This window comes from Streptomyces phaeochromogenes (assembly GCF_001418655.1).
In the GTDB taxonomy this organism is placed as follows: domain Bacteria; phylum Actinomycetota; class Actinomycetes; order Streptomycetales; family Streptomycetaceae; genus Streptomyces; species Streptomyces phaeochromogenes.
Window position 1 is genome coordinate 1 of sequence record NZ_LIQZ01000116.1, and the last position, 113,788, is coordinate 113,788.

104 protein-coding genes and 2 pseudogenes (1 of these 106 cut by a window edge) are annotated in these 113,788 nt (G+C 69.3%); 60 read left to right on the plus strand and 46 right to left on the minus strand.

Features of this window, described 5'->3' with window-relative positions:
* The 3 genes from AOK17_RS16385 to AOK17_RS16395 form a co-directional block, all read left to right on the plus strand.
* On the plus strand, nt 1-306 hold a 306-nt coding region (locus tag AOK17_RS16385), incomplete at its 5' end, for a hypothetical protein (protein WP_055613209.1).
* A gap of 248 nt (nt 307-554) precedes the next feature.
* Nucleotides 555-1,469: a hypothetical protein gene (locus AOK17_RS16390; protein WP_055613210.1), complete on the plus strand. Its 915-nt coding sequence runs from the start codon at nt 555-557 to the stop codon at nt 1,467-1,469.
* A gap of 83 nt (nt 1,470-1,552) precedes the next feature.
* The gene (locus AOK17_RS16395; RefSeq protein WP_055613211.1) at nt 1,553-2,386 is read left to right on the plus strand and encodes an alpha/beta fold hydrolase; all 834 of its coding nucleotides are present in this window, start codon (nt 1,553-1,555) and stop codon (nt 2,384-2,386) included.
* Nucleotides 2,387-2,493: 107 nt separating this feature from the next.
* Here the strand turns inward: AOK17_RS16395 and AOK17_RS16400 are convergent, their stop codons facing one another.
* The 6 genes from AOK17_RS16400 to AOK17_RS16425 all read right to left on the minus strand — a co-directional run bounded on the left by AOK17_RS16400 (nt 2,494) and on the right by AOK17_RS16425 (nt 12,833).
* Nucleotides 2,494-5,487, minus strand: coding sequence for a glycoside hydrolase family 2 TIM barrel-domain containing protein (locus AOK17_RS16400; protein WP_055613212.1), 2,994 nt, complete (start codon nt 5,485-5,487; stop codon nt 2,494-2,496).
* Nucleotides 5,488-5,572: 85 nt separating this feature from the next.
* Nucleotides 5,573-8,314 carry a glycoside hydrolase family 38 N-terminal domain-containing protein gene (locus AOK17_RS16405; RefSeq protein ID WP_055613213.1) on the minus strand — a complete coding sequence of 914 codons (2,742 nt, stop codon included), beginning with the start codon at nt 8,312-8,314 and terminating at the stop codon, nt 5,573-5,575.
* A gap of 59 nt (nt 8,315-8,373) precedes the next feature.
* A complete protein-coding gene (locus AOK17_RS16410; protein ID WP_107102414.1) occupies nt 8,374-9,180 on the minus strand; it encodes a carbohydrate ABC transporter permease in 807 nt (268 codons plus the stop codon).
* Nucleotides 9,181-9,227: 47 nt separating this feature from the next.
* The gene (locus AOK17_RS16415; protein WP_055613215.1) at nt 9,228-10,184 is read right to left on the minus strand and encodes a carbohydrate ABC transporter permease; all 957 of its coding nucleotides are present in this window, start codon (nt 10,182-10,184) and stop codon (nt 9,228-9,230) included.
* 7 nt (nt 10,185-10,191) lie between these two features.
* Nucleotides 10,192-11,526: an ABC transporter substrate-binding protein gene (locus AOK17_RS16420; protein ID WP_055613216.1), complete on the minus strand. Its 1,335-nt coding sequence runs from the start codon at nt 11,524-11,526 to the stop codon at nt 10,192-10,194.
* A 302-nt stretch (nt 11,527-11,828) separates the two neighbouring features.
* A complete protein-coding gene (locus tag AOK17_RS16425) occupies nt 11,829-12,833 on the minus strand; it encodes a LacI family DNA-binding transcriptional regulator (protein WP_055613217.1) in 1,005 nt (334 codons plus the stop codon).
* Between the two features lie 178 nt (nt 12,834-13,011).
* On the opposite strand from AOK17_RS16425, the gene AOK17_RS16430 reads away from it, so the two are divergent.
* Together AOK17_RS16430 and AOK17_RS16435 are read left to right on the plus strand one after the other, a co-directional pair.
* Nucleotides 13,012-13,197: a hypothetical protein gene (locus AOK17_RS16430; protein WP_055613218.1), complete on the plus strand. Its 186-nt coding sequence runs from the start codon at nt 13,012-13,014 to the stop codon at nt 13,195-13,197.
* Entirely contained in the window at nt 13,194-13,505 is a 312-nt protein-coding gene (locus tag AOK17_RS16435) for a hypothetical protein (RefSeq protein WP_055613219.1), read from the plus strand. Before AOK17_RS16430 ends, AOK17_RS16435 begins: the two co-directional genes overlap by 4 nt.
* 7 nt (nt 13,506-13,512) lie before the next feature.
* Here the strand turns inward: AOK17_RS16435 and AOK17_RS16440 are convergent, their stop codons facing one another.
* Complete coding sequence (locus AOK17_RS16440; RefSeq protein ID WP_055613220.1) at nt 13,513-14,103, minus strand: cysteine dioxygenase family protein; 591 nt, start codon at nt 14,101-14,103, stop codon at nt 13,513-13,515.
* Between the two features lie 26 nt (nt 14,104-14,129).
* Nucleotides 14,130-14,789: a dihydrofolate reductase family protein gene (locus AOK17_RS16445; RefSeq protein ID WP_055613221.1), complete on the minus strand. Its 660-nt coding sequence runs from the start codon at nt 14,787-14,789 to the stop codon at nt 14,130-14,132.
* Between the two features lie 116 nt (nt 14,790-14,905).
* Here AOK17_RS16445 and AOK17_RS16450 point away from each other — a divergent pair, with 116 nt between their 5' ends.
* Nucleotides 14,906-15,769: a LysR family transcriptional regulator gene (locus AOK17_RS16450; protein ID WP_055613222.1), complete on the plus strand. Its 864-nt coding sequence runs from the start codon at nt 14,906-14,908 to the stop codon at nt 15,767-15,769.
* Nucleotides 15,770-15,781: 12 nt separating this feature from the next.
* Here the strand turns inward: AOK17_RS16450 and AOK17_RS16455 are convergent, their stop codons facing one another.
* Nucleotides 15,782-16,327, minus strand: a complete 546-nt coding sequence (locus AOK17_RS16455; protein ID WP_055613223.1) for a DinB family protein — start codon at nt 16,325-16,327, stop codon at nt 15,782-15,784.
* 53 nt (nt 16,328-16,380) lie between these two features.
* Entirely contained in the window at nt 16,381-17,088 is a 708-nt protein-coding gene (locus tag AOK17_RS16460) for a class I SAM-dependent methyltransferase (RefSeq protein ID WP_055613224.1), read from the minus strand.
* Between the two features lie 134 nt (nt 17,089-17,222).
* Here AOK17_RS16460 and AOK17_RS16465 point away from each other — a divergent pair, with 134 nt between their 5' ends.
* The 4 genes from AOK17_RS16465 (at nt 17,223) to AOK17_RS16480 (ending at nt 21,886) form a co-directional block, all read left to right on the plus strand.
* A complete protein-coding gene (locus AOK17_RS16465) occupies nt 17,223-17,813 on the plus strand; it encodes a helix-turn-helix domain-containing protein (protein ID WP_206190772.1) in 591 nt (196 codons plus the stop codon).
* Nucleotides 17,814-17,919: 106 nt separating this feature from the next.
* On the plus strand, nt 17,920-19,053 hold the full coding sequence (locus AOK17_RS16470; RefSeq protein WP_055613225.1) for an ABC transporter substrate-binding protein: 1,134 nt from the start codon (nt 17,920-17,922) through the stop codon (nt 19,051-19,053).
* Between the two features lie 237 nt (nt 19,054-19,290).
* A complete protein-coding gene (locus tag AOK17_RS16475; protein ID WP_055613226.1) occupies nt 19,291-21,174 on the plus strand; it encodes an ABC transporter ATP-binding protein in 1,884 nt (627 codons plus the stop codon).
* Between the two features lie 253 nt (nt 21,175-21,427).
* Complete coding sequence (locus AOK17_RS16480; protein ID WP_055613227.1) at nt 21,428-21,886, plus strand: SRPBCC family protein; 459 nt, start codon at nt 21,428-21,430, stop codon at nt 21,884-21,886.
* Between the two features lie 122 nt (nt 21,887-22,008).
* Here the strand turns inward: AOK17_RS16480 and AOK17_RS16485 are convergent, their stop codons facing one another.
* The gene (locus AOK17_RS16485; RefSeq protein WP_055613228.1) at nt 22,009-22,827 is read right to left on the minus strand and encodes an SDR family NAD(P)-dependent oxidoreductase; all 819 of its coding nucleotides are present in this window, start codon (nt 22,825-22,827) and stop codon (nt 22,009-22,011) included.
* A gap of 199 nt (nt 22,828-23,026) precedes the next feature.
* Here AOK17_RS16485 and AOK17_RS16490 point away from each other — a divergent pair, with 199 nt between their 5' ends.
* Nucleotides 23,027-23,965 carry a helix-turn-helix transcriptional regulator gene (locus tag AOK17_RS16490; RefSeq protein WP_079053057.1) on the plus strand — a complete coding sequence of 313 codons (939 nt, stop codon included), beginning with the start codon at nt 23,027-23,029 and terminating at the stop codon, nt 23,963-23,965.
* A 121-nt stretch (nt 23,966-24,086) separates the two neighbouring features.
* Here AOK17_RS16490 and AOK17_RS16495 read toward each other — a convergent pair whose 3' ends face one another.
* The 3 genes from AOK17_RS16495 to AOK17_RS16505 form a co-directional block, all read right to left on the minus strand.
* Entirely contained in the window at nt 24,087-24,539 is a 453-nt protein-coding gene (locus AOK17_RS16495) for a hypothetical protein (RefSeq protein WP_055613229.1), read from the minus strand.
* Between the two features lie 262 nt (nt 24,540-24,801).
* Nucleotides 24,802-25,542, minus strand: a complete 741-nt coding sequence (locus AOK17_RS16500) for a sigma-70 family RNA polymerase sigma factor family protein (RefSeq protein WP_055613230.1) — start codon at nt 25,540-25,542, stop codon at nt 24,802-24,804.
* Between the two features lie 58 nt (nt 25,543-25,600).
* The gene (locus AOK17_RS16505) at nt 25,601-27,301 is read right to left on the minus strand and encodes an L-aspartate oxidase (RefSeq protein ID WP_055613231.1); all 1,701 of its coding nucleotides are present in this window, start codon (nt 27,299-27,301) and stop codon (nt 25,601-25,603) included.
* Nucleotides 27,302-27,913: 612 nt separating this feature from the next.
* Here AOK17_RS16505 and AOK17_RS16510 point away from each other — a divergent pair.
* Nucleotides 27,914-28,753: an alpha/beta fold hydrolase gene (locus AOK17_RS16510; protein WP_079053065.1), complete on the plus strand. Its 840-nt coding sequence runs from the start codon at nt 27,914-27,916 to the stop codon at nt 28,751-28,753.
* A 127-nt stretch (nt 28,754-28,880) separates the two neighbouring features.
* On the opposite strand, the gene AOK17_RS16515 is transcribed toward AOK17_RS16510, so the two are convergent.
* The 3 genes from AOK17_RS16515 to AOK17_RS16525 form a co-directional block, all read right to left on the minus strand.
* On the minus strand, nt 28,881-29,630 hold the full coding sequence (locus tag AOK17_RS16515) for an SDR family oxidoreductase (protein WP_055613232.1): 750 nt from the start codon (nt 29,628-29,630) through the stop codon (nt 28,881-28,883).
* A 185-nt stretch (nt 29,631-29,815) separates the two neighbouring features.
* Nucleotides 29,816-30,712 (minus strand): RNA polymerase sigma-70 factor, encoded by an 897-nt coding sequence (locus tag AOK17_RS16520; RefSeq protein ID WP_055613233.1) that lies wholly within the window; start codon nt 30,710-30,712, stop codon nt 29,816-29,818.
* Between the two features lie 316 nt (nt 30,713-31,028).
* Complete coding sequence (locus AOK17_RS16525; RefSeq protein WP_055613234.1) at nt 31,029-31,502, minus strand: carboxymuconolactone decarboxylase family protein; 474 nt, start codon at nt 31,500-31,502, stop codon at nt 31,029-31,031.
* Between the two features lie 302 nt (nt 31,503-31,804).
* Between AOK17_RS16525 and AOK17_RS16530 the strand changes: the two genes are divergently transcribed.
* The 9 genes and pseudogenes from AOK17_RS16530 (at nt 31,805) to AOK17_RS16570 (ending at nt 39,700) form a co-directional block, all read left to right on the plus strand.
* On the plus strand, nt 31,805-32,524 hold the full coding sequence (locus tag AOK17_RS16530; protein ID WP_055613235.1) for an alpha/beta hydrolase: 720 nt from the start codon (nt 31,805-31,807) through the stop codon (nt 32,522-32,524).
* Between the two features lie 141 nt (nt 32,525-32,665).
* A pseudogene (locus AOK17_RS16535) lies at nt 32,666-33,169 on the plus strand (nitroreductase); the annotation flags it as partial.
* Between the two features lie 416 nt (nt 33,170-33,585).
* Complete coding sequence (locus tag AOK17_RS16540; protein WP_245697193.1) at nt 33,586-34,509, plus strand: patatin-like phospholipase family protein; 924 nt, start codon at nt 33,586-33,588, stop codon at nt 34,507-34,509.
* 26 nt (nt 34,510-34,535) lie between these two features.
* Nucleotides 34,536-35,726 carry a macrolide family glycosyltransferase gene (locus tag AOK17_RS16545; protein WP_425424612.1) on the plus strand — a complete coding sequence of 397 codons (1,191 nt, stop codon included), beginning with the start codon at nt 34,536-34,538 and terminating at the stop codon, nt 35,724-35,726.
* Between the two features lie 3 nt (nt 35,727-35,729).
* Nucleotides 35,730-36,212 carry a hypothetical protein gene (locus AOK17_RS16550; RefSeq protein WP_055613237.1) on the plus strand — a complete coding sequence of 161 codons (483 nt, stop codon included), beginning with the start codon at nt 35,730-35,732 and terminating at the stop codon, nt 36,210-36,212.
* Entirely contained in the window at nt 36,209-37,141 is a 933-nt protein-coding gene (locus AOK17_RS16555; RefSeq protein ID WP_055613238.1) for a hypothetical protein, read from the plus strand. Before AOK17_RS16550 ends, AOK17_RS16555 begins: the two co-directional genes overlap by 4 nt.
* A 71-nt stretch (nt 37,142-37,212) precedes the next feature.
* Complete coding sequence (locus tag AOK17_RS16560; RefSeq protein WP_245697194.1) at nt 37,213-38,037, plus strand: alanyl-tRNA editing protein; 825 nt, start codon at nt 37,213-37,215, stop codon at nt 38,035-38,037.
* Nucleotides 38,034-38,609 (plus strand): helix-turn-helix domain-containing protein, encoded by a 576-nt coding sequence (locus tag AOK17_RS16565; protein ID WP_055613239.1) that lies wholly within the window; start codon nt 38,034-38,036, stop codon nt 38,607-38,609. The genes AOK17_RS16560 and AOK17_RS16565 overlap by 4 nt, the downstream gene beginning before the upstream one ends.
* A 29-nt stretch (nt 38,610-38,638) precedes the next feature.
* The gene (locus tag AOK17_RS16570; protein WP_055613240.1) at nt 38,639-39,700 is read left to right on the plus strand and encodes a threonine aldolase family protein; all 1,062 of its coding nucleotides are present in this window, start codon (nt 38,639-38,641) and stop codon (nt 39,698-39,700) included.
* 81 nt (nt 39,701-39,781) lie between these two features.
* Here the strand turns inward: AOK17_RS16570 and AOK17_RS16575 are convergent, their stop codons facing one another.
* The 5 genes from AOK17_RS16575 to AOK17_RS16595 all read right to left on the minus strand — a co-directional run bounded on the left by AOK17_RS16575 (nt 39,782) and on the right by AOK17_RS16595 (nt 45,369).
* Nucleotides 39,782-41,137, minus strand: a complete 1,356-nt coding sequence (locus tag AOK17_RS16575; RefSeq protein WP_055613241.1) for a dihydrolipoamide acetyltransferase family protein — start codon at nt 41,135-41,137, stop codon at nt 39,782-39,784.
* Between the two features lie 17 nt (nt 41,138-41,154).
* A complete protein-coding gene (locus AOK17_RS16580; RefSeq protein ID WP_055613242.1) occupies nt 41,155-42,129 on the minus strand; it encodes an alpha-ketoacid dehydrogenase subunit beta in 975 nt (324 codons plus the stop codon).
* Entirely contained in the window at nt 42,126-43,295 is a 1,170-nt protein-coding gene (locus AOK17_RS16585) for a thiamine pyrophosphate-dependent dehydrogenase E1 component subunit alpha (protein ID WP_055613243.1), read from the minus strand. Before AOK17_RS16585 ends, AOK17_RS16580 begins: the two co-directional genes overlap by 4 nt.
* A 71-nt stretch (nt 43,296-43,366) precedes the next feature.
* The gene (locus tag AOK17_RS16590) at nt 43,367-44,128 is read right to left on the minus strand and encodes an SDR family NAD(P)-dependent oxidoreductase (RefSeq protein ID WP_055613244.1); all 762 of its coding nucleotides are present in this window, start codon (nt 44,126-44,128) and stop codon (nt 43,367-43,369) included.
* Nucleotides 44,129-44,217: 89 nt separating this feature from the next.
* The gene (locus tag AOK17_RS16595; RefSeq protein WP_055613245.1) at nt 44,218-45,369 is read right to left on the minus strand and encodes an acyl-CoA dehydrogenase family protein; all 1,152 of its coding nucleotides are present in this window, start codon (nt 45,367-45,369) and stop codon (nt 44,218-44,220) included.
* Nucleotides 45,370-45,532: 163 nt separating this feature from the next.
* Here AOK17_RS16595 and AOK17_RS16600 point away from each other — a divergent pair, with 163 nt between their 5' ends.
* From AOK17_RS16600 to AOK17_RS16615, 4 genes are all read left to right on the plus strand, one after another.
* The gene (locus AOK17_RS16600) at nt 45,533-45,982 is read left to right on the plus strand and encodes an Lrp/AsnC family transcriptional regulator (RefSeq protein ID WP_055613301.1); all 450 of its coding nucleotides are present in this window, start codon (nt 45,533-45,535) and stop codon (nt 45,980-45,982) included.
* 135 nt (nt 45,983-46,117) lie between these two features.
* Nucleotides 46,118-46,927 (plus strand): class II aldolase/adducin family protein, encoded by an 810-nt coding sequence (locus AOK17_RS16605; RefSeq protein WP_079053059.1) that lies wholly within the window; start codon nt 46,118-46,120, stop codon nt 46,925-46,927.
* Nucleotides 46,928-47,008: 81 nt separating this feature from the next.
* A complete protein-coding gene (locus AOK17_RS16610) occupies nt 47,009-47,416 on the plus strand; it encodes a RidA family protein (RefSeq protein ID WP_055613246.1) in 408 nt (135 codons plus the stop codon).
* Nucleotides 47,417-47,504: 88 nt separating this feature from the next.
* Entirely contained in the window at nt 47,505-48,452 is a 948-nt protein-coding gene (locus AOK17_RS16615) for an alpha/beta hydrolase (protein ID WP_055613247.1), read from the plus strand.
* 70 nt (nt 48,453-48,522) lie between these two features.
* Here the strand turns inward: AOK17_RS16615 and AOK17_RS16620 are convergent, their stop codons facing one another.
* Together AOK17_RS16620 and AOK17_RS16625 are read right to left on the minus strand one after the other, a co-directional pair.
* Nucleotides 48,523-49,278: an SDR family oxidoreductase gene (locus tag AOK17_RS16620; RefSeq protein ID WP_055613248.1), complete on the minus strand. Its 756-nt coding sequence runs from the start codon at nt 49,276-49,278 to the stop codon at nt 48,523-48,525.
* A gap of 15 nt (nt 49,279-49,293) precedes the next feature.
* Nucleotides 49,294-50,772 (minus strand): FAD-dependent monooxygenase, encoded by a 1,479-nt coding sequence (locus tag AOK17_RS16625; RefSeq protein WP_055613303.1) that lies wholly within the window; start codon nt 50,770-50,772, stop codon nt 49,294-49,296.
* Between the two features lie 124 nt (nt 50,773-50,896).
* Between AOK17_RS16625 and AOK17_RS16630 the strand changes: the two genes are divergently transcribed.
* Both AOK17_RS16630 and AOK17_RS16635 read left to right on the plus strand, forming a co-directional pair.
* Nucleotides 50,897-51,508, plus strand: a complete 612-nt coding sequence (locus AOK17_RS16630) for a TetR/AcrR family transcriptional regulator C-terminal domain-containing protein (RefSeq protein WP_055613249.1) — start codon at nt 50,897-50,899, stop codon at nt 51,506-51,508.
* A gap of 88 nt (nt 51,509-51,596) precedes the next feature.
* Nucleotides 51,597-52,187 carry a cupin domain-containing protein gene (locus AOK17_RS16635; protein ID WP_055613250.1) on the plus strand — a complete coding sequence of 197 codons (591 nt, stop codon included), beginning with the start codon at nt 51,597-51,599 and terminating at the stop codon, nt 52,185-52,187.
* A 64-nt stretch (nt 52,188-52,251) separates the two neighbouring features.
* On the opposite strand, the gene AOK17_RS16640 is transcribed toward AOK17_RS16635, so the two are convergent.
* The 4 genes from AOK17_RS16640 to AOK17_RS16655 all read right to left on the minus strand — a co-directional run bounded on the left by AOK17_RS16640 (nt 52,252) and on the right by AOK17_RS16655 (nt 58,476).
* Nucleotides 52,252-52,947: an alpha/beta hydrolase gene (locus AOK17_RS16640; protein ID WP_055613251.1), complete on the minus strand. Its 696-nt coding sequence runs from the start codon at nt 52,945-52,947 to the stop codon at nt 52,252-52,254.
* 249 nt (nt 52,948-53,196) lie between these two features.
* Nucleotides 53,197-53,580 carry a hypothetical protein gene (locus AOK17_RS16645; RefSeq protein ID WP_157881345.1) on the minus strand — a complete coding sequence of 128 codons (384 nt, stop codon included), beginning with the start codon at nt 53,578-53,580 and terminating at the stop codon, nt 53,197-53,199.
* Between the two features lie 258 nt (nt 53,581-53,838).
* Entirely contained in the window at nt 53,839-57,132 is a 3,294-nt protein-coding gene (locus tag AOK17_RS16650) for a GH92 family glycosyl hydrolase (protein WP_079053060.1), read from the minus strand.
* Nucleotides 57,133-57,636: 504 nt separating this feature from the next.
* Nucleotides 57,637-58,476, minus strand: a complete 840-nt coding sequence (locus AOK17_RS16655) for a helix-turn-helix domain-containing protein (protein ID WP_055613253.1) — start codon at nt 58,474-58,476, stop codon at nt 57,637-57,639.
* 112 nt (nt 58,477-58,588) lie between these two features.
* Here AOK17_RS16655 and AOK17_RS16660 point away from each other — a divergent pair, with 112 nt between their 5' ends.
* Together AOK17_RS16660 and AOK17_RS50040 are read left to right on the plus strand one after the other, a co-directional pair.
* Nucleotides 58,589-59,185 carry an NADPH-dependent FMN reductase gene (locus AOK17_RS16660; protein WP_055613305.1) on the plus strand — a complete coding sequence of 199 codons (597 nt, stop codon included), beginning with the start codon at nt 58,589-58,591 and terminating at the stop codon, nt 59,183-59,185.
* Between the two features lie 118 nt (nt 59,186-59,303).
* A complete protein-coding gene (locus tag AOK17_RS50040) occupies nt 59,304-59,594 on the plus strand; it encodes a glycosyltransferase (protein WP_157881346.1) in 291 nt (96 codons plus the stop codon).
* 175 nt (nt 59,595-59,769) lie between these two features.
* On the opposite strand, the gene AOK17_RS16670 is transcribed toward AOK17_RS50040, so the two are convergent.
* The 8 genes from AOK17_RS16670 to AOK17_RS16705 all read right to left on the minus strand — a co-directional run bounded on the left by AOK17_RS16670 (nt 59,770) and on the right by AOK17_RS16705 (nt 68,661).
* A complete protein-coding gene (locus AOK17_RS16670) occupies nt 59,770-60,759 on the minus strand; it encodes a zinc-dependent alcohol dehydrogenase family protein (protein WP_055613255.1) in 990 nt (329 codons plus the stop codon).
* Complete coding sequence (locus AOK17_RS16675; protein WP_079053062.1) at nt 60,756-61,643, minus strand: carbohydrate ABC transporter permease; 888 nt, start codon at nt 61,641-61,643, stop codon at nt 60,756-60,758. Before AOK17_RS16675 ends, AOK17_RS16670 begins: the two co-directional genes overlap by 4 nt.
* Nucleotides 61,640-62,605, minus strand: a complete 966-nt coding sequence (locus AOK17_RS16680; protein ID WP_055613256.1) for a carbohydrate ABC transporter permease — start codon at nt 62,603-62,605, stop codon at nt 61,640-61,642. The genes AOK17_RS16675 and AOK17_RS16680 overlap by 4 nt, the downstream gene beginning before the upstream one ends.
* An 85-nt stretch (nt 62,606-62,690) precedes the next feature.
* Nucleotides 62,691-64,061: an ABC transporter substrate-binding protein gene (locus AOK17_RS16685; protein ID WP_055613257.1), complete on the minus strand. Its 1,371-nt coding sequence runs from the start codon at nt 64,059-64,061 to the stop codon at nt 62,691-62,693.
* A gap of 81 nt (nt 64,062-64,142) precedes the next feature.
* A complete protein-coding gene (locus AOK17_RS16690; protein ID WP_055613258.1) occupies nt 64,143-64,904 on the minus strand; it encodes a DeoR/GlpR family DNA-binding transcription regulator in 762 nt (253 codons plus the stop codon).
* A 346-nt stretch (nt 64,905-65,250) separates the two neighbouring features.
* Nucleotides 65,251-65,694 carry an HIT family protein gene (locus tag AOK17_RS16695; RefSeq protein WP_055613259.1) on the minus strand — a complete coding sequence of 148 codons (444 nt, stop codon included), beginning with the start codon at nt 65,692-65,694 and terminating at the stop codon, nt 65,251-65,253.
* Between the two features lie 241 nt (nt 65,695-65,935).
* Nucleotides 65,936-67,252 carry a cytochrome P450 gene (locus AOK17_RS16700; protein WP_055613260.1) on the minus strand — a complete coding sequence of 439 codons (1,317 nt, stop codon included), beginning with the start codon at nt 67,250-67,252 and terminating at the stop codon, nt 65,936-65,938.
* Nucleotides 67,253-67,305: 53 nt separating this feature from the next.
* Nucleotides 67,306-68,661 (minus strand): glutamine synthetase family protein, encoded by a 1,356-nt coding sequence (locus AOK17_RS16705; protein WP_055613261.1) that lies wholly within the window; start codon nt 68,659-68,661, stop codon nt 67,306-67,308.
* Between the two features lie 371 nt (nt 68,662-69,032).
* On the opposite strand from AOK17_RS16705, the gene AOK17_RS16710 reads away from it, so the two are divergent.
* The 8 genes from AOK17_RS16710 to AOK17_RS16745 all read left to right on the plus strand — a co-directional run bounded on the left by AOK17_RS16710 (nt 69,033) and on the right by AOK17_RS16745 (nt 76,996).
* Nucleotides 69,033-69,221, plus strand: a complete 189-nt coding sequence (locus AOK17_RS16710; RefSeq protein WP_055613262.1) for a ferredoxin — start codon at nt 69,033-69,035, stop codon at nt 69,219-69,221.
* Nucleotides 69,222-69,240: 19 nt separating this feature from the next.
* A complete protein-coding gene (locus tag AOK17_RS16715) occupies nt 69,241-70,449 on the plus strand; it encodes an NAD(P)/FAD-dependent oxidoreductase (RefSeq protein WP_055613307.1) in 1,209 nt (402 codons plus the stop codon).
* 11 nt (nt 70,450-70,460) lie between these two features.
* Nucleotides 70,461-71,267 (plus strand): acetoacetate decarboxylase family protein, encoded by an 807-nt coding sequence (locus AOK17_RS16720; RefSeq protein WP_055613263.1) that lies wholly within the window; start codon nt 70,461-70,463, stop codon nt 71,265-71,267.
* A gap of 34 nt (nt 71,268-71,301) precedes the next feature.
* Nucleotides 71,302-72,765: an aldehyde dehydrogenase gene (locus AOK17_RS16725; RefSeq protein ID WP_055613264.1), complete on the plus strand. Its 1,464-nt coding sequence runs from the start codon at nt 71,302-71,304 to the stop codon at nt 72,763-72,765.
* Nucleotides 72,758-73,702, plus strand: a complete 945-nt coding sequence (locus AOK17_RS16730; protein ID WP_055613265.1) for a 3,4-dihydroxyphenylacetate 2,3-dioxygenase — start codon at nt 72,758-72,760, stop codon at nt 73,700-73,702. The genes AOK17_RS16725 and AOK17_RS16730 overlap by 8 nt, the downstream gene beginning before the upstream one ends.
* A 20-nt stretch (nt 73,703-73,722) precedes the next feature.
* A complete protein-coding gene (locus AOK17_RS16735) occupies nt 73,723-74,568 on the plus strand; it encodes a fumarylacetoacetate hydrolase family protein (RefSeq protein WP_055613266.1) in 846 nt (281 codons plus the stop codon).
* 142 nt (nt 74,569-74,710) lie between these two features.
* Nucleotides 74,711-75,337: a TetR/AcrR family transcriptional regulator gene (locus AOK17_RS16740; protein ID WP_055613267.1), complete on the plus strand. Its 627-nt coding sequence runs from the start codon at nt 74,711-74,713 to the stop codon at nt 75,335-75,337.
* A 201-nt stretch (nt 75,338-75,538) separates the two neighbouring features.
* A complete protein-coding gene (locus tag AOK17_RS16745; protein ID WP_055613268.1) occupies nt 75,539-76,996 on the plus strand; it encodes an APC family permease in 1,458 nt (485 codons plus the stop codon).
* A 90-nt stretch (nt 76,997-77,086) separates the two neighbouring features.
* On the opposite strand, the gene AOK17_RS16750 is transcribed toward AOK17_RS16745, so the two are convergent.
* Nucleotides 77,087-77,797, minus strand: coding sequence for a type 1 glutamine amidotransferase (locus tag AOK17_RS16750; RefSeq protein WP_055613269.1), 711 nt, complete (start codon nt 77,795-77,797; stop codon nt 77,087-77,089).
* 116 nt (nt 77,798-77,913) lie between these two features.
* Here AOK17_RS16750 and AOK17_RS16755 point away from each other — a divergent pair, with 116 nt between their 5' ends.
* Both AOK17_RS16755 and AOK17_RS16760 read left to right on the plus strand, forming a co-directional pair.
* Nucleotides 77,914-79,404 (plus strand): aldehyde dehydrogenase, encoded by a 1,491-nt coding sequence (locus AOK17_RS16755; RefSeq protein ID WP_055613270.1) that lies wholly within the window; start codon nt 77,914-77,916, stop codon nt 79,402-79,404.
* Nucleotides 79,401-80,123: a gamma-glutamyl-gamma-aminobutyrate hydrolase family protein gene (locus tag AOK17_RS16760; RefSeq protein ID WP_055613271.1), complete on the plus strand. Its 723-nt coding sequence runs from the start codon at nt 79,401-79,403 to the stop codon at nt 80,121-80,123. Before AOK17_RS16755 ends, AOK17_RS16760 begins: the two co-directional genes overlap by 4 nt.
* Nucleotides 80,124-80,296: 173 nt before the next feature.
* Here AOK17_RS16760 and AOK17_RS16765 read toward each other — a convergent pair whose 3' ends face one another.
* Together AOK17_RS16765 and AOK17_RS16770 are read right to left on the minus strand one after the other, a co-directional pair.
* A complete protein-coding gene (locus tag AOK17_RS16765; protein WP_055613272.1) occupies nt 80,297-80,869 on the minus strand; it encodes a MarR family winged helix-turn-helix transcriptional regulator in 573 nt (190 codons plus the stop codon).
* Nucleotides 80,870-80,986: 117 nt separating this feature from the next.
* Complete coding sequence (locus tag AOK17_RS16770) at nt 80,987-82,024, minus strand: helix-turn-helix transcriptional regulator (protein WP_055613273.1); 1,038 nt, start codon at nt 82,022-82,024, stop codon at nt 80,987-80,989.
* A 238-nt stretch (nt 82,025-82,262) separates the two neighbouring features.
* Between AOK17_RS16770 and AOK17_RS16775 the strand changes: the two genes are divergently transcribed.
* The 6 genes and pseudogenes from AOK17_RS16775 to AOK17_RS53965 form a co-directional block, all read left to right on the plus strand.
* Entirely contained in the window at nt 82,263-83,297 is a 1,035-nt protein-coding gene (locus AOK17_RS16775; RefSeq protein ID WP_055613274.1) for a sugar ABC transporter substrate-binding protein, read from the plus strand.
* Between the two features lie 9 nt (nt 83,298-83,306).
* Complete coding sequence (locus tag AOK17_RS16780; RefSeq protein WP_055613275.1) at nt 83,307-84,899, plus strand: sugar ABC transporter ATP-binding protein; 1,593 nt, start codon at nt 83,307-83,309, stop codon at nt 84,897-84,899.
* A complete protein-coding gene (locus tag AOK17_RS16785) occupies nt 84,896-85,894 on the plus strand; it encodes an ABC transporter permease (RefSeq protein ID WP_055613276.1) in 999 nt (332 codons plus the stop codon). Before AOK17_RS16780 ends, AOK17_RS16785 begins: the two co-directional genes overlap by 4 nt.
* Before the next feature lie 22 nt (nt 85,895-85,916).
* Entirely contained in the window at nt 85,917-87,623 is a 1,707-nt protein-coding gene (locus AOK17_RS16790; protein ID WP_055613277.1) for an amidohydrolase, read from the plus strand.
* Nucleotides 87,624-87,710: 87 nt separating this feature from the next.
* Nucleotides 87,711-88,652, plus strand: a complete 942-nt coding sequence (locus AOK17_RS16795) for a TIGR03619 family F420-dependent LLM class oxidoreductase (RefSeq protein WP_079053067.1) — start codon at nt 87,711-87,713, stop codon at nt 88,650-88,652.
* A gap of 57 nt (nt 88,653-88,709) precedes the next feature.
* Nucleotides 88,710-88,836 (plus strand): annotated as a pseudogene (locus tag AOK17_RS53965) (IS701 family transposase); the annotation flags it as partial.
* A 69-nt stretch (nt 88,837-88,905) separates the two neighbouring features.
* Here the strand turns inward: AOK17_RS53965 and AOK17_RS16800 are convergent.
* The 3 genes from AOK17_RS16800 to AOK17_RS16810 all read right to left on the minus strand — a co-directional run bounded on the left by AOK17_RS16800 (nt 88,906) and on the right by AOK17_RS16810 (nt 91,816).
* Complete coding sequence (locus tag AOK17_RS16800; RefSeq protein ID WP_245697196.1) at nt 88,906-89,721, minus strand: hypothetical protein; 816 nt, start codon at nt 89,719-89,721, stop codon at nt 88,906-88,908.
* Nucleotides 89,722-89,960: 239 nt separating this feature from the next.
* Nucleotides 89,961-90,407, minus strand: a complete 447-nt coding sequence (locus tag AOK17_RS16805) for a hypothetical protein (RefSeq protein ID WP_055613279.1) — start codon at nt 90,405-90,407, stop codon at nt 89,961-89,963.
* Nucleotides 90,408-91,024: 617 nt separating this feature from the next.
* Complete coding sequence (locus AOK17_RS16810; protein WP_055613280.1) at nt 91,025-91,816, minus strand: inositol monophosphatase family protein; 792 nt, start codon at nt 91,814-91,816, stop codon at nt 91,025-91,027.
* Between the two features lie 546 nt (nt 91,817-92,362).
* Between AOK17_RS16810 and AOK17_RS16815 the strand changes: the two genes are divergently transcribed.
* Nucleotides 92,363-92,977 (plus strand): VOC family protein, encoded by a 615-nt coding sequence (locus AOK17_RS16815; RefSeq protein WP_055613281.1) that lies wholly within the window; start codon nt 92,363-92,365, stop codon nt 92,975-92,977.
* Between the two features lie 36 nt (nt 92,978-93,013).
* Here AOK17_RS16815 and nhaA read toward each other — a convergent pair whose 3' ends face one another.
* The 3 genes from nhaA to AOK17_RS16830 all read right to left on the minus strand — a co-directional run bounded on the left by nhaA (nt 93,014) and on the right by AOK17_RS16830 (nt 96,078).
* A complete protein-coding gene (gene nhaA / locus AOK17_RS16820; RefSeq protein WP_079053068.1) occupies nt 93,014-94,921 on the minus strand; it encodes a Na+/H+ antiporter NhaA in 1,908 nt (635 codons plus the stop codon).
* A 75-nt stretch (nt 94,922-94,996) separates the two neighbouring features.
* The gene (locus tag AOK17_RS16825) at nt 94,997-95,182 is read right to left on the minus strand and encodes a hypothetical protein (RefSeq protein WP_055613283.1); all 186 of its coding nucleotides are present in this window, start codon (nt 95,180-95,182) and stop codon (nt 94,997-94,999) included.
* Between the two features lie 107 nt (nt 95,183-95,289).
* Complete coding sequence (locus AOK17_RS16830; RefSeq protein WP_055613284.1) at nt 95,290-96,078, minus strand: SAM-dependent methyltransferase; 789 nt, start codon at nt 96,076-96,078, stop codon at nt 95,290-95,292.
* Nucleotides 96,079-96,357: 279 nt separating this feature from the next.
* Between AOK17_RS16830 and AOK17_RS16835 the strand changes: the two genes are divergently transcribed.
* The 11 genes from AOK17_RS16835 (at nt 96,358) to AOK17_RS16885 (ending at nt 109,270) form a co-directional block, all read left to right on the plus strand.
* Nucleotides 96,358-97,557, plus strand: coding sequence for an NAD(P)/FAD-dependent oxidoreductase (locus AOK17_RS16835; RefSeq protein WP_079053069.1), 1,200 nt, complete (start codon nt 96,358-96,360; stop codon nt 97,555-97,557).
* 144 nt (nt 97,558-97,701) lie between these two features.
* The gene (locus tag AOK17_RS16840) at nt 97,702-98,598 is read left to right on the plus strand and encodes an RNA polymerase sigma-70 factor (RefSeq protein WP_055613286.1); all 897 of its coding nucleotides are present in this window, start codon (nt 97,702-97,704) and stop codon (nt 98,596-98,598) included.
* A 599-nt stretch (nt 98,599-99,197) separates the two neighbouring features.
* Nucleotides 99,198-100,496, plus strand: coding sequence for an extracellular solute-binding protein (locus tag AOK17_RS16845; protein WP_055613287.1), 1,299 nt, complete (start codon nt 99,198-99,200; stop codon nt 100,494-100,496).
* Nucleotides 100,497-100,503: 7 nt separating this feature from the next.
* On the plus strand, nt 100,504-101,424 hold the full coding sequence (locus AOK17_RS16850) for a carbohydrate ABC transporter permease (protein ID WP_055613288.1): 921 nt from the start codon (nt 100,504-100,506) through the stop codon (nt 101,422-101,424).
* Nucleotides 101,421-102,302, plus strand: a complete 882-nt coding sequence (locus AOK17_RS16855; RefSeq protein WP_055613289.1) for a carbohydrate ABC transporter permease — start codon at nt 101,421-101,423, stop codon at nt 102,300-102,302. Before AOK17_RS16850 ends, AOK17_RS16855 begins: the two co-directional genes overlap by 4 nt.
* A gap of 5 nt (nt 102,303-102,307) precedes the next feature.
* Complete coding sequence (locus tag AOK17_RS16860) at nt 102,308-103,726, plus strand: carboxylesterase family protein (RefSeq protein ID WP_079053063.1); 1,419 nt, start codon at nt 102,308-102,310, stop codon at nt 103,724-103,726.
* A gap of 8 nt (nt 103,727-103,734) precedes the next feature.
* On the plus strand, nt 103,735-104,865 hold the full coding sequence (locus AOK17_RS16865; RefSeq protein ID WP_206190774.1) for an ROK family transcriptional regulator: 1,131 nt from the start codon (nt 103,735-103,737) through the stop codon (nt 104,863-104,865).
* 76 nt (nt 104,866-104,941) lie between these two features.
* Complete coding sequence (locus AOK17_RS16870) at nt 104,942-106,486, plus strand: GMC oxidoreductase (protein WP_055613291.1); 1,545 nt, start codon at nt 104,942-104,944, stop codon at nt 106,484-106,486.
* A complete protein-coding gene (locus tag AOK17_RS16875) occupies nt 106,483-107,091 on the plus strand; it encodes a nucleoside deaminase (RefSeq protein WP_055613292.1) in 609 nt (202 codons plus the stop codon). Before AOK17_RS16870 ends, AOK17_RS16875 begins: the two co-directional genes overlap by 4 nt.
* Nucleotides 107,092-107,119: 28 nt before the next feature.
* Nucleotides 107,120-108,064: a sugar phosphate isomerase/epimerase family protein gene (locus AOK17_RS16880; protein WP_055613293.1), complete on the plus strand. Its 945-nt coding sequence runs from the start codon at nt 107,120-107,122 to the stop codon at nt 108,062-108,064.
* A 141-nt stretch (nt 108,065-108,205) separates the two neighbouring features.
* Entirely contained in the window at nt 108,206-109,270 is a 1,065-nt protein-coding gene (locus AOK17_RS16885) for an isopenicillin N synthase family dioxygenase (RefSeq protein WP_245697197.1), read from the plus strand.
* A 34-nt stretch (nt 109,271-109,304) separates the two neighbouring features.
* Here AOK17_RS16885 and AOK17_RS16890 read toward each other — a convergent pair whose 3' ends face one another.
* Nucleotides 109,305-110,645: a glycoside hydrolase family protein gene (locus AOK17_RS16890; protein WP_055613294.1), complete on the minus strand. Its 1,341-nt coding sequence runs from the start codon at nt 110,643-110,645 to the stop codon at nt 109,305-109,307.
* A 181-nt stretch (nt 110,646-110,826) separates the two neighbouring features.
* On the opposite strand from AOK17_RS16890, the gene AOK17_RS16895 reads away from it, so the two are divergent.
* The 3 genes from AOK17_RS16895 to AOK17_RS16905 all read left to right on the plus strand — a co-directional run.
* Nucleotides 110,827-111,846: a LacI family DNA-binding transcriptional regulator gene (locus AOK17_RS16895; RefSeq protein WP_055613295.1), complete on the plus strand. Its 1,020-nt coding sequence runs from the start codon at nt 110,827-110,829 to the stop codon at nt 111,844-111,846.
* An 82-nt stretch (nt 111,847-111,928) separates the two neighbouring features.
* Complete coding sequence (locus tag AOK17_RS16900; RefSeq protein ID WP_055613296.1) at nt 111,929-113,269, plus strand: ABC transporter substrate-binding protein; 1,341 nt, start codon at nt 111,929-111,931, stop codon at nt 113,267-113,269.
* A gap of 64 nt (nt 113,270-113,333) precedes the next feature.
* Nucleotides 113,334-113,788: the start of a carbohydrate ABC transporter permease gene (locus AOK17_RS16905; protein WP_055613297.1), read on the plus strand. Its footprint extends 553 nt past the window's final position; the window shows 455 of its 1,008 coding nt (coding positions 1-455); it begins with the start codon at nt 113,334-113,336; the stop codon falls past the right edge of the window.

Sequence of the window (113,788 nt, forward strand, 5' to 3'; positions counted from 1 at the left end):
GCCCGCACCGTCGTCAAGGACAAGTGGCAGGAGGGGCCGGCCGAGCCCAAGCAGCACAAGCCGTATCCGTACGACATCTATACGCACTGCGGGATCAAGTGGGTGCACTTCGGCGGCCGTTGGTGGGTCCTCGACTCCGTGTTCCCCGGGCCCGAGCAGGTCAAGGGCGAGCCGCCCTCGCAGTACACCCAGAGGCTCGCCGGTTACATGACTCTGATCGGCCCGGACACCGCCAACTTCGACGCCGCCGGGATGCCCACGATGCAGTTCGTACCGACCGAGGACGAGCCGCCGGGCTGCGCCTAGCCCAGGTTTAGGTGGCGACCCGATCCACGGTCGGGTGATGTTCACGAGCTTCGACCGTACGGCGGTTCTTGCCGGGGCAGCCTCGGGGTGAGGTGCGTGCCTCTGACCGGAATCGACGTACGGAAGGACGCGGTGTGGACTCGACAGGCGGCCGAATGATCAGGCACCCCCGACCGCCTGGCGTGGACACGCTCCAATGCACCGCGCGGAGCGGCCTTGAGGCTGTCCCGGATCCCCGTCATCGCACCATGGTCGCCAGTGTCGTGGACTCGGGTCTTGTCGACGAGATGATCGCCCTCACTGAAGCCTTCGATCCGCCCGTCGACCTCGTGCAGGCCCGTGCCCACGCCGATGTGCTCACCGCCGAGTTCGCGCTGTTCGGCGTCACCGTCCCCGCCGCCACCACCTACAACATCACGCTGATGCGCGCCCTCATGGTGCCCATCGTCGATGGCACGCTCGCCCTCGCACTCGATCGCATCTGGGTGTTCACCACCAACGCGGACGACGTGTGCTGCCACGACCCCGCGGAGGCCGAAGCCATCCTGCGGGCCGGCGCACTGCCCGAGCAAGGCGCGTCAACGCCGAACAACCGCTACATCCGGCACATGTTCAACGAGGTCGCGCCCTTCTGCGATCCGACGTTCCTCGCCGTCTTCAAGACCTTCTTCTACAACGCGATCACAGGCGTCCTCATGGAGGCGGAGTTCACGCCGGAGGCGTCCGACGAGGTCGACAGTGACTTCGTCCGCGTCTTCAACGGCTTCTCCCAGTTCTGGTTCACGGCACTTCAGTTCACCGACCCCTGCTTGAGCGCCCAGCACCATCGGGCGTTCTGGTCGGCGGCGCTGAGCTCCTGCGTCGCGTTCCTGAACGACGTCAACGACGTCCTGTCCTTCTACAAGGAAGCGGTGCACGGCGAGGACTTCCTCGCCAGCCGGATCTACCGTCGCTCGGTGAGCGAGAACATCCCCTATCTCGCGGCCTACCGCCGAAGCCTCGACAGTGGCCTGGCCGCCTACCGCCGCGTCCTGGACCTCGCCACCGACGAGCAACGCCCGTACCTCGACCGGTACATGACCGCCTTCGCGTACTTCCACTTCCACTGCCGTCGCTACCGCTGGCACGACATCTACCCCGGGCTGACCCCGATCGACATCTGATTCGGTGACCACTGCTTCGGCGCCGGCCCCGTGGCACGATGGCTATCTGACGTCCAGTCAGATAGTCGACGGGAGGGGCGATCATGGAGTCGGTGTCGGTCGGTGGCGGGGTGCGGATCGCGTACGAGCGTTGTGGGGCAGGGCGGCCGGTGGCCCTGGTAGGGGGTACCGGCATGCCGCCGGTCGCATGGGAACTGTGCGGTCTGCGTGGCGCGTTGGTCGACGCAGGCTTCGAGGTGGTGACCTATGCCGCGCGTGGTGTGGCACCTTCCGACGCGCCGCCCGCCCCGTACACGGTCGAGGCCCTTGCCGCAGACCTCGCGGGCCTGCTGGACGTACTGCAACTGACCGATGTCACGGTCATCGGCTACTCGCTCGGCAGCTTCACCACCGAACTCCTGGCCCGTACCCGCCCGGATCTGGTGCGCGCGGCGGTGCTCCTGGCGGGCGCCGGGCCGATGTCGGCAGTGCTGGACGCTGTCCTTCAGACGGGGACCGCACTGGTCTCGGCCACCGGTCACGTGCCTCCCGCGTTCACGAAACTGCAGACCCTGCTGACCTCACTGCCGCCGGAGGTACTGCGCGACGACGATGAACAGGTGCGCACCTGGCTGGAGTTGCTCGACGCCCAGGAGTCGCTGTGGGCCTCCCAGGAGGGAGCGGCCGGGCAGTTCTCGGCCTGTGACCGGTGGGCGCGGGACGGGCACCGGATGTCCGCTCTCGCGGACATCCGTCAGCCGGTGCTGGTCGCGGCGTTCGAGCACGACCTGTACTTCCCGGCGCGGTCCGGAAAGGCCGCAGTCGAGGCGCTTGCCCGGGGGGAGTTCGTCGCGATTCCCGGGGCCGCTCACGCAGGTCTGCTGACCCATCCGAAGGAAGCCACTGAGGCGCTCCTCGGCTTCCTCGCCCGCACCTGAACACGCCGGTGCCCGCGGTGGTCGGTGCCTTCGGTCGTCGGTGCCTGCGGATCGCAGGCCTGCACGACCCGCACGACCCGCCCGCCGCAGGCACCGATCTCCCATCCCTATCCCGCCGAGATACGCAGCCTGATCGTGCGCGACTCGGGCCGAAGCGCGAACTCCGGCCAGACATCAGGTCCGCACGTCCGTGAACCGAGACCGTGCTGAGCCGCGTCGACGATCAGGTGACTCGTCGTCGAGTCGCCGAGTTCGAAGGGGTGTCCGGCCCGGGCGATCCGCTGGGGGGTGTGGCGGCTGAGGGTGAAGCCGGGGCGACGCCCCCGGGTGTCGGGCAGGGCCTCGATGCGCAGCACCTCCGTGGAGCCGCTCGTCAGTGCAAGTCGGCGCAGTTCCGAGCGGTGGCCGGTCTCCTGGGGGCGTGCGTAGTCGACCGAGAGGTCGTGGACCGTGGCGGAGAAGAGACCCGTGCGGGCCGCGCGGAGACTGTCGGGGTAGGTCTCCAGCGGGCCCAGGCCGAACCACTGAGCCCCGTCGACGGGAGTCGCGCCGTCGGGCAGTTCGAAGCGGACCCCGATCCGGGGCCACACTGTCTGCCAGCCACGGGAGGGCTCGATCTCCACGCGCAGTTCCAGCTCGTCGTCTTCGAGCGACCAGACGGACTCCACCATCACGCTCAGCGCGGAGTCCGCCGCCGAGACCTTGTCGAGGGTGCGCAGGGCATCCGCGGTGTGCTCCACGGATACGCGCCGTGTGGTGAGCCGGTCGAGGCCGTCACGACGCCACAGATCGGCGCTGGACACCCCGTCGATGCTGTTGTCGCTGTCCTCGATCCTGTCGGCCGGGCTTTCGTCGTTGTCGGTCGGCGCGCGGAACAGTTCCAGCCGTGGCCCGGTCACGGGACGGCCGGCGAGGCGGATGAGGGATCCGCCGGCGAACTCGGCGACTCCCAGCGACAGCGTTCCGTCGCCCGGTCGCCAATCGGCCTGTGGCCGGATCGCGGGCACGGGACGCCGTGTCGAGCAGTCCAGTTGGGCCGTCGCGATCACATGTCCCTCCGGTGCCCAAGGAGTTGGCGCTGCCAGCACCGCGTCGATCGTGAGCCATGTCTCGGCGTCGGGGGCGATGCCGATCGGGGGTAGTGACGCCCGCTGCGACTCGCCCGCGGCGACGACGGGGATCTCCAAGTCCCCCGAGGCGACAGGGAGTCCGTCGTGCTCGACGCGCCAACGGAAGAGCAGGTCCGACGTGTCGGCCGAATGCCGCAGGTTCGTGATCGCGACCTTCCCGCCGTCGAAGACGAACTCGACCGGCTGCACGACCGCCTTGTACTCGTGAAGGCTGGGGGTGGGGACGTCATTGCTCAACAGCATGCCGTCCATCACGAAGTTGCCGTCGTGCACGACCTCTCCGAAGTCGCCGCCGTAGGCGTAGTACGGCGTCCCGTCCGGGGCCGTGGCGAGGATGCCGTGATCGCGCCACTCCCACACGAAGCCGCCGTGCAGCCGCGGGTACTGCCGCACGAGTGCCTCGTACTGGTCGAACGCGCCCGGCCCGTTGCCCATCGCGTGCGCGTACTCGCACAGCAGGAACGGCTTGGTGCGCTGCCGGGCGCTCTGCGCGGGAGTGCAGTTCAGCAGCGCCGAGCGTGTGCCGTCGGCTCCGATCTGCTCGGTCTCCGGCACCGACGCGTACATGCGCGAGTAGATGTCGGTGTACTCGCCGGTGTAGTCGCCTTCGTAGTGAACAGGGCGTCCGGTGTCGCGGGCGTGGACCCACGCCGACATGGCGGCCAGGTTGCCGCCGGTACCCGATTCGTTGCCGAGCGACCAGATCACGATGCTGGGATGGTTCTTGTCCCGTTCGACGGTGCGCCGTATGCGGTCCAGATACGCCTCGCGCCACGCAGGGTCGTCACTCGGATTGCCGACCCAGCCGACCTTGTCGAAGCCGTGCGTCTCCAGATCGCATTCGAGGACCACCCAGAAGCCTAGTTCGTCGGCCAGATCGAGCAGCCGGGGATGCGGTGGATAGTGGCTGGTGCGGATGGCGTTGACGTTGAACCGCTTCATGCGGGCAAGGTCCTCGCGGGCGTGCTCCTCGTCGAAGACGCGGCCACGCTCGGGATGCGTCTCATGACGGTTCACCCCGTGGAAGACGACGCGGCTGCCGTTGACCAGGAACCGGTCGCCGCGGATCTCGACCGTACGGAAACCCACCCGAAGCGCGATGCTCTCCGCGGCCGTGGACACGGTGGCGTCGTACAGGCGAGGCCGCTCGGCCGACCAGGGCTCCACGCCGGTGACGTCGAGGGGGGCGACGTCGGCAGGCGTGTCCCAGACGTGTTCGACGCCGAGTTCGGGGATGCGCAGGGTGACCGGGAACGCGGCCGTGTCGGCGATGATCTCCGCTTCGACGCGTCCGTTTCCGCGTCCGCTTCCGCGCTCGTGGTCGAAGCCGGTCCGCAGCCAGACGTCCTCGATGCCTCCGGCGGGCCGGGCGATCAGGGTGACGTCGCGGAAGATGCCAGGCAGCCACCACTGGTCCTGGTCCTCGACGTAGCTGGCCGCCGACCACTGATGGACCCGTACGGCGATGACGTTGTCGCCCGTGCGCACCGCGGAGGTCACGTCGAATTCGTGGGCGAGCCGGCTGCCGCTCGCACTGCCGATCTCGACGCCGTTGACCCACACCCGGAACAGCGACTCGACGCCGTCGAAGCGCAGCACCACGCGTTCGGCGTCCGACCAGTCGGCGGGGACGTCGAAGCGGCGGCGGTAGTCGCCGGTCGGGTTCTCGTCCGGGACGTGGGGCGGGTCGATCGGGAAGGGGAACTGGATGTTCGTGTAGATCGGCCGGCCGTAGGCTCCGTCACCCTCCAGCACCCAGTGGGAGGGCACCGGAATGCTGTCCCAGCCGTCGTCGACGAAGCCGTCGGCCGCGAAGTCCTCCGTCACCGATGCCGTGGGGGACAACCGGAACCGCCAGGACCCGTTCAGTGAACGCGAGGGCGCGTCGGAGTGCAGCCACGAACGCGCCGGGCGCAGTGCGCCACGGCCTGGTGCGATGTCCGAAACATGGGGGGAGAGCTGGCTGGGCAAGAGGTCACAACTCTTTCTATGTGTCACGTACGGCTAGGCGTTACGTAGGACTGGGTGTCACGTGCGACGCAGATACGACGGGGCTCTACCGGAGTACGACCGTGCGGATCTCCCATGGACCTAGGGCCAGTTCGAGGCCGTCCGGTGCCTGAGTGCGGGAGATGGGCCGTCCGAGCAGGTCGACGGTGGTGGCCTCGGAGAACGTGCCCGTCACACGGACGGTGGACGCGCTGTCGTTCATCGCGGCCAGCCGCACTTCGATCCCGGCCCGGAACTCGTCGTCGGTGACGCGGCGGATGCCGGACACGAGGACGTCCTGGCCCTCGACGTGCAACCCGGCCGTGTCGGGCGGCAGTTGGCACCCGGCGGGCGCTGTGCCACGCGCGACGAGCACGTCGTTGCGGAACTCCTCGGCGAGGGCCACCGCGTTCGCCCCGCGCCAGCCGGTCGCCGAGGGGACGACGGCGAAGCGGTTCTCGATGCGCATGCCGAGGTCCTGCGCACCCGGCGCGGGGATCTCGCTCGCCGCGGGTTCGTCGCGGAGAGGGTGGATGTTGACGCTGATCGAGCCGATCGCGCGCAGCAGGGTGACGGCGAGTTCGGTGCCGTCGCCCACGAGTTCGTACTCGCTGGAGTGGTCGAGCAGGACAGTGGCGGCGCCTGCCGACACGAACGTACTGGCCGGGAAGGTCGGCAGCGGGTACTCGCCCCAGCCGCCCTCGGCGGTGAGACCGCGCTCGGTGACGGCGAACTGTCCGGCGGACGAGGACGTGGCCACCGGCTCGGGCAGCGGCACGTGGAAGCGCAGCCGGTGGTCCGCGGACTGGTTGAGGAACGAGGTCGAGACCCGTACGAACGGTTCACCGGTACGTACTTCCACGAGCGTCTCCACCGGTGTGGGCACGATCCGTTCGTCGCGCAGATCGCGGTCGGAGGAGAGCGCGGCGGGCCACGCGTAGACGCGGGTGACACACAGCCGAGACCGCAGCGGGCCGTCCTCGAGAAGGTCGACGGTGATCTCCGTCGGGTCCGCGACGAGGATGTCGTGCGCCGGGGGAGCGTAGTTGTAACTGTCGCCGCGGTCACCACCGTCGACGAGCCGACCGACGCCGTTCAGTACGGTCCCGTCGGAGCCGGTGATGTCCAGCGTGCCGTCGGCGGCGACCGTGACCTCGACCAGGCCGTTGGAGAGCGTGCGGTCCGTCGCCGTCGCCGTCGCCGTCGCGGGCTCGTACGAGGCCGGCGAGGGAGCGGTGTCCTCGCGCGGCTCGACCCGGAAGGCGGTCAGCCCCGAGGCGGGGACCTGGACGGGTACGAGCGCGGTGGCCCGGGCTTCTTCCACCGTCAGCACCCGCCACTCACCGGGATACTCGGCGGCTGCGGCGGCGACCTCCTGGCGCAGGATCAGCAGGTCGAAGGGCCCGCTGGTGGGGACCTCGGCGAGGTGGAAGACGAGCTGGCCGGGGGTGAGTTCGTAGCGGTCGATGAGTCGGCCGAACAGTTCACGGCGGTGGATACGGCGCAGCACGCGTTCGAGTTGAGAGGCGTCCATGCGCTCGTCGCTGAGGACCGTCGGCGCCTCCGCGATCAGCTGTACGGGGTGCGCCGAGCCGTCGGTGGCGATCGCGGTCAGCCCCGTTCCCGCGGGCGGGGCCGCGACATCCACCTCGACCAGCGCCGTACGCCCGAACGGCAGCGGGTTGGCGACCAGGTGGCCGTCGCTCGGCACCAGGGCCGCCGGTTCGGCGAGTGCCGCGTCCCGCACGGCGCGCGCGGTCTGCGCGGCCTCCGCCAGACGCGCGGCGACCTGGTCGCAGGTCTCGTCGGTGCCGGAGCCGACGACCGAGTCGTGCGCGGTCGACTCGATGATCTTGTGCCAGGCGAGGGAGAGGAACGGGGAGTCGTCGCGCCGGGACCACAGGGCGTTCATGCGCTCGGCGTGGTCGACCGTGCGCTCGGCGAGCGCCATCCGCTGCTTGAGCCCGAGCCGTACGGAGAGCACGCCCGGGAGGATGTTGCCGCGCACATGGCTGCGCAGCTCACCGGTGACGGTGGCGGACACCTCGTCGCGCACATGCTTGCGCAGGTACTCGTCGAGGGTCGCGATGGTGATGGCCCGTCCTTCGCCGGACGCCTGCCGCAGCCAGGCCGCGAGGTGCGGGTCGGGCGCGTTGTGATCGGTGCCGGCCATCGCCAGTACCGGATCGCCGCCCCACCGCTCGGCCGTCATCTCGGCGTACTCGCCCAGCGCGCGGCCGATCTGATCGGGCACCAGCAGGACGTCGAGCCCGTTGTCGTAGCCGTCGAAGAGGAACTCGGTGCGCACCTCGGAGCCGTCGGGCGCACGCCAGCGGAAGGCGTGACCGTCGACGGAGCCCGGCACACCGCGCCACAGTGCCGCGTGCTCGATGCCGGCGCGCGCCAGGATCTGTGGCATCTGCGCGACGTGGCCGAACATGTCCGGCAGATAGCCGATGGTCATTGCGCCGCCGAGGCGCTCCGCTGCCGCCCATCCCATCTGGAGGTTGCGCACGATGGTCTCGCCGGAGCAGAGGAACTCGTCGAGCAGGATGAGCCAGGGCCCGATGGCGAGCCGTCCCTCGGTGACCAGGGCCACGAGCCGGTCGCGGTTCTCCGGCCGCATCTCCAGGTAGTCCTCGATCGCGGCCATCTGCCCGTCGACGGTGAACCGGAAGTCCGGGTTCGCCTCGGCCGTCTCCAGCACGGTGTCGAGGGCGGTGACCAGCCGGTGCCGGAACACCTGGAACGGCTCGTACCACTCCCGGTCCCAGTGGAAATGGGGCACGAAGACGGCGGAGTTGCGCATGGCGGGAGGAACCTTCTGTGCGGGCGGGGTGTACGGAGACGAACGGCGGGCGTGGGCGGTCACTTGAGGGAGCCGGCAGCGAGCCCGGTGCGCCAGAACCGCTGGAGGACGATGAACAGGATGATCACGGGCACGATCGACACCAGCGAGCCCATGATCACAGACTCCTGGAGGAGCGGGGTGCGGGCGGTCTGCCCGTTCCAGGTGAAGAGGCCGAGCGTGATCGGGAAGAGCTCCTCCTTCTGGAGCATCACCATCGGGAGGAAGAAGTTGTTCCAGATGCCGACGAACTGGAACAGGAAGATGGTCACCAGCGCCGGAGACATCAGCTTGAACGACACCGAGAAGAACGTGCGGAACTCGCCGGCACCGTCGAGGCGCGCGGACTCGATGAGTTCCTGCGGCACGGCGGCGTTAGCGAAGATCCTCGCGAGATAGACACCGAACGGGCTGACGATGCTGGGCAGGAAGACCGCGAAGTAGGTGTTGACGAGCCCGACCTCGGAGAACAGCAGGAACAGCGGCAGCGCCAGCGCGGTGCTGGGGACCAGCACGCCGCCGAGAATCACCGAGAACAGGAACTCCCGGCCGCGGAAGCGGAACTTGGCGAGCGCGTAGCCGCACAGCGCCGAGATCAGGGTGCCCACGGCCGCGCCCAGTACGGCGTAGACGACCGTGTTGAGGATCCATCGGGCGAAGATGCCGTCGTTGAAGGTGAACAGGGTGTGCAGGTTGTCGAACAGCTGGAAGTTCGAGAACGTCAGGCCGCTGGTGGAGGCGAGATCGCCCTGCGGTTTGGTCGCCGCGACGATCAGGAAGTACAGCGGCAGCATGAAGTAGATCGCCAGCACGAGCATCAGGGCCATGACGGCCGTACGACTCACGCGGCTTTCCTGCGAAGGGGGTCGATTGCTCACAGTCCCGCCCTCTTGGAGGTCAGTCGCATGAACCCGAAGCTCAAGACGAACGTGATGACGGCGATGACCACCGAAATGGCGGCGGCCTGCTGATAGTTGTTCCCGACGGCCACGGTGTACGCCAGCATGTTCGGGGTGAACGTGCTGGAGATGTTCGAGGAGATCTGGCGCAGCACCGCCGGCTCGGAGTAGAGCTGGAGTGTGCCGATGATCGAGAACACCGTCGTCATCACGATGGACGGGGCGATGATCGGGACCTTGATGCGCCAGGCGATGGCCCAGTTGCTCGCCCCGTCGATCCTCGCGGCCTCGTAGAGTTCCTGCGGGATGGACTGCAGCGCCGAGAACATGATCAGCATGTTGTAGCCGGTCCACAGCCAGGTCGAGACGTTCGCCGCCGACCACAGCACGGCACCCGGGCCGAGGAAGTCCGGCTTCAGACCGATGCCGTTCAACAGGTCGACGACCGGGCTCAGTTGCGGCGAGTAGAGATACGACCACATGATCGCGGCGATGACGCCGGGCACCGCGTACGGCATGAACGCGGCGGTACGGAAGAACCCCTTGAGCTTCAGCAGGTGAGTGTCGAGGAGCAGTGCCATGACCAGCGCGGTGAACAGCATCACGGGCACCTGCACGATGCCGAACAGGCCGATACGGCCGATGCTGGCCCAGAACTCGTCGTTCTGGAACACCTCGACGTACTGCTCGAATCCGCCGAACGTCGTGTACGAGGTGCCGTACTGCCCGCCGGAGCGGCGTACCACGCGGAAGCTCTGCCAGAGCGCGTAGCCGACGGGCACCAGGTAGAAGAGGACGAACGGCAGGAAGAAGGGCGTCAGGAACGCGACGATGGTGCCGGCCCGGGGGCCGCCGCCGTCCAGACGCGGACGGCGGCGGCCCCGGGGCGGTGGTGACACCGCGTCGGTTGGGCGGGTGGCGATGTCGGTCATTCCGCGGTCACTTGCCCGCCGTGGCCGGGATCGCCAGGTCGTCCATCGACTTCAGCGCGGAGGCCTGGGCTGCCGCTAGCGCGCCGGTCAGCTTGCCGTCACCGGCCACCGCCTTGGCCATCGCGTCCTGCAGTGCCAGGTTCACCGTCTTCTGGGTGGGGCCCCAGCTGAAGTCGGTGTCGATCTTCTTGGACGACTCGGCGAAGACGTCGAAGATCTTCTCGTTGTTGTAGTACGGCACACCCTTGGTCAGCGCCGGGAGCTTCAGCCCGTCGGTGGACGCCGGGTACAGGCCGCCGACCTCGTTCGCCAGCGCGAGCGCCTCGGGGTCGGTGTTGAGCCACGTGTTGAACTCGGCCGCCTCGTAGAGGTGCTTGCCGCCCTTCATGAACGCGACGGTCGAGCCGCCCCAGTCACCGGAGTTGCCGTCCGCACCCCAGGTCGGCATCGGGACGATCGACCACTTGCCGGCCTGGCCGGGCAGGTTGTCACGGATGCCCGTGTAGCCCCAGGCCGCCCCGAGCTGGGTGGCCATCTGGTCGTTCTGGTAGGCGGCGAACATCTGCGTCGACCCGTTGGCGAGGTCGGTGCGCACGAGCTTGTCGTCGATCAGCTTCTGCCAGTACTCGGCGACCTGCTTGCTCTTGTCCGACTCCACGGTGACGTGCCACTTGTCGTCGGAGTAGCTGTACATGTTCGCGTTGTTCTGCCAGAGGAGCCCGTTGAACCATTCGGCGTTGTTCGGGTCGAAGAACGTCATGGTGAGCTTCGGGTTCGCCTTGTGCAGCTTCTCCGCGGCGGTGGTGTACTCGTCCCAGGTCTTCGGAATCGGGACGTCGTACTTCTTGAAGATGTCGGTGCGTACGTACATGGCCATCGGGCCCGTGTCCTGCGGAAGGGCGTACACCCCCTCGCCGCCGAAGCCGGCCTGCGACCAGGTCCACGGAACGAACTTCGACTCGGTGCCGGCGGCCGTCTTGCAGGCCGAGGCGTCCACGAAGGCGTCCTGGGAGCGCAGGGTGGGCAGCTGGTCGTAGCCGACCTGGGCGAGGTCCGGGGCCTTACCGGCCTTCAGGGCGTTGCCGATCGCGCCGTACTGGTCGTTGGAGATGTTCTTCGACTCGACCTGGATGTCGGGATGGTCCTTGTTCCACAGGTCGACGACCTTGTCCATGCCGTTGACGGTGTTCCAGTACTGGAGGGTGACCTTGCCCTTCGAGGGCTCACAGGATGCTCCGGACGACTTGTCCGACGAGTCGGACGACGAACATCCGGCGAGTACGAGGACGCCGGCTGCCGCGGCGACGACGGCGAGGCGGATGCGCGTGACTGTGTTGCTCATATTTTCCGTTCCAGACAACGGCTAGCGACGGTGCTAGGCGGCTCGATGCTGATCCCTCGGGCGGAACGCCCTCTGGGTGGAAGGGACAGGACGCGACGGTGTCGGTTCAGGCGCCGAGCGCCGTGGCGAGGTGGGGGAAAACATTGGTTATGGATACTTGTGAGCGGTCCCGTGAACGCTCACGGGAGCGCTCACGGGGGTCCTCAGAGATACGCCGCGAGGTGCAATGCGGAGTGCTCGGAAGTCTGCGCTTCGGCGCCGTTCAATGTCAAGACATTCGAGGCGGATGCGTTTCCGGCGGGTTACGCGGACCCGCTCAGCCGCAGCTCGGCATGGACGACCAGGTCCTCGACCGCGAGCGTGCGCGGGTCCGACAGCAGCCGTGCGACCTGCTCGATCGCGAGCACCCCGAGCTGCCGAGTGTCGAGGGCGACGCTGGTGAGCGGGGGCTCCATGAGTGCTCCGAGCTGCAGACCGTCGAAGCCGATGACCGCCAGATCCTGCGGCACGCTCCTGCCCAGCCGACGGGCTTCGCGCAGAGCGCCGATCGCGATGATGTCGTTGAACGTGAAGACCGCGGTCACCTCGGGATGAGCGGTGAGCAGCTCCCTGAGCGCCGCGCCGCCGCCGTCGGCCGTCTGGTCCGCACCGACCACCATGCCGCCGTCGATCCCGTGCGCCGCCGCGGCAGCCGTGAACCACGTGTGCCGGATGCTCGGCTCGGCCCGGGCCTGGTGGTCGACCATGCCGATCCGCGTGTGCCCCTTCGCGACCAGGTGCGCGACCGCCGCGTGGACCCCCTCCCGACCGTCGATCCGGATCGAGCTGAACCGCGTGGACCTGCCCTCACGGCCGATGAGCACCACCGGCATGCCACGGGTGAACGCCTCCAGTTCGCTGTCGGAGCAGCTGAAGTAGCCGATGACCGCGTCGACCTGCGAACTGATCACCTGGAGCGTGCCGAGCTCCTCTTCCGCCCGGTCGGCGGTGTCGTACACGACGACATGCCAGCCATGGGTCCTGGCGGCCTCCAGGGCGGATGCCGCGACCTCGGTGAAGTACGGGTTGAGCAGGTCGGGGATGACCAGCCCGATGGTCATCGTGTCCTGGCGGACCAGGCCTCGGGCGAACCGGCTCGGCCGGTAACCGAGCGCGCGAGCGGCGTCCAGCACGCGCTGTTTGGTGTCGCTGTCGATCTCGTCCTTGTCGTTGAGTGCCCGCGAAACGGTCTGCCTGGACACCCCCGCGGACCTGGCGACGTCGTTGATCGTGACCTTCCGGGACTCCGCCCCCGATGCCGACACCATCGCCCACCTCCTGCTTCTCGCGAACGCCGGTGCGCGCGCAAAGCCTGAGTATGCACGTACGGGACTTCGGTACGACGCCAGGCCTTGGGCGAACCGGCCGACACCGGTCAGGTCTTTCGAGGACCGGCATCGGGAGGAGGGGTGCGGTGATGGCAGTCCTGGCACTAGATTTGGTGGCATGACTGCCATCACTGTTCGGATTCCGGACTCCATGGACAAGCCGTTGCGCGATGCGGCAGCCGGCGCTGCTTCGCTGAACGAGTACATCGTCAAGGCCGTGCGCCGTCAGATGACCCTCGATGCCGCCGGTCGGCTCGCCTCCCTGGAGCGCCTCGATCTCGATGGCGAGGGCGACGCTCTGTGACGGTCCGCAAGGGCGACGTGTGGGACGTCGACACCGGCAAGGGCAACCGGACCGTGGTGATCGCCAGCCTCGACGGGCTCGCCGACCGGTACGGGGCCGTGGTCGCCCTGGTGCTGCACGCCCCCGCGGTTCATCCCGACACGGCGATGAGCGTGCACCTGAAGACTCCGGTCGACGCCTCGGTCGTGGCCGTCAACCTGCTCCAGCTCTCCGCGGCCCGCTTCGAGACGGGCACCTGCCTCGGCAACATCGGCCCCGAGCAGCAGGCCCTGGTCGACGACGCGCTCCGGGCGGTGCTCGACCTCTAGCCCGGTTTCAGCTCGATGCCCTCGCTCGGGAGACGTCCTCAGCACTGTCCCAGCCGGAGACGAACCACTCGGTTTCACCGGTGGCGGGGTCGTACGAACGCCGCCTGATCGTGCCGATGTTGCCGCCGTAGACGTGGATCCCGACGGTCGGTTCGCTGCCGACGGCTGTGACGGCGTGGACATCGTCGTCGGTGGTGCAGCAGACGGTCACCTGCCCCGGCGACCACCGAGTTTCGCCGGCAGGCGTCAGGGGTGCGCTCGCGGTGACCGCTGTCGGCTTGAGGTATCGGACCTCGTGTTCGACGCCCGCGTAGATCCCGGCGACGCCCCATGTCTCGTGCGAATGCACCTTGGTCTGCTGGCCCATGTCCCAGACCACGGACGCCAGCGACCAGCTGTCGTCCGGAGCGATGTAGAGCGGATACGTCAGGTGACGCTCGGGCGAGGACCGCGTGGCCTCCGGCGGAAGCCGGTAACCGGCGGCCAGCAGAGCGGACAGCCGCTCGGCGACCCGCGCCGTGATCTCGTGCTCGTCGTCGGTGCTGCGCACCACGAGCCCCACGTCGTCGATGAAGGCCTTCAGGCGATCGAGCTGCATGGTGCTCTCCTCTGCAGAGTGCCTTCTCATGAAGAAGTGCCGGGCAGGATCCGGTACTTGAGGTGGGTGACGCCGGGTGCCTCGACGGCCCGGACCTGCTCAAGGCGCACATCCGCGTCCCCGAGGCTGTCGAGGAGACGGGAGCCGCCACCGAGCAACACCGGAACGACGTGCAGTTCGAGCTCGTCCAGCAGCCCCGCCGCCAGGTACTGCTGCGCGACCTGGCCGCCGCCCCACAGCATGACGTCCTTGCCGTCGGCGGCCTTCTTCGCCTGGTCGAGCGCGGACTCGATGCCGTCGGTGACGAAGTGGAACGTGGTCCCTCCGTCCATCTCCACCGGCTTGCGCGGGTGATGGGTCACGACGAACACGGGGTAGTGGTAGGGCGGGTTGTCACCCCACCAGCCGGTCCACTGCTCGTCGCCCCAGGCGCCGCCGCCGATGGGGCCGAACATGTTCCTGCCCATCACGGCGGCGCCGATGTTCGCGATCGCCTCCTCGAACACCGGCGTGCTCGCGTTCACCTCGCCGTCCTCCCCGTCGTGGGCCTGGCGGAAGGCGGCCAGCGGAACCACCCAGTCGTGGAGCCCCTCGCCACCCTCGCCGAGCGGGTTCTCCTCGCTCTGGTTCGGGCCGGCGACGTAACCGTCGAGCGAGATGGAGATGTGACACCTGAGCTTGCTCATCGTGCCTCCTCAGTCGGCTCGGCACCGCCATCGGCGCCCTCACCAACGAGCATGGACCGATGCACAGATGACGTCTAATGCCAGTACATCGAAGAACACATTGATATCTTTGATAAGTGCTGAACCTGGTCCATCTCAAGGTGCTGGCCGCGGTGGCGCGGCACGGGTCCGTGACCGAAGCGGCGAGGGAGCTGCACTACTCGCAGCCGTCGGTGAGTCATCACCTGTCCCGCCTGGAAGCCGCCACCGGCGTCAAGCTCGTCCAGCGGGTGGGCCGCGGGATCCGGCTGACCCCTGAGGGCGAGCTGCTGGCCAACCGGGCCACCGAGATCGTGGGACGGGTCGACGCGGCGACGAACGAGCTGGCCGCGCAGGTCGGTCTGGCGTCGGGGCGGGTGCGCCTGGCCGCCAACGCGTCCGTACTGAGCACGATCGTGCCGAAGGCGGCCACCATGCTGACCGAGGCACACCCGGGCCTCACGCTGAGCGTGATCGACCGTCATCCGGTCGAAGCGCTGCAGATGCTGAGACACGGCGAGATCGACGTCGCACTCGTCTTCCGGTACGCGCACGCTCCGCTGGAGGACGAGGGGTTCCGCATGGTCCATGTGGCCGACGACCCGATCTACCTGGTGAGCCGGACCCCCGACGACAGCATCGCGAACCATCGCAACTCAGCCTGGATCGGCGGTTGCGAACGGTGCCAGGGCGAGCTGACCGCAGTCTGCCGGCAATATGGTTTCGCCCCACTCATCGAGTCCGTCTGCGACGACATGGTCGTCGTGCAGGCCCTCGTCGCCGCCGGTATCGGAGTCACCACCCTGCCCGGACTCGCACTCCGCGCCCACCGCCTGCCCGACGTCCACACCACCGAGATCCCCGACTTCCCCCGCCGGATCTACACCGTCACCTACGGCGATCCACCCGACCCACCGGCCACCAAGGCACTGATCCAGGCGATCCAGGACTCCGCCCGGTAGGTGGCCGGCCGGTCAGCGGCCGGTCGATCCGTCGATCTGCTCGCGGAGGAGGTCGGCGTGGCCGGCGTGCCGGCCGGTCTCTTCAATCATGTGCACCAGGACCCATCGCATCGATGGCGCCTGCCCTCGGCGCGGGGGCCGCGGGGCGGGAAGAGTCAGGTCCGGGCAGGCGTCGATGACCTGGTTCGCCCGCTCGACGGTCTTCCGGTAGTCGGCGAGCACACCGCCCACGGTGTCCGCCGCGGACGGCCGCATGGTCGTACGCCAGTTGCCGACATCCTCACCGAGGAAGTAGAACCGTTCGACGAACGCCAGGTGCTTGACCAGCCCCAGGAGGTTGGTGCCCGAGGGCACTCCGCCCGTTCGGACCTGGGGTTCCGGCACGCCCTCGACCTTGTCCGCGACCGCGTTCCGCAGATAGTCGAGGAAGCCCCGCAGGGTGGCCTTCTCGTCGGCGCCGGTGAGCGGAGGTCCTGTGTCCTTCGCCCGGGATTGGGAACGGGGTTGGGATTGGAGTCGGGGTTGGGCGTGGGATCGCTGCGCGTCATTTCCTGACATCGAGTCACTCCGTTCCGACGTGATGCCGTGTGGTTCGGGCGTTCAGCCGGCGGTCATCCGCCGATGAACCGGACGAGCAGGACGTTGTCGATGACGGCGGCCGTCTCACCAGCGGGTCCGGTGGCCCGGCGGCGAGGCATGTCGGCGCGCAGGACGGACCAGTGCGCGGGGTCGAGTTCGAGTTCGGCGGCGGTCTCGGCGGGTGTGGGGAAGTGGATGTCGGGGTCCTGATTCCATGACCAGGGCGCGGTGGAACCGTGGTCGACGACCAGCAGGAGACCGCCGGGTCGCAGAGCCCGTGCGGCGGTGCTCAGAACCCGGGTCCGGTGCAACGGGAGCGGGGTGTGGAAGTACTGGGCGGAGACGAGATCGAACCGGCCGGCCGGGAAGCTTCTGCCCAGGTCGTGCTGTGCGGTGACGACCCGGTCCGCGACGCCGAGGTCGCGGGCACGTTCCCGCACCCGTTCGACGGCTGTGGTGGAGATGTCCACGGCGGTGACGTGCCAGCCGCGCCGGGCGAGCCAGATGGCGTCGCCGCCGGCGCCGCAGCCCAGATCCAGGGCCGCGCCGGGACGCAGCGGTGTGGCGGTCTCGGCGAGGAGCGGGTTGACCCGTGCGTCCCAGGCGCGCGGGGTGCGGTAGTGCTGCTCCCAGAACCGCTCGGCGTCGTTGTCCGCGGCGCCTTGGCGGCCCGCGCCCTGGTCGCTCGCGCCCGCTCCCGCGGCGTCGGCGGTGGGCCGTCGGTGTCGGGTGGAATCCATCTGGGGTGCCCCTTCGTCGGCCGAGGCGCCGAGCGTGATCCGCTACGCACATTCGACGCCGGTGATGTACGGACAGCATCGCCATCGCCGTTTCGCCCTTGCAAGAAAAATTGCGGATCCGCATCATCGGGCTCATGGACGACAACATGGGCAACCCCGCAGGAGACGTTCTGGCCGGAGTCGGGCCACGACTGCGTGCCCTGCGCCAGGCGCGGAGCGCCACGCTGGCGGCGCTGGCAACCGAAACCGGCCTCACGGCGAGCACCCTCTCCCGCCTTGAGAACGGCAAACTCCGCCCCACGCTGGAGCAGTTGCTTCCCTTGGCCCGGGCGCATGGCGTCCCGCTCGACGACCTCGTCGCGGCGCCGCCCACCGGCGACCCGCGCGTCCACCTGCGACCGGTGCGGCGATCCGGGCTGGTGATGGTGCCACTGACCAGACGGGCGGGCGGCATCCAGGCCTACAAGGTGATCTATCCGCCCGCCGGTCAGGCACCCACGATGAACCTGCAGACCCACGAGGGATATGAGTGGTTCTACGTCCTCAACGGACAGGTCAGGTTCGCGCTCGGCGAGCAGGAGTTCAGGCTCGGCGTCGGTGAGGCCGCGGAGTTCGACACCCGCACACCGCACTGGATCGGCAGCGCCGACAGTCGGCCCGCGGAACTGCTCGCCCTGTTCGGCCCGCAGGGAGAGCGCGCACATCTGGCACCGTCCAGGCACTGACCGTCTCGGCCTTCCGCCCCTTCCGCCGCTCGTTCGGCATGGAGCTGGAGGGCAGGATGCCGGTCGAGGGAGGATGGCCAATCGCCACGCGGGGAGACGCCCACACATGACCACACCACCATCGCAACCGGGAGCGGAGCGGACCGACGGATCGTCCGTACGGATCGGCGCTCTCGTTCCGCTGACCCGGCCCGGCTGGGTCGGGGCGGGCCAACACCTGCTCGCCGGAATCGAGTTGGCCGTTCGCGAGGTCAATACCGCCGGTGGGATCGCCGGAAGACCACTTGAGCTGGTGGTCCGAGACACCGCGGCCGATCCGCAGAGGGCCGCGGCGGCCGTGGAGGAACTGGCCGGCCTGGGTGTGGCTGCCCTGGCGGGGGAGTACCACAGCGTCGTCGCCCGTGCCGCTGCCACCAGGGCTGACGCCCTCGGCCTGCCGTTCCTCTGCTCGTCAGCGGTTCTCGACGCGCTCACCGAACAGCCGACGCAATGGGTCGCGCGCCTCTCGCCGCCGCAGTCCCGTGGCTGGCAGGTCTACGCGGACTTCCTCCTCGCCGCGGGCCACAGCCGGATCGCCGTAGCAGCCCAGCCGAGTGTCTACTGGGCAGCTGGGACCCGCATTCTGCGCGACCACCTCGCTCCACGAGGCGCGACCGTCACCGAACTCGACATGAGCGCGTTCGACGCCACGGCCATCTCCGACGCCACGGCCGTGTGCGACGAACTCGTCGACAATCGTGCGACTGCCCTCCTTCTCCTGGTCGGCCACCCGGAACCGGCGGTGTCGATCGTCAAGTCCGTCCGCCACGACCAGCGGCTCGCCGAGATCATGATCGGTGCTCCGGCCGGGCAGCCGGAGTTCACCGAATGGGCGACGTTGCTGGGTGACGACAGCGCCGCGGTCCCGTTCCTGCGCTACCTGCCCGAGCGCCTCACCCCACTCGGCGTACGAGTCGGGACGGCTCTCCGCGAGCAGCTGGCCGAAGCGCCCTCCTTCGTCGCCTTCGAGGGCTACGACACGATCGCCGTACTCGCCGATGTGCTGCGTACCAACGGCGTGGACCGGGCGGCGCGCACCGCCGACTCCTGGCCGCGCGTCGCAGTCGAAGGCACCCGCGGGCAGATCCGGTTCTCCCGCATGCCGGGCATCAGCGTGTGGCAATGGGCCGGGACGCCGATCCAGGTTGTCGACCGAGATCCGGCGGACCCCGGCCGCTTCCGGATCCTGCACGCCGGCTGAGAGCGCCCGGAGTTCGGACTGCCTCACCCGCAACACCCGTATCCGCACCGGCGTTTCGGCCAACGGGCCGCACGGAGCGACCCGTGCGCGTCAAGGGTGGATGCATCCGGCACGTTGGCTCTTCGCGCCCCTGCAAGGAATCCGCTCCGTCCAAAACACGTGTGTTCGATTCGTGGTCGACGTCGTTGAGCCCGGTAGCGCCACCTCGTTCCCAACGACCGTGCAGGAGAAGTCCAGTTGACCTCAGCCGCTACCAACGACGCGCACTCCGTACCTCCACCGCCGCCGGCCGAGATCACCTACTCGGGGCAGTACTCGGTGAACCCGCTCGGCGAAGTGACCTTCCGCAAGCTCTGCGCGCAGCTTCCCTCCGTCCTGCGCCGCATCGCCACGATGTCCTGGTCCATCGATCGCCGAGCCGTACTCCTGCTCCTGGCCTGCCAGTTGATCACCGGTCTGGCCGCCGCCGTGCAACTGACCGCGACGGCCAGGGCAATGAGCCCCGTCCTCGGTGACGCCGCTGTCGCCGACCGCCTGTACGCGGCCCTGCCGGCCCTCCTCGTCGTGGCGGGCGCGAGTGCGCTGGCCCGCGGGTCGGGGGCCGTGGCCACGTACGCCGAGCGGCGCATCACCCCCAGGCTGACGACCGCGACCGACACCGCCCTCGTCGAGGCCGTCTGCCGGGTCGAGGCAGCGGCGTACGCGGTCGACGGATTCGCGGACCGGCAGGAAGCCGCCGAGATGGGGGTGATCCGTACGCACGTCATGGTCACGGACGCACAGCGCTTCATGTCGGCACTCGTCAAGATGGTCACGGCCAGTGGCGTCCTGTCCGTGCTGAATCCGTTGATGCTGCCCCTGCTCCTCCTGGCGGTGCTCCCGGCCGGCGTCGGAGCGGTACTCACCGCCCGCGTCGACTACGAGATCCACTACGCCAACGTCGCCGACCGCAATGTGCGCGGGATGATGCGGTGGTGGTCCACGACGCCCAAGTACGGTGACGAGGTCCGCGCGAACGGCATGACGGACTACCTCCTGTACTGGAACCGGGCACTGTCCGAGCGAGTCGACAAACGCACCATGGCCGCCGCACCCCGGACGCTGCGAATCGCCCTCCTGTCATCTCTCGCGGGCGGCGGTCTTCTCCTCGCCACCTGGGCGGTCCTCGCCTGGCTGGCCGTGACCGGGCGGATCGAGCTCGCCATCGCGGCCACGGCGGTCCTCGCGGTCCAGACGACCCTGGCCGCACTGTCCCAGGTCGTCATCAACGGGGCTGCCGTCTTCCACACGAGCCTCTACCTGAGCGATATGCAGGCGTTCCTCGACGACGCCGGCGAACGGGCTCCCCAGCGCGGTGAACTGACAGTCGGTGCGCCGGTGGACGAGATCCGGCTGGACGAGGTCACGTACACGTATCCCGGGAAGGACAAGCCGGCCGTCGACGATGTCACCCTGACACTGCGCCGGGGAGAGATCCTCGCCATCGTCGGGGTGAACGGCTCCGGCAAGAGCACGCTGACACGTCTGATCACCGGTATCTACCTGGCGGACAAGGGACACGTCACCTGGAACGGCCAGGACCTCGCCCAGGTCGACCCGGCCACCGTCTGGAACTGCATCGGGCTGGTGCCGCAGATCTTCGCCCAGTGGCCACTGCGGGTCAGGGAGAACGTGACACTGGGCCAGCCCCGCAGCCTGGACGACGCACAGGTGTGGGAAGCGGTCGACGCGGTCGGCATGCGCGAGGCGGTCGAAGACCTCCCGGCCGCTCTCGACACACTCCTCGCCCGCGAGGTCTTCGGCGGAGCCGAACTGTCCGGCGGCCAGTGGCAGCGCCTGGCCTGCTCCAGGGCCCTGTACCGCCGCCCCCAGCTGCTGATCCTGGACGAGCCGACCTCCCAGATGGACCCGAGGGGTGAGCACGGGATCTTCGAAAGGATCAGGACCATCGCCCCCGACCGCATCACGATCGTCGTCACGCATCGGCTCGAGAACACCAGGACCGCCGACCACATCGTGGTCATGGAACAGGGCCGCATCACGGAACAGGGGGTGTACGAGGACCTCGTCCACGCGGGCGGCACCTTCGCCGAACTCCTCGCCCTTTCGCAGGACCGCTGACGGATCGCCCGGTTGCCCCTCCAGGTCTCGGAGGGGCCCGCTCCCTCCTGCTCGTGGTTGTGTCGCTTACCGCGCGAGATGTCCAGTGGTCCCGTAGGGTCGCGGTGCCGCCACGACAGGACGGGCGGTACGGCGCGGCCCTCGCGTTCCTTCGCGTGTACGCGAGGCAGTTCCCACGCGGCATGGCGGTGCGGCCGACATCAGCCGAAGGGGGCGCGTCGGCGCGGAGCGGCTCGACCTATCAGGAGTGCCGATGTCAGGACAGTTCGAAGCGACGGTCGAGGTCGATCGGCCCGTCGAAGAGGTGTTCGCCTACCTCGCCGACGGACGCAACGACCCGCAGTTCAGCCCCCGGGTGCTCAAGATCGAGCGGATCCCGGACACTCCCACGGCCGAGGGCACCGTCTTCCGGAGCACCGTCAAGGACGCCGGGATGAAGAGCGCCAGGGAGTTCCGCATCACCGCCCTCGAAGCCCCGGTGAAGATCCGGTGGGCCGAGGTGACGAAGAACAGCGTGACGGCTCGCGAAGGCGGCTACGACCTGGAATCACTGGCGGACGGCAGGACCCGGGTCCGTATCTTCAACGTCCTGGAGGGCCACGGACTGGGCAAGCTCCTCGTCGGCCTGGCGCTCGCCGCCGCCCGCAAGGACGCCGACGGCTTCGGGTCCCGGATCAAGGCCGCGGCCGAAGCGGCGATCAGCCCGCGCTGACGCCGCGTGTACGGCCCCGTCCGGTCCTGCTCGGCCTCAGCCGGCGTCGACCGCGCACATCAGCACGCCGCCGGGCCCGCAGGAAGCGGGGCCCGGTTCGTGCGTCCAGGGTGTGGGCCGGGTCAGGCCCGTTCGCCCACCGGTACGCGCGGGAAGGACTCCCAGCGGTCGAGTTCGGCCAGACGGGAGCGGAGCGAGGCCCGGATGTGTTCGACGGCGTCCGCGCCGACGGCCAGGCGCAGGGGCGGCTCGTCCAGTTCCGCGACCGCCATGATGGTGTCCGCGACGGTGTCGGGATCTCCGAACGCCTGGGGCGGCAGGGCTGCGAAGTCGGTGAGGAACTGTCCGACGGTCGGCAGGTAGACGTCGTTCGGGGCGATCACCTGGAGGCTGGTGGAGAACTCGGTGGCGTAGGTGCCCGGTTCGATGATGGTGACCTTGACACCGGTGGGGGCCAGTTCGTGGGCGAGTGCCTCGCTGATCAGTTCCACGGCGCCCTTGGACGCCGCGTACAGGCCCGAGGAGGGCCACGCGAACTGGCCGATGAGCGAGGAGGTCTGCAGGATCCGGCCCCGGGCGGCCCGCAGGGCGGGAAGCGTGGCGCGCAGGACGGTGAGGTTGGCCAGCACGTTGGTGTCGAAGACCGCGCGCGCCGTGTCCGCGTCGATCTGTTCGACGGCACCGAACAGTCCGTAGCCGGCGTTGTTCACCAGCACGTCCAAGCCCCCTGCGGAGCGCACGGCCTCGGCCAGGACATCCTGTGCGTCGGGTGCGGTGAGGTCGAGTGCGACCGGGGTGACCTGCCCGTGCGGTGCGAGTTCGGCGAGCCGGTCGCGGCGCCGGCCGACGGCGATCACGTGGGCGCCGCCGGCGAGTGCGCGTCCGGCGACGAGACGGCCGAAGCCGGAGGTCGCGCCGGTGATGAGCCAGGTGGAAGACATGGCGGAGCCTTTCTGCGGTGGGCCGTGCGTCAGGTGTACGGCCCGGTGGACGGGACGGGAGCACCTGGGTGGTGTCCCGCTCTCCAGCCAACCGCCGACACCGGCGTGCGGTGGCCATGGAATTGGCCCGCTGCTTCCTGGGATCCGCAGGGCCACCTTCACCGGGACACGGCGGGCCGGCACCGGCGACCATGGGGTCATGGAGCGCAACGAGGGACTCGGCGATTTCCTGCGCGCCCGGCGCGCGGCACTGGACCCGCAGCAGTTCGGTATCCGTGACGCGGCCCCGCGCAGGGTCCCCGGGTTGCGCAGGGAGGAACTGGCCGCGCTGGCCGGCGTCAGCGTGGACTACTACACGCGCCTGGAACAGGGCAGGCCCATCACACCCTCGGAAGCCGTCCTGGACGCCCTCGCGGACGCTCTGCAGCTCGATCCGGCGGAACGCAGCTATCTGCACGCGGTGGCACGCCGGCCCGCCACGAGCCGGCGCCGCACACCTCGTACCGTGCAGAAGGTACGTCCCGGGGTGCATGCGCTGCTCGCGCGTCTCGGGGACACCCCGGCCTTCGTCCTGGGGCGCCGGACCGACATCCTGGCGAGCAACCGGATGGCCCGCGCCCTGCTCGCCGACTTCGACGCGATGCCGGTCCGGGACCGGAACGCCGTGCGCTGGGTCATCCTCGACGAGGCCGCGCGATCGCTCTTCGCACAGGACTGGGAGAAGGCCGCCTCCATGTTCGTCGGGACACTGCGGATGGACGCCGCCCGCCACCCCGACGACACACGCACCGCCGAACTCGTGGGGGAGCTGTCCATGAAGAGCGACCGCTTCCTGCGCTGGTGGTCCGGACAGAAGGTCGTCGAGCCCAGCCACGGCACCAAGACCCTCCACCACCCGATCGCCGGCCGCCTCACCCTCCGCACCGAGGCACTGACCTTCCCCGGCGACCCCGACCAGACCCTCTTCACCTTCCTCGCCGACCCCGGATCACCATCGGACGAGGCCCTGACGGTGCTCTCCGCGTGGGCCACCGACCATGCCCGGGCCACCGACCATGCCCGGGCCGCCGACCACGCGCGCGCCGCCGGGTCGCCCCCTGACACCTCGAAGACACCGAGGGTCGCGGGGTACGGGTGACGCCGTCAGCCGTCGCCAAGGAGGTCCAGGTGCTTGTGGGTGAGCTGATGGCGGAGAGCCTGCGCGCCGGGGCTTCCCGGGAGAGGTCAAGTTGTATCGAGGGCAGAAGCCAGCACCGCGATCAGTCGAACCAGACCACGAGTCGCACGTGCTCTGGTCCATGCAGCTCGCCAAGCGTCCGCATCACGTCCCAGACCGGAGCCCAGTGGGTGCCCGTCCCGGCGACCATACTTCGGCTGAGCATGCCGGACCGATCGGTCTCGTCCCAGTTGGCGGTTGCCAACTCGGCCGAGCTGATCCACGTCGTGCCATGCCTGTCCAGCGTCCCCCCTGATGCGTTGAACGCGTCCCGCAGTCCGTCCGAGGCGTCATCCGGGAGACCGCGGTCCTCGGTCAGCGGCCGGAACCCGAACGAGTTGCGGACGCCGAAGAGGCAGGCGAGGGCGTCATAGGCATTGCCGGTGTTGAGGAGGAAGAGGTCGATGGCGGCGTGCCATACCGCGTTCTCGTCGTCCTCTCCCCAGATCCGGGCCCAGGGTCTGCACTCGATCATTCCGCTCACGTCGGTGGACATGACCGCAGTCTGCCGAGAGGGGACAAGGCTCGTCGCCTCGATTTCGATGCAGAACTCAACCGGTGGGCCGCGGTGGGGCGAGCTCGTGGAGTCGGCCGTACTGGATCAGGCCCCACAGGACGTTTGCCCGCTCGGTCGGACTCAGCTCTTCCAGCACGAGGAGCAGGGCCAGTCCGATTGCCCCGCCGCCGATGCGCCCTCTTCGGGTTCGGTTCTCGTGTCTATGGGCCGATGGGCGGTTCCTCCGGGAGACCGGAGTCACTCAGTTCCCTTGACCGGGGCCGCCCCCGTTCCGTGACAGGTTCCACGAGCGGAGCTTGTCCGGGTTGAGGGTGGCCCAGATCTGTACGGCCTGGTGACCGGCGATGTCGAGGCTGATGACGGCGGCGACCTGGTGGTCGTAGCGCACAACGATTCCGGTGTGGCCGTTGACCGAGTGGGTGTGCAAGGTGATGTGCGGGTGTGGGGCGACCAGGGTGAGCAGGCTGCGGGCGACCTCCAGGTTGCCGTGGACGGGCCCGGTCGGTGCGCGGACCTTGCCGCCGCCGTCGTAGAACGCCATGGCGTCGGGTGCCAGCAGAGAGGCCAGGAGAGGCGCGTCCTCTGTGGCGCAGGCCCGCCGGACAGTACAGACGACGGCGTCGTGCTGCCGCGGAGTGGTGGGACGCGAGTGCATCGCCCGCAGACTGTGCAGCGCGCGGTCGGCCGGTTCGGCGTGCTCCTGCTCTGTCCGTCCCTCGATGTCCATGGCCGTGGACATCGAATCCAGCGCGTTCGGCCGAGCCTGGCGGCAGACGCTGCCCACGACCTCCTCGAGCCAGGCCCGAGGGGTCGTGATCCGCGCCCGCGCCGCGCTGGACAGCTCGTACCATCGCCGGTAGGTCTCGGCGATGGCATCCTCCGCTTCACAGCGGCTGCCGAGCATCCCGTGCGCGAGGTCCAGGAGATGCCGTCGTTCGTCGAGCAGATCGGCGATCGACACCGGATCACCTGCATCGTTCATACGGCGTCCTCCACTCGCACGGCACCGCACGGAACAGGCGACCGCCCCGATCGGTCGGTCACTCCACGAGTTTGCCTTCGGTGGACACCTCTTCCATCACGGCTGCGATCTCGTCCGGGATGGGTGCGATGCTCTCGCGCGTGATTCCCGTTTTCGGGGACCAGACGAGGTTGACCTGCAGTGCCGGATCCATGTCCGGGTAGTCGCTGCGGTTGTGGCAGCCCCGGGTCTCCCGGCGTTCGATCGCCGCTTCGAGCGTGGCACGAGCGGCGAGGGCCGCGGACTTGAGGTCGAAGGCGTGCGCCAGGTCCTGGAAGCCGGCGATGTCCGGGTGGATCCCGACGTTCTCCATGCGCGCGTCGATCTCGGCCAGCTCCGCCAGACCGGCGCGAAGCCCTTCCTCGTCGCGGACGACACCCGCGTGCTCGGTCATGGTGTTACGGATGGCGCGCTGCAGGGCACGGACGTTCTCGGGCCCGTCCGCGGCGAGCAGGCCGTCGATCTCGAAACGGGCTTCGGCCTCCGCGACCGCCGACCGCGGCTGTGCCGTCAGCCCCTTCGAGTAGGAAGCCGCGGCCTGTCCCGCGATACGGCCGAAGACCAGCAGCTCGATGAGGCTGTTGCCACCGAGGCGATTGGCGCCGTGCAGGCCGCTGGAGGCCTCGCCGATGGCATACAGGCCGCGTACGTCGGTGCTGTGGTCGTCGGGACTGACCCACACCCCGCCCATCGAGTAGTGAGCGGTCGGCGCGATCTCGATCGGATCGCGAGTGATGTCAAGCATCTGCAGGTCCAGAAGCGTCTGATAGACCCTCGGTAGACGGCTCATGATCGTCTGCCGAGGCAGGTGGGACACGTCGAGCCACACACCGCCCTTGGACGTGCCGCGGCCCTCCGCGATCTCCGTGTAGGAGGCAAGGGCGACGCGGTCACGGGTGGACAGTTCCATGCGCTCGGGGTCGTACCGGGACATGAACCGCTCACCGAGCGCGTTGCGCAGGATGCCGCCCTCGCCGCGGGCAGCCTCGCTGACCAGCGTGCCGGCCGCGTTCTCGGGCTCGATGATTCCCGAGGGGTGGAACTGCACCAGCTCGGGGTCGCGCAGACGGCCACCGGCCTCCACCGCCAGCCGGAACGAGTCCCCGGTGTTCTCGTCGCGCCGCGAGGACGTACGTCGCCAGATTCGGGTGTGGCCGCCCGCCGCCAGAATGACGGCGTCGGCGTGGATCAGGTAGCGCGTCCCGTCGTTGAGATCGAAGCCGTAGGCGCCGAACACCGCACCGTCGTGCACCAGGAGCCTGGTGATGTAGACGCTGTCGAGCATGCGGACCTGCAACTGGCTCGCGCGCCTGACCAGCGTGCGCTGGATCTCCAGACCGGTGTAGTCACCCGCGAAGGCGGTGCGCCGGAACTTGTGCGCGCCGAAGAAGCGCTGGGAGATGCGACCGTCCTCCTCCCGGGCGAAAGCCATGCCGTAGCGCTCCAGGTCGTCGATGCCCAGGGCCGCGCCCTGGGTGACGATCTCGACGGTGCGGGGATCGGCGAGGAGATAGCTCTCCTTGAGCGTGTCCGCGGCATGCTGCTGCCAGCTGTCCTCGGGGTCCATGGTGGCCAGGGCCGCGTTGATTCCCCCCGCCGCCAGGGCCGTGTGCGCGTCCTCCTTGGGGCGCTTGCCGACGGCGAGTACGTCCATGCCTGCCTCGGCCAGCTCGATGGACGCCCGTAGTCCCGCTCCGCCCGTTCCGATCACCAACACCATGGTGGACAGGCGTTGCTCGGTGATAGCCACGTTCCGCTCCGATCGCTTGGTTCGTCACTGAGTACGACCGGTTGATCCCGCCGTATGTGACATCGGGCCCATGGCTCCCGCACCTGATCAGGCGTTTCTGCCCCATCCGCGCGGCATGCCCACTTCCACCGCACCACCTCGCGTCCCACCATTTTTGCACCAGGCCCGCCCCCGCGCCCTGCCGTGTCTGCGCCATGCCACCGGCCGACTACGTGTGGTGGTGTCCTGCCGTGATGCCGCGGCAGGAGCGGAAGAGACAACCCCCGCGGAACGCGCTCTCCATCACGCCTGGGAGCCGTCCCGCCGCGGGCTCGGCGAAAACTGTCCGCCGGAAGGTGTCACAGCGGCGCGAGGTTGCCTGTCATAAGGGTCAGGGCAGGGCGAAAGCCCGCCGGCTCGAAGAGCCGGCCGTGAACATCCCCGTTCCCGCAGCCCAGAAGCAGCGGAGCACTCCGCCGATGCCGTGGCGCCGACCTCAAGGTCCGTGCCACCCGCCCTAGCGGCGGGTGATGTTCGCTGCGACGCATCGTGGTCGATCCGTCCTCGGACTCGGCCGACTCCATCGCCTCGAAAGGCACCGTCATGACCAAGCGCACCCTGAACCGGCGTTCCCGTACAACGCTCGCCCTCCTGGCCACAAGTGGTGTCACCGCCACGCTCGTTGCCGCCTCGATCAGCCCGGCGAGCGCCGAGGCGGCCGAGACCTCGCACACCAAGCCCACCGTCGTGCTCGTGCACGGAGCGTTCGCCGACTCCAGCAGCTGGAACGGCGTGATCAAGGAGCTGAAGCGCGACGGTTATCCGGTGGTGGCCGCGGCCAACCCGCTGCGCGGTCTGAGCAGCGACGCCGCGTACATCAAGGACGTCCTGGCCGGTATCAAGGGCCCCGTCGTCCTGGCCGGACACTCCTACGGAGGGATGGTCATCAGCAACGCCGCGACCGGCAACAAGAACGTCAAGGCACTCGTCTACGTCGCCGCTTTCGCACCGGACAAGGGCGAGAGCGCCCTCGACCTGGCGGGCAAGTTCCGCGGCAGTACGCTCGGCGAGGCACTGCACCCGGTCCCGTGGACCCAGCCCGACGGCACCAAGGGCGCGGACCTGTACATCCAGGCCGACAAGTTCGGCCACCAGTTCGCGGCGGACGTCCCCCGCGGCACCACCGACCTCATGTCGGTCACCCAACGCCCCGTGACGCAGGCCGCTTTGGCGGAGGATTCCGCCGAGCCGGCGTGGAAGACCATTCCGTCCTGGAACCTGGTGGCCACCCAGGACCTCAACATCCCGGCGAAAGCCCAGGCCTTCATGGCCGAGCGGGCCGGATCCCACACGGTCGAGGTGAAGGCATCGCACGCCGCGAGCGTCTCCCGCCCCGACAAGGTCACCGACCTCATCGAGGAGGCGGCGCGAACGGTCCGATGACCGGCGAAAACCCTTGAGGACCGCGGGGTGGCGAGACACGGCCGCCCCGCCCCTCCGCCCGCGCCCGCCTCCGCGTCCGCATGAACGAACACCCGTTGGCAGGCACGTCGTTGTACGGGGTACGGGGTTACGGCTGCTGCGCGAACCAGTCGGCGAAACGGGTTTCACCGACGCGGGCGCCGGCGGCGGGTAGCAGCGTGGTCTCCTCCAACTGGGCACCGAAGTAAGGGGCTTTGGGGTCCGCCACGACCGTTCGGGGGTCGTTCTTGGCTTCGAGCCCCGTGCGGATCAGTTCGTCCAGCTGGAACGTGTCGGGACCGGCCACTTCGAACACGCCGTCGACGGGCTCGCCGATCGCGGCGCGGCCGACGGCGGTCGCGACATCGTCGGAGTAGATGGGCTGGATCTTGATCGGCGCCAGGTGCACGGTGTTGTCGTCCTTGGTCGCTCCTGCCGCGATGCCCTTCATGAACTCGAAGAACTGCGTGGCGTGGACGATGGAGTAGGGAACTCCGGAGTCCTTGATCAGCTCCTCCTGCACCTGCTTGGCACGGAAGTAGCCGCTCTCCTGGAGCCGGTCGGTGCCGACCACGGACAGTGCGACATGGTGCGTGACCCCGGCTTCCTTCTCGGCCTTGAGGAGGTTGGTGGTGGAGGTGCGGAAGAACTCCATCACGTCGTCGTCCGCGAACGAGGGGGAGTTGGAGACGTCCACCACGACGGAAGCGCCTTTCAGGACCTCGGCCAGGCCCTCGCCGGTGAGCGTGTTCACACCGCTGTCGGGGGAGGCCGGCACCGCCTCGTGATCGTGGGCGGCGAGCTTGCTCACCACCTTCGACCCGATGAGACCGGTGCCGCCTATGACTACGACCTTCATGATGACGATCCTCTCGGCGCTCGGTCCGCTGTGTGGCGCGCGTGAGGCCAGCAACCCGGACCGCACCTTTCGATGGCTTATGTGCTGACAAAGACAGGATAGTGAGGGTCTGGGTGGCATCGCATTCGGGCCGCACCCCGGCATCGGTCGTACCGCGAGCCGGTCTTGCGGATCTCAGACGACGATCAGGCGGCCAGCGACGCCACGTAGGGTGCCAGCTTGGCCGGATTCATCACCCACATGATGCGTTCGAGGCCGCGGGACGACGCGTCGACGCACAGCAGCGCGACCGGGTTGCCCCCGGAGGAGACCAGGACCGCGGGCCGGTCGTTGGCCTCGACCCAGCGGGTCTCCGCCCCGGGCCAGAAACGCGGGGCGAACGCCTCGAGGTACCGGGAAACATGCTGACGCCCCACGACCGGGATCTTCGACGCGCCCCGGATGCCGCCCCCGTCGGCGTAGCTGACGACGTCCTCGGAGAGGACGTGCTCGAGCGTGGCCAGATCACCCGTCTGTGCCGCGGTGAGGAACACCTTCAACAGGCGCTGGTGCTCCGCCCGGTCGACCGGCTCCCGCCGTTCGGCGGCCAGGTGCTTGCGCGCCCGGCTCACCAACTGCCGGGCGTTGGCCTCACTGGTGTCCACGATCTCCGCGATCTGCGGGTAGGGGTAGTCGAACGCCTGCCGCAGGACGTAGGCGGCCCGCTCCACCGGGTTCAGTTTTTCGAGGACGAGAAGAACCGCCATCTCGACCGCCTCGGCGCGCTCCGCACCCATGTTCGGGTCCTGGCTGGTGTCGACAGGCTCGGGGAGCCACGGGCCCACGTACGCCTCGCGCCGCATCCGCGCGGACTGCGCCAGGTTGATCGCGAGCCGGGCAGTGACTGTCGTCAGGAAGGCCTTCGGCTCGACGATTTCCCGACGGTCGGTGTTCTGCCACCGCAGCCAGGCCTCCTGGACGATGTCCTCGGCCTCCGTGGAACTGCCGAGCACGCGGTACGCGACACCGAACAGTTGCGGTCGCGCCGCGATGAACTCCTGCGTCGCTCTCTCGAGCGATTGGGCGTCATCCTCGGCGTGCATGGTGGCCCCTTTCGGCCAAGACAATGTTACAGCCGCCGCGGACCGCACGCTCCTGGGCGCCAGTGACTCACACTGCCTCTGACCTGCTGTTTGTGTCCTTCTCGTGGGGTGAGAGGGGGCAAATCCGGCGCATCGGAGCGGGCCGGCCCGCGTTCCGCACCACGGCGACGAGGGAGGCCCGCCACTCGGCAGTCCGCTCGAAGTCAGGGTCCCGAAGCCGGTCCAGCTCGCTGGTTGCGCACGGGTAGCCCGCCTCCCCGCCGTGAGCCGCAGCGGCGAGGAGACGGGCGGTGATGTCCGGCGAGGCCGGATCGCCTCAGCCGAACATGCCGGGCTCGTAGTCCCCGGCAGGCTGCTGGTTGATGACATTGATGCGGTTGTAGGCGTTGATGATCGCGAGAAGCGAGATCAGCGCGGCGAGCTGGTCCTCGTCGAAGTACTTCGTGGCACGCGCCCAGACGTCGTCCGGGACACCGCCCGCGGCGTCGGCGATGCGGGTGCCCTGCTCGGCGATCTCCAGAGCCGCACGCTCGGCGTCGGTGAAGACTTTGGCCTCACGCCAGACAGCCACCAGGTTCAGACGCTGCTGGGTCTCACCGGCGGCGACGGCGTCCTTGATGTGCATGTCGGTGCAGAATCCGCAGCCGTTGATCTGGCTTGCGCGGACCTTCACGAGCTCCTGTGTCGCGACCGGCAGCGTCGACTCGGCCACCACCTTGTTGGCGGAGTTGAGGTGCCTCATGACCTTGCCGGCAAGAGCGTTTCCGAAGTAGTTGACGCGCGAATCCATGACGGGATCTCCTCGGTGATAGGGCGCTTACACCGAATTGACCGGGTCGCCTGGTGATCCGTGACAGCCATGGAACGTGACGTGCGCCTCCTTCGGTCCCCTCGCCCTGAGGGTCGGGTCCGCAGGTCCGCCCAGGCGCGGCATCGGTATGCAATCCGAGGCGCACAGGTTGCGGACACGTGGCCCCCGGGCCGTGTCACACCCGGGCGGCCAGTTCGGTCCTACGTGATGAAACAGCCATTTCGATTCACGGGTGTGCCCAGTAGCGCGCGCACCTGTGCAGGCAACTGAAAGGTCTCACCATGAGTGGACAGAAGCCGACCGTCGTCCTCGTGCACGGTGCGTTCGCGGACTCCTCCAGCTGGAACGGCGTCGTGGAGAAGCTCCAGTCGCACGACTATCCGGTGGTGGCCGCCGGCAACCCGCTGCGCGGACTGACCAGCGACGGCGAGTACGTCAGGCAGCTCGTGGCCTCCATCGAGGGCCCGGTCGTCCTCGTCGGCCACTCCTACGGGGGTGCCGTCATCAGCAACGCCGCGAAGGGCCTCGGCAACGTCAAGGCCCTCGTGTTCGTCGCGGCGTTCATGCCTGATGAGGGCGAGAGCGCAGTGGACCTCGCGGGCAAGTTCCCGGGCAGCACCCTCGGTGAGGCGCTCCGCCCGGTGCCGATCACGCTTCCCGACGGCAGCCGGACCGCGGACCTCTACATCGAGAAGGGCAAGTTCCACCACCAGTTCGCCGCCGATGTTCCCGAGGAGACGGCGGCGGTCATGGCCGCCACCCAACGTCCCGTGACGAACGCCGCCTTGACCGAAGCTGCCTCCGCCCCGGCGTGGAAGGAGATCCCGTCCTGGGTTCTCGTGGCCACGGAGGACCTCAACATCCCCCTGCAGACGCAGACGTTCATGGCTGAGCGGGCCAAAGCCACCGCGGTCGCCGTCACCGCCTCCCACGCGGTCAGCATCTCGCTCCCTGGAGACGTCGCCCGCCTGATCAACGAGGCGGCGGAGGCCACCTCCTGAGCGTGGGACGGACGCCTCATGGCCGCCGGAGGGGAGCTGACGGCCTGGGCCCGCTCCAACGTAGTCTCGTACGAGATGGTATTGATTGATACTGTCGTGAGGGTGGCCAGGCGGGGACGCCGAGCGGATGGGGTGGCGGTCTTGGACATGTATGAAGCGGTTACGAGCCGACGGTCGGTGTCCGGATTCGCCGACCGGCATGTCCCGCGGGAGGCGCTGGAGCGGGTGCTGTCCGCTGCCGCCTGGGCGTCACCCGCGCCGGACCTCCAGTCGCGGCGCGTCTACGTGCTGACCGGACGGCCACTGGCCGAGCTGGAGAAGCTGCTCGGTGAACGTGATCCGGCCGTCGGCGCGCCGGCCGTCCTGTTCTGCTACGTCGACCGCGATCTGGGCCCGGCCCAGTGGTCCGACGTCGGCATGTATCTGCAGACCGTCATGCTGCTGCTCCGCGCCGAAGGGCTGTACAGCTGTACGCAGATGGCGTGGGCGAAGCACCACCGGACCGTCGCGGAGATCCTGTCGCCCCCGGAGGGGCTCATTCTCTTCTGCGGCATCCCGATCGGGTTCGAGGGCGCTGCCGACGCCGCGGTGAGTGACACCCGTGCGGGCCGAGTGAGCCTCGACGGGACGGTCACGTTCGTCGACGCGATGGGCGTCGTGCGCCTAGGTCACGCCCCGGTGGAGGCGACGCGGTCGACAGGGAATCCTGTCGCACGCCTCAATGGTGTACTCACGAGAAAAATCCGACGGATAATGTCACAAATAGGACTCCCGCCCTGACGTAAATGCGGAACCAAAAACGATTCCGTGCGGCATTGGGAGAGTTGATCTTGATGATTGCTTGTGGTCGGAGACCGGTCTCATGGGCTCCTTCGGGCTTCGGCCGGGGCGACTCGACGAGTGATCGTGGTCGCGGCGGTGGTCGTGGTCGTGGCCGTGAGGAGCGTCGAACCCCGGCCGTCGACCAGGGGACGCGTCCCCTGCCGTCGAGCCGACAGAGCCGGCTGCCCGAGGGCCCCGCATCGACGGGCCTGCACGCCCTTCCCCGTCCCGTGGCCGTCGTGGTGGGTGCCGGTGGCGTGCTCGGAGCGGCGCACGTCGGCGTCGGGAGCGCTCTGGAGCAGCGCGGGTTCGTCCCGGACATGATCATCGGCACCTCGGTGGGTGCTCTCAACGGCGCCATCGCCGCCGCCCACCCGGACACGGCCGCGCCCTGGCTGGACCACGTATGGACCCGGTTGAGCCGCCGTGAGGTGTATCCGCTCGGCTTCCTGGCATCGCGGGCCAGTGTCTTCACCGACCGCGGCCTGCGTCGACTGATCGCCGGGGCCGGGCTGCCGTCTCGGATCGAGGAGCTGGCGGTCCCGTTCACCGCGGTGGCGATGGACCTGGCCACCGGTGCTCCGGCACTGCTGGACCGCGGAGATCTTGAGTCCGCGCTGCTGGCCAGCGCGGCCGTTCCCGGCATGCTGCCCCCGGTGGAACGAGAGGGCAGGACGCTGGTCGACGGAGGTGTGATCGCCTACGTCCCGGTCCTGGCGGCCCTGCAGGCCGGGGCGGCCAGCGTGGTGGTGCTGTCGACCGGACCGGAGTGCTCACCGTTGAGCCCGACCGTCCCGCGCCGACGGGCCGGTGCGATCGCCGCGAGGGCCGGGCTGCTGTTGATGCACCATCAGATCGAGCGTGATCTGCACGAGGTGGCCCGGCACATCCCGACCGTCGTGCTGCCGACCGGCATCGAGGAATGGCCCGCCCCGTGGGACTTCGGCCACTCCCAGCGGCTCATCAGCACCGCTTCCCGCACGGCGGGACGTTTTCTCGACGGCCTGCGCGTCAGCGGGCCGGGCCTGTACCGGGCCGACGGCGCTCCGGAGGCATCGACGATGTCGACGACATCGTCGATACCGGAGACACCGGAAACATCGGCGCCGTCGGACGGCCCGGGCCAGGCATCGACTTCCCCAGTGTCGGAGGTGGCCCTGTGAGTACCATCGCGTTCCTGAACATCGCCATGCACGGGCATGTCAACCCGACGCTGCCGGTGGCGGCCGAGCTCGTTCGCCGCGGCCACTTCGTCACGTACCACACCTCGCCGGCCTTCCGCGAGGAGATCGAGGCTGTCGGCGCGACGGTGCGTCTCTACCCCGGCGGCGACCAGCCGCTCCCTGATCCGCCTACGCCGGTCACGTTGATGGAGGGGCTCGCGAGCACGGCCGTCCGCCTGCTGCCTCCGGTGCTCACCGACCTGCGCCGGATCCGGCCCGACCTGATCGTGCACGACAGCGCCTGTCTGTGGGGCGCGGTCGCCGCCCGCGAACTCAAGGTGCCGGCGGCGTCGTCGTTCACCACGTTCGCCTTCAACCGCCACGTGCCCAGCCCGACCCGCGGTTCATGGGCCCTGCTGGCCGAGGCGGCGACTCGGCGGAACAGCCTCAAGGGCTACCTGCGGGCGCGCCGGGGGCTGCGCCGCTTCGACACGAGTGGGCTGCCGCTGCTGGACCTGGGGAACATCCGTCAGCCGCTCAACCTGGTCTACACCTCGCGGGTGTTCCAGCCCGCCGTCGAGGAGTTCGACCGGTCCTACCAGTTCGTGGGCGCGAGCATCGGCGCGCGTCCGGCCGACCCGTCGTTCCCGGCCGATCGGCTGCGGGACCCGGTGCTCTACGCCTCGCTCGGCACCGTCTTCAACGCCGACCCGCGACTGCTGCGCGGTTTCGCCACGGCGCTCGCCCCGCTGGGCGGCACCGTCGTCGTCTCCACCGGGCAGACCGACCCCGCCGCGCTGGGCCCGTTGCCGCCCAACGTGCTCGCCCGCCGCTTCGTCCCGCAACCGGAGGTACTGGCCCGCGCGGCGCTGTTCATCACCCACGGCGGCATGAACAGCGTCAACGAGGCCATGTACGCGGGCGTTCCGATGCTGGTGGTCCCACAGGGCGCCGACCAGCCGATGGTGGCCCGTCGTGTCGCGGAGCTCGGCGCGGGCCTGTCGATCCGTACCGAGGACGTCACCGAGGAGTCCGTACGTGCCCTCGCCGCGCGTCTGCTCCACGAACCGCGGTTCCGGGCAGCCGCGGCCACCCTGCAGGGTGCTCAGCACGAGGCGGGCGGATACCGGCGTGCCGCCGACGAGTGCGAGGGGTACCTGCACACGAACGTCGTGGCCGGTCGGTCGGCTCCCGCGGATCCGTCCCAGCGAGGCTGAATCATGGCACTCGTCGTCCTGTTGCTGCTCGCCGGAGTGTCGGAAGCCGCCGGGCGCATCCTGCCCGTGGCGGTGGGCCGACCTGGCATGTCGCGGACGCGGGTGGCCGGACTGCTCTGTGCCGGTGGCCTCGTCGAGGCTGCCGTGTTCGCGTTGTGGCCGCTGACCGCGTGGACCCTGGCCGAACTGGTGCTGTCCTCCACGCCGCAAGGCGAGGAGCTGGTCTGGACACCCGATCTGGTCGCCCCGCTGGTGCTCGCCGCCGTCCTCGCGTTCCCCTTGCTCGGGCCCTTCCTCCACCTGCTGCTCTTCGTGGCGGTCGGAGCCGGTCTGGCCGGCCCGCTCGCCGAGGCGACCGATCTGGGTTGGTGGGGCGCCGCCGGATGTGTGGCCGTCGCCGGGGCCGGGCTCGGTATCGCGGTGGAGGCCGTTCGGCGTCTGGTCGTGAGGATCAGCGCCGCCGAGGCGCGGGGGCCGGTCACATGAACGCGTACCTGCTCTGGGTCTTCGCGATCGGGCCGGTCCTCATCGCCGAAGCTCTGCTCGCCCGCTACGAGGTGCTGGCCTACGGCGCCGGCTGGCGGGCCCCCGTCGACAAGCTCCCGGAGGGCGTGCCCTACGCCAGGGGCGCGGCACCCGACAGCCCCCCGGACGCCTACCTGGTCTACCTGGACGGCATCGGCAAACGCCGCGTCCGCGACAGCCGGGACGGCGGCCAGCTGGTCAAGGCCTTGATCGCCAGAGCTCCCGAGCTGCGGGTACTGGGTCAGGTGCAGCCGTACTCGCCGCTGGCCGCCCCGTTGGCCGAGCGACCGGTGTGGAAGTGGCTGCGCCGCCGCATCGGCCTGCTGCTGTTCCTGCACAACGTCATGCAGATCTTCGTCGCCGCCGACCAGCGGTACCGCCCCCTCTACAACCGGGCTGTCGGCTCCCAGATCGCCACGCAGCTCCGGCTCGCCGGCTACCGGCCCGACAGCGGTATCCCCGTGGTGCTGCTCAGCTACAGCGGCGGTGCCCAGGTCGCCGGCGGCGCGGTCGACGAACTGCACGCCCAGCTGCGCTCCCCGCTCCTGCTGATCACGCTCGGCGGCTTCCACAACGGCGCCAACGACCTCACTCGTGCCGAGCACCTCCATCGGCTGACCAGCGCGAGCGACCGGATCGAGCGAGTCGGTACGTGGATCTTCCCGCAGCGCTGGCCGCTGTTCCGGGGGAGCGCATGGAACCGGGCCAACCGTGCCGGGAAAATCACCGTGCATCGACTCGACCCGGCCACCCACGTCGGGCCGACCAGCTACGTCAGCCCGACGGCCCAACTGCCCGACGGCCGCAGCCACCTCGACCGCACCGCCGACACCGTGATCACGCTCATCCGCGACCGCCACAGGGTGACCGGGTCGCCGGATCATCCGTAGCCACAAGGGGCATCGTTCAGTAAAACGAACGAGAGGTTCGCTACACTTCGGCGGTTCGGTATAGTGAACGCATGGTTCACTCAACCGAGGCTCTTGGGGTAGGCGCGCAAGTCAGTGCCTACCTCGATGACACCTACCTGGAGCAAGTCGATACGCGGGTGATCGCGGTCGGCGAGAAGGACGGAACGCCATGGGTGGCCGTCGAGCACTGCCTGTTCCATCCGCAGGGCGGCGGCCAGCCCGCGGACCGGGGGTGGCTGGAGGACACGGAGATCATCCCGGTCCGGGACCGTGAGTCGGGGCTGGTCGTGGCGACGGTGCCCGAGGGCGGCAGCCTTCCGCCCCTCGCCGAGGGACAGAAGGTGCGGGCCCGGATCGACCTTCGGGCCCGGACAGCTCACGCCGCACTGCACACGGCCGGACACCTCGTCGAGGCGGTTGGGCGGATGCAGGGGTGGGAGATGGTCGCCAGTAATCATTTTCCCGGTCAGGCGCGTATCGAGTTCCAGGCTCCCCGGACGGACACACGGCTGGCCGACCCGGAAGGGCGGGAGGAGGTGACTGCCGTGCTGCGCGCCGCGGTGGCAGCCGCGGTCGCCGACGATCTGCCGGTCTTCGCACGGTGCCTCGCCGACGGGCGGCGCGTGGTGCACCTGGACGAGCTGCACTCCGCGCCCTGCGGGGGCACGCATGTGCGCAGCCTCGGCGACCTGGCCGAAGTGGCGCTGCCGACGCTCAAGGTCAAGAAGGGCCGCATCCGCGTGTCCTACTCCGCGGCGCATGTGCCCTTTACCGCGACGCAGGTGTCCTGCACCGGGACACACTTGCCGTACGCCGCACCCCACGTGCCGCACCCCGCGTGCCAGGCACCGAAACGCGTAGGAGCCACTGAATGACGCCCCCGCCGTCCGGCCGTCAGCCGGTGAGCAGTACCGCAGCCGCGGTCGGTGCGAAGATCCGGCTGCGCCGTCAACAGCGCGGAATGAGTGCCGCCGAGATGGCCCGGCGTGCCGGGCTGAGCAAGGCCACGCTGTCGCAGTTGGAGGCCGGCAACGGCAATCCGACGATCGACACCCTGGACGCGATCGCGGTCGCCCTGCGCATTCCGATCGCCGACCTGCTGGCGCGTGACGCCGACACCGGGCCGGTGTTCCGGCCGGGTACGGACGTCGAGCCCGGCGAGGTCTCGCGGGAGCTGCTGCGCCGCATCAGCAGCGGCAACAGCCTGGAGATCTGGCGGCTGCGCATCCCGGCCGAGACGGAGCTGCCCGGCGTCCCGCACGCCACCGGCACGATCGAGCACCTGCTTGTCGCCACCGGGCACGTCACCGCCGGTCCCGTCGACGCCCCGCAGGATCTGGGCCCCGGCGACATGCTCGCCTTCGCCGGAGACGCCCCGCACTTCTACCGCACCGGTGCCGAGGAAGTGGACATCACCGTCGTCTTCGCCTCGCCCATCAGCACCTGAGACGCTCCCCAAGCCTAGGAAGACCCCTCATGAGCACCGCCATCGCCATCACCCCCTCCAGCCGTGCCTTCAGCAGCGACAACATGGCCGGGGCGTCCCCGCAGATAGCCCAGGCCGTTGCCGACGCCGCCGCCGGACAGGTCCTCCCGTACGGCAACGACCCCTACACCGACAGCGCCCGCCGCAGGCTCGGCGAGATCTTCGAGCGGGACGTCCACATCTTCCCGGTCTCCACAGGATCCGCCGCCAACGGCCTGAGCCTGGCCGCTCTCACCCCGCCCTGGGGCAGTGTGCTCTCCCACCCCGACAGCCACATCAACACCGACGAATGCGGCGCCCCGGAGTTCTTCACCAACGGCGCCAAGCTGGTCGGTGTGCCGGGTCCCGACAGCAAGATCGACCCCGATGCGTTGCAGGCGGCGGTGCGCCGTCGGGCCGGTGACGTGCACAGCGTGCAGCCGTCCGCGGTGAGCATCAGCCAGGCCACCGAGAGCGGCAGTGTCTACACCCTGGAGGAGATCCGCCGACTGTCCACCATCGCCAAGGACGCCGGACTGCGCGTCCACATGGACGGCGCGCGCTTCGCCAACGCCCTGGTTCATCTCGGTGCCACCGCGGCCGAGATGACCTGGAAGGCCGGCATCGACGTGCTGTCCTTCGGTGCCACCAAGAACGGCGCGATGACCGCCGACGCCATCGTCTCCTTCGACCCCGCACTCGCCGCCGAGCTCGCCTTCCGCGCCAAGCGCGCCGGCCAGCTCGCCTCCAAGATGCGCTTCCACACGGCCCAGATCGACGCGTACCTCACCGACGGCCTGTGGCTGCACAACGCCCGCCAGGCCAACGCGATGGCCACCCGGCTCGGTGACGGCCTCAAGGCCATCCCCGGCGCCGGCCTGCTGGCCACACCGCAGGCCAACATCCTCTTCTGCCGCCTGCCCCAGGAGGTCACCGAAGGACTCCTCGCCGAGGGCTATGTCTTCTACCACGACCGCTGGGAGCCGGGCATCGTCCGGTTCGTCACCGCCTTCTCCCACAGCGCCGACGACATCGACCAGCTCCTCGACGCGGTCCGCCGCCACACACACTGACCGACGCCCGGGGACGGGCACACCTGGCCAATAAGTACGTCCAGCGCACGCCGTGAGTACGTCCAGCGCACTCACGTCCCCTCAGAGCATCGCCAGCCCCGGGTCGTGCAGGAAGGCGCCCAGGTCGGCCAGCAGCTGGGAGCCCTGCTGGCCGTCGACGAGCCGGTGGTCGAAGGACAGTGCCAGCTGAGTGACCCACCGGGGCTCGATCGTCTCGGTCCCGGACGCGTCGGTCACGACCCAGGGGGTACGGCGGATGGCGCCCACGGCGAGGATGGCCGCCTCGCCCGGGTTCAGGATCGGCGTTCCTGTGTCCACGCCGAACACACCGACGTTCGTGATGGTGATGGTCCCGCCCATCATCGACTGGGGCGTCGTCCTGCCGTCGCGGGCCGTGCTGGTGAGCACGGCGAGCGCTTCGGCGAGTTCACGCAGCGACATCCGGTCGGCGTGCTTGATGTTGGGGACGATGAGCCCTCGCCCGGTCGCGGCGGCGATGCCCAGGTTCACGTAGTGCTTGAGTACGATCTCCTGCGCCGGCTCGTCCCAACTGGCGTTCGCCTCAGGGGTGTTGCGCAAGGCCAGCAGCAGTGCCCGGGCCACGAACAGCAGCGGCGTGACGCGCAGCTCACGGAACTCGCGGCGGGCGGCCACCGTGTCACGGAGCCGCATGGTCGCCGTGACGTCGACCGTCATGAACTCGGTGACGTGCGGTGCCGTGAACGCGGAGGCGACCATGGCGGCGGCCGTGTGTTTGCGTACGCCTCGAATCGGGATGCGGGTCTCGGCCGAGGTCTCCGAGGACTCCGGGGTCCCGAGCTTCGGAGGTTCCGCCGCCACGAGTTCGGCCTCCGCTGCCCGGCGTACGTCGTCGCGCGTGACGGTGGCCCCAGGGCCCGTGGGCGTGACGACGGTGATGTCGACCCCCAGATCCTTGGCGAGTTTCCGGACAGGGGGCTTGGCCGCTGTCCGCTCTGTGGCGGGTGCCGGTGCCGGTGCAGCGGCCGGTGCTACGGCCGGTGCCTGAACGGGAGTTGGCGCTGTCGGCTGGTTCGTGGGCGCGACCCCGGGCCGTCGACGTCTGCGGCGACCACTGCCCTCCTGCGGGCCGTACCCCACCAGCAGCGCTTCCCGGTCGGGAGCCGAAGCCGCGTCCGTGGCCGGGGGTTCCGTCACATCGGGAGTGCCGCTGATATCACTGAGGACGGTGATGAGGGGTTTGCCCACAGGCAGGGTCTCCCCTTCCTTCGCGTGCAGTGTCCCGACAACTCCCGCATACGGAGAGGGGAGTTCGACGGCGGCCTTCGCCGTTTCCACCTCGACGATGACCTGGTTGATCTCCACGGAGTCGCCCACCTGCACGGCCCACTGGAGAATCTCGGCCTCGGTGAGGCCCTCGCCGACATCGGGCAGCAGGAAGACTTGCTCTTTCGACATGGTGACCCGCTCCTCCTCTAGTAGCTCAGGCTGTGGTCGAGGGCATCGAGGATCCGGTCGACCCCCGGAAGCCAGTCCGACTCAAGGCGGCTGGGCGGGTACGGGGTGTCGTATCCGGTGATCCGGAGCACCGGCGCTTCGAGGAAGTGGAACTCCTCCTGCTGGATCCTCGCGGCCAGCTCCGCCCCGAACCCGTGCGACAGCGAGGCCTCATGGGCGACCAGAGCCCGGCCGGTGCGGTGGACGGATTCCCGTACGGTGTCCAGGTCCAGCGGCGACAGGCTGCGCAGGTCGATGACCTCGACGCTGCGGCCCTCTTCGGCAGCGGCATCGGCCGCTTCGAGAGCCGCCGGGACCATGGGACCGTACGCGATGAGTGTGGCGTCGGTGCCGGCCCGCAGCACACGAGCACGGTCGAACGGCGTTGGCGTCGACGTCTCGTCGGTGACCTCTCCCTTGGTCCAGTAGTGCCGCTTGGGTTCAAGGAAGATCACCGGGTCGTCGTCGTCCACGGCCTGGCGGATCATGTCGTACGCGTCCTGTGGGTTGGAGCAGGTGACGACCTTGAGCCCGGCGGTGTGGGCGAAGTAGACCTCGGGCGATTCCGAGTGGTGCTCGATGGAGCCGATGCCGCCGCCGAACGGGATGCGGATGACCACGGGCAGGGTGATCACACCGCCCGAACGGTGCCGGAGCTTGGCGAGCTGGCTGATGATCTGGTTGACGGCCGGGTAGACGAAGCCGTCGAACTGGATCTCGCACACCGGGCGGTAGCCGCGCAGGGCGAGACCGATCGCGGAGCCGACGATGCCCGCCTCACCGAGTGGGGTGTCGATGACTCTCAGGCTGCCGAACTCCTTCTGGAGCCCGTCGGTGACGCGGAACACCCCGCCCAGCCGTCCGATGTCCTCGCCCATCAGCAGGACTTTCGGATCGTCCGCCAGGGCTTTGCGAAGCCCGTTGTTGAGGGCCTTGACCATGGAGATGCTCATCGAGTGGCTCCGATCTCCTGGCCGGCGGCAAGGAATCCGGAGGCCAGGAACTCCGAGTGCTCGGCCAGTTGACGCTTGAGCTCGGCCGGCATGTCGGCGTAGGTGTTCTCGAAGGACGAGGCATGGTCCGGCACGGGCAGCGCCCGGCAACCGGCCCTCAGGTGCTCGGCCAGCTCTTGTTCTCGTCGCTCGATGTCGGCGAAGTACTCCTCGCCCACACCACCGGTATCACCGACACCGCCGCTCGCGGTGAGATGAAGCCGCAGCCGCTCCAGCGGATCCTTGGCCGCCCACTCGTCGGTCTCGGCGGACGGGCGGTAACGGGTGGCGTCGTCGGCGGTGGTGTGCGCGTTGATCCGGTAGGTCACCGCCTCGATCAGCGTCGGCCCGCCACCGGACCGGGCGCGGGTCAGCGCTTCACGGGTCGCCGCGAGACAGGCCAGTACGTCATTGCCGTCGACGGACACACCGGGAAAGCCGAAGCCGGCCGCGCGCTGAGCGACGGGGACACGGCTCTGCACGCTGTACGGAGCGGAGATGGCCCACTGGTTGTTCTGGCAGAAGAACACCACCGGCAGGTTCTGGGCAGCGGCCCAGAGGAACGCCTCGTTGGTCTCGCCCTCGCTCAGGGCCCCGTCACCGAGGAAGACCAGCACCGCCGTGTCGCGGGTGTCGTCTCCGGAGCCGACCACGTCGTCCCGGACCAGGCCCATGCCGTAGCCGACCGCATGCAGTGTCTGAGCGCCGATGACCAGGGTGTAGAGACCGAAACGACGCTCGTACGGGTTCCAGCCGCCCAGTGTCGAACCGCGGAAGAGACCGAGCAGCGACACCGGATCGAGCCCGCGGCACCAGGCCACACCGTGCTCACGGTAGGTGGGGAACACCATGTCCTGCTCGGCCAGCGCGTAGGCAGCACCGACCTGGGCGGCCTCCTGACCGCGCAGTGAGGGCCACAGGCCCAGTTCCCCTTGTCGCTGGAGCGCGATCGCCTCGGTATCCAGGCGGCGTACCAGCGCCATGTCCCGATAGAGGGCCAACAGATCGACCGCGGGAGGGAGTTCGAGCCTGCTGTCGGGTTCAAGCAGACCGTCGGGCGAGAGGAACTGGATCGGACCGTCGGCGGGTTCGGCGCCCGCGGTCGGCTTGGCTTGCTTACGTGGCATCACGGCTCTCGTTTCGGATACGCCGGTCGGGGCGCCGGCGGATGACTGGACAGCACAAGCACCGCTGGGCGTCAGCGCGGTGCCATACGGAGTGCTCCGTCGAGGCGGATCACACAGCCGTTGAGCATGGGGTTGTCGATGATGTGCTCGACCAGCGCGCCGAACTCGTCCGGCGCACCCAGCCTTGAGGGGTGGGGCACGGAGACCTCAAGCGCCGCACGCGCCTTCTGAGGCAGTCCCGCCATGAGCGGGGTGTCGAACAGCCCGGGCGCCACGGTGACGACCCGGATGCCCTTGTCGGCCAAGTCCCGTGCGGCGGACAGCGTCAGTGAGGCGACTCCGCCCTTGCTGGCGGCGTAGGCGGCCTGCCCGATCTGTCCGTCGTACGCGGCGATGGAGGAGGTGCAGACGATGACGCCGCGGTCACCGTCGACGGGGGCATTGCCCGCCATCACCGCCGCGGCGGTGCTCAGGACGTTGAAGGTCCCCACGAGGTTGATGTCCACCACGCGGCGGAACTGGTCGAGCGGGAGCACTCCCCGGCTGCCGATGATCCGTCCGGGTGTGGCCACCCCGGCGCAGTTGACGGCTACACGCAGCGTGCCGAGTTCGGCGGCCGTGGCGAACGCCGCCCGCACCTCGGACGCGTCCGTGACGTCGGCCGGTACGAAATGTGCGCGCTTGCCGAGGTGGTCGGCGAACTCACGGCCCGCACCAGTGGGCAGGTCCAGAACCACCACGGTGGCTCCCTCGAAATGCAACCTCTCGGCCACGGCACGCCCGAGGCCCGAAGCGCCGCCGGAAACGACGGCTACGGCATCGCGATACTGCACGGCAGTTCTCCTCACGTGTGGGCATGAAGGGCTGGCGTCCGGACAGGAGAGTTGGCGTCCGGACGCGAAGGGTTGGCGTCGTGGGGCGATCAGCGTGCGGGACCCGCGAGTTGACGGCTGATCACCAGGCGCTGGATCTGGTTGGTGCCTTCGAAGATCTGCGTGATCTTCGCTTCCCGCATGAACCGTTCCACCGGGTGGTCGAGCGTGTATCCCGCGCCGCCGAGCACCTGCACCGCGTCGGTCGTGACCGCCATCGCCGTGTCGGTCGCGATCAGCTTGGCCACACTGGCCTGCCGGGTGTACGGCTGACCGTTGTCCTTGCGGCGCGCGGCGACCAGGTAGGTCGCGCGGGCGGCTTCGGTCCTGGCGGCCATGTCGGCCAGCAGGAATCCGACGCCCTGGTGCGCGATGACCGGTCGCCCGAACGTCTGCCGCTCCCGGGCGTATCCGACCGCGTAGTCCAGAGCGGCCTGCGCGATACCGACGGCGACCGCGGCGATCCCCAGCCGGCCCGCGTCGAGAGCCGACAAGGCGATCTGCAGTCCCTGACCAGGAGCGCCCACGAGCCTGTCCTCGGGGATGACGACATCCTCGAAACGCATCTCGGCAGTGGTCGAACTGCGCAGACCCATCTTGCGTTCCGGTGTTCCCGCGACAAGCCCTGCCGTGTCGGCGTCGACGTGGAAGCACGAGATGCCCCGGTCCGCGTCAGGAGAGGTCCGCAGGAACACGGTGTAGAAGTCGGCCCGGCCACCGTGTGTGACCCAGGCCTTCGTGCCCCGTGCGGTCCAGCCGTGCGGCGCCTGGGTGGCGGACGCGCGCAGCGCCCCGGGATCGGAACCCGCGTGGGCTTCGGACAGGGAGTACGCGCCCAGGGCCTCGCCGCTCAGCATCCGCGGCAGGAGTTCGGCCCGCTGTGCCTCGGTGCCGAAGGTGGTCACCGGGTGGCAGGACAGCGTGTGCACACTCATGCCGACGGCCACTGCGGCCCAGCGCGCGGCGATCTCCTCCAGCACCTGGAGGTAGACCGTGTAGGGCTGGCCCCCGCCGCCGATGTCCTCACTGAACGGCAGAGTCAGCAGCCCGACCTCGCCTAGGAGACCGAAGACCTCGCGGGGAAACCGGCCCTTGTCCTCGAACTCGGCGACCCGTGGTTCCAGTTCCTTGTCCGCGATGTCCGTGACCAGTTCCAGCAGGTCATAGGCCTCGCGGGATGGCAGCTCACGTTCTACTTTCACTGCTGGGCCCTCTCCTGCGGTCTCGTCCTCGTGGATGGGACTACAGTCGACAGCGCGCTGCCCAGGGTGCAATTAACCTGCAGAGATCTTGTCGTGCGCGCAAACTTCAGGAAGTTCGATCAAGGTTCCACGCAAAGAACCCGCTCATGAGTGAGGTATGTCCATGTCCGGTACCGAGCACGTCGACAGTGTCGACAGCACGATCATCGACCTGCTGGTGCAGGACGGCCGGCGGACGGTCACGGAGATCGCCGAGCAGGTCAGCCTGTCTCCGTCCGCCGTGAAGCGGCGCATCGACCGTCTCGAACGGGTCGGGGTGATCGCGGGCTACACGGTCGTCCTGGACCACGGCAAGCTCGGGTCCAGCTTCGAGGCCTTCGTCGAGCTGAGGTTCTCGGGGGACGTGAAGGTCGAGATGATCACCATGGCGGCCACCAGCGTCAAGGAGGTCCTGGAGGTCTTCACGGTGGCCGGGGACCCCGACGCGCTGGTCCGGGTCCGCGTGTCCGGCGTCCAGCACCTGCGGGATGTCATCGACCGACTGCGCCGCTCGGGGCCGGTCATCGGGACGAAGACCTTGATGGTCCTGGGGGCGTGGCGGCGGGACGGCTGAGCCCTGGGGCAGGTGGAAGCGCGATCCGAAATTTGCCCAGTAGGCACATCTATTTGCCTACTGGGTTGACTTCCCTGGTTCGTCGGGCGCACGCTGAAGGAGGCCCAACCGCACTGAACAGGGAGGCGTGAGCACATGTCCGTGTCGACTGAGAGCGCCGGCGCAGAGGATCTGGACAGCATCGGCGAGCTCGACATACCGCAGCTGTCGGACGTGAAGGACTCGGTCGAGTCCGAACGCCGGCACCGCAAGGAACAGCTGGCGATCGCCTTCCGGATCTTCGCGCGGTACGGGTTCGACGAAGGCATCGCGGGACACATCACGGCACGCGACCCGGAGTTCCCCGACCGCTTCTGGGTCAACCCGTACGCCGTGCACTTCTCGAAGATCCGGGTGAGCGATCTGCTGCTCATCGACGAGAAGGGACAGGTGATCGAGGGCGATCACCGCACCAACAAGGCTGCCTTCTGGATCCACTCCTCGATTCACCACGCGCGCCCCGACGTGGTCGCCGTCGCGCACGCCCATACGATCCACGGCCGGGCCTTCGCCTCCCTGAACAAGCTTCTCGACCCGATCGTCCAGGAATCGTGTGCCTTCGCCGGGGACCATGTGCTCTTCGACGAGTACAAGGGCCTAGTGCTGGAGAAGGCGGAGGGCGAGCGCATCGCCGAGCGGCTGGGAGACAGCAGGGCGGCGATCCTGCGCCATCACGGGCTGCTCACCGCGGGCCGGTCCGTCGAGGAGGCGGCCTGGTGGTTCATCACGATGGACCGGGCCTGCCAGATGCAGTTGCTGGCCGACGCGGCGGGCAAGCCGCGAATCATGAGTGACGAGGAAGTCACCCTGGCTCACCGGCAGTTCAGCAACGCCAACATGGCCCGGCACAACTTCAACCTCCTCGCCGGACTCGTGGTGGACGAGGAGCCCGACGTCCTGCAGTGACGGAGCAGGCCGGGGTCGTGGCGGGGCGCCGAGCTGCGCGCCGAGTCGTGTGTCGACCCCCAAAACGAGACTGGAGACGCCATGTCAATCCAACGAGTGAACCCGGACACTGTCGCGCCCCCGGTCCAGGGCCTCTACACCCACGCGGCGATCGGCACGGGCAGCCGCTTCATCGCGATAGCCGGGCAGATCGCGCTCGACTCCGACGGCGACCTCGTCGGACCCGGAGACCATGAAGCACAGGCCGAACAGGCCTTTCGCAACTTCAGAGCCGCCCTGGAAGCCGCCGGTGCGACCCCGGACGATCTGATCAAGAACACGATCCATGTCGTCGGCCACGAACCCGAGTTGATCGGCCCCATCTTCGCAGCGGGCCAACGTGCCTTTGACGGCAAGTGGCCGGTATCGGCGAGCACCTTCCTCGGCGTGCAGACGCTCGGCATGCCCGAGTGGCTCATCGAGGTCGACGGGTTCGCGGTTCTGCGGTGAGGCCCGCCGAGCGACTTCGCGACTCGGGCTCACCCACCTTCAGCGTGTCCACGCGTCCAAGACCCGCATCTACGACACAGGAGTCCTGATGCCGCTTCTCCCCGGCGTGCAGCGCCTCATCGACATGGCCGCGGACGGCCCGTCGTTGGCGGACATCCCCATCCAGCAGGCCCGGCTCCAACTCGACACGCTGGCCGCGAGCTTCGGCACAGGCGACCGGGTCGGTTCCACCTCCGACGTCGACATCCCGACGCGGTCAGGAACGGTCCCCGCGAGGGTCTATCACCCGGAGGGCGGTGGTGCCGACCTGCCGCCACTGCTGTACTTCCACGGCGGCGGATGGTCGGTCGGCGGGCTCGACACCTCTGACGCCCTGTGCCGCAAACTCACCGCTCGCAGCGGGGGAGTGGTGGTGAACGTCGACTACCGGCTGGCCCCCGAGAACCCGTACCCCGCCGCCGTCGAGGACGCGCTCGCCGCGGCGGCCTGGCTCAGCCGGAACGCCGCCGACCTCAATGCCGGCGGCCCAGGGATCCTCGTCGGTGGTGACAGCGCCGGGGGCAACCTCGCCGCGGTCGTCGCACAGGCCTCGCGGTCCACGGACGAGTTCACCGTACGGGCGCAGCTGCTCATCTGCGCGCCAGTGAACCTCGCGGATCGCCGCGGCTCCTACGTCGAGTTCGCCAAGGGCTACTTCGTGTCGACGAGCGAATTCGAGCACTGGATCAGCCTCTACGCCCCTGGACAGGATCTGTCGGCCCCTCAACTCTCCCCGGCCGCCGCCACCGACCTTGCGGGCACACCTGCCGCCCTGATCGTCACAGCCGAGTACGACCCACTCCGTGACGCCGGGGAGGAGTACGCCCGCGCCCTGCAAGCGGCCGGGGTCGACGTAGCCCTGCACCGCGTCGCCGGGCAGGTCCACGACTTCCCCGTACTGGGCGACCTCATTCCCGAGGGCGACGCGGGGGTCGACGACATCGTCGCCCGGTGGCGTGCGCTGCTGGCAGGCGGGCCCGAGGCGAACTCCGCCTGATTTCCCCAGCACGGAACGGCCATCGCGAGTCCCCGCGATGGCCGCTGCTGTGTGCACCGGTCGAACGACGTCAGAAGCCGTGCCGAGCCCCGCCGTCCACCGACAGCATCACCCCGGTCACGTAGGAAGCCGCCGGCGACAGCAGGAACGCGCCCGCGCGTCCGAACTCCTCCGGCGCCCCGTACCGCCCGAGCGGAATCCCGGACTCGTTGGCGGCCCGCCTGGTCTCGGGATCGGGGGACAGCCCGTCCAGCTCGCGCATGCGATCCGTGGCGATCCGCCCTGGGAGCAGCCCGAAGACGCGGATGCCGCGCGGGCCCAGCTCGTCCGCGAGTGACTTGGCGAACCCGGCGAGTCCGGGCCGCAGTCCGTTGGAGATGGCCATCCCGGGGGCCGGCTCGTACGCCGTGCTGGACAGGACGAAGCCGATGGAACCCCCGTCCCCCAGTCCCGCGGAGGCCGCTCGGGCGAGCCGTACCGCGCCCAGGAACACCGACTCGAACGCCGCCTGCCACTGCTCGTCGGTGTTGTCCGCCGCGTTGCCCGCGGGCGGTCCGCCGACGCTGACGAGGATGCCGTCGAAGCCGCCGAACAACTCCCGTGCGGTGGCGATCAGTTGCCGCGGCGCCTGCGGGTCGGAGTTGTCCACGGCGACTCCGACCGCGTTCGGCCCCAGCTCGGCCGCCGCCTCTGCGGCCCGCTTCTCGTCGCGGCCGGTGACGACCACCTTGGCCCCGTCGGCGACCAGCTCGCGCGCGACGGCGTAACCCAGCCCGCGCGTGCCACCGGTGACGACGTGCACCCTGTCCTTCAGTCCCAGATCCATGACTCAGGTCCCCTTCTAGCGGCCGAGGACCGTGGTGATGACCCCGTCCACCAGCGCGCCCAGCTTGGTGTCGTCCTCCTCCGTCCATGCCCACGCGACATGCCCGTCGGGCCGGATCAGGGCGGCGCGTACGTCCTGCCAGGTGTCCCGCGTCCGGTCGGGCGCCCCGCCCTGCACGGTGATCCGTTCCTGTGCGCGGTCGGCCAGCACACCGTCGGCCGTGAGGTCGAGAAGGACGTACGAGTTCGCCCGCAGCGCGCCGAACAGGCTGCTCTCCGAGCCGGTGAGGGGGAGGTCGGGGGCGCGGGTGCCGGTCACCGGGTGGGCCGTCGGGTCGGTGCTCGGGTAGGCGACGTCAAGCGCGGTGAGTCGGCCGGCCAGAAAGTCGCTGAACTGCCGTGACTCGGGGACCATCCGGCTGAGCAGGTCACGAAGGGCGAGCCCCTCGGGCGTGAAGGCGTGGAACAGGTAGGTCTGCGCGCGGCTGTGCTCCATCAGCTGCTCGCCGACCGGGTACCGGTCGCTGTGGTAGCTGTCCAGCAGTCCGTCCGAGGCCCAGCCGTCGATCGTCGCGGCCAGCTTCCAGCCGAGGTTGAAGGCGTCCTGGAAGCCGACGTTCATGCCCACGCCGCCGGTGGGGAAGTGCTGGTGTGCGGCGTCGCCCGCGAGCACGACGCGGCCACGCCGGTAGTGGGTGGCCAGCCGGGTGGCGTTGCCGAAGCGGGAGAGCCAGGACGGGTCGCGCATGCCGAAGTCGTCCCCGGCGATGTCGACGGCCTTCTGCCGCAGTTCGTCCATCGTGAGGTCGCCGGGCCACTCGGCGGTCACGCTGTCGGGACTGGTGCCGACGACGCGCCACTGGTTGTCGGGCAGTGGCACGACCATCAGCCCGCCGCGCTCGTTGAAGCGGTTGAAGCCGGGCGCCGGCGGGTTGTCGAGGAGGACGTCGCCGAGCCAGCCGAGACAGGTGGACGGCGTGCCGGGGAAGTCGATGCCTCCGGCCTCACGCACGGTGCTCCTGGTGCCGTCGCAGCCGGCGATGTACTCGGCCTCGATCTCGTACGGCCCCTGCGGACCCTCCACCTGCACGGTCACCGAGTCCGCGTGCTCGGTGAAGCCGGTGACCCGGTGCCCACGCCGGATGGTGGCGCCGAGCCCGCGGGCGTACTCCTCGAAGAGCGCCTCGGTGCGGGCCTGGGTGATGAAGAGGGTGTACGGGAACGGCGTGTCCAGGACGGAGAAGTCGAGCCGGTTGGACAGGTTGGCGAAGTGGCCGTTGGAGATCCTCAGGCTCTCGTCGAGGAACCGCTGGTGGATCCCGCGTGAGGCCAGCACTTCGACGCCGCGCGGATGCACGGTGAGCGCCTTGGATCGCTGGTCGATCTCGGTGCGTACTTCCAGGACGGTGACGGAGATGTTGTTCAGCCGCAGTTCGGCGGCGAGCCAGAGCCCGACGGGTCCGCCTCCGGCGATGACGACCTGCGTTGCTTCCAGCTGCGGTGTTTCCACGGGACCACCCCTGTGTTTTTGGTTGGTGACCAGATTTCTGGCATGGCGAAGGCTCTCGGACAGCTCTTGGTCGCTGACCAAGAACCCTTGAGTGCAGTAAACTAGGTCAGTGACCAACAGGCAACAGAACGACCGACTGGATCCGGCCACGGTGATCCGCGCAGGACTGGACCTCCTGGACGAGAAGGGCCTGGACGCGGTGTCCACGAGGGCGGTCGCCGACCGCCTCGGCGTGCGCATCAACACCGTGCAGTGGCATGTGAAGACCAAGGCCCGAATGCTGGAGCTCATGGCCGATGCCGTACTCGGCGAAATCCCCCTGACCGACCTGCCGGCCGCTCCCGACGAACGCGCCCGCGAGCTGACCCGCCGCTACCGCCGCGCCCTGCTGTCCCATCGCGACGGTGCCGCACTGGTGGTGGGTACCTACGCCGCCGAGCCGCACACCCTGCGCTTCGCGGAGGCCCTGGTGGAGGCGCTGCTGAAGTGCGGCCCGGGCGACCGCGAGGCCGCGTGGACGACGTGGGCGGTCATCTACTTCACTCTGGGTCTCACGCAGGAGGAGCAGGCGGTCGGCCAGCGCCCACTGGGCGACATCCTGGCCGGGGCGATCTCCGAGGCGACCTATCCCTCCCTCCATCGCGTGGCCGGACATCTCGCGCCGACGTCCTTCGACGAGCGGTTCGAATCCGGGGTGGCCGCGATCCTTGCCGGCCAGTGAGGGAGGCCGGCCGGGACCGTCCGGCCGGTCCCGCGATGTTTGCCAACTCGGCAACATGCTTTGTCTATGAGGTGTGTATGTTACGAGCATGGCGCACGAGAACGAGCTAGACGCTTGGGTGGGTCATCGGCTGAAAGACCTGCGCAGCGAGCGCGGCATCACGCTGGTGACCCTGTCCGAGCAGACCGGTATTTCCGTCACGCACCTCTCCCGCCTGGAGAAGGGGCACCGGCAGCCGTCCATCGGCAGCCTCCTGCAGATCGCCCGGGTGTACGGGATCTCGGTGAGCGAGCTGATCCAGGAGCAGGAGCCGGAGGACTACCACCTCGTACGAGCCGACGACGCGGTCGAGCACCCCGGGCAGGACGGGCAGTACACCGTCCTGAGCGGCCCGGGATCGACGATCGCCGTCATCCGTGTCGAGGTGGAGCCCGGAAAGTCGACCAAGGACGCCAAGCACGCGGGCGAAGAGTGGCTGCACGTCCTGTCGGGCGATGTCCTGTTCCGCTTGGAAGGCAAGGACATCACCCTGAGCGCCGGCGATTCACTGCACTTCGACTCGTCGAAGGTCCACCGGTTGACCAACAAGAGCGAGAAGCCCGCCACCGTGCTGGTCGCGTCGACTGCCGCGACGATGCCGATGCATCACCCGGTTCCGTCACCGAAACCCCGGCGCTGACCGATCGCCGACCGGGTCAGTGAAGCGACCGGTCGGAGAAGTGATCGGTCGGTGAGGCAACCTGTCAGAGAAGCAGGAGCAGTTCGCGGGCCAGGACCTGTGGTTGCACCAGCACCTCGACGTGAGTGACCTCGGTGAGGGTGACAAGGCGGAACCCGCGCTTGGTCACGGCGGCAGCGGTGTCGTTGAAGAACTCCTGGGCCGCGCAGTGGATGTAGGTCACCTGCTTGCCGTCGAGGACGTCCTCGCTGCCTGGTCCCAGCGGTTCGGCATGGGTGAGGCGAGGCATCGGGGTCAGGCGGCCCTCCATCCAGGTGGCGCCGTCCTCGTCGGCGCCGAGCGCGCGCGGGTCCAGCGGGGCGACCTCCCAGTCCGGGCCTCCCTCGGGGGCCACGAACGCGTCGTCCAGCCACGGCAGCACCGTGAAGGCCGACTCGCCGGTGGTGGGGGCGAAGGCGTCCACGTACACGATCTGGTCGATGCGATCCGGGACAAGGGCCGCCACTCCGGTGATGACCATGCCGCCGTAGCTGTGGCCCACGAGGATCGCGTCGCCGACCTCCTCGGAGGTGAGCAGGTCGGCGATCTCCTGGACATTGGCGGAGAGCCCCACCTCCGGCCGGGACAGATCGTGTTTCTCGGCGAACCCGGTGAGCGTGGGAGTCAGAACACGGTGGCCGGCCTCTTCCAGGACGGGCCGCATACGGTCCCAGACCCAGCCTCCACCCCAGGAACCATGAATCAGTACGAACGTCGCCATTTTGCTCTTCCTCCTGCGAGTCGCGGGTCCCTGCGGATGCACCCAGGATCGGCTGAGTGACACACTGGGTCAACCTGTGAGGCGATTTATTTTGCCCAATAGGCAAAAGCTTCCCGGTCCCCCATGCAGAACACACAGAAGCACCTCCGGTGCGCGCCACGGGATTGACCACACCCTGGGCGCGCACCGAAGGTGCGCCGGATCGCTGACCAGCAGCTTCAAGTGGGAAAAGGCGCAATGCCCATCAGGTCAGCAGTGTGTGATGGTGCCATTGGAGGCGGCGCTGTTGTCCACGTACGGCGCGTACGTCCACCCGGTCACGGTCAGTTCGAGTCCGTTGAGGTGGTTGTAGCGCTCGTAGACGGTGAGGTACCAGCGGTTTCCTCCGCCGAGGTTCTCACCGGTGTTCCAGCAGGTGGCGAGGAGTACATCCCCGGACCAGAGGTCCGGCACGCCGACCGTACCGGAGGCCAGGTTGCGGCCGTTGAAGACGGCCGCGCCGACCTCCACCCTGAGCAGCGCGGACGCTGACGCCGCCGCCGAAGCGGACGCGGTCGACAGAACCATCCCACCAGCACTCAGCGCCGCGACCACCGCGGCCATGGCGCCTCTGCGTCGTAACTTGCCTCTCATGCCTGCCTCCTGATCAATGCCGACCGCGCACTGCTCCGCTGAGCGTGCACGTGAACAACTCGCCCCCACCGGAAGGTCTTGCCAGGCTCGACGAGCCAGTAGCGAGAGTGCCGTGTGCTGCTGCGGCATGGCATGAGTAACCACTACTCAACCGCTCCGACACAGGAAAAGCCCCCACCTCCGCTCCGGCCGACAGGCCGGAGCGGAGGTGGATGGGGGGCTGGGGGAGGGCTTCCGACGGCTGCCTGCGCACGCTGCCTACGACAGCGTGATCGCGTACACCTCGATCCGCGGATCGTCCGGCAGCGTCAACGAGCGAATCTCCTTGGCGTCGTTCAGCTCGGAGGAACTGCCGAACAGCCGTACCGGCGGCCCGTCGACGCCCTGGCCGGCCTTGATCCGGTGGGGCATGTCGAGGACGACGGTGGTGCCGTCGGGGGCCTGGCCGGCCCAGTCGCCGACCTTGAGCGGGACCTCGGAGCTGCTGCCGTCGGTGTACCGGACGGTCAGCGCGGTCGTCACCGGCCCGTTGTGCGACGCCGCCACCAGGCGCAGGGTGCCGTGGCTGCGGGCGGGCAGCAGCAGCGTCTGGCCGCGGGCCTCGACGAAGTTCGCCGCGGTCCCGGTCGGATCCGGTGCCTCGTACGTCACGCCGTCCCAGGTGACAGGCCCGGCGGCCGGAAGGAGACCGGCGTCGTAACTCCAGCCGGATCCGTCGAAGTCACCCTGGCCGGGATTGTCCGTGGTGGCCGTCCCGTCGTGCGCCATGTCCTTGCCCAGGTCCACCGCGCACTGCTTGTCCGTGGCTGTCGCACACTTCGCGGCCGGGCGTACCTCGACGGTGGCTTCCCGGGTGACCCGACCCGCTCCGCCGGCCTCGACGGTGAAGCGCACCGGGTAGGACCCGGCGGCGGTGCCGGGAGGCACGGTCACCTTCACGGACACCGTCTTCTGTACGGGCAGGTGCTGGGACCGGATCCGCAGCGGCGAGCGCGGAGTCGTCGTCACCTGCCAGCCGGAGGGCGCCTTGGCCGCCACCGACACCCGCAGTTCACCGGGGGCCTGGCCGAGGACGTCCAGGGTCAGGTGGGCGGTCTGAGCCGTGTCGCCGACCGGGACGACGTCGGAGGAGCTCCGCAGGGACGCGTCCAGGTGGCGTCGGCCGTCGGCGTCCGCCTGGTTGACCGATGGCGGCTGGGCACCCGCGCCGATACCCCAGCCGGACGGCTTCGTGCCGAGCCGGTGGACCAGGGTGCCGCCGTGCGAGACCTTGTCCCAGTCCAGCCAGGTGCGCTTGACGTCCCGGCCGTCCAACGATACATCCTGTACGTACCGGTTGGTGTCGCTCGCCCCCGGCGCCTTGATCGTCAGTGTGCCGCCCTGCCGCTTCCCGTACCGGCCGATCGTGATGGCCGCGGAGTCGAACTGCGGGCTGGACAGCGCCATGAAGTCGCCGCCGCTCATCGTCGGGTAGAGGCCGAGCGAGGAGAACACGTACCAGGCGGACATGGTGCCCAGGTCGTCGTTGCCGGTCATGCCGTCGGGTCCGTTGGTGAACAGCGTCATCGCGGCGCGCACGACGGTCGCCGTCTTCGCCGGCGCGCCCGCCCACAGGTACATGTAGGGCGCGTGGAGATCGGGCTCGTTGTTCGGGTTGTAGGTCGGTTTGCCGTAGTAGTCGTACGGCTGGGAGATCCAGTCCTTGCGCGCGGTGCCCGCCGGGTCGGTGAGCAGCTTGTCGTAGGCGAAGAAGGAGTCGAGCCGCTTCTCCGTGGCCTTCCGGCCGCCCATCAGAGCGACGAGACCGGCGGGGTCCTGCGGCACGAGCCACTGGTACTGGTACGCGCCGCCCTCGTGGAACTGGTGGCCCGCTTCGACCGGGTCGTACGGCGTCATCCACGTCCCCGCGGTCGTACGGGGCCGGAACTGGCCGATCGAGGAGTCCCACAGGTTGCGGTACCACTGGCCGCGGGCCGCGAACATCCGCGCGTCGGAGCCGTGCCCGAGCCCCTTGGCCATCAGGGCCAGCGACGCGTCCGCCGCCGAGTACTCCAGGGTCGCCGAAGCCGGGTGGGTGCAGTCGTTGTCACCGCCCTTGTCCGCGCAGTCCTTCTTCAGCTCCAGGCCGGAGGGGACGTAGCCGCGCTTGCTGTACTGGTCCACGGCGGAGCGGCCGTTGTACGGGGAGTCGGCGGGCGGGGTACTGGTCGCGTTCTTCTTCAGCAGCGTGTAGGCCTCGTCCTCGTGCCCGGCCAGCATGCCCTTCGACCATGCCTCGACGAGGAACGGCGTCACGGGGTCGCCGGTCATGATGTTGGTCTCGCTGTTGGCGAGGGCCCACCGGGGCAGCCACCCGCCGTCCTTGCCGATCGCGAGGACCGACAGCGCCACGTCCCGGGCGACACGTGGCTCCACCATCTCCAGCAGCTGGTTCTGCGGCCGGTAGGTGTCCCACAGCGACAGGTTCTGATACGGCGTGAAGTCGGAGGCGGTGTGCACCGCGCCGTCGAACCCTGTGTAGCGGCCGTCCACGTCACCGGCCAGGTTCGGGTGCAACTGCGCGTGGTACAGGGCGCTGTAGAACACCTTCTGCCGTTCCTGAGTCCCTCCGCCGACCTTGACCGAGGAGAGCTGCTTCTCCCAGGTGGCGCGCAGCGCGGCACGCGTGGCGTCGAAGTCGTACGAGTCCCCGGTCTCCTCCGCGAGGTTCTTCCGGGCACCGTCCATGCCGGTGTACGACAGGCCCACCTTCACGACGGCGTCCCGGTCCTCGGTCGCGTCGAAGGTCACCCAGGCGCCGTTGCTGCCCTCTCCTTCGGCATCGCGCGTACCGGGCTTGGGTGTTGAACCGCGCCAGGTGCCGTGATCCTTGAAGGGCCGGTCGAAGGCGGCGGTGAAGTAGACGGTGTGCTTGTCCTTCCCGGCACAGAACCCTCCGGCACGCACACGCCCCTCCACCGTGCGGTCCCCGACCACGTGCACCTCGGAGTCGAACACGTTCTGGTTGGCCTTGCCGGTGTTGAACAGCACGTTCGCCGCGCCGGTGGCCGGGAAGGTGTACCGCTGCCAGCCGGTGCGCTTCGTGGCGGTCAGCTCGGCCTCGATGTCGTACGTCGACAGGCCCACCCGGTAGTAGCCGGGGGTGGCTTCCTCGTCGTCGTGCGAGAACTTGGAGCGGTACGTGTCCGGGTTCACGCTGTCGACCGCGCCGGTCGTCGGCATGATGGGCAGCTCTCCGGAGACACCGCAGCCGACTCCGGAGAGGTGCGTCTGGCTGAACCCGTGGATCTTGTCCTGCTGGTAGTCGTATCCGCCCTGCCCGCCGGTGTCCGGGCTGACCTGGACCATCCCGAACGGGGCGGCGGCCCCGGGGAAGGTGTTCCCGAAGTTCTGGGTGCCGATGAAGGGATTCACCAGTGCGGCGGGGTCGGAGACCTGCTCGGCGGCAGCCGCGACGGGTGGAAGCACACCCCCGAACAGCAGGCCTGGTATGAGCAAGCTGACGCCCGCGGCGATTGCGCGGGCCGTGATCCGTCTGACGGACAGCCGCATCGGGCAGACCTCCTTGACAACGTTGTCTCGGCTGGACAGACCGAGAACCTGCCATGCCGACCGGATCGCTGTCAATGGTCCAAACGCCGGTGTGCGCAGTTGAGTTCGGTTTGCCCGTCGGCGTATGCGGACGCTCGGGGCGACGTGCCTCGCCCTCCCGCACAGGCGGGTGAGGCGAGCAGCCGGCTTTCCGTCCGGGTGACGTGGGGCTGTGTGGCGCCGGAGGCCGCGACGGGTCGGCGGTGGGTGCTGGTTGGGGCTGGGGCCAGGACGCGGTGGTTCTCGTCGCTCCTGCCGTGCGGCCTGGGCGCCTTTGGGCAGGGTGAAGAACCGGCACTTGGGGGAGCGGGAGCGGTACGCAAGGCTGCTGCTGCAGCAGCCTTGCGTACCGCTACCCGGTCGGCCCCGACGCGGCTGCGCCCGCTTCCCCGTAGGAGAGCCGCAGGCGGCCGCGAGGCACCGCGTGCGGTCCGCCGGCGTGTCGAGCACCTCGCCCGGCACACGTCAGGAGATGGCCCTCAGCGTGCTGGGCCGGTGCCTGCGGCGGAGTTGCTCGACGGCCTCGGCGGTCTCGTCGTCCGAGGGTAGAAGGACGGTCAACTGCTGTGCGTCATCGGGGAGTTCGAGTGTCTCCCGCAGCAGCCGGAGCTCGCATCCGGCTGGATGGCTGAGTCGGAGGACTCCGCGTTGCGGAACGACGTGCCGGTTCAGGCGCCGGGTCAGTTCGGGGCCGGCAAGTGGTGCGAGTTCAGCGGTGAACCACTCGGAGTTCTCGAGGGACGGGGCGAGCCACAGGTCGAATGCCTGCTCGTCGGCGACATCGTCCCAGTCGGTGAAGAAGGTGCGGGCGCGGGGGTCGGCGAAGACGTAGCGGGTGAGGTTCGGGACTTCGCTGTCGAGCAGTCCGCTGCCGGTCGTCACCAACTGGTACGCGGAGGTGTGGGCGAGGATGTCACCCAGCCGGTTGGTCACCACCGCGATGCCTGGTTCGAGGAGGCGGAGTGTCTGCTGAACGGCGTCTCGCACATGCCGGGGCGGGGGTGCGGGTCGGGCGTGGGCGGTGCACTCTCCGCCTGTGATCTTCGTGAGGTAGCGCAGGTGGCCGCGCTCGGCGGGGGAGAGACTGAGGGCGTCGGCGAGAGCGTTCACCACTGCCACCGAGGGATTGCGGTCACGGCCCTGCTCGATGCGGGTCAGGTATTCGACACTGATGCCGGCGCGCGCCGCGAGATCCGTGCGGCGCAGCCCCGGTGAGCGGCGGCGGCCCCGATCCGGGAGGCCGAGTGTCTCCGGCTGGACACTGTCGCGCTTGCTCCGGATGAAGTCTCCCAACGGCGTACCCATGTCTTGAGGATAGGCCGGGCCGGACCGGTCGCGGCGAGCTCAAGGGGGCCCTGCGGGGGCCAGCCTGAGCTCGGTCTGGCTGTGGCCGAGGGCCGGCCCGATGGTGGTGGTCATGGAGAACAACACGCACAAGCTGGTGGTCATCGTCGCGAGCGTCCGCGAAGGGCGGTTCGGTCCGGTGGTGGGGTCATGGTTGGCTGAACAGGCCGAGTCGCACGGCGGTTTCGATGTCGATGTCGTCGATCTGGCCGACGTCGAGATCCCGCTGTCCCTGCCCGCGGCATCGCCGAAGTACGCCGGCGACGACTACCCCCGCCCGGCCGGGATGCGGCACCTGACCACCGCACTGGAGAGCGCGGACGCGTTCGTCGTGGTCACACCCGAGTACAACCACAGCTACCCCGCCTCCCTGAAAGCGGCCATCGACTGGCACTTCACCCAGTGGACGGCCAAGCCCGTCGCCTTCGTCAGCTACGGGGGCGCGGCGGGAGGCCGCCACGCTGTCCTGCACCTGGAGAACGTGCTGACCGAACTGCACGCGGTGACGATCCGCGACGGTCTCGCCTTCCCCAACTACTTCACGGCATGGCAGGACGGCCGTCCGCTCGACCCCGAGTCCCCCGGGTACGCCAAGACGCTGCTCGACCAGCTGGCCTGGTGGGCGGGTGCGCTCAAGTCGGCACGCGAGGCCGCCCCTTACCCGGCCTGAGTTCGGCGGCGACGCAGCTTCGACGAGCCGGACCGGGTGCGGGAGTTCAACCTCCTCGGCACCAGGGAAGTCGTCCGCCTGTGCCACCGGGTGGCTGGACCAGCGCACCCTGCAATGAGTGCTCTCCCGGGCGGACGTGTACGCGCACACCGCGCTCTGGGAGGGAGCGCCGATGACACTGCTCGCGGCGATGGGGCTGGGGCGGCCGGTGGTGGCGCGGCGCGTCCCGGCGCTGGAGTCTCTGGGCCTGCCTGGTCCGGTCGGCACACCGGGAGAACCGGCGGCAGAGGCCGTCGCCCCGCTGACGCACGGTCCGGGCGAGGGTACCGACGAGAGGCCGGCCGAGCTGTTCCTCGAACACAGCCCGGAGCGACGGCGGACGATGCTGCGGCACGTGTACGGCCAGTGACCACCGCCCGGTCCCGGCGATCGGGCCGGGTCGCATGCGTCGGAGACAGTGATGCGGGCGAAACCGAAGGCGGCTTCCCCCGCATCCATACTCGGCCTGACGAGGACCGCCGAACTCTCGCAGAAGGCCCTCTCACGGGCACGTCGGGCGGGACATCCGAATCTGGCCGCCCGAGTCAGGGCACTATGACGATCTTCCGCCCCTGGCCCGCGGCGAACTGGGCGAGTGCCTGCGGGTAGTCGTCCAGCGGGAGACGGTGGCTGATGAACACCTGGGGGTCGAGCACTCCCGTGGCGAAGAGATCCGCAGCGCGTTCGAAGCTGTGCAGGACGGCCATGGATCCGGTGATGGTGATCTCCTGGTTGTAGATGCGGTACGGCGAGATGGTGGCCGTTGTCGCGTAGTCCGAGACGCCGAACTGCAGGAATGTCCCCGCCTTCGCGACGCGGTCCAGGCCGTCCTGGATGGCGGCCGCGTTGCCGGTTGCGTCGATCACCACCTCCCAGCCGCCACGCTGCTGGAACTCCTCCGCCGAGGCAGCCGCCCTCGAACAGCCCAGTTTCTCGGCAGTGGCGAGGCGTTCGGGGTTGAGGTCGATGACATCCACCGAAGCGGCACCGGTGCGCTTGGCCAGCTCCAGCATCATCAGGCCCATGGTGCCGCTGCCATAGATGAGTACGTTCGCCCCCAACCTGGCGTTGAGCACGTCGTATCCCCGTACCGCGCAGGAAAGCGGCTCGATGAGGGCGGCGTTCGCCATGTCGACATGTTCGGGCAGCCGGACGCAGTTGGCGACAGGGGCCACGGCGAATTCCGCGGCGCCGCCGGCAACGGTGACGCCGATCGCGGCCCACCGGTCACAGAGGTTGTTGCGGCCGTTGCGGCAGTAGCGGCACTCGTTGCAGTACAGCGAGGGGTCGACGGCGACCCGGTCGCCGACGGCGAGTTCCGTCACCTCGGTGCCGATACCGACGACCTCTCCGGCGAATTCGTGGCCGGGGACGATGGGCAGTCTCGGCGCGAACTCGCCCTGGAGGATGTGCAGGTCCGTGCCGCACAGTCCGCAGGCGGCCACGTCCACCACGACCTCGCGCGGCCCTGGGGTGGGGTCAGGGACTGTGGTGACAGTGACCTTGCCGGGGGCTTCTATGACGGCGGCTTTCACTTGACTGCTCCTAGGGACAGGCCGCGAACCAACTTGTCCTGGGCAGCCCAGCCGGCGATGAGGACAGGCAGGGACACCAGGGTGGCGGCGGCGCACAGACGGGCGAGGAAGAGCCCCTCGTTGGTGATGAACCCGACGAGGAAGACGGGCGCGGTGGAGGCGTTGGTGGCGGTGAGGTTGACGGCGAAGAGGAACTCGTTCCAGCTGAAGATGAAGCAGATCAGCGCGGTGGCAGCGAGTCCGGGCATGGCGACGGGGCCGACGATGCGCAGCAGCACCGTGGGCAGACCCGCGCCGTCGACCTCGGCGGCTTCCAGGATCTCCTTGGGGACTTCGGCGAGGAAGGAGCGCATCATCCACACCGCGATCGGCAGGTTCATGGCGGTGTAGAGGATGATCAGTGTCCAGACGTTGTCCAGCATCCCGGCGTCCTTGACGATCAGGTACACCGGCAGCAGCGCCGCGATGGCGGGGAGGAACTTCGTGGACAGGAAGAAGAACATCACGTCGGTCCACTTCTCGACCGGCTTGATGGACAGCGCGTAGGCCGCCGGCACCGCCAGAGCGAGCACCAACAGCGTCGAAATCACGCTCGCCATGGCCGAGTTGAGAAGGTACGGGGTGATGTCCCGGCCCAGCAGCAGCTCGTACTGGTCCAGGGTGAAGGGCGCGAGCAGGCTGGGCGGGTTGGTGGCGGCGTCGGCCTCCTGGTGGAAGGAGGTCAGCACCATCCACGCGACCGGGGCGAAGAAGGCCAGCGTGGCCAGCCAGGCGGCGAAGGTCCACCCCGGTGTCAGCCGCGGCGGGCCGCCGTGGTCGTCCTTGCGGCGGAGGAACTTCCTGAGCCCCGTCCTGGGGTCGGGGACTGCTGCGTGCGTGGTCATCGGGAGACCTCCTCGCGGAACAGTGACGCGATGGTCCGCAGGGCGAACGTGGCGACGACGATGGAACCGATCACCACGACCACGCCGGCGGCGGCTGCCTCGCCGTACTCGTACTTGCGGAACATGGTCAGGTAGATCTCGTAGGGCAGGTTGGTCGTCTGGGAGCCGGGACCGCCCTGGGTGATGGTGAAGACGGCGTCGAAGGTCTGCACGACATAGATCGTGCCGAGCAGGACGCCCAGTTCGATGTACTGGCGCAGGTGCGGCAGGGTGATGAAGCGGAAGGTCGCCATGGCCGACGCTCCGTCGACGCGGGCCGCCTCCAGGACGTCACCGGGCTGCGCCTGCAGACCGGCCAGCAGGATGAGCATCATGAACGGGGTCCACTGCCACACCAGCGCGACGACGACGGCCGGCATCGCCGAGTTCGACACCCAGTCGATGGTGGGGCCGTTCTCGGCTCCGAAGAGCCGGTAGACGGCGTTGAGGGTGCCGTTGAGGAGGCCGTAGTCGGGGTTGTAGATGGCGTGCTTCCACAGCAGTGCCGCTGCGACGGGCATGACCAGGAACGGTGTGATGAGCAGGGTGCGGGCCAGGCCCCGGCCGGGAAAGCGGCGGTCGAGGAGGAGTGCCAGACCCAGCCCGAGGACCATGCTGATGCTCACCACCGACGCGGTGAGCACGATGGTGTTCAGTACCGCCGTGCGCAGCCTTTCGTCGGTGAAGACGAAGGCGTAGTTGGACAGGCCGGTGAAGTGCCTCTCGCCCGGCTTGAGGATGTTCCACTGGAGGGTCGAGATGATCAGCGTGGCCACGAAGGGCAGTTGCGTCACGATGACCGTGAAGATCAGCGCCGGCAGCAGCGGGAGGCGCCGACGCCACTTGTGCACCGTTTCGCGCTTGCCTGGCTGATGCGGAGGGTGTGCGCGCACCGCTCTGGGCGCGGGAATGAGCGTGGTCATGAGGGGTCCTTGAGCCGGCCGGTGACGGCCGAGGGATGGGGAAGCGGTGCCCGGCCGGCGCCATGGCCGACCGGGCAAGGGGAGGTCACTGGTAGGTCTTGGCGGTTTCCTCCGCGAGCTTCTGGCCCTTGTCCAGAGCCTTGTCCACGCTCGTCTTGCCGGCGATGGCAGCGGAGATCTCCTGTGTCACCTTGGTGCCGAGATCCTGGAACTCGGGGACGGCCACGAACTGGACGCCCACCGTGGGCCGCGGCTGCACACCGGGGTCGGTCGGGTTCGCCTGCTCGATGGACTTCAGGGTGATGTCACCGAAGGCCGAGGCCGCCTTCTGGTACTCGGGAAGCTCGTAGGTGCTGGCCCGCTTCCCGGCGGGAACGCGCGACCAGCCGAGCTTCTCGCCGACGAGCTTCTCGTAGTCCTTGCCGGACGCCCAGAGCATGAACTTCGAGGCGGCGTCGGCCTTCTTGGTGGTCTTCGGCATCGCCCACGCCCAGGTCCACAGCCAGCCGGAGCTGTCCGTCCTGTCCACCGGTGCGTACGAGTAGCCGACCTTGCCGGCGATCTTGCTGGACTTGGGGTCTTCCAAGGAACCGGCCGCGCTGGTCGCGTCGTACCACATCGCGACCTTGCCCTGGCTCAGTGCGTTCAGGCACTCGGTGAACCCGGCCTGCGGGGCACCCACCTCACCGTGCTTCCTGACCAGGTCGACGTAGAAGTTCGTCGCCTTCTTGAACGCCGGGCTGTTGACCTGCGCCTTCCAGTCCTTGGTGAACCAGGTGCCGCCGAAGGTGTTGACCACGGTCGTCAGCGGCGCGCCGAGCTCGCCCCAGCCGGCCAGACCGCGCAGACAGATGCCCTTCATCCCCGGGCGGGCGCCGTCGACCTTGGCCGCGATGTCGGCGACCTGCTGCCAAGTGGGCTTCTCGGGAACGGTGATGCCCTTCTCGGCCATCACCTCCTTGTTGTACATGAGCATGGAGGACTCGCCGTAGAACGGCAGGGCGTAGAGCTTGCCGTCGTCTCCGGACAGCGACTGGACCATGGGCTTGAGCAGGTCGGCCTCGTCGAAGGCGGAGTCCTTGCCGGCGTAGGAGCTCAGCTCGTGCAGCCAGCCGTTCTTGTGCCAGATGGGCACTTCGTAGGCGCCGATGGTGGCCACGTCGTACTGGCCTGCCTGGGTGGCGATGTCCTGGGTGACTTTGTCGCGCAGCTCGTTCTCGGGAAGGATCGTGAAGTTCACCTTGACACCGGTGTCCTTCGTGAAGGTGTCCTTCGTCAGCTTCGCGATGTCCTCCATCTGCGGGTTGCCGACCATCAGCACATTGATGCTCTCGCCCCCGTCTCCGGAGCTCGACCCGCCGGCCCCGCTGCACGCTGCCAGCATCGAGCCTACGGCCACGGCGGCGAGCACAGCGCGAGCGCTTCTCCCGGCGTGGGTGATCTTTCGGATGGTCATGGCTGACTCCAGAGGTGTTCGAGGGCATGGGAGGCCCAGGCCCGGTCGAGCGAGTGCGTGTGAGTTGGAGAAGGACGCAGGTCACACGCGGATGACCTGCGGCCCCAGGAGGAAGTAGCGATGGGCTTCGGACGCAGGAAGCCCGGTGTCGGTGACGATGGCCTCGATGTCTGCGATCTCAGCGAAACGGCAGAAGCTGGTCGCTCCGAACTTGTTGTGGACGCCCGAGAAGACCCGGCGTCGGGAAGCGGCCATGACCTGCGCCTTTACATCGCTCACAGCGGGGTCCGGAGTGGTGAGCCCCCATTGGCGAGAGATGCCGTTTGCGCCGACGTACGCCAGGTCGATGACGAGGCCGGACAGCATGTGGGTCGCCCAGTGATCAACTGTCGCCAGCGTGGCGCCTCGTACACGACCACCGAGCAGCAGCACGGTGACGCTCTCCACGGCGGCCAGGGTGCCGGCCGCGGCGAGGGAGGAGGTGATCACGGTCAGCGGACGGTCGCGGGGCAGAGCCGCGGCGATGAGCTGTGGGGTGTAGCCCTCGTCGATGTAAATCGTCTCCGCGTCACCGAGCAGCTCCACGGCGGCGGCAGCGATCCGCGACTTCTCCCTGACCTGGCTGGTGGTGCGGTAGGAGAGCGTTGTCTCGAAGCCGGCGCTCTCGACGGGGTAGGCGCCGCCGTGGGTTCGCCGCACCAGCCCGTGAGCATCCAGCAGGTTCAGGTCACGCCGCACGGTTTCCTTGGAGATACCCAGGTCGGCGGCGGTCTTGCCCACATCCACGGAGCCGACACGACGCGTGGCCTCCAGGATGGCGCGTCGGCGTTCTTCGGCGTCCACGGCGACACCTCCACTCCGCGATTCCGACCCGACACTCGGCCCGGCCTTTTCCGGTCTGGCGCATTTACGCCTTCACAGAGCCCGGCCCGTTCGGGTTCATGCGGACTATTTATAAGCACGCACAGCCTCATGAACAGGCAAAACGTCAGGAGTTCCATGACCGGATGTGACCGTTTCGAATGCGGTATTTCCGCAGACAGGGGCCTTCTTCGGCCAATAGCGGAGCAAGATCCCCACCCGGGTCGGCTCGGAACGTGCCCGTTTACTGCCTGCTCACCGACTGAGGCCGAGCCGATGACGGTCATCAGCGGATGACGGTCATCGTCGTGCGGCGGGGCGATGGTCGTCAGCGTTGCCCGGTGTCGAGGGCAGCGAGGCCGCCACGGACGGCTGCAGCCGTCATGTCGAGTTGGTCGCGTTCCTGGACGCGCCAGTCGGCATCGATGCGAAATGGGTCACCTTTGAAGCGGGGAAAGACATGCAGGTGAACGTGGAAAACCTCCTGGAAGGCGGCTTCGCCGTCCGCGAGGAACAAGTTGACGCCCTCACATCGCAAGCCTGATCGACGCAGTGCGCGTCCGAGCTGATGCGCCACTTTCCAGACCTGGACCCCGACGTCCTCCTGAAGGTCCTCCAGTCCCACCGCGTGCGCCTTGGGGATGACCAGCAAGTGGCCCGGGGTGACGGGCTGGAGATCCATGAAAGCGATCACTGATTCATCTTCGTGGACGATGCTGGCGTCCGCCTGACCCCTCGCTATTGCACAAAAGATGCATCCGTCGTCCGTCACGGGCTGCCCCCTCGAAGGCCCGAGTACCTCGTGCCGCTCACCACATCAGAGGCGACACCCAGGCGGCCAAGTCTGTCGGGCTCAGCACACCGCGATGACGTCCCGGCTACCGCGCCCGCGCCGCCCTGGGAGGGGACTCGGCGCGTCCGTGCACGACGGCCGACCGGGCAGCTGCCCCGATGAAAACAGCGCTGCCGCGCCCCGAGGCCATGGGACGCGGCAGCGATTCTTGGGTCGGTCGTCAGGCGAGGGTCACCTCGACCGGCAGCTTCTTGATGCCGTTGACGAAGTTGGAGCGCACCCGGGGGACGTCGCCGGCCAGTTTGATGTCGGCGATCCTCGGGATCAGCTCCTCGAACATGATGCGGATCTCGGTGCGGGCGAGGAGGTTGCCCAGGCAGAGGTGGGGGCTGCCCTTGCCGAAGGTGACGTGGTCGTTGTCGGTGCGGGCGACGTCCAGGTCGTAGGGGTTGTCGAAGACGTCCTCGTCGCGGTTGCCGGAGGCGAACCACATGACGACCTTGTCGCCCTCCTTGACCTGCTTGCCGCCGAGTTCGACGTCGCGGGTGGCGGTGCGGCGGAAGTGGTAGACGGGGGAGGCCCAGCGCAGGAACTCCTCGACCGCGGTGGGAATCAGGGAGGGGTCGTCCTTGAGCCTGGCCAACTGCTCGGGGTGCTGGAGCAGGGCCAGCATCGAGTGGGAGATGGTGTGGCGGGTGGTCTCGTTGCCGGCCACGACCAGGAGCAGGAAGTAGTTGTCGAAGTCCTGCGCGGACAGCGGGACTCCGTCACGCGGGATGGTGTTGACCAGCTTCGACACCAGGTCCGTGCCGTCGCCGCCGCGCCGCTGACGGGCCAGCTCCCGTCCGTACTCGAAGACTTCGAGGGAGGCGGGGGAGCGGAAGGGCAGGTCGCGGTACTGCTCGCTCTCCGCGCTGTTCAGCAGGACGTCCGCGTAGTCGGGGTCGGTGTTGCCGATGATGCGGTTGCCCCAGTCGATGAGCCGCTGGTTGTCCTCCGGCGGTACGTCGAGCAGGCGTGCCAGCACGTTGATGGGGAAGTCGGCGGAGACGTCGGTGACGAAGTCGAAGGTGCCCTTGGCGAGGGCCGCGTCCAGGGTTTTCGCGGTCAGGCCGCGCAGGAAGTCGCCGTAGCTGTTGATGACACCCGCGCCGAACTGTCGCTGGATCACGCTGCGCATCGCGCGGTGTCGGACGCCGTCCAGCTCCAGGATGGAGGCACGTTTCTTGATCTGGTCCTCGTCGACCTCTTCAAGATTGACGAACCTCGTCGAGGTGAAGGTCTCCGCGTCGCGGTCGACGCGGGCGATGTCCGCGTGCCGGGTCACGGCCCAGAAGCCGGAGTTGGGGGCCTCCTCCGGCTGCCAGTGCACCGGGTCCTGGTGGCGCAGGGTGTGGAACATCCGCCATGGGGTGACGCCGTCGGCGAAGTTGTCGAGGTCGGCGAGGTCCACCCGGTCGAGCGGCATGGGCTCGTCGAGGGCGGCGCGCAACTCGGCGCGGGTGGTGGGGACGGCACGGGCAGTGGGACTGGTCATGGTGGTGGATCTCCTGGGCGAGGACGACGAGGGCCGGCGGCCTTTCGGCGGGCTTACAGGTGGTAGGCGTACTCGGTGAACTCCCAGTCCGTGACGTGCCGTTGGAAGCGTTCGACCTCGTTCCGCTTGTAGGTCAGGAAGGAGGTGGTGAAGTCCTTGCCGAGGACGTCGGTCAGGGCGGTGTCCGCCTCCAGCGCGTCGAGCGCGGCCGACAGGCTCGCGGGCAGCAGGGCGGACTTGGCGGTGTCGTAGCCGTAGCCCTCCAGCGGGGCGGGCGGCTCTTCGCCTTCCTGGATGCCGAGCAGGGCGGCGGCGATCGTGCCCGCGATCAGCAAGTAGGGGTTGGCGCTGGCGTCGCCGAGACGGAGTTCGAGGCGGGCGCCGCTGCCGCGCTCGGGCGGGATGCGGACCATGGCACTGCGGTTGTCGAGTCCCCAGTCGATCAGCCAGGGCGCGAGAGTGTCCGGTCCGAAGCGCTTGTACGAGTTCACGGTGGGGTTGGCCAGTGCGGCGAGCGCGGGTGCGTGGGCGAGGATGCCCGCCATGGCGTGGCGGGCGGTGGCCGAGAGGCCGTACGCGCCGGAGGGGTCGTCGAACGCGTTGTGGTCCTCACTGTCGCTGCATGACAGGTGGAGGTGGAACCCGGAACCGCCCGCGTCGCCGAACGGCTTGGCCATGAAGGTGGCCATGTTGCCTTCCTTGCGGGCCAGTTCCTTGACGGCCGCCTTGAAGCGGAAGGCGCGGTCGGCGGCGTCCAGGGCCTCCGAGTGGTTGAGGTTGATCTCGTACTGGCCGCCGTCGAACTCGTGGTTGCCGGTGACGACGCCGAGGCCCAGGTCGCGCAGCTGCCGCAGGGTGCGCAGCAGGTGATTGCCGGGGTCGGCGCGCAGGCCCGCGGTGTACACCGCGCCGGTGGCTTCCGGCGAGCGGCGCCAGCCGGTGGGCGTGCCGGGGGCGGGCTCCAGGAGGAAGTACTCCAGCTCGGGGCCGACGACGGGGCGCAGCCCCTGCTCGGAACATCGGGCCAGGACAGTACGCAGCAGGTCGCGAGGTGACTCGGGGGCGGGGCCCCCGGTCGCCGGGTCGGTGACCTCGCCGAGACAGGTGGCGACGCCGGGCTCCCAGGGCAAGGGGGCCGCCGTGGACAGATCGGGGCGTACGCACACGTCCGGCAGACCGGCGTCCAGACCGCCCGCGACCGGGACCACGTCCCCTTGGGGTGAGGTGTGGTAGACGGCGCGGCAGAAGGCCAGGCCGTGCTCGGACGCCGACGGCAGGTGGTCCAGCAGGACGTCCCGGGCACGGTCGGTGCCGATGAGGTCGGGATAGATCACCCGGACCACGTCGACGCCCTCGGCGGCGAGCCGCTCCATGTGCCGGCGGATGTCTGGGGTGTCGGATGTGCTCACCAGTGTCTCCTTGGGAGGCTGGGTGGGGACATCCCCCGTGCCTCGGGGCTCTGGGGATGGGGTGTGTGCAGAGAACGGGATCCGGGGTGCGGGTTCAGAAGGGCAGACCCCGGTACTACTCGTTTGATCCCGAACGGTATGGAGTGAAGTCGTCGCCCCGCAAGAGGTTGGTCGAGAAAATTTATCCACCTGGACAGGTATTGACCAGAGAGGAAGTGGCTTCCTATGTTGTTTGAAGCCAAACGAGTCAGGGGTGCGGCTCTTCAGCACCCCTTTGGCCGAGGGGCCCGGCCGCATCCGGGCCGGGCCCCTCTTCAGCCCCACTCTGCTCCGATCTCTGATCCGACGCCCTCACCCTCAGGAGGACCGCCATGAAGGTCGTCGTCGACATGAACAAGTGCCAGGACCACGGCCAGTGCGTCTTCGCTGCACCCGACGTCTTCTCCATGGATGGCGACGGACACCTCGTGTACGTCTCCGGACCCGACGAGGCGCTGCGCGACGAGGTCGAGGAGGCCGCGGACGTCTGTCCGCTGCAGGCCATCCGGGTCGAGGCCTGAGTCCCCCATGGCCGCAACCATGACCGGACGCGTAGTCGTCGCGGGCGCTTCGATGGGTGGTCTGCGTGCCGCCGAGCAGCTCCGCGCGGCGGGCTGGACCGGGACGATCACGGTCGTCGGCGACGAGCCCCACATGCCCTACAACCGGCCTCCGCTGTCGAAAGAAGTGCTGGCAGGCAAGGCGCCGTTCGAATCGCTGGCCTTCACGCCGAAGGAGGCCGCCGCCGATGTGGAGTGGCGGCTCGGCACGAAGGTCGTCGCGGCCCGCCTGGACGAACGGACCGTCGAACTCGACGACGGCGAGGCCATTCGGTACGACGGACTGGTCGTCGCCACCGGAATGCGCCCCCGGCGGCTGCGCTGCCCCGGCCCGCTCGACGGCCGTCACACCGTCCGTACCCTCGCCGACGCCCAGGCCCTGCGGGACGAACTGACCCGGCCGGACGCCCGAGTGGTCGTCGTCGGCGCGGGATTCATCGGCTGCGAGGTCGCCGCCACCGCCGCAGGACTCGGTGTCCGCGAGGTGACCGTCGTCGATCCGCTGCCGCTGCCCATGGTGGGCCCGCTCGGCGAACTGCTCGGACGTGCGCTGCTCAAGCGACACGAAGAGCGCGGGGTGCGCTTCGCCCTCGGCGCGGGAGTCGCCGGATTCGAGGGCGGGGGCCGGGTGACCGGCGTCGTCCTCGACGACGGCACGGTCCTGCCGGCCGATGTGGTCGTGGAGTCGGTCGGCTCGATCGCCAACGCCGAGTGGCTGCAGGACAACGGGCTCGACCTGTCCGACGGTGTGCTCACGGACGATCGGCTGCGGATCGGCGGACGCCCGGAGGCCGTCGCGGTCGGTGACGTCGCCCGCTTCCCCAACGCCCGCTACGACGGCATACCCCGCCGCGTCGAACACTGGTCCATCCCCACGGACACCGCCAAGCACGCCGCGAAGGTGCTTGCGGCCCATCTCGCCGGTGCAGATGACCAGTTGGCTCCATTCGCGCCACTGCCCACCTTCTGGAGCGACCAGCACGAGTTCCGGCTGCAGTCCTTCGGGGCGCCGGTCCTCGGCAAGGACGACGTCCGTGTCCTGGACGGCGACCCGGAGGGCGACGTTCTGGTCGGCTACCACACTTCTGGTCGGTTGGTCGGCGTCGTCGCCCTCGGCGGCCAGGCCGCCGCGATGGGCGCCGCCCGTTATCGCGCCCAGTTGCTCAAGTCGCCCGCCCTCACCGTGTAAGGAAGCTCGTCATGTCCCCTGTCCGTGGTTACTTCCACCCCAAGACAGCGAGCGGCGCCTCGTCGCTGATTCCCTCCCCGCCGTGGCGCTACTCGGGTGACCTGCTCACCGTCGAATACCGCACCGACCCCGCCCGGGTGCGCGAACTGCTGCCCGAGCCGCTGGAGTTGGCCGACGAGGACCCTGGCGCGGTCGCGTTGATCTGGGCCGACTGGCAGTCCTGCTCCACTGCCGGAGACGAACTGCTGGACCCGGTGCTCGCCCAGTACAAGGAAGCCTTCGCGGTCGTCCGCTGCAAGTACCGGGGGCAGACCTACACCCGGTGCGTGTACATCTGGGTCGACAAGGACTTCGCCATCGCCCGCGGCCTGCACCAGGGTTACCCGAAGAAGCTCGGATCGATTCACCAGACGCGGCCTCATCCGTACGGCCCCGCTCCGCGGATCGAGGCGGGGGCTCGCTTCGGGGCAACCCTCGCCGCCGCGGACCGGCGGTTGGCGCAGGCCGTGGTGACCCTGCGAGAGCCGTCCGACACGAACGGCTTCGTCAACAGCCACCCCATGGCCCACCACCGGTGGCTGCCGTCGATCGAGAAGGGCAAGGGCCTGGCACTCGACGAGCTGATCGAGTCCGGTGCGTCCTCCTTCGAGGGCGGGCAGGCGTGGGTCGGCGACGCCGAGCTGGAGATCTTCGAGGCGCCCACCGAGGAGCTGGCCCGGCTGGAGATCCGTGAGCCGATCGCCGCCTACTACCGCCAGGTCGGCGTCGTCTGGGACGGCGGCCGACTGCTGGAGTCCGGCACGTCCGGAGTTGAGTAACCCCCTTACGCACCAAAGGACTTGGAGACCGGATATGAGCGAGCACACCCTCACGGTGGCCGGGGTCGCCGTCGACACCCGGCACTGGATCGGCGGCCGGCGCGTCGCCTCCGCCGAGACGTTCACCGATGTCTCGCCGATCGACGGCAGCGTGATCGGCGAGATCTCCCGCGGTACGGCGCTGGAGGCCGCGGCAGCGGTGGCCGCCGCGAAGGCCGCCTTCCCCGCCTGGGCCGCCACCTCACGCGCCGAACGCGCTCGCATCCTGCACGCCGTCGCCGACGGCGTGGAGAAGCGGATCGAGGACCTCTCGATCGTCGAGACCACCGACAACGGCGCGCTGCTGCGCTCGCACCGGCGGGGCGTGATGCCCCGTGTCGCCCACAACTTCCGCTTCTTCGCCGACTGGCTGCTGAAGCTGGAGCACGAGGACTTCGAGACACGCGGTCACACGAATCACGTGAGCTGGGACCCGGCGGGCCCGTCCGTGCTGATCACCCCGTGGAACGCGCCGCTGATGCTGGCCACCTGGAAGGTCGCTCCTGCCCTGGCGGCCGGCAACACGGTCGTCCTCAAGCCCGCCGAGTGGTCCCCGCTGACCGCCTCCCTGCTCGCCGACATCGCGGCCGAGGCCGGGCTTCCCGCCGGGGTCCTCAACGTTGTCCAGGGGTACGGCTCGGAGATCGGCGATGCCCTCACCTCGCACCCGGACGTACGGCGGATCAGCTTCACCGGATCGGTGCCGACCGCCAGGCGCATCGCCGAGTCCGCCGCCGGCAACCTCACCCCGCTCAGCCTCGAACTCGGCGGCAAATCACCGCTGTTGGTCTTCGCCGACGCCGACCTCGATCTCGCCGTGGACCTCGCTGTCGAGCAGTACGACAACGCCGGCCAGGTCTGCCTCGCCGCCACCCGCTTCCTCGTCGAGGAGTCGGTCGCGGAGGAGTTCACGCGCCGGTTCGTCGAGAAGGCCGCGACGCTCACGCAGGGCGACCCGCGTCACGAGACCACGGACATCGGGCCCAACATCCACCCGCGCCAGCTGGAGAAGATCGACGCCTTCGTGCAGCGGGCGCTCGCGGCCGGAGCCCGTGCGGTCATCGGCGGACATCGCAAGGACACCCAGTACTACGCACCGACCCTGCTCACCGATGTCGCCCAGGACTCGGAGATCGTGCAGGAGGAGGTCTTCGGCCCGGTCCTGACCCTGCAGACCTTCAGCACCGAAGAGGAAGCCGTCCGCCTCGCCAACGACACCCGCTTCGGCCTGGCCGCCACCCTCGCCACGGCCGACGCCGAGCGCGCCGAGCGCGTCACCGCCCAGCTCGTCGCGGGGACGGTCTGGGTCAACTGCTTCTTCGTACGCGACCTCCAGGCACCCTTCGGCGGCTCCCGCCACTCCGGCGTGGGCCGCGAGGGCGGCACCTGGAGCTTCGACTTCTACTGCGACGTCAAGAACACGGTCACCGCACCGAACGGATGGAAGAACCATGGGTGAGATCGTCGGGGCGGGCCTCCTCGCCCATGTCCCCACCATCGTGCTCCCGGAGGAAGACCGGCTGGAACTCAACGAGGGCAAGGAGATCACCCTCGTCACCGGGCTCCGGCAACTCCGCAAGGACGTCTTCGAACGCGATGCCGCCAACGAATACGACACCGTGGTCGTCCTCGACTCGCACTGGGCGACGACGGTCGAGTTCGTCGTGACCGCCCAGCAGCGCCGCGCCGGCCTGTTCACCTCCGAGGAGCTGCCGCGCGGCATGTGCCGCATGCCGTACGACTTCCCAGGCGACCCCGAACTCGCCCACAACATAGAGAAGTTCGCCGACAAGCACGGCACCTGGATCACCGCGATCGAGGACGACTACCTGCCGATCTACTACGCCACCACCAACCTCTGGAAGTTCCTGGGGGAGGGGTTGCCCGACAAGCGGTGGGTGACCATCGGGGTCTGTCAGACCGGCGACATGGAGGACCACCTCCGCCTCGGCCGAGCCCTGGCGGACGGCATCGCCGCAACCCCCGGACGCCGCGTGCTGGTCATCGCCTCCGGCGCCCTCTCCCACACCTTCTGGCCGCTGCGCGAACTGCGCGACCACGAGGCCGGCGACCCGGTGCACATCTTCACGCCTCAGGCGCGCGAGGCGGACTACGAGCGCATCGCCTGGTTCAAGGAGGGCCGCCACGACAAGGTCCTGGACACCATGCCGGAGTTCTGGAAGTACAAGCCCGAGGCGAAGTTCTTCCACTACCTGATGATGGCCGGCGCCCTGGGCGAGCAGGCGTGCGTTGCCAAGGCCCGTCAGTACGGGGAGTACGAGAACTCGATCGGCACCGGTCAGGTGCATCTGTGGTTCGACCGTCCGGCCGATGGCTGGACCGGCACCGGCCTGCCCGAAGCCCCGTCCCCGCGCACCCCACACAGTCGCATCTAGCCGTATCCAGGAGCCCCGCCATGCCCGAGTACCGCCGCGTCCTCCTCGACGGCGCCGCCGTCCAGGTCACCGTCGAGGGTGACGAACTCGTCGCCGGAGACGGCCGCCGCGTGAAGACCGAGGAGGCGCACCACCTGCCCCCGGTCGTGCCCTCCAAGGTGATCGCCGTGCACCTCAACCACCGCAGCCGCGTGGACGAGTTCCAGATCCGGCTCACCCCGACGCCCACCTACTTCCACAAGCCGACCTCCTCCCTCAACTCCCACAAGGGCGCGATCGTCCGCCCCGAGGGCTGCAAGTGGCTCAACTACGAGGGCGAGGTCGCCATCGTCATCGGCAGGACCGCGCGCAACATCTCGCAGGCCGAGGCGGGGGAGTACATCGCCGGTTACACCGTTGCCAACGACTACGGCCTGCACGACTTCCGTGACACCGACGCCGGTTCGATGCTCCGCGTCAAGGGCTCGGACACGCTGTGCCCGCTCGGCCCCGGCCTGGTCACCGACTGGGACTTCCACGGCAAGTACCTGCGTACGTATGTCAACGGCGAAGTGGTGCAGGACGGTTCGACCGACGAGATGGAGTGGGACATGCACTACCTCGTCGCCGACATCGCCCGCACGATCACTCTCAACCCGGGCGATGTGCTGCTCTCCGGCACGCCCGCCAACTCCCGGCCCGTCCAGCCCGGCGACGTCGTCGAGGTCGAGGTCGAGGGCCTCGGACGGCTGACGAACCACATCGTCACCGGGCCGACCCCTGTCCGTACCGATGTCGGCGCCCAGCCCACGGAGTCCGAGGAGGTTCTGTCCACCGCGCTCGGCGGCGACTGGGAGTTCCGCGGCATCAGGGCGCCCAAGCGCTGATGCCGTCCACGAGACGGCCCCGCACCGGGACCGGCCCAGGAGGCCCCTCGGTGCGGCGCTGTGCGCACCCCGCCCCCGACCGGTCCGACGGGCCGCTCCGGCGTATGCCTGGCCACGAAAGCCGCCGGGTAGGGTCGCAGCCATGACCGAATCCGCCGATACTCCTGATGGCCGCAAGCCGCGCCGGCGCATGAACTACGGGGAGGGCCGGGAGGCTCTGCTCAACGCCGCCGTACGGGTCGTGGCGCAGGGCGGACTGCGCAAGCTCACCTACCGGGCGGTCGCGCAGGAGGCGGGGACCACCCACGGTCTTGTCGTCCACCACTTCGGCTCCCGTGACGCGCTGATCGAGGAGGCGCTCGCACACGCGATCCGCACCTCGCTGAACACCAGCGCGCTGGAGCCGGGCACCGGCAAGGTCGCGGACTTCTCGGTGGGAGTGTCCGACATGGTCACCGCCGATCCGGACATACAGGCCTTCCAGTACGAGCTGCTGCTGGAGTCCAGGCGCCGCCCCGAACTGCTGCCGCACCTGCGCGCGCTGTACGACGAGTACTTCGACGCCGGCGGGCGGGAGCTGGACCGCATGCTGCCCGAGGGGGCCGGCCGGCCGCTGACCCGGCTCGTCTTCGCGGCCCTGGACGGGCTCGTGCTGCACCAGCTCGTCTTCGGCGAGCCCGAGACCACCGATGCCGCGATCGAGGAGCTGCGCGGCCTGCTACGGCTGCTCGTCGCCGCCGGGCACGACACTCCGGAAGGCGATGTCTGACCCGCTGACCTGTGCGTTCCGTGGCCCTGGACGTCCGTCGTCCTGGGCCCGGGCGTTGCGCAGCGGTTACGGTCGAGTAAGGAACCTGGACGTGCCGGGGAATCTCTGAGCGACCCCTTGCCAAACGGATAGTTCCACCCCACTATGAGGCAACTCGTTTGGCCTGAAACGATTCCCTCTTCTCCCTGGCAGGTGATCCGAGTGGACAGTCAGACGGCGGTTGCGAACCAGACCGCGCCCGACGCCTCCACCGCAGGCAAGCTCAAGCCCAACTCGCTCGGCGTCATGGGCATCCTCTTCTTCGTCCTCTCCGCGCAGGCGCCGCTCACCGGGGTCGCGGGCGCGGTGCCCATCGCCGTGGCCATCGGCAACGGCGCCGGTGCTCCCGCGGCCTATCTGGCGGCCGGTGTGATCGTCCTGCTGTTCTCGGTCGGCTTCGTGGCCATGGGGCGGCACGTCGTGGACGCCGGCGCCTTCTACACGTACATCGGCAAGGGCCTCGGCAGGCACCTGGGGGCGGGCAGCGCGGGGATCGCGCTGTTCGCCTACTGTGCGATCCAGGCCGCCATGTACGGCCTCTACGGCGCCACCGTGAGTGGCCTGCTGGAGCACTACACGGGTGCGGACGTGCCCTGGTGGGTGTGTGCCGTGGTCACCATGGCGATCGTCCAGGTGCTGGGCGCCGTGGGCATCGAGATGGGCGCGAAGGTGCTGGCGGTCTTCGTGCTCGCGGAGTTCAGCATCCTGGCGGTCTTCGCGCTGGTCACCTTCTTCAAGGGGGGCGGGCCCGAGGGGCTCGGTGTCAGTCAGTCGTTCTCGCCGGGTGCGGCCCTCGACGGGGCGCCGGGTGTGGCGCTGATGTTCGCGGTGGCGTCGATGATCGGCTTCGAGGCCACCGCGATCTACGGCGAGGAGGCGCGCGAACCGCGCAGAACAGTGCCGCGGGCCACGTATCTGGCTGTCGCCCTCGTCACTGGCTTCTTCGCGTTCGCCTCCTGGATGCTGATCTCCTCGTACGGTGCCTCGAAGGCCACCGGCGCCGCGGGCAAGGCCCTGGAGGGCGGCGATTCGACGGCTTTCGTCTTCGCGCCGATCGCCGACCTGTTCGGCACCTGGGTGAACGACGTCCTGCCCATCCTGCTGGCCACCTCCCTGTTCGCCGGCATCCTCGCCTTCCACAACTCCGCCAACCGCTACCTGTTCTCGCTCAGCCGCGACGGACTGCTGCCCCGCGGGCTGTCGGCGATCAACCGCCGGCACTCGCCCGCCGTGGCCGGCTGGGTCCAGACGGCCATCGCGGTCGTTCTGGTCGTCCCCTTCGCGCTGGCCGGCAAGGACCCGGTCCTCGCCCTGTTCTCCTGGGGCAGCGGAGTGGCCGTCCTGGGGATCATGCTGCTGTACCTGCTCACCTCGCTCTCCGTGGTCGCCTTCTTCCGCCGCGAGCGGCTGGACACCCGGCCGTGGAACACGCTGATCGCCCCGGCCCTGGGTGCGCTCGGCATGGCCGGGGCGATCTGGCTGATCCTGGAGAACTTCACCACGCTCATCGGTGGCGAGCAGAGCACCGCCATCTGGCTGGAGCTGACTGTCCCGGCGGTCCTCGTCGCGGGAGTGGTGACGGCGCGGCTGACCCGCGGCAGGGTGGCGGCCGACGGCTGACGCGGCACGGCGGGCGGGGCCGGCAGTCGGCCCCGCCCGCTACTCGGTCCGGGAGGTCGGCCGGGTGTCGCAGTCCTCCCCGGCAGGCGGTCAGTCGGCCGAGCCGGCCACCCGGTCGAGGAACGCGTCGATCAGGCGGCGGGCGTTTGCCCGGGCAGGCAGCTCCAACTCCCGGCATCGGGCGAGCAGTTCGCCGGGGTCCACGCCGTGCTGTGCACACTGCTCCGCGCCGCCGAGGTCGAGCCAGTCGCGCACTATCCCGGTGGTGACCTCCGGGTGGAACTGCACCCCCAGACTGCGGCCGACCCGGAAGGCCTGCACGCACACGGCGTTGCGGGCCACCTCCACGGCTCCGGGCGGCGGGACACAGCGGTCGTAGTGCCACTGGAACCAGGGGCCGGTCCCCACCAGGGAAGGATCGTCCGTGTCGACCTCGACCCAGCCGATCTCGGGGCGCGGCGACGCCTCGACCGAACCCCCGAGCGCCGTGGTCAGCGCCTGGGCGCCGAAGCAGACGCCGAGGACCGGGATGCCGAGGTGGTGGGCCTTGCGCAGTAGTGCCAGCTCGCCGCCGATCCAGCTGCCGACGGCGGTCTCGTCGTACACCGACCACGGGGCGCCGAGTGACACGACCAGGTCCCAGCCGTCGGCCTCGGGGAAGTCGAACGTCACGTCGGGAGCCTGGTGGCGGTGCTCGGGTACGACGGTCAGAACGGTGAGGTCGTATCCGCGTTCCATGAGCCTGGCCCCGACCAGCCCGGGTTCCGTCACATGGTCGTGCTGAAGGACGAGTGCGCGCACGGTGTCGTTCCTTTCCCCGGGGCCCGCGGACCTGCCGGATCGATTCGGTGGGCGCTTGCGAGCGCTCCACACACACCCTATCGTTTGGATTCAAATAACCTCCAGGAGGTCCCCGCATGCTGGACGTCACCCACGAGGAGTGGCAGCGCCGCGCCAAGTCGCTGGACCTGTCCGGTGCCCATCACATCGACGGCGCCGACGAGGGCGGTGGCGGTGCGGTCTTCGCCGCCGTCTCGCCCCGTGACGGCCAGGTGCTGACCCAGGTCGCCGACGGGGGCACCGCCGAGGTGGACGCGGCCGTGGCCGCCGCCCGTCGTGCCTTCGACACCGGTCCGTGGCCGCGTCTGGCGCCTGCCGAGCGGGGTCGGGCGCTGCTGCGGATCGCCGATGTGCTCCAGGAGCGACGCGAGGAACTGGCGCTCACCGTCAGCCTGGAGATGGGCAAGCCCATCACGGACGCGCACGAGATCGAAATGCGTGCCCTCATCAACACCTTCCGCTGGTACGGGCAGTTGGCGGACAAGCTGACCGACGAGTCCCCGCACACCGCCGCGGACTCCCTCGCCCTGGTCACCCGGGAGCCGGCCGGGGTGGTCGGCGCGGTCGTTCCCTGGAACTTCCCTCTGACGCTGGCGGGTTGGAAGGTGGCCCCGGCGCTGGCCGCCGGCTGCACGGTCGTACTCAAGCCGTCGGAGAACTCACCCCTGTCCGCGCTGCTCCTCGGCCGGATCGCGACCGAGGCCGGGCTTCCCCTCGGCGTACTCAACGTGGTCAACGGCAACGGGCCCGTGGCGGGACGGGCGTTGGGCCTCCACCCCGACGTCGACGTCCTGGCCTTCACCGGCTCCACGGCCGTCGGACGCCACTTCCTGCGCTACGCCGCCGACTCCAACCTCAAGCGCGTCTGGCTGGAGCTGGGCGGCAAGTCGCCCAACATCATCCTCCCGGACGCCCCCGACCTCGAAAGGGCCGCCGCCACCGCCGCCTGGGGCATCTTCTTCAACCAGGGCGAGATGTGCACCGCCCCCTCCCGGCTGCTGGTCCACTCCTCGATCGCCGACCGCGTCACGGAGACGATCGTCCGACGCGCCCGCGAGCTGCGCATCGGCGACCCGCTCGACCCCACCACCGAGATGGGTGCCCTGGTCGGCGAGGACCACCTGGGGCGCGTACAGGACCACATCGGTACGGGTCTGGCCGAAGGCGCCCGCCTGCTCACGGGCGGCTCCCGCACCCTTGCCGACACCGGCGGCAGCTACCTGGAGCCGACCGTCTTCGACCACGTGGACCCCGGTATGAGGCTGGCCCGCGAGGAGATATTCGGCCCGGTGCTGTCCGTGCTCGCCTTCGACGACCTGGACGAGGCGGTACGGCTGGCCAACGCCACCGAGTACGGCCTCGCCGCCGGCCTGTGGACCTCGGACCTGTCCACCGCTCACACGGTCTCCCGGGCGCTGCGGGCGGGCACGGTGTGGGTCAACTGCTACGAGGAGGGCGACCTGACCGTCCCCTTCGGCGGCATGAAGCAGTCGGGCAACGGACGGGACAAGTCCGCCCACGCCCTGGAGAAGTACACCGAGCTCAAGACCACCTGGATCCAGCTGTGACCCGCACTCCTGCCACCCCTGTACGCCCCCTGATCGCCATCCCCGCCCGCTTCTCCGCGACGACCTCCGCGCTCCGGTACGCCGCCGAGGTCAACGCCCGCGCGCTGATCGAGGCCGTCTGGCGGGCCGGCGGCGAACCGGTGAGCATCCACCCCGCGTCCGGAGACGTCGCCTCCCGCCTGGCCCGCTTCGACGGCATCCTGCTCCCCGGCGGCGGAGACCTCGCCCCGCACCACTACGGCGCGCAAGGTGTTCACGCCAGCGTCTACGACGTCGACGACCTCCAGGACGCCTTCGACCTCGAAGTCGCCCGCCGGGCACTCGACGTGGGCATGCCTGTGCTGGCGGTCTGCCGCGGCCTTCAGGTCGTCAACGTCGCCCTCGGCGGCACCCTCGAACAGGACATGGGCGGCCCCGAGCGCGAACACCGGCACGTCGTGCACCCGGTGGCGATCCGACGCGGCACCCTGCTGGAGCAGGCCACCGGCGTGGAGAAGACGGAGGCGTCCTGCTACCACCATCAGCGGGTGGACCGCCCCGGTGCGGGACTCACGGTCAGCGCGCGTGCCGCCGACGGAACAGTCGAGGGACTCGAACACCCGGGCCTCCACGGATGGTTCACCGCCGTCCAGTGGCACCCGGAGGACACCGCACACGAAGACCCCACGCAGCAGGGCCTCTTCGACGCCCTGGTACGAGCTGCCCGGGACAGACACTGACCCCGCCAGCGCCGAAATGGACAACGTCCGCTCACCGAGCCGCCGGTCGATCTGCTGCGACAGGTGACCGAGGCTGGGCGGACCGAAAAGACTTTGCCGCACGAGTTCGACCAGGGCTCGCGCACCCCCCGGCCGAGTTGCCGGACTCCTCGCGGCCTTTCCGCGATGGAGCCTCAGCCCTTCGCGCGCCGCCCGCTGCGGCGCTGTGTCGGCTTGGCGCCGTCGAGGAGGGTCAGGCGACGTTCCTCACCATGCTCCTCGACCTGCCGCACCACCTGTCGTAGCCCTTCCGCGACGTCCCGGCACTCCTTGTCACTGAGCCGTGAGGCGACGAACGCCTCCTCCTGGTTGAACTCCGGGAACAGTCGCTGCATCAGCGCCTCGCCCTCCTCGGTGAGACTCAGCAGCACCAGCCTGCCGTCGGAAGGGTGACCGGTCCTCTTGACCAGCCCGCGCCCCTCCAGCGTCCGCGACACCCCGGTGAGCGTCCCCTTGGAGATCCCCGCCTCCTCCGCGATATGCCGGGTCTCGGACTCGCCCCAGATCCACACCACCCACAGCACGACGAACGCCGTCCAGGTCAGATCGGCGCCGCGCAGCACCGAGTTCTCCAGGTGCTGACGGACGGCCGACGCGGCGCGGTAGATGTTGGCGACCACCGCCATCTGCTCGCGGTGGATCAGTGTCCCCCCGAGCTTCGCCGCTGCCAGCTTCTCCGCTTCGGTGATGGACCGGTGGCCGGGCACAGGCATGCTCCTTTGATCGTTCGGAGCCAAATTGTACGAGAGTGAGAACAAGCTGCGGGGATTCCGGGACCCGGGTTCCAACTCTTGCAGCGGGCGCTGGTTGTGCGCTCGGTCTTCTCAGTCGGCGGTCAACCGCTCGACGAAGTGCTCCACGTCGTGCGGGGTGGGCTTCAGCACACCATCGCGTACGGCGAGGGCCGTGGCTTCGGCCCGTGAGGCACAGCCCGTCTTGCGGAGCAGGTGCTCGATGTGGCTGTGAACCGTCCGCGGGGACAGGAACAGCGCCTGCGCGACGGCCTGGTTGGTCTGGCCCCTGGCGGCCCGCGTGAGCACTTCCAGTTCGCGCGGACTGAGACCGTACGGCAGTCGCGTGGGCGTCTCGGACACGAGGACCGCCCTTCGTACGATCGGCGATCCTGTCGTGCACCGGCGCAGCATCACACGATTCCAGCCTTGGCCGGTCGGCCACAGGACCCGTAGTCGAAGGCCGCCCGAGTCGGCGAACGCGCTCACCAGACGGCGGAATTCGTCGTCGGCCAGAACTCCGGCAGGGTGCCGGTCCGGGAGGTCGATGACGCCCTCGGCCGTGACGAGGTTCGCTCCCGCGGCCGGCGGAAGGTCGTGCAGGTCACCGGTGTGGGCCGTCGGGTCGGCGAGCGCACCCAGCGCGGGCAGGATCGAGGCGAGCAGATGCCGCGCCTCCGTGTCGTACGTGCCTGATCCCTCGACGGACACGTTGACCAGGCCGACCAGACGGCCGCGGTGGCGCAGGGCTCCGGTGAGCGCGTCGCGGAACCCGGCCGGCCGAACCCGCTCGGCGTAGAACCAGCCGTTGCGGAAACGCTGCCCGACGGACGCCGTGTCCTCGGCGTCCTCGGTGATGGACGGCGGGAGTGTCTGCCGTACGACATTGGCGTACCACGGGGTCGAGACGAACTCGGCGGCCAGCGACTCGGATGTCGTGGGGGCGTAGCCGATGCCTGCGACCTGCAGGTGTGCTCCGGTGATCGGATCGATCGCGAGCAGGGTGGCGGCGTCGAGGGGCAGGGCGCGGCGGAGTTCGTGCAGCGCCTGGGTGCAGGCCGAAGCGGTGTCGCGTTCGCGGGTGAGCATTCCGATGCGGGTCGCTGCCGCGAGCTGATGGTGGCTGACCATGAGGGCCTCCGGGAAGCCGCGACCACGGATGTCGTTTGATCCCTAACGATATGCGTTTCGGGTGGGCCGGACAAGGAGTTCGCCGTTTCGTGACCGGGTTCCCGCTGGTCTGCCGGGCCTCACCGACAGTCGGTATTTCTACGGATGGCGGGGTCGGGACACCTGGGTCTTTCCTGTTCGCCACAGCCGGATGCCCGACGCAGCCGTTTCGGGCCGCATCCTCACGGAGAGTCCCGCCATGACCAGAACCCCGTACCCTTCCCCGGCCACGCGCCGGCAGTTCCTGGCTCTCTCCGGCGGTGTTCTCGCCGCTACCGGGCTGGCCGCCGCGGGCTGCTCCGCCCCGGACGACGGCGCGAGCACGGCCGATCCCGCCGGCGCTTCGGCGGGGTCGAGGACCCTCACCAGGATCGGCCTGGACTATCCCTTCACCCAGCTCCCGCTCTACTCGACGCTCGTGAAACTCTCCACGGCCGCCGCGAAGAAGCACGACGTCTCCCTGCTGACCACGAGCGACGCGAGCAACCCCGACACTCAGGCCACCAATCTCGCAACGTGGGTCACTCAGAAGATCCCGGCCATCGTGTCGTTCCCGATGGTTTTCGAGGCCACCGAGGCGACTGCCAAGAGGGCGTTGGACGCGGGGCTGATCTGGGTGACGTACGGCGGATCGCTGGAACACCAGAGCGCGGACATCCAGTTCAGCTTCCTCGAGGGCGGCACGTTGCTCGGGGAGGCCGCCGCGAAGTGGGCCAACGAGGAGCTCGGCGGAAAGGGCAAGATCGCCTTCCTCACCGACAGCACGATCCAGCTCGGCCGCGAGCGAACCAAGGGCATGATCGACGCCTTCACCAAGAACGCGCCCGGCGTCGACGTGGTTGCCCGGGAGCAGGCCATCGACCCCGACACCGGACTGTCGAAGTCCCGCGCCGTCCTCGCCAAGCACCCCGACCTCAATCTCATTCTCGGGGTCACGGACGCCGCCGCGTACGGCGGCTTCAAGGCGCTGCAGCAGACGGGCCGGAAGGCGACCGACGCCAAGACCTTCGTCGGCGGGCAGGACGGAGCCGCCCCCTCCCTCCTCGCCGTCAAGAAGGGCACGTTCTACCGCGCCTCGGCCGCACTGGCCCCGAAGGACATCGCGAACGCCGTCGTCGACGTGCCCCTCGCGGTTGCCGCGGGAAAGGCGAATCCCAGTGTCCAGGTGCCGATCACGCTCGTCGGGCGCGGCGACACCGCGAGGATCGACGACCTGCTCGCGCAGAACTCCTAGGCGCCCGCCGTGACGGATCCGAATCTCCGCATACGCGGGCTGAGCAAGTCCTTCGGCGGCGTCAGGGCCCTGGACGGCGTGGATCTCACCGTCCCGGCCGGTCAGGTGCACGCTCTCCTCGGCCACAACGGCGCCGGAAAATCCACCTTGATCAAGTGCCTGGGCGGCGCGTTTCCGCCGGACGCGGGCACGATCGAAGTGGGCGGGATCTCCCATGCGCGGCTGAGTCCGCGCGAGTCGATCGCCGCGGGCGTGGCGATCATCTTCCAGTCACTCAGCGTCGTCGACTCCCTGACGGTGGCCGAGAACATCTTCCTCGGCCAGGAGTGGACCCGGTACGGCACCGTTCACCGCCGCGCCCAGGAGGAAGTGGCGGCCGGTCTGCTGGAGCGGGTCGCGGCGAGCTGCTCGCCACGTGACCGGGTGGGTGAACTGCCCATGGGGCAACGGCAGTTGGTCGAGATCGCCAAGGCCCTCAGCCGCAGCGCCTCGGTGCTGGTCCTGGACGAGCCCACCGCCGCCCTGTCCGGGGCCGAGAGCGGCGCCCTGGCCGAACGGGTCGAGGACCTGCGCACCCAGGGTCTGGCCATCGTCTACGTCACCCATCTGCTCGCCGAGGTGGAACGGTTGGCGGACGCGGTGACGGTGTTGCGGGACGGCAGGGTCGCCCATCACTCGACAGTGTCGGGGTGCACGAGGAGCGAGTTGGTCGACGTCATTGTCGGTCGACCGGAACCCGTTCCGAACGGCTCAGCAGAGGACGGGACAGCCGACAGTCTCGGGACGACCGGTGGCACCGTGGCTGGGACCGCCATCGGCGCCACCGCGGTTTCGCGAGCCCCTCGGCTCACAGCGGACGGGCTCCGTGGCCCCGGGTTCGGTCCCGTGGAGATCGGCGTCGGCGAGGGCGAGATCGTCGGACTGTACGGGCTGATCGGCTCAGGTCGTACACGCATCCTGGAGACCCTCTTCGGCGGGCGCCGGGCCTCGGGCGGAACGGTACGGGTGGGGGAGCGGGTCGTCACGCCCGCACGTCCCGCGGACGCGCTGGCCGCGGGGATCGCCCTCGTACCGGCGGACCGGCGCAGACAGGGTCTGTTCCCGGTGCTGAGCGCCCAGGACAACGCGCTCCTGCCGACGATCCGTCCGCTCGCCCGGTACGGGCTACGTGCACTGGGCGCCGAACGGCGGGTCTTCGACGCGATGTCCCAGGCGGTCGGGCTGAGCCCCGCCCGGCCGCGACTGCCGGCGGCCGCCTTCTCCGGCGGCAACCAGCAGAAGCTCGTCCTGGGCCGGTGGATCAACGAGGCTCGCAGCGTCGACGTCCTGCTGCTCGACGAGCCCACCCAGGGTGTCGACGTCGGCGCCCGGCAGGAGATCTATCAGGTCGTCTCGGCGCTCGCCGAACAGCGGGGCACCGCCGTGCTGTTCGCCTCCAGTGACCCGGAGGAGGTCGTCGCGCTCGCACACCGATGTCTGATCGTCTCCGCAGGCCGCGTCGTGGGCGAACTGAACGGCGCCGAACTCACCGAAGCAGCCCTGCTGTCGGCCGTCCACGACGCCGACGACCCCGCCTCCACGACCTCGGAAGGAGCGGCATGACCACCGCGACCACGGCCCCGACCAACCGCCTGACACCGGGCCCGCGCGCCCTGGCCGGAGGCGGCCTGAACTCGGTGCGGCGCAATCCCCTGCTCGTCGTCCTCGCCCTCATGGTGCTGGTCTTCCAGCTGACGACCGGCAGTTTCCTCGACCCCGGCAACCTGCGAGGGATCGCCATCGACGCGGCCACCCTCGCCATCGTGGCCGTGCCACTGGCCTTGTTGGTCATCAGTGGCTACCTCGATCTCTCGGTCGGCTCCACGCTCGCCGTCGGCGGACTCGTGGCCGGCTGGTTCGCCGGACAGCAGCACCAGTCGCCCGTCGTCGCCGTGCTCGGCGCGCTGGCCGCGGGTGCGGCGGTGGGCGCTGTGAACGGCATCCTGTGCTGCTACCTGGGGCTGTCCGCCTTCATCGTGACGCTGGGCATGCTGACAGCGGTGCGCGGACTGGCACAGCAGCTTTTCCCACTGCCACTGAGCAGCTTCGGGTCCGGTTTCGCCTGGCTCGGTGGATCGCGGATCGCCGGGATCGACGCGCCGGTCGTCATCGCCGTGCTCGTCCTCGTGGCGGGCGCGCTGTTCCTGGCGCTCACCCCGGCCGGGCGGCACGTCTTCGCCATCGGCGTCAACCGGGAGGCCGCCTACCTCTCCGGCATCAACATCCGCCGGACGCCCTTCGCGCTGTTCGTCGTCACGGGCGTGGCGGCGGCCCTTGCCGGGGCGATCAAGGCGTCGGTGCTGGACAGCGTGGTCGCCGGGACCTCGGGTGCGGGCTTCGAACTGACCGTACTCACCGCCGTACTGCTGGGCGGCGTCGCGCTCACCGGTGGCTCCGGTTCCGTCTTCGGTGTCCTGCTCGGCGTGCTCTTCCTGGGTTGTCTGCAGAACGGACTGACACTGCTGAGCGTGCCGACGTTCTGGCAGCAGATGGCCCAGGGCACCGCCCTGGTGGCAGGCGCGGCACTCGCCTACTTCGGCCCGCGGCTGACGCGGTGACCCCCACTCCGAGAGGACTCACGTGAACGACAACGCCCCCTCCCTCATCCTGACCGGCGGTCAGGTCCTCACCGTGGACGACGACTTCGGCGTGGCCGAGGGCGTGGCCGTACGCGGCCGGGACATTGTTGCCGTCGGCAGCGACGCCGAGATGCGCGCCATGGCAGGACCCGGCACCCGGGTCGTCGAACTCGACGGCCGGACCGTCCTGCCGGGCATCAACGACTCCCACCTGCACGGGGCCGCGTACGGCATGACGAAGCCGCCGTTCGCCCTCGACGTCGGCCACCCGTCGGTCGGGTCGATCGCCGACATCGCCGCTGCCGTGGAGCGGGCGGCCGGCGCGGCGCGGCCCGGCGAGTGGATCATCGGACTGGGCTGGGACGCCGGGTATCTGACGGAGTGCCTGGCCGACCCGGACCGCTTCCCGCACCGCCGGGACCTGGACGCGGTCGCTCCGCGGAACCCGGTCTGTCTGACCCACTTCTCCTCGCATCTCGTGTGGGTCAACAGCGCCGCGCTGCGCCTGTGCGGCATCGACGCGGCAAGTGTGCCGCCCCCCGGCGGCGTCATCGACACCGACTCCGCGGGGGAACCCACCGGCATCCTCCGCGAAGCCGCCCAGGAGCTCGTACAGGCCGAACTGCCTTCGCCCGACGCCGGTCAACGCCGCCGCGCCATCCAGAGCGTGGTGCGTGAACTGCACTCACGTGGCATCACCAGCTACACCGAACCGGGCCTCGGCCCGGGCGGGGCCACGTCCCTCTTCGGCGGGCTGAGCACCGACAACTGGACCGCCTACGCCGACCTCGCCGCGAGCGGCGAACTCCAGTCCCGGGTCAGCGTCCTGCTGCTGCCCGCGCCGATCGGCGGCTCGGCCGACGACGTGCGCAAGGGTCTGGCCGAGCTGCGGCGCCCCGAGTCCGCGGACCCACGCCTCCTGAACGCCATCGGCGTCAAGATCTTCGCCGACGGGGTGCCGCCCAACCGCACGGCCTTGATGAGCGAGCCGTACGCCGACGGCGGCAACGGCGCGCTGTGCGTGCACGGAGACACCCCCGGGCTCCGGAGCGACGAGTTGTCCGAGATGATCCGCGTCGCCCACGAGGCGGGCTTCCAACTCGGCGTACACGTCACCGGCGACCTGGCCATCGACACGGTGGTCGACGCCTTCCTCGCGGCGAACGCCGCTGTGCCGCGTCCGGATGCCCGGCACTACGTCATCCACGGCGACTTCGTCGGTGCGGCCAGCCTCGCAAGGCTCGCCGCGCACGGCTACGGCGTCAACATGAACCCTGCCATCAAATGGACCATCTCCGACCTGATGGACGAGGTCGTCGGCCCCGACCGCTCCGCCTACCAGTGGCCCGTACGGTCCGCCGTCGAGGCCGGAGTCACGGTCTGCGCCAGCTCCGACGCACCGATCACCGAGCCCGACTGGCGGCAGGGAGTGGCCGCGATGATGCTGCGGGAGTCGAAGGCCAGCGGTCGGCCGAGCGGGCCCGAGCAGTGTGTGTCGTTCGCCGAGGCCGTGCGCGCCTACACGATCAACCCGGCCTGTCAGGACTTCGCCGAGGACTGGAAGGGGTCCATCGAGGTTGGCAAGGTCGCCGACCTGTGCGTACTGGACCGCCCGCTGCTGGACCTGGACCCGCACTCGATCACGGACGCAGAGGTGGACCTGACGGTGTTCGACGGGCGAGTCGTTCACGAGCGCTGCTCTCCCTGACCTCGGCTGCCCACTCCTCCCCAACAAGTTTGGGATCAAACGATATGCTGGCCTTCTACCGTCAGGCGCAAGCGAAGGATGCTCACGATGATCGACACGCCACGCATGCTGCTGGTCCTGAGTGAGAACTGGACCCTGACCGGCGGCCGGGCCGACCTGCCCGCCGCCGTGCGGTGGGCCCGCGAGGCCGAAGAGGCCGGCTTCGACTCCGTCATGGTCAGCGAGCACGTCGTGCTGGGCCCGGACGCGGCCGCCGACGGCATCATGGGCAACCCCCGCGACTACGCCCTCCCGGGGAACCAGGACCCGTACACGCCCTGGCCGAACTCACTGCTCCTGCTGTCCGCCATCGCCTCCGTCACCGAACGCCTGCGCCTGGCCGCCGCCGCGGTGCTGGCACCCCTGCGCCATCCTCTGCTGATGGCCCGGGAGCTGGGCACTCTCGATCTGATCAGTGAGGGTCGGTTGCTGGTGCAGCCGACGGTCAGTTGGAGCAAGGACGAGTACGACGCCCTCGGTGTCCCCTTCGGCAGGCGCGGGCGGCTGCTCGACGAGCACCTCGACGTCTGGGCGAAGGCCTGGGGACCATCCCCGATTTCCCACGAGAGCGAGCACTACCCGTTCCGGGACGTCTACTTCGAGCCCAAGGCATTCCGGCCCGAGGGCCCGAGGCTGTGGTTCGGCGGTCAGCGCCTCAACGGCCCCGTCCTGCGCCGGCTCGTACAGTACGGCCACGGCTTCCATCCGCTGGGCCGACCGACGTCGCAGGACGTACAGGTGCTCAAGGACGCCATGGCCGCGGCAGGCCGGGACGTCGCCGAGATCGAGATGATCGGGGGTACCCAGGCCGTGTTTCCCGACGACGACTCCACGGCGGACCTCGGCGCGGCGCTCGCGAGCATCCCGGAACAGCTGGAACAGGGCTTCACGACGTTCTGCGTCAAGCCCAACCAGTTCATCGACGACCCGGACGCGATCGGCGCGTTCTGTCGTGACGTGATGCGCCGGGTGAACGCTCTGACTGCTTGATGCCGGGGGTGGACCGCGTGATCATCGGGGGTTGTGTGGACTCCTGAAGCTCGTGCGGTGGCCGCGGGCCGGTTCGGACGGGTGGAGCCCCGGGCGACCGCCCGCGCCTACCTGCTCGCGCCGCTGTCGGGTGCCGAGTGGAAGAAACTGCTGGAGGCCGGCCGAACAGGCCGGCCCGGCCCGGGACACGCGGCTGTCTCCCCGACGGCCCGCTCGATCCGGTCCTCGGGACCTGCTCCCGCCCCAATGCTCGTCAGCGTCGCCCGGCCAGTGCCTGGTCGGCGTTGGCCAGTTGAGTACGCATGTCCTTCTTGACGGCGGTCAGCTCCCGTTGCTTCGCAGCTATCGCTCGCCGCTGGTACGCCGCGTCGACCGACGACCAGACGCCGATGACGTTCGTCTCCCGTTTGCAGGCCACGTCCGTGCTCGCGAGTGTGAGCTCGGCCGGGCCGGCCGTCGGACCGTTGAACTTGAGGTCCTTGCCGGGCGCTCGGGTCGGGTCGGCGTAGGTGTAGTCGTTGTTGTGCCGCTCCATGCACCGTGACCAGGCACGGAAGACCGCCACCACACGAGGATCGCGTTGTGAGTCACGGTAACTGCCGATGTTGACCGCGCCGACGAGCTCCCGGTTTCCCAGCTTCTGTGGGTCCCCCGACAGCGCCTTTGTGGCCTCGCCCTGGCAACCGCCCGCAGGGAGCCGACGACCGCGCGAGTCAGCGCCCGCCGGTGTGCCGTCCTGATTCAACCCGCGCAGAACGAGCATTGCCTCCCGCCCCGGCTGCGGCCCCGTGGGCTTGTCCTTGACCTGCGGCGGCACCGAGCCGGGAACCGGGTGGTAGCCGTAGCGTGCTGCCTTGGCCGCGTCCGTGATGCCGTACCGGTGTGCCGTGTTGGCCGGGTTCAGCGTGCCCGTCTCCGGGATGGGACCGGTGGGGGCGGGCCAGGAATGGCCGAAGCGCCGCATGCACGACTCGGTCAGCACCGCCTTGGCCCGGAACAGGCGCCCGACCTGGCGATCGGTGAACAAGTAGGGCTCGACGGGCAGTACCAGGGAACTGACGTCGAGCATTTTCGGCACTGCGACGACGGGAAGCGGCCCGGAAGCCGTCGGTGTTCCGGACGGAGCGGGCGTCGGCGTCGACTCCGCCGCCTGCCCCTGCGCGCACCCCGCCGTGACGGCGAGCAGGATGATGGCTGCCCCGAGACGCCTGGTCCTGTGAGTTCGTCGCGCCGGCATGTTGTCGTATCCCTTCCGGGGGGACAGGTGCGGGGGCCCGCTCGCCAGTGCGCGGGCGGGCCGGACACGCATCAGGCGCGGTACCAGGCGAGCGAGGCGTTGTTGTTCTGTACTCCGGAGTTCAGCGCGCGGGCCTCTCCGGGCCAGAAGTCGTCGTAGGGAGCGTTGCTGCCGGAGTTCTGCCACTCGTTGTAGAAGATGCGGGCCCTGTAGATCTCATTGTTGTTCCAGGCGCGGTACACGTTGTTCTTCACCCTCTGGCCCTGGCCCTCACCAGCGGCTGTGAAAGTGTCCGTCCCGAAGTTATTGACCCAGTTCCAGTACGTGCTGTAGGAGCTGTTGCTGGAGGCGCTGTAGTAGAGGTAGAGCTGGCCGTCCCAGTCGGCAGTCCCGACCGGGGCGGGCGCGGCTGCGGGTTCCCCCTTTGCGGCAGCCGGCGCGGTGGCCAGGACGGTGCTACCGGCGATCAGTGCTGCGGCGACCGCGATGGATCCCACCACACGACGTGCAGTTGTCACGATGCTCCTCCGTTGGCGTACGGATTGGCGTACGGAACGGGGTGGCGCTCCGGCAGCAGTCAGCCGCCTGCGCGAGCCTCCCCCGTGTTGATCGGCCCTGAGACTAGGCCGGGCGCGGCACCGCACGGTCCTGACAGGTGTCAGGGCCGTGCTGCTGTCGGGACCGTCCGGTCCTCCACCACAGCGAGGGGTGGGTGGGCCTACGCCCGCGGCTCGAGCCGCAGCACGACCGCCGGTCGCCGACCGCCGACCGCCTGGACAGAGGCGGACGTGGCCCGCGAGGCTGTCAACGCCCACGGCTTTCGGGGGTGTGGACATGATGGAGTCGAGCGAGCCGACCGCTATGACGTCCACTGCCGCCCGGTGGCGGCGGCGTTGCCTCGTGGCGATCATGCCCCAGGGCAGCCGTGTGCACTGTGATGTCGAAGCGGACCTGACTCGCACCGCCGCCGGTAACGGCTGCGCGGTGGACGGGCTCTCCAACGCGGGTGCGACGCTGGGGGAGGGGGCTTCACCACCTTGGCGTACGCACGGTCGCCCTGCTTTCCGCCTGCGTGCAATGCCGTCACTGCCCGCCATCGTGACCGCTCCACAACTGCTCTATCTGTTGCGCAGCTTCAGCTGTGGATCATCGACATCAGCAGCTGGTGGGTTTCGCCGTCGGCGGCCACAACAAGTCCGCGGCCTGCCTGTCCGATCGGGGCGCCGTCGATACCCGTGACCAGGCAGCCGGCTGCCTGGCACAGAGCGATGCCGGCAGCGAAATGCACACTCCCAGACAGGTCGCCGCCATCCGTGACGTATGCGGCGCGCTTGCCGGCGGCGACCCAGGCCAATGCCAGAGTCGTGGACACAACCCGGGGCCGGAACCGTTCCACGAATCGGTGCTGGGCCAGCAAGTTCACGGCCCGGAAGCCGGGCGCGCTGGGGAACGGCGGATCCAGATTGACATCCACGAGTTGGGTGGCGGACGTGGGCGCCAGCTGGGCATCGCCACCCTTGTGTCGTACCCAGGCGGTCTCACCATCGGTGAAGAAGACCTCGCCGCTGAACGGGTCGGCCACTGCGGCCGCACCGCTGCGCAGCGCCACGTTGACGGCCACGAGCATGTTGCCGACGGCGTAGTTCAGCGTGCCGCACAGGGGATCCACCAGCCACTGGCGCGCGGCCCCTGCGGCACCCTGCTGTCCGCTTTCTTCGCCAAGCACACCGTCATCGGGCCGAGCAGCGTGGATGACGCTGAGGATCATCTTCTCGGCATCAACATCGGCGGCGGTGGCGAAGTCCCCGGCACCCTTGTCGGTGCGGGCGAGCCGCTGGCCGTAAAGGTTGCGTACTACGTCCGCGCCGGCACGTGCCGCAGCTATCGCGACCTCAGCATCGCCAAGGCCCGCATACGAGTTGATCATGTCACGCAGGATATCGGCGGCCGAGGCTCAGATCTTCGCCTGCCAGACCCATCCCGATGCCGCAATCGAGCGTGCCGCTATGCTCCGCGACCACTCCTCAAGATCTGTGCCACAACCCGGAACTCCGAGACAGCGTCCTCCGGAGAACCGGGCGTTGCCGAGCCTCCAAGTGAACTCGACAAACGGAGCGGCGGCTACCTGCGCAGGGCAGGGCCCAGACCTGACCTACCAGGTTGCGGCGTCTTGTATTTTCGCTGCTCAGCCTCACGGCCAGCTTCTATTGCCTGCGTCCCGCGGGGCATCCGGGCGACACCGGAGGTAAACGGGCGTCATCCTGATCACCGCGCACCTCGATCACACTCGGAAAGACCGCCAAACCGTTGGTGGCCCGGCCAGAACCCGCGAAAGAGCGCTGGTCGGGACGCTGGCGGCCGGGTCGGGTAACCCTCATTGCTCTCCCTGCTGCCCATGCGTGGCACTACACGTGGCAACACCGGTCAGGATTCAAGAAGCGCCGGTCACAGATGCGCGGCTAGCGTGAATGTCATGACCTCAATCGATTTCCTCACCCTCGAGGTGGCCGACCCCGCGGCTGCCGAGCGCTTCTACACGGATGCCTTCGGGCTGGGCAAACAGGTACGTCTGCGGGCCTCGGAGGAGCCGACGTCCGGCTTCCGCGGGTTCACGGTGTCGCTCGTGGTCTCCCAGCCGTCGATCGTCAACGGCTTCTTCGGCGCCGCCCTGGCCGCCGGCGCCACCGAGCTGAAGCCCGCCAAGAAGTCGTTGTGGGGCTACGGCGGCGTCGTACAGGCCCCGGACGGGACGGTCTGGCAGCTCGCGAGCTCGTCGAAGAAGGACACCGGCCCGGACAGCCGGCACATCGACGAGATCGTTGTCCTGCTGGGTGTCTCGGACATGGCCGCGACCAAGCAGTTCTACGTCGACCGGGGCCTCACGGTCGCGAAGAGCTTCGGCAGCAAGTACGTCGAGTTCGACGGTTCGGCGAGTGCCGTCAAGCTGTCGCTGTACGGACGTCGCGGCCTGGCCAAGGTCGCCGGAGTCACGCCGGAGGGCAGCGGCTCCCACCGTCTGACCATCGGCGGCGGCGAAGAGGCCTTCACCGACCCGGACGGGTTCTTGTGGGAGCCCGCAGCGGCATGAGGTTCCGGCGGCGGACGGCCGCCGCGGAACCGGACGTCAGCTCTCCTGGCCCGCTCCCGTGAGAGCCGCTCGGGCCCGTGCTGCGCGTACGGCCGCGGACAGGGTGGCGATGTCGTAGGCGCCGTGATGGCGACGGCCGTTGACGAAGAACGTGGGGGTGCCGGACACCCCGCTGAGGTCGGCGGACTCCACGTCCGCGGCAACGCGGGCGGCACCCGTACCGGCTCTCAGGTCCGCGCTGAAGCGGTCGATGTCGAGACCGACCTCCTCGGCGTAACGGAGCAGATCCTCCGGCCGCAGCTCTCCCTGATGACGCATCATCTGCTCGTGCATCTCCCAGTAGCTGTTCTGGCGGGCTGCGGCCTCGGCGGCTTCCGCGGCGAGCTGGGCGCCCGGGTGCACGTCGGTGAGCGGCAGATGCCGCCATACGTAGCGCACGTCCCCGAAGTCGGCGAGCAGCTCGCGCACCACGGGCTCGGCCAGCCCGCAGTAGGGGCACTCGAAGTCCCCGTACTCCAGCAGGGTCACGGGTGCGTCCAGGGGGCCGCGTACGTGGTCGCGGTCCATGTCGACGGGATCGCTGAGGTCGACGATCGTGCGGCCGGTGCCGAGGAGGGCGCGGGCACGGGAGGGCCGCGGCAGGGCGCCGATCACTGCGGTGACCAGCCAGGTGAGGAGGAAGGCGCAGAGGACCGCGGCCAGGATGCCGATCTTCGCCTGTTCCAGCTCGTCCCCGTCGAAGGCGAGGGTGGCGATCAGCAAGGACACGGTGAAGCCCACCCCGGCCAGGGTGCCGCCGGCCGTGATGGCGCCCCAGCCGACCGGCGGGCGCAGGCGCCCACCGCTGACGCGTGTCGTGAGCCATGTCGCGCCGAAGATGCCCAGCGGCTTGCCGAGGACATAGCCGAACAGGATGCCGAGGGTGACCGGCGAGGTGAAGGCATCGGCCAACTGACCGGCGCTCAGCGTGATGCCCGCGTTGGCGAGGGCGAACAGCGGCACGATCACATAGCTCGTCCAAGGGTGCAGCATCCGCTGGAGGCGGTCGTTGGGGGAGAGCGTCGAGGCGATCTGACGCCGCACCGAGCGCCCGAGTTCGGGGGTCGGCTGTTCGCGGAAGCGTCTGAACAGCCTGCTGGCATGTTCCAGGTCTCGGCGCTCCGCCGGCCGGGCATAGGTCAGCAGACCCATCACAAGGCCGGTCACCACCGGGTCCACCCCGGACTTCAGGAGTGCCACCCAGATCGCCGTGCCCAGCAGCGCGTACAGCGCGGGGATTCGCATGCCGAGGGTGCGTCGCACCAGCAGAACGACGGCGAAGAGCGCGAGCGCGGTCAGCAGCGGCGGCAGGGAGATGGCTCCGCTGTAGGCGAAGGCGATGACGGCCAGGGCCAGGAAGTCGTCGACGACGGCGACCGTGAGGATGAAGACCCGAAGGCTGCCGGGCAGCCGACTCCCGAAGACGGCGAGCATGCCCAGCGCGAAGGCCGTGTCCGTCGACATGGCGGCACCCCAGCCGTGCACGGAGTCCTCGCCCGCGTTGACGGACAGGTAGATCGCGACGGGTACGAGCATGCCGCTGAGCCCGGCGAGCAGCGGCAGGGTGATCCGTCGACGTTCCCGCAGCTCGCCCATGTCGAACTCGCGGCGTGCCTCCAGTCCGACGACGAAGAAGAACAACGTCATCAGCCCGCTGTTCAGCCACTCGCGCAGGTCCAGCGACACAGAGCTCGATCCGATACGGACCGACAACTCGGTTCCCCACAGCGCCTCGTACGAACCGGCGGCGATGTTGGCCCAGACGAGGGCGGCGAGGGCGCCGAGGAGCAGCACCGAGGCACTGCCGGTCTCCGTCCGCAGGAAGGCATTCAGGGGGCCGCGTGTGTCCTGGCCGCAGACGGTCTGTCCCGATGGGCCCGACGGGGGTGAGGTCTCAGCTGGCACGGTCACCCCACAAGTCTGACCCCACTCAACATGCGGCACCCGACGAAGCGCCGACGGCCGCCACCGCCGGCCCTGTCAGTCGTGTGCGGCCGTGACGCGGCGGGCGACGTGGTTCGTCCAGCGAAGGTTGGGTTCGTCCGGAGTGCAACCTGGCCCGCAGTCGCTGCTGCCGGTCCCGTCGACCACCGAACTCCCGAACACGACGATCGTGCCGCTGACGGCGGGGCTGTGTACCTCGAACACGAACATGGACAGGGACATCGCGACTCGTCCTGCGCGCGGGTCTCCGGCTCCGTGCCGTCGCTCCATAGCTCGCCCCGGGCGGAACCGCGGACCGCGGGGCCGGCCCGCGCCGGAGACCCCGCGACTCAGGAAGTGCGGGCCACTCCCACGTAGATACCGCTGCCTTCGGCTTCCTGCTCCTTGCCCGAGGGAGCCCACTCCGTCGCGGTGACCAGACCGGGCGCAACGAGGTCGAGGCCGTCGAAGAAGCGCTCCACCTCGGCACGGGTACGGAAGCCGAGCCGGATGCCGCCCTTGGCGTACTCGGCGGTGACCTGCGCGGCAAGTTCGGGATAGAGGTCGGAGGCGGCGTGCGAAAGCACCAGGTAGCTGCCCGGCGGCAGGGTGGCGACGAGATCGCGGACTATGGCGTGCGCGTCCTGCTCGTCGGGGACGAAGTGCATCAGCGCGATCAGCGACAGCGCGATCGGGCGGCTGAAGTCGAGAATGCGCTGGGCGTGCTCGACGATCCCCTGCGGCTGCCGGACATCGGCCTCGATGTAGTCGGTGACGCCTCCGGGCTGGCTGACCAGCAACGCCTCGGCATGCCGCAGGACGATCGGGTCGTTGTCGGCATAGACGACCTTCGCCGTCGGCACTATGTCCTGAACGATCTGATGGAGGTTGGGCTCGGTGGGGATCCCCGTCCCGATGTCCAGGAACTGGTCGATGCCCTGCGTGGCGAGCCAGGCAGCCGCCCGGTGCATGAACTGGCGGTTCTGCCGCGCCGCGTCCCTGGCCTCGGGCGGTAGCTTTTCACCCACGGCCTCGTCGACCGGATAGTTGTCCTTGCCGCCCAGCAGCCAGTCGTAGACCCGCGCGGGATGCGCCTTGTCGGTGACGATCTTTGAGAACTGTTGTGGGCCGGTCGGCATGACAACTCCGTAGCGTCCGTGGCTCCATGTGGATGGGTCAGGTCGAGTACTCGAAGTGCCCTGATGGAGTAGATCATGTGCTCCGCGCGAGAGGGAAGAGCCTCCCGGCGCCCAGGTGGCCGGTCTGTCGAGGGGCTCCGCGGGACGGCGTGGAGAGCCCCTGCGTCGCCTCCGCCGCGTCCGATGTGCGCCACGTCTCATCCGCCGGTTGTGACACGGGACGCGCGGCCGGTGTCTCCATGCCGAGTCCATTACTCGTGGGAGACACAGGGAGACATGATGAACGGGAATGTGCAGGTGGTCGTGGTCGGCGGCGGGTACGGGGGCGTGACGGCGGCCAATCGCCTGGCTCGGCGCGATGGCGTGTCGGTGACCCTGGTCAACCCACGCCCCGAATTCGTCGAGCGGATCCGTCTGCATCAGCTCGTGACCGGCTCCGACGACGCGGTCGAGAGCTTCGGTGAGGTTCTGGGTGGGAAGGTCCGGCTGGTGGTCGACACCGCGACGCGGATCGACCCTGCCGAGCGCCGGGTGTCGCTGGAGGGCGGCGGCACGGTCTCGTACGACTACCTCGTCTACGCCGTGGGCAGCGGCGCCTCGGATCCCGGCGTGCCCGGAGCGGCCGAGTTCGCTCATTCGGTGTCGGACATCGAGGGGGCGGAACGGCTGCGGTCGGCGCTGGCCGCGGCGCCCGTGACGGCTCCGCTGACCGTGGTCGGGGCGGGCCCGACCGGTCTGGAGACCGCCGCCGAGCTGGCGGAACAGGGGCGCAGGGTCACCCTGGTCTGCGGCGACGTGCTCGGTCCCTCGCTGCATGCCCGGGGTCGCCGCCCGGTCGCCCGTCGGCTCGCCGGTCTGGGGGTGACCGTCCTCGAAGGTCCCCGTACGCGGGTGACGGAAGTGACGCGGGACGCCGTACGGCTCGATGACGGCCGGGAGCTGCCCAGTGCGGTGACGATCTGGACCGCGGGATTCCGTGTCCCGGACCTGGCCGCCCGCAGCGGGCTGCGCACCGACGCCGAGGGCCGCCTGCTCACCGACGCGACGTTGACCAGCGTGGACGACGTACGCATCGTCGCCGCCGGGGACGCGGCGGCGATGACGGGCCTGCCGTTCCGGATGAGCTGCCAGGCCGCCGTGCAGCTGGGCCCGGCAGCCGCCGCCACGATTCTGCGCCGGATCGCGGGGAAGACACCCGCTCCCGTCCGGATGTGGTTCGCCGGACAGTGCCTGAGCCTCGGCCGGGACGAGGGCGTCACCCAGTTCTCCTACCCGAACGACAGGGTGAACGCGCTCCACATCGGCGGGCGGCCGGGTGCGGGCGTCAAGGAGATCGCCTGCAAGTTCACCCTCAACAAGCTGGTGTCCGGGGCACGCAAGGCCGGCGCCCGCACTGCCCACGGCGACGACACCGACCGCCCGGAGACGCCTGGGCCGGAACACCGCACGACACCGTCCGGCACCGGACGCGCGGCCTAGCCGCCAGGCCCCCTGCTCCGGCCGGACCGACCGGTCCGGCCGGAGCAGGGGGCGCTGACGGCGATAACCCGTCTTCGGACCGGGTACACATCCACGGCCTGCCTCCGGCAGGTGGGCCGACCGCGAGAGAGCGAAGCGCACGACATGAACGACCACGTCACCGATCCCGCGACAGAGGCCTTCGTCGCCCACCGCAACCTGCTGTTCACCGTCGCCTACGAGATGCTCGGTTCCGCGGCGGACGCCGAGGACGTCCTCCAGGAGACCTGGCTGCGGTGGGTCAAGGCCGACCTGGCGCAGGTGCGGGACCAGCGCGCCTACCTGGTGCGGATCACGACCCGGCAGGCGCTCAACCGGCTGCGCACCCTCAAACGGCGCAAGGAGGCCTACGTGGGCCCCTGGCTGCCCGAGCCCCTGCTCACCGCCCCGGACGTGGCCGAGGACGTCGAACTGTCCGAGAACCTGTCGCTGGCCCTCATGTACATCTTCGAGACCCTCTCACCGACCGAACGGGCCGTCTTCGTACTGCGCGAGGTCTTCGAGTTCGGCTACGACGACATCGGCGGCGCGATCGGCAAGAGCCCCGCCGCCGCACGCCAGATCGCCTACCGCGCACGCCAGCACGTCGACGCCCGCAGACCGCGCACACCGGCTTCCTCGGAAGAAGCCCGGGCGGCGTCGGACTCGTTCCAGCGTGCGCTCGAAACCGGGGATCTGCAGGGGCTGCTCGACGTACTTGCTCGGGACGTCGTCTTCGTCAGCGACGGCGGCGGCCTCAGGCTGGCGGCCCTGCGGCCGGTCGTCGGCGCCGACAAGGTGCTCCGCTACATGGCCGGCAGTGTCGACAAGGCAGGCGGCACCTTCAGCAGCGAGCCCACGACGGTCAACGGCAACCCCGGGCTCATCCTGCGCCTGGGCGACGTGATCGACGGCGTGCTGGCCTTCACGGTGGAGAACGCCCGCGTCACCGCCCTCTACTACGTCCGCAACCCCGAAAAGCTCACCCGCGTCGAGTCGGAAACCCCGCTCACTTCCCGCTGACGCCCCTCGGGGGCGGTACTTGGAACCCGCGCGCCCGACAGCGGCACGTCCTGCGATGGACCGGCGGGCAAGCATGAAGCTGCTCATGCGCCGCAGTTGCCGCACACGCCTAATCCGGAGAACGCTTCCCACTCTCTCCGGCGAGGCCAGCTCGGATGCTCCCGTGGTGGCTTGAACACCAAGCTGCCGTCAGCGAAGCATCCGTGCCGTCGTGCCGCGGCCTGCCGGCCGGGTGGGCCACAGCCTGCGGCGAGTTCGCTCCGGAGGCCATCCGCCCGGTTCCGGCGGCGGAGCAGCTATGCGGCGCAGCACCGTCGAGGGATGCGTCAACGCTGTTGCGCCGACCTCGCCGACCTCGCCGAGGTCGGTCGAGCGAGTGGACGACGGTAGCGACAGAGCGTGACAAATCGATTTCGCTACAAGTTCCGAAATTATTCGGGGCGGCTTCCGGCATGCCGTCGAAACACACCATTCATACGGTCACTCACTATCGGCCGCATAGGACCCATCGGTCGCATTGGGTCCATCAGGCTGAAAAGGCTGCTTTCACCAGAAAGCACATCACTGTCCTCAGCGCCTTCATGTGACAGGAGCCCCGAGTGTCCAACCTCTCCAGACGCGATGCCCTACGGCTGACCGGCGGCATCGCTCTCCTCGGCAGCTTCGCCCTGGCGGGCTGTGGCCGCAGTGACGACACCACCGCGAAAGCCGGCGCCGAGCCCATCGCCAGCTCCCCGGCCACAGGCACCATCACTGTCTGGGCCGCCCAGGGCGATGCGGACGTGCTCGACAAGGTCATCAAGCCTTTCAAGGCGGCGAACCCCGACCTCGACGTGAAGTTCACGCTGATCCCGAACGCCGACTACTACACCAAACTCCAGTCGGCGATCGCGGCGGGCAAGGGGCCCGATGTCGCCCAGTTCTTTCCCGAGTCGCAGGCGCAGTTCCTCGATCCGTCGATCCTCCGGCCAGTTCCGGACGGCCTCGTCGACCCGGACAGCTTCTTCACGAGCCTGTGGGACGCGGGTGTGGTCAAGGACGTCGCCTACACGGTGCCCTGGTACGCGTACACCTACGCGCTCGTCTACCGCTCCGACCTGGCCAGGAAGGCGGGCGTCGAGGCGCCGAAGACATGGGACGAGATGGTGCCGTTCTTCAAGGCGCTTCAGGGCGCCGGAGCCGCGCACGGCCTCGGAGCCGACATCGGCTGGGACATCTTCAACGGCCAGGACGCCGCGATGTACGCCTGGCAGGCGGGCGGTTCGCTGCTGTCCTCGGGCGGCGAGTGGACGCTCGACACTCCGGCGATGGTCGACGCGATCACGTACAACGCGTCGTTCTACACCTCGGGGACCGCCGACACCGCCGGGCCCGGGTTCCTCGACTCACAGCCGTACTTCGTGTCCGGCAGGACGGCCACGATGATCACGGGCCCATGGGTCATCGGCCAGCTCGACGCCGCCGCGAAGAAGGACGGCTGGACGGCGTCCCACGTGGCCACGGCGCCGCTGCCGGCGGGGGCGTCGGGCAGCGTCTCCTTCTCCGCGGGCGGCAGTTGGGGGGTGCTTGCCGACACCGACAACGCGGACGCGTCGTGGAAGCTCATCCGGTACATATCGAGCCCGAGGACGCAGGTGTCGCAGTACAAGGCGTACAGCTCGCTGCCTGCGGTCGTCTCCGCCTGGAAGGACTCCGCCATCGCGGGCCAGCCGCTGCTGGACGCCTTCTTGACGCAGCTGAAGAACACCCAGGCGTTCCCGCAGGTCAGTACCTGGCCGCAGGTCGCGACCCGGCTGGGCAAGGAGATGGAAGCGGTGGCCAAGGGCGAGGAGACCGCCGCGAAGGCCGCCGCGAACCTCCAGTCGTACGCCGACAGCCTCGGCACGGGCACGGAGTGATCCGCGGATGACCGTCACCGTCCTCCAGAAGGTGCCTCGCAGAACTCGTCGTCCTCGGGGCGCCCGTCGAACGGCTGTGGGCTGGCTGTTCCTGGCACCGTTCACCGTCGTGTTCCTGGTCTACACGGCGGTCCCCACCGTCGCCGCGCTCGGGTTCAGCCTCACCGACCTGCGGGGCGCGGATCTGCGTCATCCGTTCGCGGTGGACTTCACCGGACTGGACAACTATCTCCGCCTGTTCCAGGACCAGAGCTTCCTGCGGGACATCCTCAACACCGCCGTCTTCGTGGCCGTCGGCGTGCCACTGACCATGGGGATCGGACTCGCGCTGGCTCTCGCGCTGAACTCCGGCATCCGTCGGCTGCGCGGCGTGTTCCGCACGGTCTTCTTCGCGCCGGTTGTCACGAACGTCGTAGCGGTCGCCCTGATCTGGCAGTACGCCTTCAACGCGGGCGGCACCGTCAACAAGACGCTCGGTGCTGTCGGCTTCGCCGGGCCGAACTGGCTGGACGACCCGAACCTGACCATGCCCGTGGTCATCCTGCTCGGCGTCTGGCGGAACTTCGGCATCGCGATGGTGTTGTTCCTCGCCGGCCTGCAGGCGATTCCGCAGAACGTGTACGAGGCCGCCTCCCTCGACGGGGCCGACCGGTGGCGGCAGTTGAGGCACATCACCCTGCCGCTGCTGCGGCCCACCACTCTCATGGTGTCGGTGCTGCTGACGGTCTTCTATCTCCAGGTGTTCGACGAGCCGTACCTGCTCACCAACGGCGGCCCGCTGGGCTCCACCGAATCGGTGGCGCTGTACACCTACCACCAGTTCGGGGCCGGCGAGTTCGGGATGTCCTCGGCGGCGTCGTTCGTGACGCTCGTGCTCGTGATGCTGGTGAGCGCCGTCCAGTTCCGGCTGCTGAGGCCCCGCACATGACCGCCCTCGCCGCGTTGGAGAACGCCGACATGACCACCGACCGGATCGCGGTGCGCCGCCGGTCCGTCTCCCGGCCCCTGCTGTACGGCGCGCTCGTGCTGTGCGCGCTGCTCACGATGCTTCCGTTCGTCTGGGTGATCAGCGGCTCGTTGCGCAGTCTCGACGAGATCCGCTCCGACCCCGGTGCCTGGGTCCCTCAGCACCTCACCTTCGACAACTTCGCGCGGCTGTTCACCACAGAGGGCTTCGGCCGGTTCCTGGTCAACAGCGTCGTGGTCGCGGTCATGGTGGTGGCCGGCAACATCGTGGCGGCGTCGGCCGCCGGCTACGCACTCGCCAAGCTCGACTTCGCCGGCAGGCGGATCGCGTTCGCCGCGGTGATGGGCGCGATGATGATGCCGCTCACCTCGGTGTTCGTCACGCAGTTCGTGATCACGGTCGACCTGGGCCTGGCGGACACCCTCACCGGTGTCGCGCTGCCGAGCGTGGCGCTGCCGTTGTCGGTCTTCATCATGCGGCAGTACGCGATGTCGATCCCCGACGAACTGCTCGAAGCGGCCCGGATCGACGGCGCGGGGGAGTTCCGGATCTTCTTCGGGATCTTTCTCCCGCTGGCCGGACCCGCTGTCGCGACGATCACGATCATGTCGTTCCTCAGTTCGTGGAACAACTTCCTCTGGCCGCTCATCGTCGCCCAGAGCATGTCCAGTTACACACTGCCGGTGGGCCTGGCCGCCACCAGTCAGGCCGCGGCGCACGTCACCGACTACGGTCTGCTGCTCGCCGGGGCGATCGTCGTGATGCTGCCGGTGCTGGTGCTCTTCCTGTTCCTGCAGCGCTACTTCGTGCAGGGCGTCGCCGGAACGGGAATGCGGTGACCCCCATGGACTCGTTCGACACGCCCGGCGAGCGAAACGAGACGAGGGTCCGCCCGGCCGAAGTTTGGGAGACCGTCACCGTCCGCGCGCCGGCGGGCACGGTCATCGGCCGTCGCACCGGCTCGGTTCGGCGCTTCCTCGGTATTCCGTACGCCGAAGCTCCCACCGGCGCACGGCGGTTCGCAGCGCCGGCCCGCCGCGGCCGGTTCACGGAGCCGTTCGACGCGTCCCGGCACGGTGCCACCGCGCAGCGCGTGCCGCTGTTCGCCACGACCACGGTGCCGGAGCCGTCGGTGCCGGGCGACGACGTGCTGAACCTAGGGATCGTCGCGCCCGACGCCGACGACGACCGCGAGCCCTTCCCGGTTCTGGTGTGGATCCACGGCGGCGGCTTCCTGGCGGGGAGCCCGGCCAGCCCGTGGTACGACGGCCGTGCCTTCGCCCGCGACGGCGTGGTCTGCGTCACCGTCGGCTACCGGCTGGGCGTCGACGGATTCGCCGTACTGGACGGCGTCCCGGCGAACCTCGGGTTGCGCGACCTGCTGCTCGCGCTCGACTGGGTGCAGGACAACATCGCCGCTTTCGGCGGCGATCCGGACCGGGTCACCGTCGCCGGTCAGTCGGCCGGGGGAGCGGCGGTCCTCGCGCTGCTCTCGTCGCCCGCGGGCAGCGGCCGTTTCCACCGTGCCGCCGGCCTGTCCGGTGGCATCTTCGCGGCAGACGGGGACGCGGCACGCGACTTCCTCGGGCGGCTCGGGCACCGGCTTGGTGTGCCGCCGACGCGAGCCGGATTCGCCGACCGCGCCGTGGAGCACATCCAGCAGTGCGTCATCGACCTGCGGGACGAGCAGGGCGACGCCATGCCGGCGCTCGGCCTGTTCGTCGGCGACGACATTCTGCCCGCGCCCATCGCCGACGGACTCACCCGGCACGGACACGCCGTACCGCTGCTGCTCGGCGCCACGGGCGACGAATTCGACGGAGACACCACCACCAGCACAGCAGGCAGCCGCGAGGCAGGCACCCGGGTGACGGACACCCTCTTCCGCGTCGCCTGCCCGCGCGTCGCGGCCTCCCGCCGCGACGCCGCCGCCGGCACCTGGCTGTACTCCTTCGAATGGCCCTCCCCGGTGCTCGGTGGCGCCACGCACTGCGTCGACATCCCGTTCTTCTTCGACGTGCTCGACGCACCCGGAGTCGGTGAAGCGCTCGGGCCGAACCCGCCAGGGGAACTGGCCGCACTGACCCACGCTGATCTGGTCGGGTTCGTACGCGGCCAGGAGCCCGCCTGGGCCAGGGCGACCGGGACACTCGGCGACGCGGCTCGTGAATACGGTCGTCGCGGCGCTGCGCTCACCGCCGACACCACGGGCGTGTTCGATCCGGTGGTACCGGCGGTGTCCGGGGTGGCGGAGGCGTGCTGATGTCCGGAATGAACCAGAGCGCCGTCCGACGCATCAACACCTCGGTCATCCTGCGCGCACTGGCGGTGTCGGCCGGGCCCATCACGCTGACCGAGCTCGCCGAGCAGGTCGGCCTCTCCCGCCGCACCATCGAGGTCGTCCTGGACTCGCTCGTCGAGGCGGGCTGGGTGACCGAACTGGACCGCGTGCCGACCAGTGGCTGTGCAGGGCGCCCGGCCCGCCGGTACGAACTGCGGGCCGAACACGCGCTGCTGGCGGCCGTGCGCATCACCACCCTGGACGCGTCCGCGGTCATCGCCGACGTACGCGGCCGTGTCGTCGGCCGGGCGCACCGGCCGCTGCGCGCCTACCAGGATCCGCAGTCCACGCTCGACGACGCGGCGGCACTCGTGCTGGAGGCGCTCGACGACGCGGGCGGGTCGGCGAACCGTCTTCGGGCCGGTGCTGTCGCGAGCGGTGGCGCGATCGACGACGACGGGGTCGTACGACGCCTGGTGCACACGACGCGCTGGGAAGGCGTGAACCTCCCCGAGGAACTCGCGCAGCGGGTCCCGATGCCCTGGTTCGCCGACAACGACACCAATCTCGGTGCCCTCGCGGAGCGTTGGCGGGGCGTGGCCGGCGATCACGACAACGTCGTATGGGCGATACTCGGGAACCGGACCGGCCTGGGCATCCTCATCCGAGGCGCCGTGCACAGGGGGCTCGACGGTGCCGCCGGCGAGATCGTCGAAGCGGTATCGATGCCGACCGGCTCGGTGGAGAACCGCCCGGTGGCAGGGCTCACCTCCCCGGAACCGGATCGACGCAGGGTCGCGCTCGACCGCTTCGACGCGGCTCGTGCCGGTGATGCGACAGCGCTCGCCGAGGTGGACGAATTCGTGGAGAACATCGCGTCGATCCTCACGACCCTGTCGTGGACGGTCGCGCCGTCGCTCATCGTGCTCGGCGGCGGTCTGGAGGACGCGGCCGATGTGCTGCTGCCCCGGGTGCGCAAGGCGATGCACGACGCCCGCACCCCCGCGGTCGAGCTGCGTGCCACGTGTCTGGGGCGCGATGCCGACCTCATCGGCGCCGTCAAGCTGGCACTCGATTCGATGGACACGCAGCTGTTCGGCCCGCTCGCCCCGAGCGCGTGAACGCTCACCACCAGCGGAAGCAGGACAGCGTGGCAGACGTCAGTACCAGGCAGCAGTACAGGACAGGAGTCTCCCTTTGACCGGCACCACTCGCACCAGCGTCCTCGTCGTGGGCAGCGGCATCATGGGATCAGTCGTGGCCAGACTGCTGCGCGACACCGATCCGGCGCTGGACATCACGATGGTCGAGGGTGGCAGTGCGATCGGCGAGGTCCCCGGCCTGCACCTGCACGACGTCGACGATCCGGTTCTCTGGTCGCGCTACAACGAACGGGTCGGCACCGGCATCCAGGGCATGTACACCGGCGCCGAGGTGGTGCGCGATGCCGCGGGCAGCCTCGACGATCTGACACCCGGCATGTTCCACGCGCTTGCCTTCGGAGAGGGCGCCGAGGCGATGCCCGCGACAGCGCTCGCGTGGAACGCCGGTGGCATGGGCGTGCACTGGACCGCCGCGACGCCCTGGCCCGCCGGGGACGAGGTGTTCGACTTCGGCGCCCCGGCCCGCTGGGCGACGGACCTGGACACCGCGCGCCGGGTGCTCGCGGTCACCCCGTCCGCGATCGGTCCGACCGACGTCGGCCGGATCGTGCTCGACGTACTGCGTCGGCGCTTCGACGGCATCGGACCGGACGACCGGCGGCCACAGCCGATGCCCATGGCCGTCACCACGCCGGCATCGGGCCCCATGCCGCGCACGGCTCCGGGGACGATCTTCCCCGCGATGGCGACCGGCGAGGACCCGGCCTTCACCCTGCTGACCGGTACCCTCGCGACCGCTCTCATCGTCTCGGACGGCCGGGTCGCCGGCGCCCGGCTGCGTCGCATCGCCGACGGCGCCGAGTCGCAACTCCTCGCGGACGTCGTGGTGGTGTGCGCCGACGCGCTGCGCACCCCGCAATTGCTCTTCGCCTCGGGCATCCGGCCCGAAGCACTGGGCCGCTACCTCAACGAGCACGCGTTCATCACCGCCCGGGTACTGCTCGACCCCGACCGGTTCGGCATCGGGCTCGACGCCCTGCCCCTGCCGCGCGTGGGCGAGTTCAGCACGGATTCGCTCTGGCTGCCCCAGAACGGAGCGGCGCAGCCGTTCCACGGCCAGATCATGAACCGAACGTACGTGGACGAAGACGGCCGCCCCCTCGCCCACTCCGTGGGCCTCTCGCTGTACGTGCCTGTCGAGTCGCGCCCCGAGAACCGGCTGGTGTTCTCGCCGACCGAGACCGACCTCGCAGGCATGCCCCGAATCGGTGTCGAGTTCGGCTACTCCGACGCGGACCGCACGTTGCTCGGCCGGGCACTCGACGACATCCAGTCGATTGCCGAGGAATTCGGCCCCTTCGATCCCGCGACGGAGCGTGCGCTGCTCCCGCCCGGCTCGTCGTTGCACCTGACCGGCACCGTCCGCTCCGGCCCGGTCGACGACGGCACCAGCGTGTGCGGCCCGGACGGCCGGGTGTGGGGCTACGACAACCTGTACCTCGCGGGCAACGGCGTGATCCCCACAGCGATGGCCGCCAACGTCACCCTGACCGGCGCGGTGACGGCCGTACGGGCCGCCCGGGCCGTCGCCGCCCGGACCGCCGCGCTCGCCGCGCATCGAGAGGAAGTCCGATCATGATCGACATCGCAAAGGAATACCGGGTGGTGCTCCCGACGTGGATCGACGACGAACTGGCCGCCGTCCCCGCTGTCATTCCCGACCGTGACGACCGGATGCGCCTCGTGCACCGGCTGGCCGACCGCAACTGGCGTGAGGGCAACGGCGGCCCGTTCGCGGCACTCGTCGCCGAGCGGGACACCGGCCGGATCGTCTCGGTCGGCGTGAACGTCGTACTCGCCTCCGGCGTCTCCAGCGCGCACGCCGAAGTCGTCGCCCTCGGACTGGCCCAGACGGCGACGGGCGGCTGGGACCTCGGTGGTGACGGAATGCCGGCGCACGAGCTGGTGGTGAACTGGCGTCCGTGCATCCAGTGCTACGGCGCGGCGATGTGGTCCGGGGTGCGCGGCCTCGTGGTCGCCGGCGAGGGCCCGGAACTGGAGGAGATCACCACGTTCGACGAGGGTCCGCTCGGCGCGGACTGGGCCGAGCAGTTCCAGGCGCGCGGCATCGAGGTCGTGCGGGACGTGCTCCGGGACGAGGCGCTCGCGGTGTTCCGCGGCTACCGGGAGGCCGTCGACGCCGACGGCATCGTCGTCTACAACGCGCGCGCAGGCGCCGAATGATTCCGCCGATCCGAATGGAGAGACTCCCGTGGCACCACGCTTCGCCACCGACATCGTGACCTTCTACCATCCCGGATTCTGGGGCCTCGAATCCGCAGACGCCTTTCGCGACTGGGCCGTCAAGAACCCCGAGCGTTTCTGGGACCGGACGATGGACGCGTTGGCCGAGGCCGGTGTCACCGGCATCGAGCTGACCTTCGCGCCGGGCGACATCGACTCGGTCCTGCGCGCGTTCGGCGACGCGTCGTCGTTCCGCCATGAGTTGCGGGCCCGCGGCCTGTCGGTCGTGAGCGCCTTCATCGCCGAGAGCGAATGCCCCGACTGGCGGGACAGCGACAGCCTGCCCGCGATAGTGGCCGATGCCGAGCGACGTGCGTCCTTCCTCGCCGACGTGGGCGCCGGACTTCTCGTCGCCGGGCTGCCCATGCGTGCGACGTCGGGGACGCGCCCGCCCTTCTTCGTCGACGCCGCGTACATGACCCGGATGGCAGACATCGCCCACATCGTCGGCGAGGCCGTCGCACAGCATGGGGTGAAGCTCGCCTTCCACACCGAGTCGAACAGCACCCTCTGGTACGAGAGGGACATCGACCTGTTCATGGCGCTGACCGATCCGCGCTACGTGTGGCTGTGCCCCGACTCCTGCCACATCGCCCTCGGGGGAGGCGACCCCGTCGCCGTCGCGCGTCGCCACTCCCAACGCATCGCACTGGCGCACTGGAAGGACGCGGTCAAGCCGATCGACGTCGAACTCACCATCGACGAAACGGTCTTCGCCCAACAGCAGCCCTACATGACCGAACTGGGTACGGGCATCGTGGACTGGAGAGGATGGGCCGCCGCGATGTCACTCACCCCCGGCGCCGACATCGTGCTCATCGAGCTGGACGAGGCGGCCGATCCCGTCGCCGCGCTCCGGACAGGGACGGCCGTGGCGAAGGGGATACGGGCAGACGCCGGGCTTCTCTCCTGAGCCGGTTGGCCGTCGCCCTCAGCGGTGGATCCCGGAGGAAGTGGATGCCGCGCGACCTGCGCCGCCCCGAAACTGGGCAGGGAACACGGGCCGGCCGGCGGCCCTTCGCCAAATGATCACAGTCTGGAAGGACGCACGACAGTGAAGTCTCACATTGCCACCTCGACGCCCAAGTTCACCGTGCCGGCCGTCGACATCTCCCCCTACATCGGAGACGGTACGGACGAGGAGCGGGCGAGTGTGGCACGGCTGATCGACGCCGCGTGTGCCGAGGTGGGGTTCATCCAGATCCTCGGGCACGGCGTTCCGCAGCACGCGCTCGACGGTCTGAAGGGGGCGATGGACGCCTTCTTCGCGCTGCCGCTGGAGGCGAAGAAGGCGTACCGCGTCGGCGGCGCCAACCGCGGATACAGCCCCCCGAAGAGCGAGTCGCTGAGCCTGAGCCTGGGACTTGAGTCGGCCTCGCGGATGAACGATTTCTTCGAGGCCTTCAACGTCGGTGTCGAGGCGCGTTCCTTCCCGCCCGAACTCGGCCTGTCCGAGGACGACTTCGGAATCAACGTGTGGCCGGACATCGAGGAGTTCACGCCTCGGGTGGAGGCCTACTTCGGTCACGCCTCACGGGTGGCACGCACGCTGGCGCGGATCTTCGCGGACGCCCTCGGCCTGACACCCGACTTCTTCGACGCGATCACCGGGCACTCCATCGACGTGCTCCGTATGAACAACTACGCCCTGCCCGAAGGCACCGTGGACCTGGACGGCGAGCTGATGGGCATGGGCGAACACACCGACTACGGGATCGTCACCGTGCTGTGGGCCGACCAGGTTCCCGGGCTCCAGGTGCTCGACCGCCACGGCACCTGGCACGACGTGGCGCCCGCGGACGGCGCTCTGCTCGTGAACCTCGGTGATCTCACGGCCCGGCTGACCAACGACCGGTGGATGTCGACGCTGCACCGCGTCAAGCCGCCTGTCGTCGACGGGACGATCCTGCGGCGCCGCTCGGCCGCCTTCTTCCACGACGGGAACCCGGACGCGGTCATCGAGACGCTCCCCGCCCTGCTCGACGCGGACCACGGTCTCGCCTACGAACCGGTCACCGTCCGAGAGCACATCAGGGCCAAGCTGAACGGTTCGCGGCAGGGCAAGAAGAACGTGGCCGCGGTCCGCGAGGCCGCACGCGCCCGGGCCGCCACCGAGTGAACCGCCCCGCACCCAGGCAGTCGCCCCGGGTCACTCAAGGCCCGGGCCAGACGGCCGAGGCGTCGTCGCGGTGGGGGTCGGGCAGGCGGATCGGGCGTACGGGGATCGTACGGCTGTGTTCTTCGGTCACGGCTGCCCATGGGGCGGAGTGCCCGGAGTAGCACAGGGCTGTCAGGGCGAAGACGTTGTCGGCGTACACCTCGACGTATTCGCCGATCGTGAGGATGCGGAGGGTGGCGGCGGGTTCGGTCAGGACGGTCTCGCCGAGCCGGAGGCCGCCCGGGCCGGTGATCCACAGGTTCTTGCCGTCGCAGCCGACGGAGAGGGCGGGGCGGCCGTCGCCCAGGGCTTCGGTGCGGAGGGTGATTTCGACCGGCCCGGTGATGCCGATGTCGCCGACCGCGTGGAGGGCGGGCCGGTCGGTCTCCTCGCCGAGCCAGACGTTCAGGCCGGTCCACCATTCCAGGCGGGGCGCCAAATCCTCCCGTACGACAAGGGACTTGGGCTGGGCCAGCATGCCGCGGCAGCGCTCCCCGGTGTCGGTGAGGCCGACCTGACGGGGCGTGGTGTGCACGACGACCCGGGAGCCGTCGGGCGCGGCGACGACACGGGGGGCGTACGAGCCGGTCGGGCCGAGGGGGCCGCGGCGGGTCCAGGGGCCGCGCAGGCGGGGGGCTGTCCACGCCTCGAAACCGCGGGTGGCGCCGATGGAGCCGAGCAGCAGCCAGCCGCCGTCGTCGAGGCGTTCCAGGACCGGGCACTCCAACTCGTCGACGTCCCCGGGTGAGACGAGCGGCGGGTGGACCGTCCAGTGCTCAAGGTCGGTGGACGTGGCCAGCGCCACGCAACCGCTGACCTCCACCGGCAGCGAGGCGTCGCTCGCGCAGACGGCCATCACCCAGCCCTCGCCCTCGTCGTCGCGCACGACGAACGGGTCGCGCCAGCCCATGCGTTCACCGGTGCGGTACCAGCGCGGGTCCGCCTCGACGACCGGACCGGTGCCGTGGCGCCGCCAGCCCGTGCCGTCGGTGCGGTCGGAGTACGCGAGGCCGACGGACTGCAGGGGCCAGCCGTCCGCCGTCAACCCGCTCACTCCCGTGTAGAACATGGCCATTCCGCCGTCGTGCCGCAGCGGGTGCATGGTCCACACGGCCTGCTGGTCGAAGCGGCCGGGCAGCCCGTTGCCGAAGGCGGTGCCCTGGGGCTGCCAGCGGACCAGGTCGGAGGAGGTCGCCCGGCCGTAGGAGGTCTCCATCCGCAGGTGGTCGAACTCCGCCGTCCAGGGCCCCTGCAGGTGCAGCACCGTGTACGTGCCGTTCTCGTCGCGCAGCAGGGCGAAGTCGTTCACGCAGAGGCCGGGCGGGGCGTATCGCATGCACAGTTCCTGTCGGCTCACAGCGCCCAAACGCATGCGCTGACCATTGACCAAAGCGGTATCTCTTGGGAATCGGCCCAAGTAAATATGAACGCAAACGCTTGCGCAACAGCGAGGCCAGGTTTACGGTCACGTCACTCGCAGATCACACCGCCGTGAAATCAACGGGAGGAACTGAGCCGTGACGGCCAGCATCAACGACGTCGCCCGCGCCGCCGGCGTCTCCGCGTCCACCGTGTCCCGCGCCCTGCGCGGCCGGGCAGGCGTCTCCGACGAGGTGCGGGACCGGATCGCGTCCGTCGCCGCACAGCTCGGCTACACCGCGTCCCGCTCCGCCTCCAGCCTGGCCAGCGGTCGCACATTCACCATCGGGGTCGTCGTCCCGTACGTGGGCCGCTGGTTCTTCGGCACCGTGCTCGACGCGGCGGAGCAGGTGTTCAGCGCCGCCGGGTACGACGTTCTGCTGTACAACCTGGGCACGCCCGAGACCCGCAAGCGCTTCTTCGCGAAGCTGCCGGTCCGCAAGCGGGTGGACGCGGTGCTGTCGCTGCTCATCCCCGACGAGGGGGAGTCCGCGGCGCTGCGCTCCCTCGGAGTGCCGCTGGCCAGCACGGTCGGCGGCGCCCGGCCCGGCTTCACGGTGGTCGGCATCGACGACCGGGCCGGCGCGGAGAGCGCCGTACGGCATCTGGTGAACCTCGGCCACCGCCGGATCGGCACGATCAGCGGATCCAGCGGGCCGCTGCACTGGACCACGCCCATCGAGCGCCGCCGCGCGTATCTCGACGTCCTGGCCGAGGCCGGGATAGAGCACGACCCGGCCCTGGAGGCGGACGGCGACTACACCCTCGAGGGCGGCGAGCGGGCGATGACCGAGCTGCTGGCCGCCTCCCGCCCGCCCACCGCCGTGTTCGCACAGTCCGACGAAATGGCGATGGGCGCGCTCCGGGCCCTGCGCCGCCACCGGCTGAAGGTCCCGGACGACGTGTCCGTCGTCGGCTTCGACGACCACGAACTCGCCGACGTGATCGGGCTGACCACCGTCGCCCAGCCGGTCGCGGGCCAGGGCGCCGAGGCCGCCCGCCTGCTGCTGCGCCAGCTCGACGAACCCGACGCCGAACACCCCGGCCACGTCCAGATGCCCATCCACCTGGTCCTGCGCGAGACCACCGCCCCGCCCCGTCCACGCGGACCGCAGTAACACCCCCCTCTGAGCCACACACCCCGCGCCTCGACAGCGCTCCCACACCTCGAATCCACGCCACAGCACGGAGGCACAGACCATGAGCTCGACCAACAGAAGGCACCGCCGCACGGCCTGTACGGGCCTGGCCCTGCTCCCTCTCGTGGCACTGGCCGCCTGTGGCGGAGGCAGTGGCACCGACGCCTCGGCGGACGCCGGCAGCGGCAAGGGCACCATCAGCGTCTGGGCCCACCAGGGCCAGAAGAGCGAGGACGCCGCCGTGCAGGCCGCGGTGAAGTCCTTCAACTCCTCGCAGAGCGACATCAAGGTCGAGCTGAAGCTGATACCCGGCAACGACTACACCAAGACCATCACCGCCACCAGCGCCTCCGAGCTGCCGGACGTGATGGAGTTCGACGGCCCGACCATGGCGAACTTCGTCTACAACAAGAAGCTCGCCCCCGTCGACGACTACGTCTCCGCCAAGACGATGTCCAACGCCACCGACGCGAGCAAGTCCCAGGGTGCGATCGGCGGCAAGCACTACGGCCTGGGCATGTACGACTCGGGCCTGGGGATCTACGGCAACAAGAAGCTGCTCGACGCGGCCGGCGTGAAGTACCCGACCAGCCTGTCCGACGACTGGACGGCCGAGCAGTTCACCGCCGCGCTCAAGGCGTTGAAGGCCAAGGACTCCGACGGCAAGACCCTCGACATCCAGGAGGGCAACGGCCTGGCCACCGAGTGGGGGACCTACGGCTTCGCCCCCGTCGTCTGGTCGGCCGGCGGCTCGCTGATCAAGGGCGACAAGGCGGAAGGCGCCCTCGACACGCCGGCCGTCGTCTCGGCACTGAAGACCGTCCAGTCCTGGAAGACCTACGTCGACCCCAACACCGACGGCAACGCCTTCGCCAAGGACCGCGTCGCCCTGAGCTGGGTCGGCCACTGGATGTACCCCACCTACAGCAAGGCCCTCGGCGACGACCTCGTCGTCCTGCCGCTGCCCGACTTCGGCAACGGTCCCAAGACCGGCCAGGGCTCCTGGGCGTGGGGCATCGGCGCCGACACCAAGAACGCCAAGGCCGCCGGCACCTTCATGGACTACCTGCTCAACGACGCCAACGTCACCGCGATGACGACGGCCAACGGCGCCCCGCCCGCCACGAAGACCGCGCTCGCCGCGAGCCCCCTGTACAAGGAGGGCGGCCCGCTCCAGCTCTTCGCCGACCAGCTCGCCAAGCCCTGCGGCGACAGCGACATCACCAAGTCCTGCGTCGCCGTCACCCGCCCGGTGACCGCCGGATACCCCACCATCACCGCCAAGTTCAGCGAGGCCCTCAACTCGATCTACGGCGGAGCCGACGCGAAGAGCGCTCTGGAGAAGGCCGCCCGCGCCATCGACCAGGACTTCTCCGACAACGCCGGCTACAAGATCCCGTAGGACCATCGGCCAGGGGCGGGACGGTACAGACCGCGCCCGCCCCCGCCGGGAACAGGACCCATCCGTGACATCCGTCGAACCGGCGCACGCCGCGCCCCACGCCCGGGAGAAGGCCCCACCCGTGACCGCCGCCAAGCCCGCGCGTCCTGTGCGTCCGGCGCGTTCCGTGCGCAAGAACCGCGACTGGCTGCACGGCCTGCTCATGTCCACGCCCGCCGTCGCCGGACTCATAGCCTTCGTGGGCATCCCGTTCGGATACGCCGTCGTCCTCTCCTTCTACAACGTCCGCCTCGGCTCCCCGCTCGCGCCCACCTTCTTCGGCCTGGAGCAGTACCGGCGGCTGTTCACCGACCCCGACCTGTCCGGCCCCTTCCTGCGGGCCCTGCTGAACAACCTGACCTTCGCCGTGGTCGTCGTCCCTGTCCAGACGGGCCTGGCGCTGGGGCTGGCGATCCTGCTGAACCGCAAGCTCAAGGCGATCGGACTGTTCCGGTCCCTCTTCTTCATGCCGGTCGTCTT

What these genes read in the sequence shown, in the direction of transcription:
- AOK17_RS16390 (WP_055613210.1), top strand. Translation starts at nt 555, where the DNA reads ATGGTCGCCAGTGTCGTGGACTCGGGTCTTGTCGACGAGATGATCGCC.
- AOK17_RS16660 (WP_055613305.1), top strand. Translation starts at nt 58,589, where the DNA reads ATGGAGAACAACACGCACAAGCTGGTGGTCATCGTCGCGAGCGTCCGC.
- AOK17_RS16810 (WP_055613280.1), bottom strand. Translation starts at nt 91,816, where the DNA reads ATGATCAACTCGTATGCGGGCCTTGGCGATGCTGAGGTCGCGATAGCT.
- AOK17_RS16545 (WP_425424612.1), top strand. Translation starts at nt 34,536, where the DNA reads ATGCACGGGCATGTCAACCCGACGCTGCCGGTGGCGGCCGAGCTCGTT.
- AOK17_RS16655 (WP_055613253.1), bottom strand. Translation starts at nt 58,476, where the DNA reads ATGGGTACGCCGTTGGGAGACTTCATCCGGAGCAAGCGCGACAGTGTC.
- AOK17_RS16420 (WP_055613216.1), bottom strand. Translation starts at nt 11,526, where the DNA reads ATGAGCAACACAGTCACGCGCATCCGCCTCGCCGTCGTCGCCGCGGCA.
- AOK17_RS16550 (WP_055613237.1), top strand. Translation starts at nt 35,730, where the DNA reads ATGGCACTCGTCGTCCTGTTGCTGCTCGCCGGAGTGTCGGAAGCCGCC.
- AOK17_RS16860 (WP_079053063.1), top strand. Translation starts at nt 102,308, where the DNA reads ATGGACTCGTTCGACACGCCCGGCGAGCGAAACGAGACGAGGGTCCGC.
- AOK17_RS16460 (WP_055613224.1), bottom strand. Translation starts at nt 17,088, where the DNA reads ATGGATTCCACCCGACACCGACGGCCCACCGCCGACGCCGCGGGAGCG.
- AOK17_RS16430 (WP_055613218.1), top strand. Translation starts at nt 13,012, where the DNA reads ATGACTGCCATCACTGTTCGGATTCCGGACTCCATGGACAAGCCGTTG.
- AOK17_RS16570 (WP_055613240.1), top strand. Translation starts at nt 38,639, where the DNA reads ATGAGCACCGCCATCGCCATCACCCCCTCCAGCCGTGCCTTCAGCAGC.
- AOK17_RS16735 (WP_055613266.1), top strand. Translation starts at nt 73,723, where the DNA reads ATGCCCGAGTACCGCCGCGTCCTCCTCGACGGCGCCGCCGTCCAGGTC.
- AOK17_RS16395 (WP_055613211.1), top strand. Translation starts at nt 1,553, where the DNA reads ATGGAGTCGGTGTCGGTCGGTGGCGGGGTGCGGATCGCGTACGAGCGT.
- AOK17_RS16850 (WP_055613288.1), top strand. Translation starts at nt 100,504, where the DNA reads ATGACCGTCACCGTCCTCCAGAAGGTGCCTCGCAGAACTCGTCGTCCT.
- AOK17_RS16640 (WP_055613251.1), bottom strand. Translation starts at nt 52,947, where the DNA reads ATGGCGACGTTCGTACTGATTCATGGTTCCTGGGGTGGAGGCTGGGTC.
- AOK17_RS16720 (WP_055613263.1), top strand. Translation starts at nt 70,461, where the DNA reads ATGTCCCCTGTCCGTGGTTACTTCCACCCCAAGACAGCGAGCGGCGCC.
- AOK17_RS16610 (WP_055613246.1), top strand. Translation starts at nt 47,009, where the DNA reads ATGTCAATCCAACGAGTGAACCCGGACACTGTCGCGCCCCCGGTCCAG.
- AOK17_RS16515 (WP_055613232.1), bottom strand. Translation starts at nt 29,630, where the DNA reads ATGAAGGTCGTAGTCATAGGCGGCACCGGTCTCATCGGGTCGAAGGTG.
- AOK17_RS16825 (WP_055613283.1), bottom strand. Translation starts at nt 95,182, where the DNA reads ATGTCCCTGTCCATGTTCGTGTTCGAGGTACACAGCCCCGCCGTCAGC.
- AOK17_RS16465 (WP_206190772.1), top strand. Translation starts at nt 17,223, where the DNA reads ATGGACGACAACATGGGCAACCCCGCAGGAGACGTTCTGGCCGGAGTC.
- AOK17_RS16730 (WP_055613265.1), top strand. Translation starts at nt 72,758, where the DNA reads ATGGGTGAGATCGTCGGGGCGGGCCTCCTCGCCCATGTCCCCACCATC.
- AOK17_RS16785 (WP_055613276.1), top strand. Translation starts at nt 84,896, where the DNA reads ATGACCACCGCGACCACGGCCCCGACCAACCGCCTGACACCGGGCCCG.
- AOK17_RS16425 (WP_055613217.1), bottom strand. Translation starts at nt 12,833, where the DNA reads ATGGTGTCGGCATCGGGGGCGGAGTCCCGGAAGGTCACGATCAACGAC.
- AOK17_RS16710 (WP_055613262.1), top strand. Translation starts at nt 69,033, where the DNA reads ATGAAGGTCGTCGTCGACATGAACAAGTGCCAGGACCACGGCCAGTGC.
- AOK17_RS16405 (WP_055613213.1), bottom strand. Translation starts at nt 8,314, where the DNA reads ATGCGCAACTCCGCCGTCTTCGTGCCCCATTTCCACTGGGACCGGGAG.
- AOK17_RS16490 (WP_079053057.1), top strand. Translation starts at nt 23,027, where the DNA reads ATGGAGCGCAACGAGGGACTCGGCGATTTCCTGCGCGCCCGGCGCGCG.
- AOK17_RS16585 (WP_055613243.1), bottom strand. Translation starts at nt 43,295, where the DNA reads ATGCCACGTAAGCAAGCCAAGCCGACCGCGGGCGCCGAACCCGCCGAC.
- AOK17_RS16680 (WP_055613256.1), bottom strand. Translation starts at nt 62,605, where the DNA reads ATGACCACGCTCATTCCCGCGCCCAGAGCGGTGCGCGCACACCCTCCG.
- AOK17_RS16495 (WP_055613229.1), bottom strand. Translation starts at nt 24,539, where the DNA reads ATGTCCACCGACGTGAGCGGAATGATCGAGTGCAGACCCTGGGCCCGG.
- AOK17_RS16725 (WP_055613264.1), top strand. Translation starts at nt 71,302, where the DNA reads ATGAGCGAGCACACCCTCACGGTGGCCGGGGTCGCCGTCGACACCCGG.
- AOK17_RS16865 (WP_206190774.1), top strand. Translation starts at nt 103,735, where the DNA reads ATGAACCAGAGCGCCGTCCGACGCATCAACACCTCGGTCATCCTGCGC.
- AOK17_RS16835 (WP_079053069.1), top strand. Translation starts at nt 96,358, where the DNA reads ATGAACGGGAATGTGCAGGTGGTCGTGGTCGGCGGCGGGTACGGGGGC.
- AOK17_RS16650 (WP_079053060.1), bottom strand. Translation starts at nt 57,132, where the DNA reads ATGCGGCTGTCCGTCAGACGGATCACGGCCCGCGCAATCGCCGCGGGC.
- AOK17_RS16505 (WP_055613231.1), bottom strand. Translation starts at nt 27,301, where the DNA reads ATGGTGTTGGTGATCGGAACGGGCGGAGCGGGACTACGGGCGTCCATC.
- AOK17_RS16580 (WP_055613242.1), bottom strand. Translation starts at nt 42,129, where the DNA reads ATGAGCATCTCCATGGTCAAGGCCCTCAACAACGGGCTTCGCAAAGCC.
- AOK17_RS16700 (WP_055613260.1), bottom strand. Translation starts at nt 67,252, where the DNA reads ATGACCAGTCCCACTGCCCGTGCCGTCCCCACCACCCGCGCCGAGTTG.
- AOK17_RS16530 (WP_055613235.1), top strand. Translation starts at nt 31,805, where the DNA reads ATGAGTGGACAGAAGCCGACCGTCGTCCTCGTGCACGGTGCGTTCGCG.
- AOK17_RS16800 (WP_245697196.1), bottom strand. Translation starts at nt 89,721, where the DNA reads ATGCTCGACGTCAGTTCCCTGGTACTGCCCGTCGAGCCCTACTTGTTC.
- AOK17_RS16685 (WP_055613257.1), bottom strand. Translation starts at nt 64,061, where the DNA reads ATGACCATCCGAAAGATCACCCACGCCGGGAGAAGCGCTCGCGCTGTG.
- AOK17_RS16715 (WP_055613307.1), top strand. Translation starts at nt 69,241, where the DNA reads ATGACCGGACGCGTAGTCGTCGCGGGCGCTTCGATGGGTGGTCTGCGT.
- AOK17_RS16770 (WP_055613273.1), bottom strand. Translation starts at nt 82,024, where the DNA reads ATGGTCAGCCACCATCAGCTCGCGGCAGCGACCCGCATCGGAATGCTC.
- AOK17_RS16795 (WP_079053067.1), top strand. Translation starts at nt 87,711, where the DNA reads ATGATCGACACGCCACGCATGCTGCTGGTCCTGAGTGAGAACTGGACC.
- AOK17_RS16500 (WP_055613230.1), bottom strand. Translation starts at nt 25,542, where the DNA reads ATGAACGATGCAGGTGATCCGGTGTCGATCGCCGATCTGCTCGACGAA.
- AOK17_RS16410 (WP_107102414.1), bottom strand. Translation starts at nt 9,180, where the DNA reads ATGGCCCTGATGCTCGTGCTGGCGATCTACTTCATGCTGCCGCTGTAC.
- AOK17_RS16470 (WP_055613225.1), top strand. Translation starts at nt 17,920, where the DNA reads ATGACCACACCACCATCGCAACCGGGAGCGGAGCGGACCGACGGATCG.
- AOK17_RS16480 (WP_055613227.1), top strand. Translation starts at nt 21,428, where the DNA reads ATGTCAGGACAGTTCGAAGCGACGGTCGAGGTCGATCGGCCCGTCGAA.
- AOK17_RS16645 (WP_157881345.1), bottom strand. Translation starts at nt 53,580, where the DNA reads ATGAGAGGCAAGTTACGACGCAGAGGCGCCATGGCCGCGGTGGTCGCG.
- AOK17_RS16510 (WP_079053065.1), top strand. Translation starts at nt 27,914, where the DNA reads ATGACCAAGCGCACCCTGAACCGGCGTTCCCGTACAACGCTCGCCCTC.
- AOK17_RS16615 (WP_055613247.1), top strand. Translation starts at nt 47,505, where the DNA reads ATGCCGCTTCTCCCCGGCGTGCAGCGCCTCATCGACATGGCCGCGGAC.
- AOK17_RS16600 (WP_055613301.1), top strand. Translation starts at nt 45,533, where the DNA reads ATGTCCGGTACCGAGCACGTCGACAGTGTCGACAGCACGATCATCGAC.
- AOK17_RS16605 (WP_079053059.1), top strand. Translation starts at nt 46,118, where the DNA reads ATGTCCGTGTCGACTGAGAGCGCCGGCGCAGAGGATCTGGACAGCATC.
- AOK17_RS16755 (WP_055613270.1), top strand. Translation starts at nt 77,914, where the DNA reads ATGCTGGACGTCACCCACGAGGAGTGGCAGCGCCGCGCCAAGTCGCTG.
- AOK17_RS16445 (WP_055613221.1), bottom strand. Translation starts at nt 14,789, where the DNA reads ATGAGCAAGCTCAGGTGTCACATCTCCATCTCGCTCGACGGTTACGTC.
- AOK17_RS16575 (WP_055613241.1), bottom strand. Translation starts at nt 41,137, where the DNA reads ATGTCGAAAGAGCAAGTCTTCCTGCTGCCCGATGTCGGCGAGGGCCTC.
- AOK17_RS16675 (WP_079053062.1), bottom strand. Translation starts at nt 61,643, where the DNA reads ATGACCACGCACGCAGCAGTCCCCGACCCCAGGACGGGGCTCAGGAAG.
- AOK17_RS16900 (WP_055613296.1), top strand. Translation starts at nt 111,929, where the DNA reads ATGAGCTCGACCAACAGAAGGCACCGCCGCACGGCCTGTACGGGCCTG.
- AOK17_RS16635 (WP_055613250.1), top strand. Translation starts at nt 51,597, where the DNA reads ATGGCGCACGAGAACGAGCTAGACGCTTGGGTGGGTCATCGGCTGAAA.
- AOK17_RS16520 (WP_055613233.1), bottom strand. Translation starts at nt 30,712, where the DNA reads ATGCACGCCGAGGATGACGCCCAATCGCTCGAGAGAGCGACGCAGGAG.
- AOK17_RS16815 (WP_055613281.1), top strand. Translation starts at nt 92,363, where the DNA reads ATGACCTCAATCGATTTCCTCACCCTCGAGGTGGCCGACCCCGCGGCT.
- AOK17_RS16565 (WP_055613239.1), top strand. Translation starts at nt 38,034, where the DNA reads ATGACGCCCCCGCCGTCCGGCCGTCAGCCGGTGAGCAGTACCGCAGCC.
- AOK17_RS16890 (WP_055613294.1), bottom strand. Translation starts at nt 110,645, where the DNA reads ATGCGATACGCCCCGCCCGGCCTCTGCGTGAACGACTTCGCCCTGCTG.
- AOK17_RS16555 (WP_055613238.1), top strand. Translation starts at nt 36,209, where the DNA reads ATGAACGCGTACCTGCTCTGGGTCTTCGCGATCGGGCCGGTCCTCATC.
- AOK17_RS16525 (WP_055613234.1), bottom strand. Translation starts at nt 31,502, where the DNA reads ATGGATTCGCGCGTCAACTACTTCGGAAACGCTCTTGCCGGCAAGGTC.
- AOK17_RS16455 (WP_055613223.1), bottom strand. Translation starts at nt 16,327, where the DNA reads ATGTCAGGAAATGACGCGCAGCGATCCCACGCCCAACCCCGACTCCAA.
- AOK17_RS16485 (WP_055613228.1), bottom strand. Translation starts at nt 22,827, where the DNA reads ATGTCTTCCACCTGGCTCATCACCGGCGCGACCTCCGGCTTCGGCCGT.
- AOK17_RS16740 (WP_055613267.1), top strand. Translation starts at nt 74,711, where the DNA reads ATGACCGAATCCGCCGATACTCCTGATGGCCGCAAGCCGCGCCGGCGC.
- AOK17_RS16775 (WP_055613274.1), top strand. Translation starts at nt 82,263, where the DNA reads ATGACCAGAACCCCGTACCCTTCCCCGGCCACGCGCCGGCAGTTCCTG.
- AOK17_RS16875 (WP_055613292.1), top strand. Translation starts at nt 106,483, where the DNA reads ATGATCGACATCGCAAAGGAATACCGGGTGGTGCTCCCGACGTGGATC.
- AOK17_RS16620 (WP_055613248.1), bottom strand. Translation starts at nt 49,278, where the DNA reads ATGGATCTGGGACTGAAGGACAGGGTGCACGTCGTCACCGGTGGCACG.
- AOK17_RS16560 (WP_245697194.1), top strand. Translation starts at nt 37,213, where the DNA reads ATGGTTCACTCAACCGAGGCTCTTGGGGTAGGCGCGCAAGTCAGTGCC.
- AOK17_RS16415 (WP_055613215.1), bottom strand. Translation starts at nt 10,184, where the DNA reads ATGACCGACATCGCCACCCGCCCAACCGACGCGGTGTCACCACCGCCC.
- AOK17_RS16840 (WP_055613286.1), top strand. Translation starts at nt 97,702, where the DNA reads ATGAACGACCACGTCACCGATCCCGCGACAGAGGCCTTCGTCGCCCAC.
- AOK17_RS16855 (WP_055613289.1), top strand. Translation starts at nt 101,421, where the DNA reads ATGACCGCCCTCGCCGCGTTGGAGAACGCCGACATGACCACCGACCGG.
- AOK17_RS16440 (WP_055613220.1), bottom strand. Translation starts at nt 14,103, where the DNA reads ATGCAGCTCGATCGCCTGAAGGCCTTCATCGACGACGTGGGGCTCGTG.
- AOK17_RS16830 (WP_055613284.1), bottom strand. Translation starts at nt 96,078, where the DNA reads ATGCCGACCGGCCCACAACAGTTCTCAAAGATCGTCACCGACAAGGCG.